This is a genomic window from Sphingobium sp. SA916 (genome assembly GCF_002894065.1).
In the GTDB taxonomy this organism is placed as follows: domain Bacteria; phylum Pseudomonadota; class Alphaproteobacteria; order Sphingomonadales; family Sphingomonadaceae; genus Sphingobium; species Sphingobium fuliginis.
In genome coordinates this window covers 111,038-220,409 of the sequence record NZ_LXYF01000001.1, presented here as the reverse complement: position 1 = coordinate 220,409, position 109,372 = coordinate 111,038, and the positions used below count along the sequence as shown (strand labels likewise).

The following is a 109,372-nucleotide window of genomic DNA, read 5'->3' as shown; positions in this document are numbered from 1 at the left end:
GCCGAGGCCGGGCTGCCCGTCCGGCTGGTGCATGCGAGCCGGGGGAAGGTGGCGCGGGCCGAGCCGGTGGCGGCCCTCTATGAGGCCGGGCGGGTGGCGCATCGGGGCGGCTTTCCCGCGCTGGAGGACCAGATGTGCGGGATGATGCTGGGCGGCGGCTATGAAGGGCCGGGGCGGTCGCCGGATCGGGCCGATGCCCTGGTGTGGGGGTTAACCGAGTTGATGCTGGGGCGGCGCGGGGATGCGCGGGTGCGGGGGATATGGGGGGATGCCTGATCCTGCGCGGTCCTGCCTTCGCAGGAGCGCTATGGTCATGATCGACCGACATTGCCGGTTCGTAATGGGGGAACAATGACCTGGTGTTTGCGTAGTCCTTTCGTCTGATTTGCAAGGAGATTGGTCATGAAACTGGCCGGATGGACGATGGCTGCGGCGGGGCTGGCTCTGGTGGGTTCGCCGGTGCTGGCGGCTTCGCTGAACGGCAAGGAGCGGGCGCGGGTGGCGCGGGCCGCGCCGCGCGATCGGGATGATGTGCGCTATTGCCTGCTCCAGGCGAAGAAGGGGCGGGACAAGGGCACGGCGATCGGTGCGGCGGGCGGGGCCGGCGTCGGCGCGCTGGCCGGCGGCAGTCTGGGCGAATCCCTGCTGGCCGGTGCGGCGGGCGCTGTGGCGGGGCGCGTGATCGGGAAGAGCGAGGGGACCAATTCCGCCTGCGATCGGGTATTGGCCCGCAATCCCTGAGAGTTCGGGGACGGGGCAGACCCGTCCGGTTTTCGGTAGGCGGCTGAGCGCCGCAGACCTTCACGATCCTCCCTCCGTTCCGGGGGGGAGGATTTTTTGTCGGTGGGTGGGTCCATGAAATTGTTCGGGGTGAAGGCGGCGCGCGGCGGGGCGCGGCCGGTGTTGGCGCGTGCCTGGGGATCGGGCGGGGTCGCGCTGGGCGAGTGGCCGGCCAGCTATGAGCAGCAGGTGCGGGCCGGGGTGATCGGCAATCCGGTGGCGCAGAGGGCGCTGCGGCTGGTGTCGGAGGGGGCTGGCGGGACCGCGCTGGTTGTCGGCGGCGTCGCGGAGGAGGTTCGGGCGCGGGTGAAGGCGCTGGTGGCGCGCTGTTCGTCCGGACAGTCGCTGGTGGAGACGGTGGCGGGCCATCTGCTGCTGCATGGCAATGCCTATGTGCAGATCATCCTGGGCGCGGACGGGATGCCGGGCGAGCTGTATGCGCTGCGGCCCGAGCGGGTGAGCGTGGAGGCGGATGCGCGGGGATGGCCGGCGGCCTATCTCTACCGCGTCGGGGAAAGCGTGACGCGGCTGTCGCCCGAGGATGGCGCCGGAAGGACCGGGATCGTGCACCTGAAGGCGCTGCATCCGCTGGACGATCATTATGGGCTGGGCTGCGTCGGGGCGGCCGCCGGGGCGGTGGCGATCCACAATGCGGCGACGGTGTGGAACAAGGCGCTGCTGGACAATGCGGCGCGGCCTTCAGGCGCGATGGTCTATGATCCGGGTGACGGGTCGGTGATGAGCCCCGAGCAGTTCGAGCGGGTCAAGCGGGAGATGGAGGTCGCCTTTTCCGGCGCGGCCAATGCCGGGCGGCCGATGCTGCTGGAGGGCGGGCTGGACTGGAAGGCGATGAGCCTGACGCCCGCCGAGATGGATTTCGTGGGGCTGAAGGCGGCGGCGGCGCGGGAGATCGCGCTCGCCTTCGGCGTGCCGCCGATGCTGATGGGCCTGCCGGGGGACAATAGCTACGCCAATTATCGCGAGGCCAATCGGGCGTTGTGGCGGCAGACGATCCTGCCGCTGCTGGCGAAGATCTGGGGCGGGTTGGCGCAGGGTCTGCAGGGCTGGTGGCCGGCGCTGTGCCTGGGCGCCGACCTGGATGCGGTGCCCGCGCTGTTCGAGGAGAGGAGCGCGCTGTGGGACCGGGTGGCGGCCGCGGACTTCCTGTCGGCGGAGGAGAAGAAGGCGATGCTGGGCATGGGGTGAGGCGACGGGCGCGGAGGCAGGTGATGAAATATGATGGAGAGATGCTGGCGCGGCTGGTGGCGCAGGCCGAGGCGCAGCCGGCGGGCGCGGACATGCTGATGATCCGCGCGCTGGTCGAGGAGGCGAGCGAACTGGGCGCGGGGCGGGCGCTGGAGCGGCTGGGGCTGGCGGATCGCGGGGCGGAGGCGGATGTGCGGGAGCTGCGCGAACTGCTGGGCGGCTGGCGCGATGCGAAGAAGGCGGCGCGGGGCGCGGTCGTCGCCTGGGTCGTGCGGATCGTCACCGCGCTGATGCTGCTGGGGATGGCGGTGAAGCTGGGTCTGCTGGGGCTGGCGCATGAGTGACGTGCGGTTCGCCGGCTATGCGGCGGTGTTCGACCGGGTGGACCGGGGCGGCGACGTGGTGCGGGCAGGGGCCTTTGCCGGGGTGGCGGCGGGGGTGCCGCTGCTGTGGCAGCATCGGCCCGGCGAGGTGATCGGGACGGTCGAGAAGGTCGAGGAGGATGCGCGGGGCCTGCGCGTGATCGGGCGGGTTTCCGGGCGGACGGCGGCGGGGCGGGAGGCGGGTCGCGCGCTTCGGGAGAAGGCGGTGGACGGGTTGTCCTTCGGCTATCGGGTGCGGGAGGCGAGAGGGGTTTCGCCCCGGGAATTGCTGGAGCTGGAGGTGGTGGAGGTGAGCGTCGTCACGCATCCGATGCAGGATCTGGCTCGGGTGATTGCGGTGGAATAGGGGGCCTTACCCCTCATCCAACTTCGCCTGGGCGGCTTTGCCGCCAAGGCTTCGTATCCTTCTCCCACAAGGGGAGAAGGAGCTGTTCGGGCGGTCCGGTGGGCCGCCCTTTTTCGTGGGAGTGGTGGATGACGGATCAGTTGGAAGCGAGCTTTGACGTGATGGCGCAGGGTGAGCGCATCGCCGGGCTGGAAAGTGAGGTCGCGGCGTTGAGGGGGGCGCTGCTGGTTCAGCAGAGGCCCGCGCTGGATGGCGTGAAGGGCGGGGCGGTCGATCCGCATCGGGCCGCCTTCGTCGAGCGCTATGTGCGGCAGGGGCTGGAGGCCGGGGTCGAGCTCAAGAGCTTTTCCGGCGCTTCGGGCGCGGCGGGCGGCTATGCGGTGCCGCGGGAGATCGACCAGATCATCGGCGCGACGCTGAAGGCGATTTCGCCCATCCGGTCGATCGCCAATGTCGTGCGGACGGGGACGGCGGGCTATCGCAAGCTGGTGACGTCGGGCGGCATCGTGTCCGGCTGGGCCAGCGAGACGGGCGCGCGGGCGGAGACGGCGACGCCGAGCTTCAACGAGATCGTGCCGCCTTCGGGCGAGCTATACGCCAATCCGGCGGCGAGCCAGGCGATGCTGGACGATGCGCAGTTCGATGTCGAGGGCTGGCTGGCCGGGGAGATCGCCCGCGAGTTCGCGGCGGCGGAGGGCGCGGCCTTCGTCAACGGCAATGGGACGAACAAGCCCAAGGGCTTCCTGACCTATACGACGACCAATGAGGCGGACAGCGTGCGCGCCTTCGGGTCGCTGCAATATGTGGCGTCGGGGGCTTCGGGGGCCTTTGCCGCTTCGGGGCAGGACAGGCTGATCGACCTGGTGCAGGCGTTGCGCGCGCCCTATCGCCAGGGGGCCTGCTTCGTGATGAATTCGGCCACGCTGTCGGTCATCCGCAAGATGAAGACCAGCGACGGGGCGTTCATCTGGCAGCCTTCGCTGAGCGCGGGGCAGCCGGCGACGCTGCTGGGCTATCCGGTGGTCGAGGCCGAGGACATGCCGGACATTGCGGCGGGTTCGCTGTCGATCGCGTTCGGCAATTTCCAGGCGGGCTATGTGATTTCCGAACGCAGCGAGACCAGCATCCTGCGCGATCCGTTCAGCAACAAGCCGTTCGTGCATTTCTATGCGGTGAAGCGGATCGGCGGGGCCGTGGCCAATTCGGAGGCGATCAAGCTGATGAAGTTCGCGGCTTCCTGATCACCCCTCATCCAACTTCGCCTAAGCGGCCTTGCCGCTAAGGCTGCGTATCCTTCTCCCACAAGGGGAGAAGGAAAGACTGGGGGCGTCCTGCGGGGCGTCCCCTTTTTTGGTGGGAGGGGCCATGTTGGCGGATCTCAAGGCCTGGTTGCGGATCGGGTCGGATGATGAGGATGGCGTGCTGGAGCGGCTTTTGGGAAGCGCTTCGGGGCTTTGCGAGCAGTTTATCGGGCAGTGGCTGGTGGTGCGGGAGGCGTCGGAGACGGTCGTCGCGGACGGGAGCTGGCAGAGGCTGACGGCGCGGCCGGTGGTGGCGATCGAGGGGGTGGAGGCGGCCGGCGTGGCGCTGGCGCCGGAGGCCCATGCGATCGACATCGATGCTTCCGGCGATGGCTGGGTGCGGGCGCGGCCGGTCGATGGGCCGGGGGAGGTCGTGGTGCGCTATCGCGCGGGGCTGGCGGTCGATGAGGATGCGCTGCCCGACGCGATTCGGCAGGGGATCGTGCGGCTGGCGGCGGAGCATTTCGCGGCGCGGGGCGGGGACGTGGCGACGCCGCCCGCCGTGGTGAGCGCGCTGTGGCGGCCATGGCGGCGGATGCGGCTGGCATGAGCATGAGGGGGCGGTGGGCATGAGGGGATGGCTGGGCGCGCTGGTCGAGGCGCGGATGGAGGCGCGGCGGCGGGGGATTGCCGCGGCTCTGGCGGCGGCCGGCGTGGAGGCGCAGGTCGAGGGTGAGGCGGTGCGGCTGTCCGGGCGCGGGCTGAAGGCTCGGTGGATGGGCGATCTGGCGCTGCGGGAAGCGGTGCGGCATTCGGGAGGGGGGCGGCGATGAGCGCGGAGGTGGCGGTGCGTGGAGCCGTGGTTGCGGCCCTGCGTGGGGATGCCGTCTTGATGGCGGGGGTGAACGGGCTGTTCGACGGCGCGCCGGGACGGGCCAGCGCGCCCTATGGGGTGGTGGGGGACTGCATCGCGCTGGATTGGGGCGCGAAGGATGTGGAGGGGCGGGAACTGACCGTGGCGGTCAGCGTGTTCGACGTGGGGGAGGCGCCTGCGCGGCTGGGCGGCCTGCTGGAGCGGGTGGATGCGGCGATGCGGGCGCTGGGGCCGGTGGAGGGCTGGCGGGTCGTTGGCGCGCGGCTGGTGCGGTCCCGCGTGGCGCGGACGGCGGCGCGGGACGGGTGGCAGGCCCTGGCGGATTATCGGGTGCGGGTGGTGCGGGCTTAGAGCCAATCGACATTCAGCCCTGACGGCCTGCAAATGACACTTTTCCGTGCTTCCGGTGCTCACGTACTTTGAGTACGCTGCGCTCCGGGTCACGGAAAACCATCATTTTACCTTCGGTGGTCTTCGGCTCGGCTCGTCATCATCTGAATGTCGATTGGCTCTAACCGAGGCGGCCCGTCGGCGTCGCGGGGGAGGATGGGTCCCCGCTTTCGCGGGGACGGCGGTGAAGCGGGGGAGTGGTGGGCTTAGCTGCCCGGCTTCGAATAGTCTTCATATTCTCCGACGATCTTGTCCCGATATTCGCTGATCTGGTCGTCGGCGTCCGATTGCGCGTCCTTGTCCGACATGCCGCTCGACTTGTCGTCGGCGACGATGGCGGCGCGGAAGGCGGCTTCCTTGGCGCCGCATTCGCTCTTCAGCGCGGACTGGAAATCGCCGAGCGACAGTTTCTTGTCGATGGCGGGCTGAATCTGTTTCGACAGGCACTGCGAATAGTCCTTGCGGCCAGTGCCGACATCGACGCCGCCCTGCGGAGCGGCGGCCAGCAACAGCATCAGGGGGGCGGTGACGAACATAGGGGGCCTCTCTCCAAATCCCGAATCTTGCACGGTTTATCGTAGAGGAGAATGCGCCATGGGCGTGGAAAAAGGAAGCGCGTTTCTGTTGAAAATAGGCGATGGCGGGGCGCCTGCGGCCTATGCGACCGTGGCCGGGATGCGGACCACGCAACTGTCCGTCAACGGCGAGGCGGTGAACGTCACGCACAAGGGATCGGGCGGCTGGCGCGAGCTGCTGTCGGGTGCGGGCGTGCGATCCGTCAGCGTGTCGGCGGCGGGCATATTCACCGGATCGGCGGCGGAGGTGCGGCTGCGCAACCATGCGCTGGCCGGGACCATCGAGGATTATGAGCTGAGCTTCGAAAGCGGCGAGAAGATGCGCGGGCGCTTTCTGGTGACGCGGCTGGACTATGCCGGGGATTATAATGGCGAGCGCAACTATGCGCTGAGCCTGGAAAGTTCCGGGCCGGTGGTGTCGCTGTGAGCGGGGGCAATGGCGCCCCAGCTAACGGTGCCCGGGGCGAGGCTGCGCTGGAACTGGGTGGGGAGCGCCTTGTGCTGCGGCCCAGTTTCGCGGCTTTGGTGGCGGCCGAGGAGGAATTGGGGCCGTTGTTCGCGCTGGTGGAGCGGGCGGCGGACGGGAAGCTGTCGCTGGGCGAGATGGCCGGGCTGTTCTGGCATTGCCTGGCGGAGCCGCCGGCCGGCTTGACGCGGGAGGCTTTGGGCGAGGCGATCGTGGCGGTGGGGCTGGCGAAGCTGACGCCGGTTCTGCGCGGGATACTCGGGCAGATTTTGGGGGGACGATGAGCTTTTTCAAAGCGGCGGCGCGGCTGGCAGGGGTCGCGGGGTGGTTGCTGGGATGGCGGCCGGAGGAGTTCTGGCGGTCGACGCCCGCGGAACTGGAGAGCGTGTTGCGGGCGGCTCATGGGGATGAGGACGAGGCGCGCGTGGGGATGGATCGCGGGGAGTTGGAGAGGTTGCGGGCTGGGATGCCGGATTGAGGTTGGAATGTGGGGCTTTCCCCTCCCCCAAACCCCTCCCTGAAGGGAGGGGCTTTTTCTTTTCGGTTGCGAGGTGAGAGGGATGGACGAGGAGATCGACAATCTGGTCGTGCGGGTGCGGGCGGACAGGCAGGGTTTTGCGCGGGATGTCGAGACCATGCGGGGGGAGTTGGAAGGGCCTCTTGCGACGGGTGCGGAGCGGGCCGGGCGGCGGATCGAGCAGGGGTTGTTGCGGGCAGTGCGGACCGGGCAGTTCGGTTTCGAGGAGCTGAAGGCCATTGCGCTGCGGGTGCTGGACGACATTGCGGCCAGCGCCTTGCGGGCCGGGATGAACGGCATCGGGGGCGATGGCGGGCTGATCGGGCTGGCGGCGTCCGTGTTGGGCTTGCCGGGGCGGGCTACCGGCGGGCCGGTGGCGCCGGGGCGCGCCTATGTCGTGGGGGAGCGGGGGCCGGAGGTCTTTGTACCCACCGCGAGCGGGCAGGTTGTTCCCCATGGCGGTGGTGGCGCGCGGGATGTGCGGGTGAGCATCGCGGTGCAGGGGCAGGGGGCGGATAGCGCCCGATTGCTGGCGCGCAGCGCGCGGCAGGTGGCCCGGGCGGTCAGGGGGGCGATAAGCGGATGAGTAGACTGGCTTACTGGCTGGCCGATGCGCGGCGGGGGCAGGAGGCGCGGTTCATGAAGCGGTTCGCGCCGACGCACTGGACCGTCAATTTTCCCCGGCCGATGATGGCGGGTGTCGTCACCACCGCGCCGGACGCGCTTCGGGTGGATGCCGTCTTTTACGGGTCCGGGGATCTGGCGGGGCTGATCTGGGAGGCGGAAGACAAGTGGAGCCATGCCCTGCTGGCCTATGAGACGGATCGGGATTTTCGCGATTGCGTGCTGCGCTTCCGCTGGCGGAGCGGAGGGTTGCGGCGACTGGACCAGACGCATGGGCCGACGCTGACCATCGAGGGGAGGGACGCGGCGGGGCATGCGCGGGCCTGGTATGTGCGCTTGTGGAACTATGCGAGCGGCGGGCCGGAAGGTGCTGTGATCACACTGGATTTTGCCGCGATCAGGAGCGGATTCCTGTTGAGCGAAGGGGAAGAGGTCTGGGCAGGCGATGTGGACCGGATGTTCATCTCCCTCGCCGCGCCCGGTTACGATGCGGGGAGCGCCGCCTTTGCCGGCGGGGTCGAGGGGTGGTGCGAGCTTTCCGACATGGGCTGCGACGGGGCCGGGTCGGTGCTGCGCGTGGGCGATGCGGTGCTGCCCGAACATGGGCTGTCGATGGCGACCGGCTATGACGACTGCTTCAACCAGACGCCGGAGCGGATCGTCGCGTCGATCCATGCGCTGGGCTATCGCGGGGACATCAACCATTATGTCGGGATGAGCCATTATTTCCGGCTGGAACCGCTGGGCGGCGGATTTTACATCAGCCTGGCCGGCGGGGTGCTGAACGCGCCCTGCGCCGCCTGGCATGCCGATTTCGCGCGGCGGGCGAAGGCGCTGGGGCTGGGGGTGATCTGGTCGCTTTCCTATGAATTGTTCGACGCGCACTGCTGGAACGACTGGAAGCAGCGGGCGGAGGATGGTTCTCCCGCGCTGACGGGCTGGTCGCCGCCCTCCACCCTGCTTTCCCCTGCGCATGACGGGGCGATGAGCTATTTGCGGCTGGTGGCAGGGGCCTTTGTTTCCATCGGGTTGGCGGCTGGACTGGAGATCGGATTTCAGGTGGGCGAGCCCTGGTGGTGGGTGATGCCCGCCGACGGGCGCATCTGCCTGTATGACGATGCGGCGCGGGCGGCGTTCGGGACGGCGCTGGTGTCGATCCCGGATGTGCGGGGGACGCTGAGCGCCGGGCAGAAGGCGTTGCTGAACCGGGCGGGCGAAGTGCTGGCGGCATCGACGGCGGCGCTCTGCGCCTGGGTGAAGGGGGTGGCGCCGGGGGCGGTGACGCATCTGCTCGCCTATCTGCCCACGGTGCTCGATCCGCTGGCGCCGGAAGCCAAGCGGGCGAACATGCCGTTGGGATGGGCGTCGCCCGCCTTCGATGTGCTGCAACTGGAAGATTATGACTGGGTGACGCAGGGACGCGAGCGGCTGACGGCGCGGGGCGTCGAACTGGCGGTGGAGCGGCTCGGCTATCCGGTCGAGGCGCAGCATTATCTTTCGGGCTTCGTGCTGCGCGGGGAGGATGCCGCGCAATGGCGGGAGATCGCGGCGGCGGCGGATGCGGCGGTGCGGCGGGGGACGGCCGCGACCTTCATCTGGGCGCTGCCGCAGGTGGCGCGGGACGGCTTCACCTGCTTCAGATTGAATGGGGAGGAAGATGTGCAAGCCTTTGATGATGTGTCATTTCCTTTGGGCGTCGGGCGGGAGGCGAGTGTCGCGCCGGCCTTTTCGACGCAGGTCGTGGAGAGCGTTTCGGGGCATGAGCGGCGCAGCAGCGACTGGGCGAATGCGCGCCTGTCCTTCGATGCCGGGCCGGGCGTGCGGTCGGAGGCGGACATGGCGGCGCTGATCGCCTTCTTCCGGGCGCGGCGGGGCGCGGCGCGGGGGTTCCGGTTCAGCGATCCCTTCGATGACCGCAGTTGCGGCATGGGGGAGGCGCCGGGGCCGCTGGACCAGCGGCTGGGGCTGGGCGACGGGGTGCGGGCGGAGTTTCCCTTGCAGCGCTTCTACGGCGCGGGGGAGGAGGCGCAGGCGCGGCGGATCACGCGGCCGGTGGCGGGGACCATCCGGGTCGCCGTGGACGGCGTGGAGATGATGGGCGGCTGGAGCCATGCCGGGCTGGGCGTGATGGCCTTCGATGTCGCGCCCGCCGAAGGGGCGGTGCTGACGGCCGGTTTCCGCTTCGACGTGCCGGTGCGCTTTGCCGAGGACCGGCTGGACATCAACCGGGCGACCTTCGCGGCGGGCGAGGCGCCGTCGGTGCCGTTGGTGGAGATCAGGGAATGAGCGGGCTGGAAGCGTTGGAGAAGCCGCTGGCGACGCTGGCCTTTTGCTGGCGGATCGAGCGGCGGGACGGGGTGACGATCGGGCTGACGAGCCATGATCGCGATCTGGAGATCGGCCATCTGCTCTATCGGGCGGCGCCGGGGATGACGCCTTCCGCCGTGCGCGGCGGCATCGGGGTGGAGGGCGCGGACAGCGATGTCGAAGGCGCGCTGGTGGCGGATGCGATCAGCGAGGCGGACCTGATGGCGGGGCGCTGGGACGGGGCCGGGCTGGAGTTGCGGCTGACCGAGTGGGAGGCGCCGGGCGATCTGTGGCTGCTGCTGGCGCGGGGGGAGATCGGGGCCGTGACGCGCAAGGCGGGGGCTTTTTCAGCAGAGCTGGTGGGCGCGATGGCGGCGCTGAAGGCTTCTGTCGCGCCGTCCACTTCGCCGGACTGCCGGGCTGCGCTGGGGGACAGGCAGTGCCGGGTCGATCTGGCCGGGCGGCGGCGCGTGGTGGCCGTCGGCGCGGTGGAGGATGCGGTGGCGAGCGTGGCCGGGCTGGAGCCGGGGGCCTACGCCTTCGGGACGCTGCGCTGGCTGACCGGGGCCAATGGCGGGATAGTGCAGGGGGTGATCGACAATGGCGCCGAGGATGTCGGCCTGGCCGATCCGCCGCCCTTTGCGGTGGAGGCGGGTGCGCTGGCGCTGCTGACCGAGGGGTGCGACCGGCAGTTGGCGACGTGCGTCGGCCGGTTCGGCAATGCGGTGAATTTTCGGGGGGAGCCCTATCTGCCGGGGACGGATTTGCTGACGCGCTATCCGGGGGCGGCGTGAGCGGGGTCGTGGCGGCAGCGCGCGCCTTGGTGGGCGTGCGGTTCCGCCTGCACGGGCGGCTGCCCGAGCGGGGGCTGGATTGCGTCGGGCTGGCGGCGCTGGTGCTGGGGCGGGCGCCGCCGGAGGGATATGGGCTGCGGTCCGGGGATGAGGGCCGGGCGGCGGACTGGCTGCGCGCGGCGGGGTTGCGGCGGGTCGATGCGGCGCGCGAGGGCGATCTGGCGCTGGTGCGGCCGGGGCCGTTGCAACTGCACCTGATGATCGTCGTGCCGGGCGGGCATGTCCATGCCCATGCGGGCGTGGGGCGCGTCGTGGAGATGCCGGGGCCTTCGCCCTGGCCGGTGCTGGGTTACTGGCGGGCGGAATAGGAGAATCTATGGCGACGATCGTGTTGACCTCCCTTGGCACGGCCATTGGCGGGCCGTTGGGGGGCGTCATCGGCGGGCTGATCGGCAATGCCTTCGATCATGCGGTGCTGTTCAGGCCCAAGGGCGTGGAGGGGCGGCGGCTGAACGAGGTTCAGGTCCAGACGTCGACCTATGGGTCGCAGGTGCCGAGGCTGTTCGGGACGCTGCGGGTGGCGGGAACCGTGATCTGGGCGACGGACCTCAAGGAGACGAGGCGCAGGAGCGGCGGAGGCAAGGGGCGGCCCAGCGTCACCAGCTACAGCTATTCGGCGAGCTTTGCCGTGGCGCTGTCGGCGCGGGCCGTGCGGTCGGTGCGGCGCATCTGGGCGGACGGCAACCTGCTGCGCGGGGCGGCGGGGGACTTCAAGACCGAGCTGGGGGCGTTCAGGCTGCATGGCGGAGGCGAGGATCAGGCGGTCGATCCGCTGATCGCGGCAGCGGAGGGCGTGGGAGCGACGCCGGCGCATCGGGGGATCGCCTATGCCGTGTTCGAGGATCTGGCGCTGGCGGATTATGGCAACCGCATTCCTTCACTGACCTTCGAGGTGGAGGCGGACGAGGGGCCGGTCGCGATTGCCGGTCTGGCGGCGGCGTTGAGCGGGGGGATGTTGACCGGCGATGGGCTGGGCGCGGTCGCCGGCATGGCGGCGGGCGGCGCCGATGTGGGCGATGCGCTGGCGCCGCTGGTGGAGGCGTTCGGCCTGGCCTTCGTGGCGGAAGAAGCGGGGTTGCGCCTGCGGGCCGCGGAGGGGGAAGGGACGGCGGGGATCGCGGCGGGGGCGCTGTGCCGGTCGGTCAATGGGCGGGCGCTGGACGGGTTCGAGCATGCGGGCGGCGCGGCGGACAGCGTGCCGGCGGCCTTGTCGGTCCGTTATCATGATCCGGCGCGCGACTATCAGGCGGGTGTGCAGCGTATCGGACGGCCGGGGCCGGGACGGCTGGAGCAGGGGGTGGACCTGCCGATGGTGCTGTCGGGCGAGGAGGCGCGGTCGCTGGCGGCGCGGAAGCTGGGGATGGCCTGGGCGGGGCGATCGACCATGACGCTGCGCTGCGGGTGGGATGCGCTGCGCCATGCGCCGGGCGATGTCGTCGCGGTGGAAGGCGTGCCGGGCCGGTGGCGGATAGAGGAGCGCGAATGGGAGGCGATGGCCGTGCGCCTCGCCTTGAGGCGCTTGCCGGGGGCGGGCGCCGCGATTCCGCCGGGGGCGTCCTCCGGCGCGATGGTGCGGCAGGCCGACACGCCGCATGGCCCGACCACGCTGATGCTGGCCGATCTGCCCATGATCAGGGAAGGGGCGGCGGCCGCTCCCCTGATCGTGGCGGCGGCGAGCGGTGGCGAGGCGTGGCGCGGCGCGGCGCTTTTCGTCGTCGGTGCGACGGGAGAGGCTTCGCCTGCCGGGCGGACGGCCGGCCGCGCCGTGATGGGGCGAACGGACAATGGACTGGCCGCGGGGAGCGTGACGATGATCGACCGGATCAATGCCCTCCATGTCACTCTGCTGTCGGCGGACATGGAATTGGCGGGGGCGGACGAGGCGGCGCTGGGGCTGGGGCGCAATCTGTGCCTCGTCGGGCGGGAACTGGTCCAGTTCAGCCATGTGGTGCAGACCGGGGCCGCCAGTTTCCGGCTGGAAGGGCTGCGGCGGGGATTGTTCGGAACCGAATGGGCGATGGATTCCCATGGCGAGGGCGAGGCCTTCCTGCTGCTGGAGGAGGACCGGCTGGTCGAGCTTGCCGCTTATGGCGGGGTGGAGATTGGCGGCAGCCTCCATGTCTCCGCGATCGGGGTCGGCGACAGCGAGCCGGCCGATGCGCTGTTGACGATAAGGGGGGAGGCCCTGGCGCCGCCTTCCCCGGTGCATGTCACGGCGCGTCCGGACGGGGATGGCGGCTGGATCGTCGGCTGGACCAGGCGCAGCAGGAGCGGGTGGCGCTGGACCGGCGGGGCCGACGTGCCCCTGGGCGAGGATCGGGAGAGCTATGAACTGCGCCTTTTGGCCGGGTCGACGGAACTGCGCAGGATCGTCACCGACCGTTCGCCCTGGACCTATGACGCGGCCGCGGTGGTGGAGGATATGGGCCATTCGGGCGGGCTGGCGGTCGAGATCCGTCAGATCGGCACCTATGCGCTGGGGCGCGCGGCGCGGATCGTTCTGGTCGGCTGATGGCCATTTTCTGAAGAAAAGGACAATCGAATCATGGTGATGGACTCGACGCTCCGTTGGGCCTTGCCCCAGCTTTTCGCCGGGCAGGCGCAGAAGGAGCTGTTTCACAACGAGGCGCTGGCGCGGATCGACATGCTGCTGCATGGCGCCGTGGAAAGCGCCGACCGAGATGAGCCGCCCGCGTCGCCGACGGTTGGCGACTGCTGGATCGTGGCCGCCGGGGCAGGTGGCGCCTGGGAAGGGCAGGATGGGGCCCTGGCCTGCTGGACCGAAGGGGGATGGCGTTTCGCCGCGCCCCGCGCGGGCCTTTCGCTATGGGTCGCGGACCGGGGGCATGTCATGCGGCATGACGGCGCGCGCTGGGAGGATTCCGCCGTGCGGGCAGATGGCTTCTATGTCGGTGGGCAGCGGGTCGTGGGCGCGGCCGGGGCGGCCGTCGCCAATCCGGCGGGGGGCGCCATAGTCGACGTGGAGGCGCGTTCGGCCCTTGCCGCAATTCTGGGCGCGCTGCGGACACATGGACTGATCGCAAGCTGATCCTGCTGTGACTTTCGCTGTGTCCGCCTTTTACCAGAATTGCCCTTTCGAATTAGGAGCCAACGGAAGGCGACAGGGTTAACTGCGTTATTTTTGCAACAGTTTTGCCAATTGTGGACTTGCCATGAAACTTTCTACCCGATACAGGGTTTCAGCAGTCCTTCGTGACACTTTTGAAAGGGGAATTCAGATGCGGAAGCTTGCCCTCGCGGCTGTGCTTGCGACCAGCGCCCTGGCCACCCCGGCCCTGGCGCGTGACAATAGCTGGTATATCGGTATCGATTCCGGCGTTGTTCTCGTCGAAGATCAGGACATCACCTTCACCCCCGGCAATGGCGGCGCTGCCAGCAACACGGTTGCCGGCGTGGACTACCACAAGGGCTTCGATGGTGACGCCAATATCGGTTATGACTTCGGCGGTTTCCGTCTGGAGGCCGAGGCCGCTTATAAGCGCGCCAAGGTGGATCTGGACAAGAGCGGCTTCGGCGGTTCGGCTTCGGCTCTGTCGTTCATGCTGAACGGCTTGCTGGACTTCGGTCCCGATGACGGCCTGCAGGGCTTCGTCGGCGGCGGTGTCGGCGTTTCGCGCGGCAAGCTGGCCAACGATCTGGTGAACGATTCCGACACCGGCTTCGCCTGGCAGGCGCTGGCTGGCGTTCGCTATCCGCTGACCAACAATGTCGACGTCTCGCTGAAGTATCGCTTCTTCAACCAGGACGACATCAAGCTGATCCCGGCCTACACCACCATCGGTGGCCCCGCCGGCTCGTCGGTCGACACCAAGCTGCGCACCCACAGCCTGCTGCTGGGCCTGACCTACAACTTCGGTGGTGAACCGGCTGCTCCGCCGCCGCCCCCGCCGCCTCCGCCGCCCCCGCCGCCTCCGCCCCCGCCGCCTCCGCCGCCGGTGGCTGAGTGCAGCCCTGGGCCGTACATCGTCTTCTTCGAATGGGACAAGTCGGACATCACGCCTGACGCCGCCACCATTCTGGACAATGCGGTTTCGGCCTACAGCAACTGCGGCAGCGCGCAGGTCATGCTGGCGGGTTATGCGGACCGTTCGGGTTCGGCCTCGTACAACGTCGGTCTGTCCCAGCGTCGCGCCGATGCCGTCAAGGCATATATCTCGTCGAAGGGCATTCCTGACGGCGTGATCACGACCCAGGCGTTCGGTGAATCGAACCCCCGCGTCGAAACCGCCGACGGCGTCCGCGAACTGCAGAACCGTCGCGTGGAAATCACCTACGGTCCGGGTTCGGGTCAGTAAGATTTTCCATCCTTCGGGATGGGAAGGGATCGAGGGGCTGGTCGAGAGACCGGCCCCTTTTTCCATGCGGTTTGTACAGGGACGGCCGCGAACTCGCCTGTAGCGGGCTTCGGACCAAATCGGGGAAGGTGCTGTTCAGCCCGGCCAGCCTCTGGTGCTGCCAATGCAGTGCGGAAGTTGCGTGCAACGGATTGGCCCCTGGCGAACCCCTGTCTTGCTCGAGCGCCCTTGGAGGAGCGGCTTGTGCCCTCCGGCCCGGGGCATGATCGGGATGAAAAGCGGTGACATTTCGGATCGCTTAGGCAACAAAGACCGTCATGTTGCGTTCGCCTAGCAGCGTTCTTCTCGGAGTTGGTTCATCATGAAAATTGCCGCAATTCTTCTGGCATTGCCGATGGCTGCCCTGGCATCGGCCTGTGCGACCGGGTCGTCGGGGACGGCCCCTGCAAGCGACGCCGCCGCGCCCGTGGCCCATGCGAAGCTGCTGGCCGCGGACGGATCGCCGCGCGGAGAGGCGACGGTGACGCAGGCGACCGATGGCCTGCATGTGCTGGTGCGCGCGCAAGGGCTGACGCCGGGCATGCATGCCGTGCATATTCACGGCACCGGAACCTGCACGCCGCCCGATTTCACGAGCGCTGGCGGGCACTGGAATCCCACGGGTCACAAGCATGGCAAGGATAATCCTGCGGGCATGCACATGGGCGATATGCCGAACATGATCGCCGGCGCCGACGGTTCGGGCGAAATGGAATATGTCATCCCCGGCGGAACCATCAGCGGAGGCGCGACGCCGCTGCTGGACGGCGACGGCGCGGCGTTGGTGATCCATGCGCAGGCGGACGACAACAAGACCGATCCTGCCGGCAATGCGGGTGGACGGGTGGCCTGCGGCGCGCTGTCGACCTGAATTCGCCGGGAACGCTTGCGACAATCGCGTCTTATTCGGGATCGTTCCTGTCCGCCCGATAGCGTTCGATCAAATGATAGGTCGAGCCGTTCTGGCTGAGATGGCTTTCATAGAGGGCGAACTCATCGACGGTGAATGGGGCGCTTGCCAGGCCGGCATGAAGGGCGATGAAGGCGTCCATCGGGCCGGCCGTGCGTCCGAAGCGGGCGAGGGTGATATGCGGCAGATAGCTGCGATCGTCCGGTGGCAGGCCCGCGGCGATGCAGGCGCGGTCCACTTTCCGATGAAGCCGGGCGAGGGGTGCGCGTGGTTCCATGCCTGCCCAGAGCGCGTTGACATGGCCCTTGCGGTCGAAGCAGCCCACGCCGGACAGTGCGGTCCGGAAGGGCGAAAAGCGAATATTCGCCAGTGCGTCGGCGACGTCATTGGCCTGGTGGCGGTCGACCTCTCCAATGAAGCGCAGGGTGATGTGCAACTGGTCGTCGTCCTGCCAGCGCGCTCCGTTGATCCCGTTCATCAGGGCGATGAGGCCGGCGCGGATGTCGGCGGGCGGGCGTATGGCGACGAACAGGCGGTGCATCGCCTTCCTATAGCTGTTTCGCGGCGATAAGTCAGATTGCGCTCGCCGCTTGAATTGGAAGCGCGATAAGCCGATAATGAGGGAACCGGCCGCATGGATGCCGGTGAAGGAGAATATCTCATGGCCAATTGGTCCGATCCGCGTTCCGACGTTGCGGGTTTTGGCGGCACGACCGTTGCGCGCGGGGAGGCGTATGACGCTGGCCTGCGCAGCTATATGCTGTCGGTTTACAATTATATGGCGAGCGGCGTGCTGCTGACGGGCGTCGTCGCCATGCTGTTCGCCTCCAGCGGGTTTGCCTACCAGATACTGGCCGGACCCGGCATATTGAAATATGTCATCATGTTCGCGCCGCTGCTGTTCGTGATGACGATGAGCTTTGGCATCAACCGTCTGTCGACCTTCGCGATGCAGGCGATGTTCTGGGCCTATGCCGCGGTGATGGGCCTGTCGCTCTCGTCCATCCTGCTGGTCTATACCGGCACGTCCGTTGCCCAGACTTTCTTCGCGACGGCGGCTGCCTTTGCGGGGCTGAGCCTCTGGGGCTATACGACGAAGCGGGACCTTTCGGGTTTCGGCACCTTCCTCATCATGGGTGTTGTCGGTCTGCTGGTCGCCAGCCTCATCAACCTGTTCCTGCGGTCGAGCGCCATGAATCTGGTGATCAGCTTCGTCGGCGTGCTGCTGTTTGCGGGTCTGACCGCTTATGACACGCAGAAGATCAAGAGCATCTATGCCTATGTCGCCGGAACGGACATGATGGGCAAGTCGGTGGTGATGGGGGCGCTGAACCTCTATCTCGACTTCATCAACATGTTCCTGTTCCTGCTGCGCTTCATGGGCAATCAGCGCAACTGAAGACGGCTTTAGCTGAAATAAGGGAAGGCCCGGCGAAGTGGTTCGCCGGGCCTTTTGCCTTGGGGGTGCTTCAGGCGGGCTTCTGCATCTTTGCGATCAGGGCGTTGTCCAGTTCCTTTTGCCGCTTATAGGCCGGGCGCTCGCGCAGGCGCGCCGCATAGGCTTCGAAGACGGGGCGGCTGGGGATCGAACCGAAGCTGAGGCCCCAATCGACCTGCGCTCCCACATAGACATCGGCGGCGGTGAACCGGTCGCCGCAAATCCAAGCTGGTCCGGAGACGGCGCGCTCCAGGGCATCGATCGCATGGTCGAACGTGCCATAGCCGGCCAGACGCTCGCGGCCTTCGGGAACGGCAAAACCGAGCGCCTTGTTGGTGATGGCGGCCTCCACCGGGCCGGCGGCGAAGAAGAGCCAGCGATAATAGTCGGCGCGACCATCGGTGGCGGGCGCCAGGCCGGCGGCGGGAAAGGCATCGGCCAGATAGGCGCAGATGGCGGCGCATTCGGTCACCACCTTGCCTGCGTGGACGATGGCGGGAACCTTGCCCATCGGGTTGATCGCGAGGTAATCGGCCGACTTCATGCCGACGTCATAATCCAGCACGACCATGTCGTAGGGCTCTCCCACTTCCTCCAGCATCCAGCGGGCGATCTGCCCGCGCGACATCGGATTGGTGTAGAGGGTGATTTCGTTCGACATCGCGACTCTCCCGCATCTGGCGTGAGCCATCCTTGTGCCCGATGGAGAGCAATCCGCAAGTTCTCGCTTCGGCAGGCGGTCCAGCGGTTCGGGAGGCTTGATGCCGGAGGGAGGATCGGCCGCGCTGATCCGTGGCCGGTTTCTTCGGCATACCCGAATGATCAAGGGCGACCCCGAGGGGCCGCCCTTGTCATGATTGCCGATGATGGCGCTGTCTTACTTCGCCCGTTCCGCAGGCTTCGACTTGCCACCCTTCTTCCCCTTCTTGGGGGCGGCGGGGGTGATTTCGAAGGCGAGGGCGTCGTCCTTCAGCCGGACATGGACTTCGCCGCCATGCACCAGCTTGCCGAACAGCAGTTCCTCGGCCAGCGGCTGCTTGATCTTCTCCTGCATCAGGCGGCCCATCGGGCGGGCGCCATAGAGCTTGTCATAGCCCCGCTTGGTGAGCCAGGCCTTCGCCTCGTCGTCCAGAGTGATGTGGACGTCGCGGTCGGCCAGTTGCAGTTCCAGTTGCAGCACGAACTTGTCGATGACCCGCGCCACGATCTCCGGCGGCAGATAGCCGAAGGGTACGATGGCATCGAGGCGGTTGCGGAATTCGGGGGTGAAGAGCTTCTTCACCGCGTCCTCCTGCGCATCCTCGCGGGTCAGTTCGCCAAAGCCGATGCTTTCCTTCGCCATGTCCGACGCACCGGCATTGGTGGTCATGATGAGGATGGTGTTGCGGAAATCCACCGTCTTGCCGTGATGATCGGTGAGGCGGCCATTGTCCATCACCTGGAGCAGGATGTTGAACAGGTCCGGATGGGCCTTCTCGATCTCGTCCAGCAGCAGCACGCTATGCGGGTTCTGGTCCACCGCATCGGTCAGCAGGCCGCCCTGGTCATAGCCGACATAGCCCGGAGGGGCGCCGATCAGGCGGCTGACCGAATGGCGTTCCATATATTCCGACATGTCGAACCGCTGGAGCGGAATGCCGAGCAGATGGGCGAGTTGCCGGGCGACCTCCGTCTTGCCGACGCCGGTGGGGCCGGAGAAGAGATAGTTGCCGATCGGCTTGTCGGGATCGCGCAGGCCCGCCCGCGACAGCTTGATCGCGGAGGACAGGACTTCGATGGCCCGGTTCTGTCCGAAGACGACGCGCTTGAGGTCGGTGTCGAGCGTTTCGAGAACCGACTTGTCGTCCGCCGAGACCGTCTTGGGAGGGATGCGGGCCATGGTCGCGATGACCTGCTCGATCTCCCTGGGGGTGATCGTCTTCTTGCGCTTGGATGGCACGACCAGCATCTGCATTGCGCCGACCTCATCGATCACGTCGATCGCCTTGTCCGGCAGCTTGCGGTCGTTGATGTAGCGCGCAGACAGCTCCACCGCCGCCTTGATCGCGTCGGGGGTGTATTTGACGTTGTGATGCTCCTCAAAGGCGCTGCGCAGCCCGGCGAGAATCTTGATCGTGTCCTCGACCGTGGGTTCGTTGACGTCGATCTTCTGGAACCGGCGCAGCAGGGCGCGGTCCTTCTCGAAATGGTTGCGGAACTCCTTATAGGTGGTGGAGCCGATGCAGCGGATCGTGCCGCCCGACAGGGCAGGCTTCAGCAGGTTGGACGCATCCATCGCGCCGCCGCTGGTCGCGCCCGCGCCGATCACCGTGTGGATCTCATCGATGAAGAGGACCGCATGCGGCATCTTCTCCAGCTCGGTGACGACCGCCTTCAGCCGCTCCTCGAAATCGCCGCGATAGCGGGTTCCGGCAAGCAGCGCGCCCATGTCGAGCGAGTAGATCACCGCTTCCTTGAGGACGTCGGGAACCTCGCCCTCCACGATCTTGCGCGCCAGCCCTTCGGCGATGGCGGTCTTGCCCACGCCCGGGTCGCCCACATAGAGCGGGTTGTTCTTCGACCGCCGGCACAGGATCTGGATGGTCCGGTCGACTTCGGAAGCGCGGCCGATCAGCGGGTCAACCTTGCCCCGCGCCGCCTTCTCGTTGAGGTTGACGGTGAACTGCTCCAAGGCACTGTCCTTCTTGCCCTTGCTGTCCTGCGCCTTCTTCTCCTCCTCCTGAGCGCCCTTGGTTTCGCGCGGTTCAGGGGCGGCCGTGCCCTTGCCGACACCGTGGCTGATATAGCTGACGGCATCCAGGCGGCTCATATCCTGTTGCTGGAGGAAGTAGACGGCATAACTTTCCCGCTCGGAGAAAAGCGCGACGAGCACATTGGCTCCCGTCACTTCATCCTTTCCGGAGGATTGGACATGCAGGATCGCGCGCTGGACCACCCGCTGGAAGCCGCTGGTGGGGGAGGGGTCGCTTGCCCCCTCCACCTTCAGGCTGTCGAGTTCGGTATCCAGATATTGCGTCACCGCGTCGGACAATTCGCCAAGCTCCACGCCGCAGGCCTGCATCACCTTCGACGCATGTTCGTCGTCGATCAGCGCGAGCAGCAGATGCTCCAGCGTCGCATATTCGTGACGACGCTCCGATGCGTGGGTCAGCGCATTATGCAGGGTGGTTTCAAGGGCGGGTGCGAAAGATGGCATGTCTCTTATACTCCTGACCCCCAATGAGGGGCTGTCTTGAACCATATGTCGGCATTGCTCGACGGCGGATCAAGATGGGCATCCTGACCACCGGAATTGCCAGACTGCCCATGCCCGGTGAGACCCTTGTCGGAGTCGCGTGGGGCGGGGCACGGGTTCATCGCTTGAATAACGCCTCGGCGCTTGCTTTGTGGTTAACGGCGTTTTCAATCCTGGATCGGGTGCGGGCGATTTCGCCCTGCAGCGCCGCGATGCGCGCTTCGAGATCGGCAACGGACAGCGGACCCAGATCCTGCCGGATCAGCTGGGCCAGAGGATCATCGGCCTTTCGGGGCAGATCGTCTTCCATGTCCATGAATCGCAATGTTGACCCTGCGGGCCAGTCTGTCAATAAGCCCTGCATTCCGCCCGTCGATTTAGGTGCGGTGCAACATCTGCCGCGAGGGGCCGCAATGGCGATAGAGGGCGTGAAGCCGAACGACCTGCCGACGGAAATGACGGTGATCGGCATAGCGGTTCCCGGTGGGCCGGAGGCACTGGTGCCGCAGCGGCGGCTGGTTCCCGTGCCGGGGCCCGACGAGGTGCTGATCAAGGTGGCGGCGGCCGGCGTCAATCGGCCCGACGTGATGCAGCGGCAGGGGAAATATCCGCCGCCGCCCGGTGCGCCGGACATTCCGGGGCTGGAGGTTTCCGGCATCATCGTCGCTGCGGGCGGGAGCGCGGAACTGTTGATCGGCCGGCGCGTCTGCGCGCTTCTGCCCGGCGGGGGCTATGCCGAATATGCGGTGGCGCCCGCCGGCCAGTGCCTGCCGGTGCCGGACGATTATGATCTGGTCGAGGCGGCGGCCCTGCCGGAAACCCTGTTCACCGTGTGGAGCAACCTGTTCGAGCGCGCCTATGTGGTGGAGGGCGATGTGGTGCTGGTCCATGGCGGCACGAGCGGCATCGGCACCATGGCGATCTCGCTCTGCAAGCTGTTCGACATCGGCGTCATCGTGACCTGTGGCAGCGATGAGAAATGCGAGCAGGCGAAGGCCTGGGGCGCCGATCATGCGATCAATTATCGCAGCCAGGATTTCGTCGAGGAAGTGAAGCGGATCACCGGCGGGCAGGGCGTGCAGGCGGTGCTGGACATGGTCGGCGGGGATTATCTGCCGCGCAACATCCAATGTCTGGCGGAAGACGGGCGCCATGTGTCCATCGCGGTCATGGGCGGACCCAAGGCGGAGGTCTTCATTCCCGCGATCATGGGCAAGCGGCTGACGCTGACCGGATCGACGCTGCGCCCGCGCTCTGTGGCCTTCAAGAGCCTGGTGGCGGACGAATTGATGCGGGTGGTGTGGGCTTTCATCGAGCAGGGCAGGCTGCGGCCGGCGATGGACATGCGCTTTCCGCTGGCGGAGGCGGCGGCCGCGCATGCGCGCATGGATGCGGGGGAGCATTTCGGCAAGATCGTGCTGACGGTTTGACGAGGGGGTGGGTCTGATTGGGGGTGGTAATCGAACACCCGCTTTATCCCTCTCCCCTGAGGGAGAGGGCTGCGCAGACTTGGCAGCTTGCTGCCTAGTCGCAGCGGGGTGAGGGCGTTGCGATCCATGGGATCGCGCGGGCCGCAGGCCCGCTTCCCCCTCATCCAAATCAGCCTAGGCTCCTTCATCGCCAAGGCTTCCCATCCTTCTCCCTCGAGGGAGAAGGAATGTCCTGCACTGGCCAAGACCGTAGCATTTCCGTCATATTCGCTGCGGAGTTGTAACATAGGGCGGCTATGGATTCGCTCCTGAGGGAAACAGCTCAGGGGTCGCATCATGAACGCCATCACTCGCCTGCCTTTCCTGGCGGAGTTGGACGATGGCGCCGACGACAAGTTCGCCATTCCCGAACGGGAAGGGAAGCGTCGCCGCTATCGCACGATCTGGATTTCGGACATTCACCTCGGCACGCGCGGCTGCAATGCGAGCATGCTGATCGACTTCCTCGACAGCGTCGACAGCGACACCATGTATCTGGTGGGCGACATCATCGACGGCTGGCGGCTGAAGAAGCGCTTCTATTGGCCCGCCGCGCATAATGATGTGGTCTGGCGGGTGATGAAGCGGGCCAAGCGCGGCACCCGCGTCGTCTACATCCCCGGCAATCATGACGAGATGTTCCGCCAGTTCACCGGCCTCAGCTTCGGCGGCGTCGAGATCCGGCGCAAGGCGATCCATGAGACCGCCGACGGCCGCAAGCTGCTGGTGCTGCACGGCGACGAGTTCGACACGATCATGCTTGCGCACCGCTGGCTGGCCTTTGTGGGCGACGCCGCCTATACCATGCTGATGCGCGTCAATGTCGTGGTGAACGCGGTGCGGCAACGCATGGGGCTGCCCTATTGGTCGCTCAGCAAGATGGCGAAGCACAAGGTCAAGAACGCCGTCGAGTTCATCTCCCGCTTCGAGGAGGTGGTGGCGCATGAGGCCGGTTCCCGCGGCGTCGACGGTGTCGTTTGCGGGCATATCCACAATGCGGAAGTCCGCGAGATCGCGGGCGTCGAATATTATAATGACGGCGATTGGGTGGAGGGATGCACGGCGCTGGTCGAGCATTTCGACGGGCGCATGGAGGTGCTGCACTGGGCCGACGAGCTCGCCGGGCGCGCCGCCGAAGAACCTTCCCGGATCGCGGCCTGACGGGAGGGCGAACGATGCGTGTCGCCATAGTCACCGACGCCTGGAGCCCGCAGGTGAACGGCGTCGTCCGCACGCTCCAGACCATGCAGGCGGAACTGGAGAAGATGGGGCATGAGGTGAAGCTGGTCTCGCCCGATCTCTTCGGTTCCATCCCCTGTCCGACCTATCCGGAAATCCGGCTGGCCTTCGCCCGTTCGAGCGTTGTGGGGCAGATGATCGCGGCTTTCCGTCCCGACGCGATCCATCTGGCGACGGAAGGGCCGCTTTGCCTGGCCGCACGGCGCTGGTGCCTGCGCAGCGGCATCCGCTTCACCACTGCCTATCATACGCATTTTCCGGATTATGTGGCGCAGCGCACCGGGCTGCCCGCGGCGTGGTTCTGGCGCTATATCCGCTGGTTCCATGGACCGGCGGAGGCGGTGCTGGTGTCGACCCGGTCCGTGCGGCGGCAATTGCGTGCCCATGGGCTGGCGCAGGTGCGTGCCTGGGGCAGGGGGGTGGACCTGGCCGCCTTCACGCCCATGGCGACGCCGCCCATCCTCTTTGCCGATCTGCCGCGTCCGATCCAGCTCTATGTCGGCCGTGTCGCGGTCGAGAAGAATCTGGAAGCGTTCCTGGCCAGCGGCCATCCGGGCACGAAGGTCGTCGTCGGGGACGGTCCCGCCCGCGCCATGCTGGAAAGAACCTATCCGCAGGCGCATTTCCTGGGCCCCATGTTCGCGGCGGAACTGGCCGGCGCCTATGCCGGCGCCGACGTCTTCGTCTTTCCCAGCCGCACGGACACTTTCGGTCTCGTCATGATAGAGGCGCTGGCCTGCGGCACGCCGGTTGCGGCCTATCCCGTCACCGGCCCGGTCGACATCGTCACCCCGGAAAGCGGCGCCTTGTCGGACCGGCTGGAGGACGCCATCGCCGCAGCGCTCCTCTGCGACCGTCAGGCATGCGCCGCCTATGGCAAGAGCTTCAGTTGGGAACGCAGCGCGCGGGAATTCCTCACCGGCCTGCACAATATCGATCCCCAGGCGCTCGGCAGCGCGGCCTGACGCTTTTCCTTGCCCGGCGCGGCCGGATGCACTATCTCGGGTCGGGCGTGGCCGCCCTGCTTGGGCGGCCCTTGTCGTTTTTAAGCGCCGTTTCTATGCCGGAGAATTCCCGTGTCCCAGCCTCTCATGCCCCATGCGACAGCCAGTTGGCTGGTCGACAATACCGCGCTGAGCTTCGACCAGATTGCGGAGTTTTGCGGGCTGCATATCCTGGAAGTGCAGGCGATTGCCGACGATACCGCCGGCACCAAATATACCGGCCGCGATCCGGTGCGCGCCCATGAAATCACGATGGAGGAAATCCACAAGGGCGAGGCCAATCCGGACTATCGCCTGAAGATGCTGAAGGGCCCCGAGCCGGTCCGCCGCACCAAGGGACCGCGTTATACGCCGGTCAGCAAGCGTCAGGACAAGCCCGACGGCATCGCCTGGATCCTGCGCAACCATCCGGAAATTTCGGACGGCGCCATCGGCAAGCTGATCGGCACCACGCGCACCACCATCGCCGCGATCCGCGACCGCACGCACTGGAACATCTCCAACATCGTGCCGAAGGACCCGGTGACGCTCGGCCTCTGCTCGCAGCGGGAACTGGATGCGCTGGTGACGAAGGCGGCGAAGAAGGCGGGCATCGAGGCCCCCACCGATTCGCGTCTGGACGGCGATCGCGAGGCGCTGATCAACGAGCTGCGCCGGGAGCGCGAGGATGCCACCCGCCGCGCGGAAGAAGCGCTGAAGAGCGAGTCCGACCTGATTTCGGGCGCCGCGAAAATCCTCGATCCGTTCAGCGACAACAAGGGTCACGTCTGATGCCGTAACGTCAATCCGCCCCGTGCGGAGCGACGACGGCAGAGACCGGGAAAAGGGCCGCGCCTTGCCAAGGGCCGCGGCCCTTTTGCCGTGCTTTACGCTTGCGTAAAGGGAAGGCGTAACTTACACCTGTACAAATGGAGAGCAGCGAAAAAATCTGGAAAACCCGCTATAATCATCCCTCTGCCTGGGAGCAGACATTCCCGCCCCTGTCGATGGTGGAGATGGTGGCGAACAGCGCCGCGGCCAATCCGCAAGCGGTGATGATCGACTTCATGGGCCGCAAGACGAGCTATGGCGAAATGCTCCACAGCATCCGGCGGGTCGCCAGGGGATTGCAGGACATGGGCATAGAAAAGGGGGACCGGGTCGGTCTTTTCCTGCCCAATGTCCCTCATTATGTCGCGGCCTATTATGGCGCGATGATGGCCGGGGCGACGGTCGTCAACTATTCCCCCCTCTACACGGCCGCCGAACTGGAACATCAGGTCGAGGATAGCGGGACGAAGATCCTATTCACCCTGTCGGCCAAGGCATTGCTGCCCACCGCACTGGAAGTGCTGGACAACAGCAGCCTGGAACGGCTGGTCGTCGGCTGCGTCGCGGAAGTCCTGCCGCCTGCCAAGTCGGTGCTGTTCCGGCTGTTCAAGCGCAAGGAGACGGTCGCGGTACCGCACGATCCGCGCCTTACCCATTATGCGGACCTGCTGCGCCATGGCGAAGACCCCGTGCCGGTCGCCATCGATCCGGAGCAGGACATCGCCCTGCTGCAATATACCGGCGGCACCACCGGCCGGCCCAAGGGCGCGATGCTGACCCATCAGAACCTGACCGCCAATGCGCGGCAGGTCCGCCTGATCGATCCGCATCCCGAAGCGCCCGACCGCATATTGGCGGTGCTGCCCTTCTTCCATGTCTTCGCCAATACATGCGTGCTCAACCGCACGGTGCTGAACGGCGGCGAGATGGTGATGCTGCCCCGCTTCGACGGCACGCAGGTTCTGGCCGCGCTGCAGCGGACCAGGGCGACCTCGCTGCCCGGCGTGCCGACCATGTACCAGGCGCTGCTGGATCATCCCGCGACGCCGAATATCGACTTCTCCTCCCTGCGCCTCTGCATTTCCGGCGGCGCGCCGCTGCCGCTGGAGGTCAAGCAGCGGTTCGAGGCGATGACGGGCTCCAAGCTGGTCGAGGGCTATGGCCTCACCGAAAGCAGCCCGGTCGTCTGCTCCAACCCCTATGAGGGCCTCAACAAGTCCGGCACGGTGGGGCAGCCGGTGCCCGGCACCCGCGTCAAGCTGGTCGACCGCGAGGACCCGACCCGTCCGCCGCCCGAGGGCGAACCGGGCGAACTGGTCTTTTCCGGGCCGCAGATCATGAAGGGCTATTGGCAGCGGCCGGACGCCGACGAGGAGGTTTTCGTCGACGGCTGGCTGCGCACAGGCGATGTCGGGCTGATCGACGAGGACGGCTATGTGAAGATCGTCGACCGGCTGAAGGACATGATCGCCGTCGGCGGGTTCAAGGTCTTCCCCAGCGAGGTCGAGAAGGTCCTCTACCACCATCCGGCGGTCAAGGAAGCGCTGGTGATCGGCATTCCCGACCATTATCGCGGCGAATGTCCGAAGGCCTTCGTCACCCTTCAGGAGGGCTCCGGGATCGACGGGGCCGTGCTCAAGGACTGGCTGAACCCGCAACTGGGCAAGCATGAGAAGGTGTGCGAGGTGGAGGTGCGCCTCAACCTGCCCAAGACGCTGGTCGGCAAGCTGTCCCGCAAGGAACTGGTGGCCGAGGAACGCGCCAAGGCGGAGGCGGCGATGCGGCAGACTGGAACCGCGGGCTGATCCTTCCTATCTCGGCGGCCAATTCAGGATAAGGACTCCCTATATGGCCGAAGAGATCGCAACCCTGGCTGGCGGCTGCTTCTGGTGCACGGAAGCGGTGTATCAGAATCTGAAGGGCGTGAAGGCCGTGGAAAGCGGCTATATCGGCGGCACGCTGCCGAACCCCAGCTATGAGCAGGTCTGCTCCGGCGCGACCGGCCATGCCGAGGCTATCCGCATCACCTATGATCCGGCGGCGATCGGCTATGGCGACCTGCTGGACATTTTCTTCGCCACCCATGATCCGACGACGCTCAACCGGCAGGGCAATGACATCGGCACCCAGTATCGGTCGGCCATCTTCCCCCATTCGCCCGAACAGGCGGCGGAGGCGAAGGCCGGGATCGAGCGCGCCCAAGCGGATCAGGCGAACCCGATCGTCACCGCCATAGAGCCCGACGCGCCCTGGTATCCGGCGGAGGATTATCACCAGAAATATTGGGAGCGGGTAGGGGACCGGAACCCCTATTGCATGGCGGTGATCCCGCCCAAGCTCGCCAAGCTGCGCAAGGGCTTTGCCGAGCGGATCGAAGCGCCCTAACGGTTCGTCGCCCACGGCTTGCCCTGGCCGCCAGCGTCTTTAAGCTGGCGGACATGACAAGCCGGGGAAGAGATATGAACAGGATCGCATGGGTGGCCGCGCCGGCTTTGTTGCTGTTCCTGCCGGGCTGCATCGCGCGGACGGCGGCGAATATCGTGACCGCGCCGGTGCGCGCGGGCAGCCAGGTGGTCGACTGGAGCACCACCAGCCAGGAAGAGGCCGACCGCAATTACGGCCGCAAGATGCGCAAGCAGGAGGCGCGCGAAGCCCGCGAGCGGAAGAAGGAGGAAGAACGCCGTCGCCGCGAATGCCGCGATGCGGGTTATGATAATTGCGGGTGAGTGATTTCTCGCCCTTTTATCCGGCCCATTCCCACGCGTCATGCTGAACTTGTTCATAGGCGGGCCGCATGAATGCGAATGTTAAGCCGCCGCCCGCCGCAACCGGTCATTGATCGCCACCCCGATCCCCTCATTCGGGATCGGCGCCACCGCGATCCGCTCCGCCGCGCTGGCATCCGCGATGTGCAGGGCCGCGAACAGATGCGCTGCCGCTTCCCGCATATTGGCGTCGGGGCTGAGATTCACATGACACGGCATCAGGCCGAAGCCGATCAGATATTCGTCCTTCTCCGCCTTCAGCGCATTCAGCCGCACCGGCTTGGACGGCGCATAATGGCTTTCCAACTGCCCCGGCGCCTCGATCTTCGCATTGTCAGCGCCCGTCACCACCGGCAGCCTGCTTGCCTCCTCCAGCATGGCCGCCGTGATCGGGCCCGGTCGCAGCAGGCGGATGCAGTCGCTTTCCGGCGCGGCGATGGTCGATTCCAGCCCTTCGCTGGTCGGCCCCTCATCCAGGATCATGCGGATCTTGCCGTTGAGGCTCGCCAGCACATGTTCGGCGCGCGTCGGGCTGATCGCGCCGCTGCGATTGGCCGAAGGCGCGGCGAGCGGACGCCCGCTCTCCCGGATCAACGCCCGCATCGCCGGATGGGCGGGCAGGCGCAGCGCCACGGTCGGCAGTCCCGCCATGACCAGCGGCGACAGTCCGCTGTCGGCTCGCACAGGCAGAACCATGGTCAGCGCGCCGGGCCAGAACCGCTCCGCCAGCTTGTCGGCCACGGGCGAAAAATCGGCCACACGCCCAGCCATCTCCCTGTCCGCGACATGGACGATCAGCGGATTGAAGCTTGGCCGTCCCTTGGCGGTGTAGATCGCCGCCACCGCGTTGGAGTCCGTGGCGTCCGCCGCCAGGCCATAGACCGTCTCCGTCGGCACGGCGACCGGTTCGCCCGCACGGATCAGCAGCGCCGCCTCGCGCAGCGCTTCGCTGCCATAGCGGCTTATTCGGGTGGAAAAGACTGGATTTGGGATGGTCACGACCCCAGCGATATAAGCCCCGATTTCCGGGAGTAAAAGGCCATTGCTACAGAAGAATGACATGGGCGCCGCGCTTGCCCGTCATGCGGATGCGGGCTAAGCGAGGGCGCCATGAACGATGCCCTGCTGACCCGCATTGCCGAAGCGCTGGAACGGATCGCTCCGCCGCCCGCTTCTTCCGCCGATCTGGCCGCCGCGCCCGCCTATGTGTGGAACGGCGCCACGATCCGGGCTGTGGAGGCCTTCGCGCCGGTGGATTACGCCCTGTTGACCGGCATCGATGCGCAGAAGCAGGCGCTGCTTGAAAACAGCCGTCGCCATGCTGCCGGACATGCGGCGCATGACGTGCTGCTGTGGGGCGCACGCGGAACCGGAAAGTCCGCCGTCGTTGCCGCCGTCATCGGCAAGCTTCAGGCGGAGGGGCAGGACATCGCCCTGCTGCAATGCGCGATCGACGAACTGGCCAGCCTGCCGCAACTCTTCACCCTGTTGCGCGACACGCGCCGGCCCTTCATCCTGTTCCTCGACGATCTTGGCTTCGATGAAAATGGGGTGGGCGACGCCCGTGCGCTTCGGTCGCTGCTCCAGGGCGGAACCGCCGCCCGCCCGGCCAATGTTCGCCTCTATGTGACGTCGAACCGCCGTCACATCGTGCCCCGCCATCTGTCGGAGCAGGACGACCCCGTCAATCCCCGCGACGTGGTGGACGACAAGATGGCGCTTTCGGACCGCTTCGGGCTGTCCCTGGGTTTCCATGCGATCGACCAGGATGCCTATGTCGCTATTGTCAACGGCTATGCGGCCAGCCTCGGCCTCAGCTTCCAACCGCTGGACGCGATCCAGTGGGCGACCCAGCGGGGTAGCCGCTCAGGCCGCGTGGCCTGGCAATATGTGGTGGAACTGGCCGGGCGGCATGGCCTCAATATCTAGGCCGTAAACCCATCTGGGCGTCCTGCGGTTCGACCAGAAAGGCCCATCACGGCGTCGGCAGGGCTTGAAACATATTCCCGCGCCCTCTCTCCTTGTGCCGAGCCTGTTTGCATCAAATCCTGAGCGCGCCATTCATGGGTTTGCGGCCGGCGTATTTTGGCGGAGTGTCCCTCTCTGCCGACCCTCGACGGGAGAGGATCAAGGGCACGCCCCGGCAAGAACCCATCACCTCACTTCGCCGCCGTCACCCGCCAGACGACACCGCCGACATCGTCGCTCACCAGCAACGCGCCCCTGGCGTCCGCCGTCACATCGACCGGGCGCCCATGCGCCTCGCCCTTGCTTCCCAGGAAGCCCGTCAGCACATCGACCGGCTTGGCCTTGCCCGCCTCCCCATTGTCGCCAAAGGGCACGAACACGACCTTGTAGCCTGCGGCAGGCTTGCGATTCCAACTGCCGTGCAGCCCGACAAAGGCGCCGTTGGCATAGGGCGCGCCCAGCGTCACCTTGTCGGCGAAGCTGAGGCCCAGCGGCGCCACATGATTGCCCAGCGCATAGTCCGGCCGCTTGGTATATTCGCGAACCTCCGGCCGCTGCGGCTGGACACGGCGATCCTCATAACCGCCCCAATAATTCCACGGCCAGCCATAGAAGGCGCCGAATTCCACCCGCGTCAGATAATCGGGCACCAGATCGCTGCCCAGCATGTCGCGCTCGTTCACCACGCCCCACAATGCGCCGCTCCTGGGCTCGAAAGCCAGCCCCACGGGGTTGCGCAGGCCCGAAGCGTAGATGCGATAAGCGCCCGTATCGGGATTGACCTCCAGCACGGCGGCGCGATTGGCCTCCGTCTCCAGGTCATTTTCCCCGATATTGCTGTTGGAGCCGACACCCACATAAAGCAGCCCCTGCGGGCTTGCGGCCAGGCTGCGCGTCCAGTGCATGTTGGGCGCCTGCGCGGGAAGGTTCAGGATCTTGCGCCCCCTGGCCGTGATCCTGCTGTCCCCTTCCTTGTAGGGAAAGGCCATCAAGGCATCGGTATTGGCGACGTAGAGCGTGTTCCCCACCAGCGCCATGCCATAGGGGGAGTTGAGCCCGCTGAGGAAAGCGGTCTTGGTTTCCGCCCGCCCGTCGCCATCGGCGTCGCGCAGCAGGGTGATGCGGTTGGCGGACGGCACGCCGGCGCCTGCCTTGTTCATCAGATAGTTCATCACCCGGTTGACGATGCCGCCCGTCGGGCGTGACGGGCTGTTGGTTTCGGCCACCAGCACATCGCCATTGGGCAGGCGCAGCAGCGAGCGGGGATGGTCCAGCCCATCCGCGAAGCGATCGACGTTCAGCCCCTTTGCGGGAACCGGCTTTTCCCCACCCTTCCACGGCACGGCATCCGCGACGTTCATCGTCGGGATCATTTCGCTGCGGGGGCTGGTGAAAACCGGCTCCTTGCCCACATCCGCGCCGGCCGGAAGCCGCGCCGTATCTCCCCGCGCGAAATAGAAGAAAAGGCCGATGAGAACGGCCAGCGTGAGGAGGGTGAGCGCGATCAGATGCTTCTTCATGGCTATCCGTTTATGCTGGCCCACAGATGGTGGCAAGGCGCGCAAGTGCCGGGTGCGGAGCTATTTTCCCCTATCCCGCACCCATAGCAGCACCGCGATCACGATGCCCAGCGCGGTGCCGCCCAGCAGGCCGGCACTTGGCTGGCCCATCAGGCCGCCGACGATTGTTCCGCCCAAAATGGTGAGCGCCAAAATGGCGCCTGCGCCGATCGGTTCTTTTCTGGCATTGGTCATTTCCCGGTCCTTGCCACGCGCGGGGATGCATGGCCAGCGCTTTCCCGCCTGCGCCTTTTCAGGACAGGTCTGTGCCGCAACGGGATGTTTGTGCCATGGCGGGACTTGGCTAACCGGGCGTTCACCCTTCCAGGCCGCGCTGCTCCGTCGATGGCCATGGTTGGCATGGGGATTGAACCATGATCCTTACCGTCAGGGTGGGGACTTTGGGGGGCTTCGTCATGAACATGCCATATCTTTCCAATCGAAAGAGCTATGAGGACGCAGCTGAGCTGATGTCGCTGTTTGGCGACAATGCAGGCTATGAAGCCGCGGCGCGCGCCGACCGAAGCCGCGATCTGGGCAACCATATCCGCTTCTGCCATTGGCGGCAGATCGAGCGGCTGATCGTGCTGCTGACCCATGAAGGGCCGCTGGGCACGATCCATTGATCCAGCGCATCTCCGAAGCTTCGCTCGCCCCGACTTCCCATCCGTCATGCTGAAACGAGTCCGGCATGACGGATGGAGCAGATCGAATGTTGGCCTATAGCCGCAGGCCAGCCGTTTCCGGCAGTCCCGCCAATATGTTGAGGTTCTGCACGGCGGCTCCGGCCGCGCCCTTGCCGAGATTGTCGAGCGCCGCCACCAGCCGCGCCTGACCGGCCGCCTCATTGCCGAAGACGAACAGCGCCAGCCGGTCGGTCGCGCCGACATGCTCCAGCCGGACCTGAGTCATCGCCGCGCTGTCCTCCAGCGCTTCCACGCTGACGATGGGCGATCCCGCATAGGCGGCGGCCAACACGCCATGCACATCGGCCACCGAAGGCGCGCCGGGCAGGGCGCGCAACTGCAACGGCACCTCCACGATCATGCCGCGATAGGCATTGGCGACGGCCGGGGCGAACAGGGGCGGGTGCTGCAAGCCGGAATAGCGCAGCATTTCCGGCACATGCTTGTGGGCCAGCCCCAGTCCATAGGGCCGGAACGCGCTCGGCGCGCCCTCCGCGCCTTCATATTCCGCGATCATCGACTTGCCGCCGCCCGAATAGCCGGACGCGCCGGATACCGTCACCGGCCAGTCGCCCGGCAGCAGACCGGCGAGCACCAGCGGTCTCACCAGCGCCAGGAAGCCTGTCGGCCAGCAGCCCGGATTGGCGACGAACCGCGAATTTGCGAGCCTGTCCCGATGCCCCGGTTCCAGTTCGGCAAAGCCATAGGTCCAGCCGTCCGCCACTCGATGGGCCGTCGACGCATCGATCACCCGCGTCCGGCCATTGTCGATCAGGGCCACTGCCTCCCGCGCCGCATCGTCGGGCAGGCAGAGGATGACGATGTCCGCCGCGTTCAGTGCGTCCCTGCGCGCCGACGCGTCCTTGCGCCTGTCCTCGTCGAGCGTGATGATCGACAGTTCGGGACGGCCCGCCAGCCGCTCGTTGATTTCCAGACCCGTGGTGCCGACGCCGCCGTCGATGAATATCCGATGTGTCATGTGCCGATTCTCCGCCTCGCCGTCACGGGTTCCGCGTGGTCCGCCGCCAACCGTCCGACGACGTCGGCCAGTGGCTCGATCACCACGCTCATCCAATGGGCGTTGGCATGTATCATGTTGCGCTCGTCGGTCATGATGCCGACATGGCCGGGGAAGAAGACAAAGTCCCCTCGTCGGAGCGGCGCATCCGGCGCGATGGGGGAACCGATCCCCTCCCGCTGCAGATCGGTGTCGCGGGGCGCCTTGATCCCGCACTGGCCGAGCGATACCTGCACCAGGCCGGAACAGTCGACGCCGCGATGCCCGCGCCCGCCCCAGACATAGGGCTGGCCCAGATAACGCTCCGCCACCGAAACCCAGTCGCTTTCCAGCGCGTCGATCTCCGCGACATGGCGCCGATGCACGAAGCCTTCCGCACAGGCGAAGAAATCGCCCCGCGCCTCTGCCGCGAACTGCGCGCCGCGCGGCCAGTAATCGGCAATGGGCGACTTGATGTCGGCGGCGCTGAAGAGCGGCGCCGTGCCGGTGATCACGCGGCTGTTCACCACCTCCCGCACGTCCAGCGCTTCCCGCCGGACATAGCCGACATAGCCGTCATGCCCGCAAAAGCCCCAGGCCCAGTCCGCCGTCACGTCCAGCGCGTGGAAGCTCTCGCCGCGCAGCAATTCGCTGACCGCCTGCGCCTTGGGCGTGTCGGACGCCAGCACCGGTGCGCCGGCGGCGACGCAGGTCAGTTCGACGGCACGGGCATAATGGGCGGAAAACAGCACGCCGGCCAGCGCCAGGTCGGCCAGGTCGCCGCGCGCCGCGTGGACGCGCGTGTCGAGCCTGACCGATCGGCCGTCCAGCTTGAATCGGATGCGTTCAGGCGGTGCGTTCCGCCGGGGAGAAGTTGAGGCGTTCATCGCGGCCGGTTCCTGCGATGAAATGGTGAAAGGCGTCAAGAAATTCCGCCCCTTTTGGGGTTCGGGTGATGAAAATATTGCGTCGGTCGGTGGAGTCCCGTTCCCGCCGCAGATAGCCAAGCGCCGATAATTTGTTGAGTGCGCGGGTGATGACCGGCTTGGAGACGTTCAGCGCTTCCGCGAGTCCCCGCACCGTATGCGGCCCCGCGCCGATGTAGACGGTCAGCATCAGCGCCATCTGCCGGTTGGTGAGGTCGGGTTTGCCGGACCGCACATAATCGACCAATGTGCGCATCCATTGGCTGAGCGGCTTCAGGCCGGGACGGTTCAGCTCTGCGGCTTCAGTCTGTGCGGAATGGGCATCCATGACCCCGTAACGCACGATAGCCAATCCGGTTGCGTAACGGCCTCGGACAATCGCTTTCTTTTTACTTTTTACGGCCGTAGCGCGCTTGCAGCATATGGAAGGCGGCGCGCAGTCCCAGCGCCTCGCCCCCCTTGGGCCGCCCCGGCCGGGAGGCGGGACGCCAGGCAAAGGTGTCGAGATGCAGCCAGGGCACGGCGTCGGGCACGAACCGCCTGAGGAACAGCGCGGCGGTGATCGCCCCGGCAAAGCCGCCTTCGCCCGCATTGTTGATGTCGGCCACATCGGACTTCAGCATTTCCGCATAGCCGTCCCACAGGGGCAGGCGCCAGGTCGGATCGTCGACGGCGGTCCCGGCCGCATCCATGTCTGCGGCGAGCGCCTCGTCATTGGCGAACAGGGCGGGGAGGTCCGGCCCCACAGCCACCCGCGCCGCGCCGGTGAGCGTCGCATAGTCGATGATCAGGTCCGGCTTGTCCTCTCCCGCCAACGTCAGCGCGTCGCCCAGCACCAGCCGCCCCTCGGCATCGGTATTGCCGATCTCGACCGTCAGCCCCTTGCGCGACCGCAATATGTCGCCGGGCCGGAAGGCATTGCCGGACACCGCATTCTCTGCCGCCGGGATCAGCAGGTGAAGCCTAACCGGCAGGCGCGCGTCCATGACAAGCTGCGCCAGCGCCAGGGCATGGGCCGCGCCGCCCATGTCCTTCTTCATCAGGCGCATGGCGGAAGACGGCTTGATGTCCAGGCCGCCGCTGTCGAAGCAAATGCCCTTGCCGACGACCGCGACCTTCGGGTGCCCGGGATCGCCCCAGCGCAATTCGATGAGGCGCGGCGCGAAGCCCTTGTCCGCGGCCTTGCCCACGGCATGGATCATCGGGAAGCCATGTTCCAGCGCATCCCCCTTCGTCACCTTGCAGTCGGCGCCGAAGCGTTCCGCCACCTTGCGGGTTGCGGCTTCCAGTTCGGCCGGCCCCATGTCGGCGGCGGGCGTGTTGACCAGATCGCGCACCAGCGCCACCGCCTCCGCCAGGCGCGTGGCCGCATCGATCTGCGCCACTTCCGCGGTCAGCAGGACGCGCGCTCCCGATCCATTTTCTTCGCTGCGATAGCGGTCGAAGCGATATTGCGCGGTCAGCCATCCCAGCATCGCCGCGCCGGCCGCGCCTTCGACCAACCGATAAGTCCCCTCGGGCAAGGCCTCGGCCAGCCTGGCAAGGCACCATGGTCCCAGCTTCGTGGCGGAAGCGACGCCCGCCACTACCGACCAGTCCGCCGGATCTTCGCCAGGCAGAATGGCGAATTCATGCGCCTTGCCCTTGAATTTCTGCGCGGCGGCCAGCGCGCGCACACGCTCCGGCTGGCTTCCCAGCCAGCTTTCCAGCCCTGGCGCATCCACGATCAGGATCGAACGGGCAGGTTGATTGTTGTCGGCTTTCAGCAGGTCGGAAAAATCGCTCATGCCCTATGTTCTGGAGAAAGGCGGCGGGTAAGAAAAGCTCAATCTTTCGTCGTCCGCGCGCCTCCTTCGACCGCGCTATCATTTGCGTCGGACGGAGCGCAGGCATAGATTGAACGAAGTTAAAAGAAGGAGAGACATGATGATGCACAGCGACGATGGCCGCCTTCAGGCCCTGCGCGCCCGTGCCTATGCGCTGGCGGAAAGCGGGCGTTTCGACGGCGCGCATGCGGTGGAGCAGGCATTGATCGCGGAAGGCTGGCCCAATGCCGGCGCGGCGCTCCAGAGCAGCTATGCGCGCAAGGCGATCAGCGAACGGTGCATGGCGGCAGCCAAGGCCCATTGATGCGCCGGATAAAGGGGAGGGGACTGGCGGGACTGCCCCTGGGGGCGGTCCTGCTGCTTTGCGCCTGTTCGCCGTCGAAAGATGCCCGGAATGCGGGCGAAGCGGCTTTGCCGGGCAACGATGTCGCGGCCAGCAATTTCGCGAACCGCATGTCCGGCCAGCCGGAGCCGCCGCCGCCCGCCCAACCCTTCGAGCAGAAGGAGAAGACCGATCTGCTCGAATTCGCCTATGGCTACCCTGCCCAGGCCGCGCAGATACCCGCCCTGGCGGAGAAGTTCGGCAACGCGCTGAAGGTCGGCAAGGCGGATGCGGTGAAAATGGCGCGCGAAGACCAGAAGGCCGCCAGGGCGTCCGGCTATCCCTTCCGCGCCCATGCGCTTGACGTCCATTGGACGGTCGCCGCCGATACGCCGCGTTTCCTTGCGCTCCAATCGGAAAGCTATGTCTATACCGGCGGGGCGCATGGCATGACCGGCTATGACGCATTGCTGTGGGACAAGGCGCGCAAGCGGGAGACGGTGGTCACGGCGTTGATGACTTCGCCTGCCGCCTTCGCGGCCGCCATTCATGACCGCTTCTGCGACGCACTGGACAAGGCTCGCGCCGAAAAGCGCGGCGAGCCGGTGAAGCGGAGCGATGACGACGACTTCACCAAATGCATCGATCCGATGCAGCAGGTGCTGGTGCCGACGTCGAAGGACGGCAAGCTGATCGACGGCGTCACCGTGGTCATCGGTCCCTACAGCGCCGGGCCCTATGCGGAGGGAAGCTATGAGATCGCGCTGCCTGTGGACGGGGCCATGCGCAAGGCGATCAGGACGGAGTATCAGGACGCCTTTGCGGCGGCAGAATGACGCTGCCCCCCCACAATGCGCCGTGCCTCTGCAAAGGCGGGCGTTCCGTTCTGACGTCGGAACTGGGTTCATGTCCTCGCAGGAACATGGTGCCCTAAACCGACGGCACTCCGTAGAGGTCATGCTCGTCGGCATCCTCGATCAGCACGTTCAGGATGCTGCCCGGCTGCAAGCCTTCGCCCACGTCGCGCAGGAAGACATTGCCGTCGATCTCCGGCGCGTCGGCCTGGCTGCGCGCGGTCGCGCCGATGGAGCCGTCCTCGTCCGCTTCGCCCACCTCGTCGATGATGACGGGCAGCACGCGGCCGACCTTCGCCTGTAACCGTGCGGCGGAAATGGCGGCCGTCTTCTCCATGATCCGCTGATAGCGTTCTTCCTTGACCTCTTCCGGCACGGCGCCGGGCAGGTCGTTGGCCGCCGCGCCCTCCACGGGTTCGAAGCGGAAGGCTCCCACGCGGTCGAGCTGCGCCTCGTCCAGCCACTGGAGAAGATAGTCGAAATCCGCCTCCGTCTCGCCGGGAAAGCCGACGACGAAGGAGGAACGGATCGCGATGTCCGGGCAGATGTCCCGCCATTTGCGGATGCGGTCCAGCACCTTCGCTTCGTTCGCCGGGCGCTTCATGGCCTTGAGGACAGAAGGCGCGGCATGCTGGAAGGGAATGTCGAGATAGGGGGTCAGCAGCCCATCGGCCATCAGCGGGATCACCTGATCCACATGGGGATAGGGATAGACATAGTGCAGACGGACCCAGGGCGGCGTGCCATCGGCGGTGCGAAGCTGCCCCAGTTCGCGCGCCAGATCGGTCATGTGCGCGCGAACCTCGCGCCCCTTCCACTGGCGCGCCTCATGCCGGGTGTCGACCCCGTAAGCGGAGGTGTCCTGGCTGATGATCAGCAGTTCCCGGGTTCCGGCATGCACCAGCTTTTCCGCCTCGCGCAGCACGGCGTCTATGCGCCGGCTGACCAGATCGCCGCGCAGCGAGGGGATGATGCAGAAGGAGCAGCGATGGTTGCAGCCCTCCGAAATCTTCAGATAGCTGTAGTGGCGCGGGGTCAGCTTGAGCCCACCCTCCGGCACCAGATCGACGAAGGCGTTGGGGATGGGCGGCGAAGCCTCATGCACCGCGTTCACCACTGCCTCATATTGATGCGCGCCGGTGACGGCCAGCACCTGCGGGAATTTCTGACGGATCAGTTCCGCTTCATTGCCCATGCAGCCGGTGACGATGACCCGGCCATTCTCCGCAATCGCCTCTCCAATGGCTTCCAGCGATTCTTCCTTGGCCGAATCGAGGAATCCGCAGGTGTTGACCAGCACGACGTCGGCGCCGGCATAGTCGGCGGACATCTGATAGCCGTCGGAACGCAGCTTGGTCAGGATGCGCTCGCTGTCGACCAGCGCCTTGGGACAGCCCAGCGACACCATGCCGACCTTCGGCGCTTCGGGAATTTTGGTTGCCATGATCGGCGCGCACATAGGGATTTTTGAGCGCAATGTCACGGGGGGCAGGAAATCAGGGCAGGGACCGGGCTTCCCCGGCGGCCGCGCCCTGCACGATTTCTATGATCAGGTCGCCGGTCTGGAGCCGCCCCGCGCCCTCTTCCCAGAAGCCGATGGCCCGCCCATCACGGTAGATGCGTACCCCCAGACCAGTGGCGATGGCGGAAAGCGGTTGCCCGATCTCCTCCGGCAGAACGAAGCGCTCGTTCAGCTTCACCTGACCGCCCGAAGCGGCAAGGTCCGACATATAGTCGGCAATATGCTGGCCGCTGGTGCTGCCCGCCAGCAGCAGCCCGGCAAAGCTGACCGGGTTGATCACGGTGGTCGCGCCCGCCTGCCGCGCGGGCAGTTCGTTATCCTCGTTGCGCACGACGATGCTGATGGGCAGGCGAGGGGCCAGATGCCGCGCCGTCAGGGTGATGAGGATCGAGGTGTCGTCCCGCCCCGCCGACACGATCAGCGTCCGCGCCCGGTGGATCGCGACATCGTTCAACGTCCGGTCCCGCGTCGAATCGCCGCACAATATGTTGCAGCCCAACGCTTCGGCCTCGGCCAGCGCCTTCTCTACCGGGTCGACCACCACGATCTCGCGCGGGTCGACGCCCCGCGCCAGTAGCTCGCGCACCGCCTCGGCCCCGCTGGTGCCGAAGCCGGTCACGACGATATGATTGTGCAGATCGGCCTGAATGCGAGCCATGCGCCACCTGTAGAGGATGTTGCGGAAAAAGAGATTATAGGCCGTGCCGAGGAAGATCAGCCAGACGAACAGGCGGATCGGCGTCACCAGCAATGCCTCGAACAGCCGGGCTTCCGGGCTGACCGGCACGATGTCGCCATAGCCGACCGTCGTCACGGTGACGGTGGTGAAATAGAGCACGTCGACGAAGCTGATCCTGTCGTCGAGATTGTCCTTCAATCCATCCCGGCCGACCCAGTGGATCAGCAACACCAGCCCGATCAGGCCGAACACCAGTCCCACCCGCCAGGTGAGATCGGCCCAGATCGGCAGCGAAGACCGCCGCCGCAGAAAGCCCGCCGCGCTGGACGGCGGCCTTACCGGAACGATCCTCATCGGACCTTTTCTTCGATGATGTGGATGGGAGGCATCGTGGGAATGGTGAAGGCAGGAAGAAGGAATGCGCGCGACATCGCCATATCTTTAACGCGCTGGCCCCGCCATGGCCAGATTCTGTTCCGGTCGGCTGCAAAACCATATCCCCGCCTGGGCAGGAACATGCCGTCAGCCGATCTGTCCTCCGAAGGCCTGCGCCGTCGCCGCGATCGCGCTGTCCTGCGTCAGGTCGTAATGCAGCGGCGTCACCGTCACATAGCCTTCGGCAATGCCGGCCAGATCGCTGCCTTCCGGCACGGAGTCGCTCTTGCCCAGGCCGAACCAGTAATAATCATAGCCGCGCGGATCGGTGCCATGGATGATCTTCGTCCGGTCCACATCGTGAAAGCCCTGCCGCACCACGCGGATGCCCTTGACGGCTTCGGGTTCGACGGCCGGGAAGTTCACGTTGAACAGCAGCCGGGGGCTGGCCGGCATGGCGATCAGCGGGCGCAGCACCCGCTCGCCCCAGGCCCGCGCCGCCGCGAAGGGCACGGCGTCGCCCATCCCCTCCCGCACATAGACCTGGCTGAGCGCGATCGATCTGATGCCGGAGATCGCGCCCTCCATCGCGGCCGATACCGTGCCCGAATAGGTCACGTCCTCCGCCAGGTTGGCGCCGCGATTGACGCCTGACAGCACCAGATCGGGCTTCGCATCCTTCATCAGATGGCCGACCGCCATCATCACCGCGTCGGTCGGCGTTCCCGACACGCTGAAATGCTTCTCGCCATGCTGCCGGACGCGCAACGGCCGCGTCAGCGTCAGGCTGTGGCCGGCGCCCGACTGCTCCTCGCTCGGCGCGACGATCCAGATGTCGTCCGACAGCGTCCGGGCGATCTCCTCCAGCACGGTCAGGCCCGGCGCATGGACCCCGTCGTCATTGGTGAGCAGGATGCGCATATGTCTGGAATCCCTTCGCTTGGGGGCCGGCAGCCTACCGGGGCCGCAACCGCGTCACCCCGCCCATATAGGGGGCCAGCACTTCCGGCACGATCACGCTGCCGTCCTCCTGCTGGTAATTTTCCAGAATCGCCACCAGCGTCCGCCCCACGGCCAGTCCCGACCCGTTCAGCGTATGGAGGAAGCGCGTCTGCTTCTCCCCCTCCGGCTTGTAGCGCGCGTTCATCCGCCGCGCCTGGAAATCGCCGCAATTGGAGACGGAACTGATCTCGCGATAGGTTTGCTGGCTTGGCAGCCAGACTTCCAGATCCCATGTCTTGCGCGCGCCGAAACCCATGTCGCCGGTGCAAAGCAGCACCTTGCGATAGGGCAGGCCCAGCGCCTGCAACACGCCCTCGGCCGCCGTGCACATGCGCTCATGCTCAGCCTCGGACTCCTCCGGCTGGCAGATCGCGACCAGCTCGACCTTCTCGAACTGATGCTGGCGGATGAAGCCCCGCGTATCGCGTCCCGCCGACCCGGCTTCCGACCGGAAGCAAGGCGTCAGCGCGGTCAACCGCAGCGGCAGGCTCTCTACCGGCACGATCTGCTCGCGCACCAGGTTGGTGAGGGAAACCTCCGCCGTCGGGATCAGCCAGCGCCCGTCGGTGGTCCTGAACAGGTCCTCCGCGAATTTCGGCAACTGACCGGTGCCGAACAGCGCCTCGTCCTTCACCAGCAGCGGTGGATTGACCTCCTCATAGCCGTTCTCGCCCGACTGGCGATCCAGCATGAACTGCGCCAGCGCCCGGTGCAGCCGCGCCATCTGCCCGCGCAGCGCCGTGAAGCGCGCGCCGGACAGCGCAGCGCCGCCCTCGAAATCCAGCCCCAGCGCGGGTCCGAAATCTGCATGATCCTGGGGCGCGAAGGGGAAGTTCCTCGGCTCGCCCCAGCGCGCCACCTCGACATTCTGGGCTTCATCCTCGCCCAGCGGCACATCGTCGGCGGGCAGGTTCGGGATCGCCGCCAGCCGGGCATCTAGCTGAGCGCGGGCTTCTATGACGACGGGTTCGAGTTCTTTGATTTCGTTGGACGCCTCAATCGCCTGCTGCTGATAGGCCAAAGCGTCCGGCGTAAAGCCCTGGCCCTGTCCTTTTAGCTGGCCGTAGAAGGCCGAGCTCGATTTGCGATTGGCTTGCAGAGCTTCAATTCGAGAAGTGCTTTCTCGCCATTTCTTGTCGAGCGCCAGCAACTCCGCGCTCAGCGGTTCAAGCCCGCGCCGGGCCAGCCCCGCGTCGAAAGCGGCGGGATTTTCGCGAATGAAACGAATGTCGTGCATGGGTCAGCCCTATGCCGTTCTGCGACCAGCCGCGCAACCCTGCACACCGCCGTCCGTTGGTGGTAAAATCAGGCGTTGAGAAAAGAGGAACGGGACGATGCAGATAGACCATGACGCGATGGTGCTGGTGGCCGATGGGCGCAAGATGCTGTTCTTTCGCAACAAGGGCAGCCCGGCCTTTCCCAATCTGGAAACGGAAGAGGTGAAGGAACAGGATAATCCCCCCGATCGCGAGCAGGCCTCCGACGGCACGGGACGGGGGCCCAATTCGGTCGCGAGCCATCGCGGCTCCGTCGAGCAGACCAATTTCCACGATCTGGAGGAAGCGCGCTTCGCCGCGGAAGCTGCAGAATTGCTGAAGCGCCGCGCGCTCGCCAATGATTTCGAAAAGCTGATCGTCGTCGCGCCGCCCGCCGCCCTGGGCGAAATGCGCAAACATTATCACAAGGAAGTGCAGAGCCGGCTAGTGGGTGAGATCGCGAAGGACCTGTCGAACCACCCGGTGCCGGAAATCGAGCGGATCATCGCGACGAGTTGAAACCCGACCCGGCCGGCGCTCCCCCCGGATGCGCCGGCCGGATCGCCCCGCGGTTAACCCTCGGCGCCCGCCTTGGCGCGCGCGAAACGCTTGCGCGCCAGCAGGGCCGCCGCGCCCGCCCCGAACAGCAGCACCATCGGCGGCGCCGGCACGTCGGTCGGCGGCGGCGGATGATGATGGTCGCCGCCCGACGAACTGGACGAAGAGGACGTCGAGGACGAAGATGACGTCGAGCTGCTGGTCGAGGAACTGGTCGAAGAGGAGCTGGACGTGGAGCTCGACGTCGAGGAGCTGCTGGTCACATTGCCGCTGGAGGTCGAGACGTTGCCCGAAGAGGTCGACACATTACCGGAGGATGTCGACACATTGCCGGATGAGGTGGAAACCCCGCCCGTAGACGTCGAAACGCCGCCGGTCGAGGTGGACACGCCGCCCGTGGTCGAACTGGTGGAACTGGTGATGCCGCCGGTCGAGCTGCTGGTGGAGGAGATCACCACCGATCCGCCCGAACCGCCGCTGCTGCCGCCGAAGAAGCCGCCGAAAAACCCGCCGCCGCCAAAGCCGGGGCCACCCGCCAGCACCACCGGCGCGCCGCCGCCACCGCCGGACATGACCGGCATTTCCGCGGCCGCGACCGGGGCCGGCAGGGGGATGGGCGCCGCCTGGGTGGTCACCGTCACCGTCTGCGGGGCGCAGGAAACCGTCTTCACCACGCGCTGCACCTTGCGCACCGCATAATGCTTGCGGGGCGCCGCCTTGACGCTCTTCGTGCTCTGAACCCCTGCCGGACGCGCGCTTTCCGCGACATGGACGGCGCCGCCGCCGATGATCGCGCCGCCGGCGGCGCAAGCGCATAATTTAGCCAATGCCATCCGTACCGACATAGGTTCCACTCTTGTTTGTCTTCGGCCTGACGATCTCGTCACCGCGTTGCGCAGTAACGGATGCGGGGCCGTTCCCTATTGCTAACAACGCAAAACAAAGCGTTAACTTCAATGGCGTTAACTCTGAATATCGGGGTCAAGTCGAGGAAAAAACTAACAAATTATGAACTCATATGGTTAACGTCCCATTGTGATACGGCGGCCGGCCGCTTGGGCGATACGGCTGGTCTATTTTCTTTTATGATCTGCCGATGGCCGGGAATCGCGAATTTTCTGGGGATAAGCGCGCCGCAATGCGCGGCCGGCGCGCCGGACGACCGATTGCCCGCTTGTCTCAGGCCTTGGCGCTGGCTATTAGGCGCCGTCAACCACAAGTCACGGATACCCCGGCACTTTCAGCATCGGGGGTCCCGCGAGTCGGAGAGCCAGATGGCATCGGTCCTGAATTCCGATAAAGACGGCCAAAATCCGCCGAAATCGGCTGTAACACTCCCACCCGACTATCGTCCTTCCGCAGACGAAGAGTTCATGAACCCGCTCCAGTTGGAATATTTCCGGCAGCGCCTGTGGGACTGGAAGAAGCAGATCCTGGCCGAAGCGGAAGGGACATTGGCCGTCCTGCAGAACGAACCGCTCCGCGAACCCGACCTCAACGACCGCGCATCGAGCGAGACCGACTGGTCGATCGAACTGCGCACCCGCGACCGCCAGCGCAAGCTCATCTCCAAGATTGACGCCGCGCTCCGCCGCATCGACGAGGGCGAATATGGCTATTGCGAAGTGACCGGCGAACCGATTTCGCTGGGCCGCCTGGAAGCCCGCCCGATCGCGACCATGACGGTCGAAGCGCAGGAACGGCACGAGCGGCAGGAAAAAGTCTCTCGCGACGATTAACCTTTTATCCATGCCGCCATGGCAGGGTCGCCGGGAAATTCCAGTGATCTTGCAGGGCGTTGTCGATGGATAGCAATCAGGATGATGGTGATCGTGGTCCGGCGCGTTCCGGCCCGCGCGACAGCCTTTTCCTGCTCACCAATCTAAGCTCGGCCGACGGGGTTCCGCTCGGCCGCGCCCGCGTCCGCAATCTTTCCGCCACCGGCCTCATGGCCGATTGTGAGCGCGCCGTGCCCAATGGCATCCGCATTCGCTTCGACCTGCGCGGCATCGGCCAGGTCCATGGTTCGGTCGTCTGGTCACGGGAGGATCGCATCGGCATCGCGTTCGACGTGCCGATCGATCCCCAACTCGCGCGCCGCCGGGTTTCCGCGCCGGAAGGACAGCTTGCGGTGCCCGATTATCTGCGCCAGCGCCGCTTCATGCGCTGAGCATCCAAAATGGATTACAGGGTGGCTCGATTGCGCCGCCCACAAAAAAGCCCCGCAAGGCATGGCCCCGGAGCTTCTCCCGGAAGGGCAGGATCAGCGGCAAGGGACCGCCGATCCATGCCTTTCACACAGGCGTCACCGCTGTCAGTGTTGCGCCTCCATTTCCTCCTTCAGCCGAAGCTTCTGCTTCTTGAGCGAGGCCACCAGGATCGCGTCAGGCATGGGACGACTCGTCTCCGCCTTGATTCGAGCCTCAAGCCCGGCATGCTTGGCCGAAAGAGCTGAAATGTGGCTGTTTTCCATGACATTCTCCTTACGAGGGCAATGGATGAACGAGTAGATCACGATTCGCCGGCCGTGTCTTCGGGCGATTCGCGCTTTGCGACAGGCCGCTTTGAAATTTGCGATGGTTCGTGCCGGCCCGCCGGGCTATCAAGGGGCGATGGGACGGCAATGGGTGCGAAAGTAGGTGTATGGTGAGCCGCGAAGACATCATGCGTCGGCTGGAATTGTTGCGAATCGAGCATCGCGACCTGGACAGCGCCATCAGCGCGCTGGTCGATTCCGGTTCGGGCGACCAGATGCAGGTCGCGCGCCTCAAGAAGCGGAAATTGCGCCTGCGCGACGAAATGGCGCTGCTGGAGGATCAGCTCGTCCCCGACATCATCGCCTGAACGGTTGAACGGATTATGGCCAATGCGGTCCCGACTGATCCCGAATGACACAATTCGGGGTTAACGGGCCCGCATCGGGACTGACAAAGCGCCCGCTCTATGGCACATATCGGCCATGAAACTCGCCGCTTCTCTTGAACAGGGCCTGCATCGCCGCCTTGTCGACGGTCTCTATGTCGAAGCCATGGTGATGGCGGATGAAGCGCGCGCCTATTTCGATGTGCGGGAGGGAGGCGATCCGGAGACGGACGATCCGCTTCGCCGCGTCGCCTTCGCCTGCGAATCGCTCAAGGTCACGACGCGCCTCATGCACATCATCGCCTGGTTGCTGAGCCAGCGCGCCTGGCAACGGGGGGAACTCAGCGATGCGGAGATGCTGGACGAGAAATACCGCCTCGGCCATGCCGCGACCACCGATCCTTCGGTGGCCGGCAACTTCCCCTTCGCCGCCCGCGCATTGATAGAGGCAAGCCAGGACCTTTACGAAAGGGTCGCGCGCCTTCAGGATCGCATGGCGCGTCCGCGGGCGCAGGCGGAACCCAATCCGGCCCGGGCATTGATGGATCGGCTCAACGCCGCCTTTTGACAGGCGGGTTCGCTGGGGCATGTCGGCAGGAGCGGGGTTACACATCTCCACGCCATCCAGCCTTTCAGCCTAAATCCCCGCACAGCCTATCCCGCCATCATCTTGGGGGCTGGCCATCCGCCCGATTTCTGGTCTAGATCAGCGCTATGAATACCGGTTTGCGGACCTGCCGCCGCATTTCAGGCCTGCCGCAAGCTGCTCTTCTCGTGCCGCTGCTTCTGCTCGCGCCTGTCGCTCATGCGCAGGCGGCGGCGCAGGCCGGCGCCCAGCCGGTTCCCGATCAGCCCGATCTGGATCCCAATCTGGCCCCCATGCCCGACATCGGCGTCGACTGGCCGGACATGGGACAGCCCGACATCGTCACGCCCATGGTCGAACTGCCGCCCCAGTCTTCCGACGTGCCGCAGCAGGCGGTCGCGCCCGAAGCGGCCGAGGAACAGGCTGAGGAGGCCGTCACCTTTGCGGATACGGGCGCGGATACGGGTGAGGAGCGCCGCTACACCGTCGCGATGACCGGCGTGGAGGAGATTGCCGACGCCCAGTTCACCACCCGTTTCAACGAACTGTCGGTGCTGCATCAGGGCGAGGGGAAGCCCGCAAATCTCGCCCAGATCAACCGCCGGATCAAGGAGGACAGCGACCTGCTCGACCGCTTGCTGCGCGCCAAGGGCTATTATGCCGCGCGCATTCGCGGCGCCGTGACGCCGCCGCCGGCGGGCAGCGACAGGCTGGCGGTCACCTTCCGGATCGTGCCGGGCGCGCGCTATCTGCTGTCGTCCGTCGACCTGAAGGGCCTGGAGAACACCGGCGAGCGCGAACCGGAATTACGGTCCGCCTTTCCGCCCAAGGCGGGCGATCCGGTCGATGCCGACGCCATCCTCGCCGGCCAGCAATCCCTGGCCGTCGCGCTGCTCGAGAACGGATTTCCCTTCGGCAAGGTCGAGGAACCGGAAGTCCGCATCGACCATGAGGAGCGCAAGGGCGATCTGGACATCGTCGTCAATCCCGGCGCCTACCGCACCTTCGGCAGGATCGTCATGGCCAATGATGCGCTGTTCAGCGCCCGCCATGTCCAGCGCATCGCCCGCTTCCGTCCCGGCGACACTTATATGGCATCCGATGTCGAAGACCTGCGGCAGGCGCTGATCGCCACCGGGCTCGTTTCATCGCTGACCATGACCCCCAGGGATGCGGGAGACGGCGAGCATGTCGACCTGGCCATCGACGCCCGCCCGGCGCCGCTGCGCACCATAGCGGGCGAACTGGGCTATGGCACCGGGGAGGGTTATCGCGCAGAGGTGAGCTGGGCGCACCGCAATTTCTTCCCGCCGGAAGGGGCGGTGACTGTGCGCGGGGTGATCGGCACGCAGGAGCAGACGGCGTCCTTCACCTATCGCCGCAACAATTTCCGCCGTCGCGACAATGTGCTGACGGGCCTGCTCTCCGTCAGCAACATCAAGCGGGACGCCTATGACGCGCGCACCATAACCCTGTCGGGCGCGCTGGAGCGGCAGACCAACATATTGTTCCAGAAGAAATGGGTCTGGCGCATCGGCGGCGAACTGATCGCGTCGGACGAAGCGGATGCGTTCAGCAACGGCAGCCGGCGCACCTTCCTGATCGGCGCCATTCCATTGAGCCTCACCTATGACGGCAGCGACGACCTGCTGAACCCCAGCCGGGGGTTCCGCCTGGGCGGCCGGCTCAGCCCCGAACTGTCCTTCCAGAACAGCACCTTCGGCTATGCCCGCGTGCAGCTTGACGGCAGCGTCTATCAGCCGATGAACGACCGGATCGTGCTCGCGGCCCGTGCCCGTTTCGGCACCATATTGGGGTCCACGGTCGACCGGATCGCGCCCTCGCGGCGCTTCTATGCCGGCGGCGGCGCTTCGGTGCGCGGCTATGGCTATCAGGCGATCGGCCCGCGCTACGGCCCGAATGACGATCCGGTCGGCGGCAAGAGCCTGGCGGAATTCTCGCTGGAATCCCGCATCCGCTTCGGCAATTTCGGCGTCGTGCCCTTTGTCGACGCCGGCAACATCTCGACCAGTTTCCTGCCGCGCTTCCGCGACCTGCGCATCGGCGCGGGGCTGGGCGTGCGCTATTACAGCAGCTTCGGCCCGATCCGCATCGATGTCGGCACGCCGCTCAATCCGCAGTCGGGCGATCCGAAGATCGCCGTCTATGTCTCGCTGGGGCAAGCCTTCTGATGGCTGGGGAGACGCCCGCCGCGTCGCCGCCGCCGCGCCGCCGCCGCGCCTGGGACGGCCGCTGGCAGCGTTGGGTCGCCGGCATTCTCGCCACGCTGCTGCTGATCGCCGCCGGCGCGCTGGCCTGGCTCGACACCGTGCCGGGCCATCGCTTCCTCGTCTCCCGCATTGCGAAGATCAGTCCGCCTTCGGGCCTGCGCATCCATGTCGACCGGATCGACGGCAGCATCTACCGCAAGGCCGTTCTCCATGGCCTGACCCTGTCCGATCCCAAGGGCGCGTTCCTTGACGCCCCGCGCGTGGAGCTGGACTGGTGGCCCTTCGCCTGGCTCTCCAACCGGCTTGATATAGACCGCCTGGTCATTCCGCAGGCGACGCTGCACAAGCTGCCCAAGCTCAATCCCAGCGAGCGGGAGGGGCCGATCCTTCCCGGCTTCGACATCCGGCTGATGCAATTTTCGGTCGGGCGCCTCATCATGGAGCGGGGCATCACGGGCAAGGTGCAGCAGGCGACGCTTTCCGGCGATGCGGACATTCGCGGCGGCCGCGCCATTATCGATCTTTCCGCCCGGGTGTTGAACGGAGAGGATGCGCTCAACATCGCGCTCGACAGCCGGCCCGACGATGACAAGTTCGACCTCGACGTCACGGTGAACGCACCCAGGGGCGGCGTCCTGGGAATCATGGCCGGGTTGAAGCAGGACGCCAATCTCCGCATCCAGGGGCAGGGAAGCTGGACCCGCTGGAACGGCCGCCTGGCGGGCACGCTGGACAGCGAACCCGCCATAGACCTGAAGCTGGCGGCCCGCAGCGGCACCTATACGGCCGCCGGCACGGTCGAGGGAGCCGCCATGGCGGGACAGGGCCTTGTCCAGCGCCTTTCCGCGCCGCGCCTCGCCATCCAGGCGAGCGGATCGATGGCCGACCGGGTGATCGACGGCAAGCTGTCGCTCCGCTCCGCCGCGATCGACCTCAGCGCGGACGGCGCCATCGACCTGCGCAACAATGCGCTCGACAATCTGCTGGTCGATGTGAAGCTCGCCCGCCCGCAGGCTTTGCTCAAGTCGATGGGCGGCCGGGATATTGCGGCGCGCATCCGGCTGGATGGCCCGCTCTCGGCCTTCGGCTATGAATATCTGCTCACTGCCAGGCAACTCGCCTTCGGCAAGACCGTGATCCACGATGTCCGCGCCGACGGCAAGGGACGCAGGGCGAAGGGCGGCCCGGCGCTGATCCCCGTCCATCTGCGCGCCCGGCGCCTCGACGGCCAGGGCCCGCTGGTAGAGGGGATCATCCGCAATTTCGACCTGAACGGCGTGTTGCAGCTCAGGAACCAGCAGGTCGTCAGCAATCCGATGACGGTGCGGTCCGACAAGCTGCGCGGCAGGCTGCTTTTCCTCGCCGACCTGAAATCGGGGCGTTACGACATCGGCCTGGACGGCCAGATCAGCGGCTTGGCCATTCGCGGCCTCGGCGTCGTCGACCTGACGTCGAAGCTGCGCGCCGTGCCCGGCCCCCGGGGCGCCTTCACCTTGAGCGGCAATGCGATGGCGCGGATGCGGCGGCTGGACAACAGCTTCCTGCGGTCGCTGGGCGGCGGCCTGCCGGTGTTGCGCAGCGGCCTGTCCCTCGGACCGGACGGGCAGCTTCAGTTCACCGGCCTCCGCCTGGAGGCGCCGCTGCTGACGCTGTCGGCCAAGGGCTATCGCCGCCGCGACGGTACGTTTCATTTCGATGGCAATGGCCAGCATGGAAGCTATGGTCCGCTGCGCCTGATCCTGGACGGCAGGATCGACCGTCCGACCGTCGATGTCGTGCTGCAGAGCCCGCTGAAGGCGCTTGGCGTCACGGACATGCACGCCCATCTGGTTCCCGATGCGGCGGGTTACGCCTTCACGGCGGAGGGGGGATCGACGCTGGGTCCCTTCACCGGCAACGGCGCGATCCTGCTGCCGCCCGGCGGCCAGGCGATCGTCCGCATCGCCCGCGTGGCCGCATCGGGCGTCGGCGCCAGCGGCGACCTGCGCCCGGTGACCGGCGGGCTGGACGGCGTGCTGAACGTCAGCGGCCCTGTGACCGGCACCGTCGCCTTTGCCCCTGTAAACGGCGTTCAGCAGCTGAAGCTCGCCCTCACCGCCACCGACGCCAGTTTCGACGGCCCGACCAGCATCGCCGTGCGCCGGGGCAGGCTGGATGCCACGATCCTGCTCGACCCTTCCGGCACGACGATCGGCGCCACGGCGCAGGCGCGGGGCCTGCGCATCGGTGCGATCCAGATCGGCCGCCTTGCGGCCAATGCCGATCTGGTCAACGGCAGCGGCAAGGTGACGGCCAGCCTCTCCGGCCAGCGCGGCCGCCTCTTCGACCTCAGCGGCGAGGCGCAGGTCACGCCCGACCGCATCCAGCTTCAGGCCGGCGGCACCATCGACAAGCGGCCGATCAAGCTCAATCGCCCCGCCATATTCACCCGCACCCAGGACGGCTGGCGCCTGGACCCCGCATCGATAGGCTTTGCGGGCGGATCGCTCCAGCTTGGCGGCGAACTCAGCGGCCAGACCACCAGCATAGAGGCGCGGCTGCAGAAACTGCCGCTTTCGCTGCTGGACATCGCCTATGACGATCTGGGCCTTGGCGGCACGGCGACCGGCTCGCTCAGCTATGTGCATACGCGCGGCGGCATGCCGACGGGGAAGGCCGAACTGCGCGTGCGCGGCCTTTCCCGCTCCGGCCTGTCGCTGAGTTCCCGTCCCGTGGATGCGGGCGTCAACGCGGTCCTCAGCCATGACCGGCTGGCCACTCGCATGATCTTCGTCGCGAACGGCCAGACCATCGGCCGGGCGCAGGCGCTGCTCATGCCGCTCGGCACTGAAGGCACTCTGGTCGAGCGGCTCAACCGCGCGTCCCTGTTCGCGCAGCTTCGCTACAATGGCACCGCCGACACGCTCTGGCGCCTCACGGGGGTGGAGATCGTGGACATATCCGGCCCGGTCAGCGTCACCGCCGACGCGCGCGGCACGCTGGGCGACCCCGTCATCGCGGGCTCTCTCGCGACGGACAATGCCGCGATCAACAGCCCCGTCACGGGCATGCGGCTGCACGGCGTCAAGGCGCGGGGCCGCTTCTCCGGCGCGCAACTCGTCATGACCGGCTTCAGCGCCGCCGCGCAAAATGGCGGCACGGTCACCGGGACGGGCAGCTTCACCTTCAACGGCATAGCGGGGGTCGGCATGGACCTGCGTCTCCAGGCGGAGAATGCCGCGCTCCTCGAACGGGACGACATCGCCGCCACCGTCACCGGCCCGATCACCATCGCCTCCACCGGCAAGGGCGGCACCATCGGCGGCGACCTGATCCTCAACCGCAGCCGCTTCACCATGGGGCGCGCCGCCGCCGTGGCGCAGATTCCCGAACTGCGCGTGATCGAGATCAACCGTCGCGGCGACGAGATAGAGCGGCCCCGCACCAGCATTCCCTGGGACCTCGCGATCAAGGCGCGCGCCCGCAACCGCCTGACCGTCACGGGCCTTGGCCTTGAGAGCGAGTGGCGCGCCAATCTGGACATCGGCGGCACGGTCACGAGCCCGGCTATTGCGGGCACCGCCGATCTCGTCCGCGGCACCTATGACTTCGCCGGCCGCCGCTTCGACCTCAAGGAAGGCAAGATCCAGTTCGACGGCCGCACCCCCGTCAACCCGACGCTCGACATCGATGCGGAAGCGGATGTCAGCGACCTCACCGCCACCATTCATGTCGGCGGCACGGGCCTCAAGCCCGTGATCAGCTTCACCAGCGTGCCCGCGCTGCCGCAGGACGAACTGCTGTCCCGCATCCTCTTCGGCACGTCGATCACCAACCTGTCCGCGCCCGAAGCGCTGCAACTCGCCTCGGCCGTGGGTTCGCTTCAGGGGCAGGGCGGCCTCGACCCGATCAACGCCGTGCGCAAGGCGGCTGGGCTCGACCGGCTGCGCATCATCGCCGCCGATCCGACGCAGGGGCAGGGCACCTCCATCGCGGCGGGCAAATATCTGACCCGCAAGACCTATGTGGAACTGATCACCGACGGGCAGGGCTATTCCGCGACCCGCATCGAATATCAGGTCACGCGCTGGCTCTCGCTGCTCGGCGCCATCTCCACCCTTGGCCGCGAAAGCGCCAACGTCCGTGTCTCAAAGGATTATTGAACGTGACCAAATCCCGCATCGATGCGGCCGCCGCGATCAGCGTGATGGACCTGTTCACCATCGGCATCGGGCCGTCCAGTTCGCACACGGTCGGGCCGATGCGCGCCGCGCTGATGTTCATGGACTCGCTGCCCGCCATCCCGGCCCGCGTGCAATGCGAACTCTATGGATCGCTCGCCCTCACGGGCAGGGGCCACGCTACCGACATGGCGATCCTGCTCGGCCTCTCCGGCCAGCGTCCCGACAGCGTCGATCCCGACGCCATTGCCGACATCCTCGCCACCATCCGCAGCGAGCGCCGCATCCGTGCGGGCAGCGTGGAGGACCGCTTCGTTTCCTTCGACGAAACGACCGACCTCCTCTTCCGCATGGGAGAGTTTCTGGAGGCGCACAGCAACGGCATGCGCTTTTCAGCCTGGTTCGACGGGCAGGAGGAGCCGCTGGTCCGCGATTATTATTCGGTCGGCGGCGGCGCGGTCCTGCCGGGCGCGGAGGCGATCGCCGCCGACGCGCCGCTCGGCCATAATGTCGTCCAGCCCTATCCCTTCTCCTCCGGCGCGGAAATGCTGGCGCTGGGGGAGAGCACCGGCCTCAGCATCGCCACGCTGGTCCTGCGCAACGAGGGGGCCTGGCGCGCGCCGCGGGAAACCGAAGCCTTCCTCGACAGCGTGATCGACGCGATGAGCGCGTCCATCGATCGCGGCCTGAAGGAAGAGGGGTTGCTGCCCGGCGGGCTGAAGGTCCGGCGCCGTGCCCGCGCCATCCATAACCGGCTGGTGCTCCAGCAAAATGCCCTCGGCCCGGCGCAGATCTTCGAATGGGTCAGCCTCTTCGCGCTGGCGGTGAATGAGGAAAATGCCGCCGGCGGGCGCGTCGTCACCGCTCCGACCAACGGAGCGGCGGGCGTCATCCCCGCCGTATTGCATTATTATCGCCGCTTCGTCCCCGGCGCCGGCCGGGAGGGGGAGCGCCGCTTCCTGTTGACCGCGGCGGCCATGGGCTTCCTCTACAAGAAGCGCGCCTCCATCTCAGCCGCCGAAATGGGCTGCCAGGGGGAGGTGGGCGTCGCCTGCTCCATGGCTGCCGCAGGTCTTGCCGCCGTGTTGGGCGGCACCAACCAGCAGGTCGAAAATGCCGCGGAGATCGGCATGGAGCATAATCTCGGCCTCACCTGCGATCCCATCGGCGGGCTGGTGCAGATCCCTTGTATCGAGCGCAACACCATGGGCGCCGTGAAGGCGATCAACGCGGCCTATCTCGCGCTCCAGGGCGATGGCCGCCACATCGTCAGCCTGGACGCGGTCATAGAAACCATGCGTCAGACCGGCGAGGACATGGCGAGCCGCTACAAGGAAACGAGCCTTGGCGGACTGGCCGTCAATGTCGTGGAATGTTGATCAACTCACCGCCTGCACGCCTCAGCTACGCGGCGAACCGAGCTGGTTCTGTGGCATAAAGGACACAAATTCAGTTGTTTATCTCAGGTTCATGCAACCTCCAGGGACTTCCGTGACTTCACCGTCTCCCCGCCTGACAGGGGATTGAGAAGATAAAGTGGAGTACCCGAATATGCGTAAGATCCTGGCCGCAACCCTTCTGACCGGTGCAGCGGTCGCAAGCCCCGCTCTGGCGCAGGACGTCAATCCTACCTTCACCGGCCCGCGCGTCGAGGCGATACTGGGCTACGACCATACCGGCGCCGGCAGCAGCGTTGACAATGACAATGGCCGCGACGACCAGTCGATCGACGGCCTGCTCTACGGCGTGGGCGCCGGCTATGACGTGAACCTTGGCAGCGCGGTGGTCGGCGTCGAGGGCGAATATACCGACTCCACCTCGAAGAGCGGCCGATCGGACCCCACCGACCAGTTCGGCTTCGGCCGCGTCAAGCAGGGCCGCGACCTCTATATCGGTGCGCGGGCGGGCATATTGGCCAGCCCGAACACGCTGGTCTATGTCAAGGGCGGCTACACCAACACGAAGCTGGACGTCCTGGCCGGCAACACCAATGTCGAAACCGACACCAATTTCAAGCTGGACGGCTGGCGCATCGGTGCGGGCGTAGAGCGCGCCATCAACGCCAATACCTTCGCCAAGCTCGAATATCGCTATTCCAAATATGAGGATGCGCATATCGACTTCGCCAACGGCACGACGACGGACGAATTCGGCATCGACACCGACCGGCACCAGATCGTCGCGAGCCTGGGCTGGCGCTTCTGACGGGAGGGAGGGGCCGGTCGTTCCGGCCCCTTCGCCCCACGGCATGGCGCGCCGTCCTGTCGCCCTGCCTTCGAACCTGCTATGACGCTGCCCGTGCACAACGCCATTCCCCATCTTTATCCCGTCGGCATAGAGCCGGACGACATCGACTTCATGGGTCATGTCAACAATGCGAGCTATCTGAAATGGGTTCAGGCGGCCGTACTCGACCATTGGCGGGCGCTCGCTCCCACCGAGGCGGTCGCCCAGCACCTATGGGTCGCGCTCAAGCATGAGATCACCTATCGCAAGCCGACCTTCCTCAACGACGACGTCATCGCGACCGTCCTGCTGGAAAAGGTGCAGGGCGCGCGCGCCTTCTACGAAACGGTGATCCGCCGTGGCGAGGAAGTGCTGGCGGAGGTGAAGTCGAGCTGGTGCTGCCTCGACGCCTCCACGCTGCGTCCGGCGCGCCTGGCGCGGGAGGTGATCCAGCATTTCTTCGCGCCGGACGGGACATGACGTTTCGACCCTGAACGGGCCGCCTAAAGCGTCGCCTCTATCTCCCGCGCTGCAATATCCGGCTTTTCCGCCAGGCTGATCGGCCGTCCGACCACCAGGATCGAGGCGCCCCGGTCCAGCGCCTCGCGCGGCGTCACCGCGCGCTTCTGGTCGCCCATCGCGCCGCCTGCCGGCCGCACGCCCGGAACCACGAAGAACCCGTCAGGCCACGCCTTCTTCGCCAGCGCGACCTCCTCGCCGGAGCAGACGATCCCGTCCAGCCCCGCGCTGCGCGCCAGATCGGCCAGTCGCGCCACCTGATCCTCGGCCTTGCCGCCCACGCCGATGTCGAGCAGGTCTCCATCGTCCAGGCTGGTCAGCACGGTCACGGCGACCACCCGGGTCTTGGCCCCTGCCGCCGCCTTCGCGTCCTCCAGCATGGCGCGCCCGCCGGCGGCATGGACGGTCAGGATCGCAGGCTCCAGCACATGCAGCGCCTGCACCGCCTTGGCGACCGTGTTGGGAATGTCGTGCAGCTTCAGATCGAGGAAGACCGGCAGGCCGAACTTCATCATCTCATGCACGCCATGATGGCCGTGGGCGCAGAAGAATTCGAGGCCCAGCTTCAGCCCGCCCACATGATGACGCACCTGCTGCGCAAGGTCCTGAGCCTTGCGCAGGTCGGGCGTATCGATGGCGACATAGATGGGGCTGGTCATGCTGGTCCTGTGGTGGAGAGGGTAGGGGTCGCGGCCTTGTTGTCCGCGACGGCGAGGGATGGAGGGGCGGAAGACGAGGGGGCGGCGGTCGCCGCGACGAGCGCGCGCTCGGTGCTCTCCAGCTTGCGCTTCATGCGCCAGCGGGTTGCCCGCGCCATGATCCAGAAGGGCAGCGCACCCAGCAAATAGGCGCCGATCAGCAGGACCGGCAGTTTCGTTTCCATGACCAGGTCGCCCCAGAGATTCACTTCTACGCGCGTGTAATTGGCGACGCAGAATAGCGCGAGGGCGACGGCGATGACGACCCAGAAGGCAGTCCGCAGAAATTGCATCAACGCTCCTATAGCTGCTGAGCGGGCAGCTTAGGCGATTTTGTCGCGCTGCGGAAGCGCTTCGTCGGACGGAGGGAAGGCGATGCGCAGGGAAAGCGTCTTTTCCGCGCCCGGTTCGATGCTGTCCATGCCCCCCGGACGATTGACGGCATCGGGCATGTGGGTGACAGGTTCCAGGCAGAAATCCGGGGAAAGGGGCGGGCGATAGACATGGAACCATGACGCGCCCACGGCACTGAGCACGACCCGCGTCCTATCCCCTCGCCGGACGGTGGCGCTGCCGTCCCAGCCGCCATAGGCATTGTCGATCAGGCTGTTTCCCCGCACCCGCGCGCCCGCCGACCAGTCGCCGAGCGCGTCCGCGGCCATCTGCCGCACGGGCAGCATGTCGGCTGTCGCAAGCCACAGCCGGTCCGCCCGGAACTGGAGCGACGTGTCTTCGTCCGCCTGGAAATAGGGGTGGAAGCCAAGGCCCGCCGGCATGGCCTCATCGCTAATGTTGCGCAGCGTCAGGCTCATTTCGATGGCATGGTCGGACAGGGTGAAATGCTGCTGCGCTTCATAGGCCCATGGCCAGCCGCCATCGCCGTCATATCGGTGCGTGAGGTGCGCGCTGTCCTGCGCCGCCGCCGCGACGCTCCATGCCGAGGTCCAGCCGATGCCGTGGAGGCTGTGCGGATGGTCCCCGAAGTTGAGCGGCATCCGCACGTCGCGCCCGGCGAAACGAAAGCGGCCATGGGCGATCCGGTTGGTATAGGGCACCAACGGGAAGCTCGCCATCTGCAACGGATCGCTGCTGTCGGCCGGAGCGGCCCGCAATATGTCCGTCCCCGCGAAGCGAAGCGCCGCCAGCGATCCGCCGATGGCGGGGGCGAGCACGGCTTCCACCGCGCCCGCCTTCAGGGCGATCCGGCCGCTCAGCCGACCATGTCCTCAAGCTCGCGGCCTTTCGTCTCATGCACCAGGGCGCGAACGAAGAAGAAGGAGACGGCGGCGAAGAAGGCATAGCCGGTATAGGTGATCGCCAGGCCGGGCGAGACCGCCAGCGCCGGGAAGCTGACGGAGATCAGCGCATTGGCGATCCACTGCGCGAAGCCCGACACGGCAAGCCCCGATCCCCGGATCTGGTTCGGGAACATCTCGCCCAGCATCACCCACATGATCGGACCCCAGCTCATGTTGAAGAAGATCACGTAGAGATTGGCGGCCACCAGCGCGATCACGCCGTTATTGCCGGGCAGCGACACGGCGCCGTCGGCCGCCGTGACCGCCGTGGAGAAGGCATAGGCGACGGTCGCCAGCGTCACCGCCATGCCCGCCGATCCGATCAGCAGCAGCGGCTTGCGCCCGATCCGGTCGACCAGCGCGATGGTGGCAAGGCAGGCGCCGATCGACAGCACGCCCGACAGGATGTTGGTCTGGAGCGCATAATCCTCCGAAAAGCCGACCGCTTCCCACAGGGTAGCGCCATAATAGAAGACGACGTTGATGCCGACGAGCTGCTGGAACACGGCCAGGCCGATGCCGGTCCAGACGATGGGCCGGATCTTGCCGCTGGCCTTGTCGATCAGGTCGCTGAGCTTGGGCCGGTGATGATCGGCGGCCAGACTGTTGCGGATTTCGACCACCTTGCGCGATGCGGCTTCGGCGCCGAACAGGCGGGTGAGCACGGCCTGGGCGCGCTCCTCCTGCCCGCGCGCCACCAGATAGCGGGGGCTTTCCGGGATCACCAGCAGCGCCAGGAAGTAGATCGCGGCCGGAATGGCCTGGAGCCAGAACATCCAGCGCCAGGCGGGAAAGCCCAGCCACAGCTGCGCCGTCGATCCGCCGGCATAGCGCGCCAGCACGAAATTGGCGACGAACGCGCCGGTCAGGCCGGAGATGATCATCACCTGCTGCACGCTGGAGAGACGGCCGCGCACCGCCGCCGGAGTGACTTCGGAAATATAGACCGGGGAGATCACGCTCGCCGCGCCGACCCCCAGGCCGCCGACGATGCGCGCGACGATGAAGATGACGGACGATCCCGCCGCCCCCGCCAATATCGCGCTGACGAGGAACAGCGCGGCCGACAGCATCATCACCCCGCGCCGTCCGATCAGGTCGGCCATGCGCCCGGCCAGGAACGCGCCGATGGAGGAGCCCACCAGGATGGCGCCGACATTGACGCCGATGCCCAGCTTGCCGAGGTCGAAGGCGCTTTCCAGCCCCTTTTGCGTGCCGTTGATGACGCCGCTGTCATAACCGAACATGAACCCGCCGATGGTCGCCACGGCGACGATGGCGGCGATGAAGGCCATATTGACCTTATCGGCACTCCCTTCGGACATTCCTGCTCCTCCGATTTATATTCTAGATGGCTGCAATATAGGATGTTTGCCCGCGCGCGCCGGGATCGAAAGCGAAAAGATCACCGGCACAGGGCTGCGCGAGAAGCTGGTCCCTCGTCAAGCCCTTGCGTGCGGTGGTGGCATAGGCGACCGACAGGTCCGGTCCGCCAAAGGCGATCTTGGTGACATTGGCGACGGGAAAGCGGACCTCCGCCATCAGCCCGCCCGCGGGATCGTACCGCCGCGCGGCCCAGCCGGCGAACAGCCCGGTCCACAGGCAGCCTTCCGCATCGACGGTCGGTCCATCGGGATAGCCGGCGCCATCCTCGATCTCCGCGAACAGCGCCGTATCATGCAGCGTGCCGTCCGCCGCGATCCGCGTCCGCCAGATCCGCCTGCCCAGCGTGTCGGTGTGATAGAGCAGCGTGCCGTCCGGCGAGACGGCAGGACCATTGGTGATCGAGACGGGAGGCAGACCGCTTTCAGTCAGCCGGCCCTGGTGCAGCCTGTAGAAGCGCCCGCTATCGGCCTCCTCCCCATCGTCCATCGACCCGAACCACAGGCCGCCCGCCGGATCGACGGTGGCGTCGTTCAACCGGTTGCCGGGCCGGTCGGCCTCCGGCGCGTGCAGCAGCGTGAAGCCGGCGGCATCGGGATCGAACCGGTGCACGCCGGACTGGAGCCCGACGGCGAACGATCCGTCCTGCGCCGGAACGATCCAGCCGACCTGGCCCGGCGCGTCCCAACTGCGCGCGACGCCCAGATCAGGGTCGAAGCGGTGGATGCGCTTCTCCTTGATGTCGACGAACCAGAGCGCTGCATCCCGCGCCACCCAGACGGGCCCTTCACCCAGGGTCGCGCCGACGCTGAGGACGCTTTCCGGAACCGGGGCCATGGCCTCAGCGCCAGCCCGCATCGATGAAATAATCATGCCCCGTGCACATGCGCGCGTCGTCGGACGCCAGGAACATGGCCAGCGCGGCCACGTCCGCCGGCATGATCCGCCCGTCCAGGCATTGCGCGGCGACGATCTCCGCCTCGCCTTCGGGCGTGTACCATTTCATCTGCCGCGGCGTCTTCACATTGCCGGGGATGATGGTGTTGACGCGGATATTGTCGCGCCCCAGATCGCGGGCCAGACTGCGCGTCAGCCCCTCGATCGCCGCCTTGGCGGTCTGGTACAGCACCAGATCGGGCAGGGCGAGGTGCCAGCTTATCGACCCGAAGTTCAGGATCACCCCGCCGCCCGCGCGCTTCATCGCCGGGGCCACCGCCTGCGCCGCGAAGAAGAGGTGGCGCAGGTTCACCGCCATGCGCTCGTCCCAATAGGCGGGCGTGACATCCTCGATGCCGTGGCGGTCGTCATTGGCCGCATTGTTGATCAATATGTCGACGCCGCCAAGCTGCGCTTCCACCGTGGCGATCATGGCCTGCACGGCTTCGATGTCCCTGAGGTCGCAGGGGTGGAAGACGGGCGCGAAATCCGCGTCCTTCAGCCGTTCCGCGACGGCCCGGCCTTCTTCATGCGCAATGTCGCAAAAGGCGACCCTGGCTCCCTGGGCGGCAAAGGCTTCGACCAGCCCTTCACCGATTCCGCTGCCGCCGCCGCTGATGAAGACGCGCTTGCCCTTCAGGCTGGGATAGATGGCGCCGCTCATGCGAGCAGGCCCCGCTTGGCGAGATTGGCCATCAGCGCGGCAAGTCCGAATTTCCACGGCGCCGCCTGCTTCGACGTCACGACCCGGTTCACCAGCCGTCCCAGGCGCGGGGTGGAGATGGCGACGATGTCGCCCACCTTGTGGGTGAAGCCGCGTCCCGGTTCGTCGCGATCCTGGACGGGTGCGAACAGCGTGCCCAGGAACAGGGCCAGGCCGTCGGGATATTGATGCTCGGAAAGCGTCTGACGCACCAGTTCCAGCGGATCGCGGCTGATCTGGTTCATGCTGCTGGTGCCTTCCAGCCTGTAGCCTTCCGGGCCGTCGATGGTGAGTTCGACCACGGCATTGCGCACGTCATCGATGGTGAAATCATTGTCGAACAGCCGGACGAGCGGCCCCAGCGAACAGGATGCATTATTGTCCTTGGCCTTGCCGAGCAGCAGGGCGGAACGACCCTCCAGATCGCGCAGATTGACGTCGTTGCCCAACGTCGCGCCGACGGTCCGGCCGCCGGCATCGACGATCAGCACGATCTCCGGCTCCGGATTGTTCCAGTTGGAATCGGAACGGATGCCGATCTCCGCGCCCGCGCCCACCGTCGAGAGCACCGGCGCCTTGGTGAACACCTCGGCATCCGGGCCGATGGCGACCTCCAGATATTGCGACCAGAGCCCGTCTTCGATCAGCGCCTGCTTGAGCGCCGCCGCCTCGGCCGAACCCGGCACGACGGCGCGGATCGACCCGCCGACCCGCTCCTCAAGCCGCGCCCGGATTTCCGCCGCCGCGCCTGCTTCGCCGCGCGCCTGTTCCTCGATCACCCGTTCGATGGCGGAAAAGGCGAAGGTCACGCCGCAGGCCTTGACGCATTGCAGGTCGACCGGGCTCAGCAGCGGCAGGTCCAGCCTATCCAGCGCGCCCAGCGCCACGCCATTGGCGGTCCTGGCGGCAGGCAGCATTTCGACCAGTTGCGCGACAGTGGGGGCGACGCGGCTCATGTCATAGGCGATGCCGCCTTCGACCAATATGGGGGTTGGGCCATCCGCCGTTTCCACGCGGCCAAGGAACAGGCCAGACCGCCAGTCGGCGGGAAGGCAATCGAGCAAAGTGGAGACCCCCGGCATCATCGACTCCTAAGAACGTCCGTTATTGATAGCGCTACCACCACGACTGGCGGTCGAAGTCAAGGGTGCTGGGAGTCGTAGCCGCGGAACCGCCCCATCGCCCGCGCATTTCCTCCTGAAAAAGGAGGGAGCACGCTCATGGCCGCTCGCGCATATTGGCAGGGGCAGATTCGTCTGGCGCTGGTATCCATTCCGGTGGAGATCTATGCCGCCACCAAGTCCGGCGCGCAGATCGCCTTCCACCAGATACACCAGCCCAGCGGCAAGCGCGTCCGGTATGAAAAGACCGTTCCGGGCCTGGGTCCGGTCGATCCGGAGGACATCGTCAAGGGCTATGAGCTGTCCAAGGGCGACTATGTGCTGCTTCAGCCCGACGAGATCGACGCGGTGAAGCTGGAGAGCAAGAAGACGCTCGAACTCACCCAGTTCGTCGACGCCAGCGAGATCGATGTCCTCTATTATGAGCGGCCCTATTATGTCGTGCCCGCCGACGATCTGGCGGAGGAAGCCTTCATCGTCCTGCGGGAGGCGCTGCGGCGGACGAAGAAGGTCGGGCTGGGCCAGCTTGCCATGCGGGGCCGGGAATATATCGTCTCGCTGAAGCCTTGCGGCCGGGGCATGGTTCTGGAAACGCTGCGCTATGCCGATGAGGTGAACCGCGCCCAGAGCTATTTCCGCGACATAGAGGATGCGAAGCCCGACGCGGAGCTGCTCGACCTTGCCGAGACGCTGATCGAGAAGAAGACCGCGCCCTTCAAGCCCGACAGCTTCCACGACCGTTATGTGGACGCGCTGGAAAGGCTGATCGAAAAGAAGAAGAAGTCGAAGGGCCGCCGCGTCATAGAGGAGGAAGAGGAGGGCGCGGCTCCGCGCGGCAGCAATGTGATCGACCTGATGGCGGCGCTCAAGAAGTCGGTCGGTTCCGGCGCGGCTTCTTCCGCTGCGAAACCGGCGGCGAAGAAGGCGCCTGCCGCCAAGGCGCCCGCCAAGGCCACGACGCGAAAGACCCCCGCCAAGCCGGCCAGCCGAAAACGGGCCTGACCCATGGCCGATGCCGATCCGCTCAGCACCTATAACCGCAAGCGCGATTTCACCCGCACCCGCGAGCCGGCGGGCAAGCGCGTACGCAGCCACGGCAATGGCAACGGCTTCATCGTGCAGAAGCACGATGCGACCCGCCTGCATTATGACTTCCGCCTGGAAATGGATGGCGTGCTCAAGAGCTGGGCAGTGACGCGCGGCCCCAGCATCGATCCCGCGGACAAGCGGCTGGCCGTCCGCACGGAGGATCATCCGCTTTCCTATGCGACGTTCGAGGGGACCATTCCCAAGGGGGAATATGGCGGCGGCACCGTGATGCTCTGGGACGAGGGCACATGGGAACCCGTTCCGGGCAAGAGCGCGAGCGACATCGAAAAAGGGCATCTCCATTTCATCCTGCACGGGCAGCGGATGCGGGGCGAATGGCTGCTGATCCGACTGAAGCCGCGGGGCAGGGAAAAGGGAGAAAACTGGCTGCTGCGCAAGATCGAGGATGCCCATGCCGGCAGCGCGGACGAACTGACCGCGCGCGAGCTGACGAGCATCAGGAGCGGTCGCACCATGGCGGAAATCGCCGCCGGCACGCCGCCCATGTCGCTGAAGGGGAAGAGGGGAAAAGCCTTTGACGCGGCGATGGCGCAGGCCGACCGCGCCGTCCCGGCGAAAAGGCGCGCCAAGGCAGGGACGGGCCGCATGCCGGCCTTCCAGCCGCCGCAACTGGCGACGCTGGTCGATGCCGTGCCCACGGGCAATGGCTGGATGCACGAGATCAAATATGACGGCTATCGCTGTCTGGTTTCCGTATCGGGCGGGAAGGTCAAGATCTTTACGCGGTCGGGCCTCGACTGGACGGACCGGTTTGCGCCGTTGCCGGCGGAAATCGGGGCGATGAACCTGCCCGCCGCCTTGATCGATGGGGAAATCGTCGCCCCCGGCAGCGATGGGAATCCGGATTTCTCCACGCTTCAACAGGTGTTGAAGGGAGAGGGAAAGGCGGCGCTGCACCTGTTCGCCTTCGACCTGCTGCATCTGGACGGGCAGGATCTGACCGCCATGCCCAATATCGGCCGCAAGGAAAAGCTGGCCGGCCTGTTGGGGGAGGGTTCCGCCCATGTCCATGTCGGCGATCATGTCGTCGGCGCCGGCGAAAAGCTGTTCCACGCCATGTGCGGCGCAGGGCAGGAGGGGATCATTTCCAAGCGCGCCGACGCCGCCTATCGCGGTGCGCGCACGAAGAACTGGCTGAAGGTCAAATGCACCCGCCGTCAGGAATTCGTCATCGTCGGCTGGACTCCCAGCAGCGCCAGCGGCCGGTCCATCCGCAACCTGCTGCTTGGCCAACGGGAAGGGGATGGCCTGGTCTATGCGGGAAAGGTCGGCACGGGCTTCAACGCGGCCAACAGCGCCGGACTGATCGCCGCCCTGGGCAAGCGCGGGCGCAAGACCGCCGCGCTCAGCGTGCCGCGCAGCGAAAGCAGGGGCGCTCAATGGGTTCGCCCCGATCTGGTCGCTGAAATCGCCTTTGCCGAATTCACGGCGGAGAATATCGTCCGCCATGCCAGCTTCCTTGGCCTGCGCGAGGACAAGGCAGCCAGCGACGTTCGACGCGAGGAAGCCATGCCGACGCCCGAAGCCCGTAGCTCGATCCGGATCAGCAATCCCGACCGGCTGATCTTTCCGGAGGCGAAGATCACCAAGGGCGAGCTGGCCGATTATTACGCCCGCATGGGCGCGGCGATGCTGCCCTGGATCGCCCGCCGGCCGATCAGCCTGGTCCGCTGTCCGCAGGGCCGGGCGAAGAAATGCTTCTTCCAGAAGCATGACAGCGGCAGCTTCGGCGATCATGTCAAACATGTCCCGATCCGCGAGAAGGAAGGGAATGAGGAGGATTATCTCTATATCGAGGATATCGAGGGATTATTGGCCTGCGTCCAGATGGGCGCGATCGAATTTCATGGCTGGGGGTCCAGTGTCGCGGATGTCGAGCGGCCGGATCGCATGATCTTCGACCTCGATCCCGACGAAGGGCTGGACTTCGAGGATGTGAAGAAGGCCGCGCGGGACATCCGGCGGGCGCTGGAGGATCTGGGCCTCACCAGCTTCGCCATGCTGTCCGGCGGCAAGGGCATCCACGTCGTCGTGCCGCTGACGCCGCAGGCGCAATGGCCGGAGGTCAAGGATTTCGCGGACCGCTTCGCCCGCGCCCTCGCCGCCCAGGAACCGGACCGCTTCACCGCGACGATGAGCAAGGCGAAGCGCAAGGGCCGCATCTTCATCGACTGGCTGCGCAACCAGCGCGGCGCGACGGCTGTGCTGCCCTATGTGGTGCGCGCCCGCGAGCCGGCTTCCGTCGCCGCCCCCGTCACCTGGGAAGAGCTGGACGGGATCGACAGCGCCGCGCACTTCACGGTGAAGGATGCTGCCGTCCTGCTGGACCGCGCCTCTTCGCGGGACCTGCGCGGCTGGGGCGAGGCGCATCAGCCGCTGCCGGCGCATTAGGACGGCCTGCGTCAAATCCGACGGGGGCTGCACGCTCCGGATTTTTGCTGTCGCATCGGTGCGAAGGTAGAGTCGGTTGCCGACACGGCGCTTGGGCGGATTTTTGCCGCATTCGCCTTTTCTGCGCCTGTGCTTTGTTGCATATCGGGAATCACCATGACGAAGCCGACCGAAGAAGCGCCCGATAGCGGCGCCGCCGCCCCTGCCTCCACCTCCGAGACGTCCGACATGGCCTCCGCAGCGCGTAAATCGGCGGGCAAGGCGGTCTGGATGGGAACGGCCGTCGGCATAGGATCGGCCGCCATCGTCGCGGCGTTGCTCTACGCGAACAAGAAACGGGGCTGAAGCTCCCTCCGGGAAAGCGGAAAAAAAGGAGGCGGCATGGCCTTCGCTCCATGCCGCCTCATGATGCGACCCTTCCAGGGCTCTGTCCCCGCTCGGACGGGGAATTATCCTATGCCGCGCTGCCGCTCAGATAGGCGATCAGTTCCGGCTTGCTGACCGACATGCTCTTGTCCGCGTCGGCGGTGACGAAGGCGCCGTCGGCCCAGGCGGTCACTTCGGCGGGCGGAAGGGACTGGCCCGTCGCCTTCAGCTCCTGATCCTTGAGCGCCACCATCCATCGCGAAAATTCCGCCTTGTCGAGCTGCCCGTCATGATTCTGGTCATAGGCCGGAAATTCCGTATCGACGATGGATGCAACCGCATCGCCCGGCGCGGCGGGCTGGGCCTCATTCCCCTGCGGCGAGGCCGGAGCGGCTTCCTGCGGTGCGGCTGCCCCCGCCTGCGCAAGGGCGGGCGTTGCGGCCAGGAAGGCGCCCGTCAGAAGAAATGCGCGGATCATTATCTGCTCCAGAACCGATCGTCCGTATTTCACATGGGGTAATAGCCAGATAAAACATGTGGTTCCTGACTTTTTGTTCATGCCGCTCCACTCATCTTCCGATTCGCGTCGTTTCGCCGCCCGATCCTGCCATTAATGGGATGAAGTACGGGAAAGCGGCGCTTCCTGCCCCGCCCTCGCGGTCGATTTGCCCCGGAAAGGCGGGACTGCTAGGCGGCGCAGCGACATTCAACTCATGCACGCAGGATTCGCCCGATGGTCCCCCGTTACGCCCGCCCGCAAATGACCGCCCTCTGGGAGCCGGAAGCCCGCTTTAAAATCTGGTTCGAGATTGAGGCGCATGCGACCGAAAAGCTGGGCGAACTGGGCGTCGTGCCAGCATCCGCGGCCAAGGCGCTCTGGGACTGGTGGGCGACCAACCCCGCGATCGACGTGCCGGCCATCGACGCGATCGAGGCCGTGACCAAGCATGACGTCATCGCCTTCCTGACCTGGGTCGCGGAGCAGGTGGGCGACGAAGCCCGCTTCATGCATCAGGGCATGACGTCCAGCGATGTGCTCGATACCTGCCTTGCCGTGCAGTTGAGCCGCGCCGCCGACCTGTTGATCGAGGATCTCGACAAGCTGCTGGAGGTCATCAAGCGCCGCGCCTATGAGCATAAGCTGACCCCGACCATCGGCCGCAGCCATGGCATCCATGCGGAGCCGGTGACCTTCGGCCTTAAAATGGCAGAGGCCTATGCGGAGTTCAGCCGCTGCAAGGCGCGCCTGATCGCCGCCCGTGCCGAAGTCGCGACCTGCGCCATTTCCGGCGCGGTCGGCACCTTCGCCAATATCGACCCCCGCGTCGAGGAGCATGTCGCGGAAAAGCTGGGCCTTGCCATCGAGCCGGTGTCGACGCAGGTCATCCCGCGCGACCGCCATGCGATGTTCTTCGCCACGCTGGGCGTGATCGCCTCCTCCATCGAGCGGCTCGCCGTCGAGGTCCGCCACCTTCAGCGCACCGAGGTGCTGGAGGCGGAGGAATATTTCTCGCCCGGCCAGAAGGGCAGTTCCGCCATGCCGCACAAGCGCAATCCGGTGCTGACCGAGAATTTGACCGGCCTTGCCCGCATGGTGCGCAGCTATGCCTTGCCGGCGATGGAGAATGTGGCGCTGTGGCATGAGCGCGACATTTCGCACTCGTCGGTCGAGCGCTATATCGGTCCCGACGCCACCATCACGCTCGACTTCGCGCTGGGCCGGCTGACGGGCGTCATCGACAAGCTGCTCGTCTACCCTGAGCGGATGATGAAGAATCTCGACAAGATGGGCGGCCTGGTCCACTCGCAGCGGGTGCTGCTGGCGCTGACGCAGGCGGGCGTCTCGCGGGAGGACAGCTACCGCTATGTCCAGCGCAACGCGATGAAGGTGTGGGAATCGGACGGCCAGCTATCGCTGATGGAACTGCTGAAGGCCGACCCCGACGTCGCGGCCGCCCTCACGGCGGAGCAGATCGAAGAGAAGTTCAACCTCGACTATCACTTCCGCCAGGTCGACACGATCTTCCGCCGGGTATTCGGGGAATAGGATCGAACAGGCCCGGCAAGCCGTGCCGGGCCTGCCGGTTCCGTGCTGCTGTGAAAGCAGGAGCACGGTGCAGCCCTGGTGGATCGCTGCCGCGCTAGAACCCGGCCCTCACGAGAGAAAAGCCGTCAATGCGGAACGGCGTCCGACTGCCGCCGGATCAGTTCATAATCGAGCAGCAGATGCGAAGGCTTTTCCCCCGACTTGCCCTTGCGCGCCTTGATCTGCCGCACCAGCAATTCGACGGCGGCACGTGACATGGCGCTGATCGGCTGGCGGATCGTCGTCAGTTCGGGCCAGATCGTGGTCGCCAGCGACGTATCGTCGAAGCCGCAGACGGTCAGGTCGCCCGGCACGTCCAATCCGCTGCGATGGGCGATGGCGACGGCCGCCGCCGCCATGTCGTCATTGCTGGCGAAGATCGCGGTCGGCGGCTCGGGCAGCGCCAGAATGCGTTCCGCCGCATCCAGTCCGGAGCGATAGGTGAAATAACCCTGCTCGACCAGCCTCTCGTCCGGCTCGATACCCGCCTCCGCCAGCGCATCCCCATAGCCTTCGAACCGGCGCTGGCTGGCGCTCTGGTTCGGGTGGCCCTTGATGAAGCCGATGCGGCGGTGGCCCAGCGCGATCAGATGGCGCGTCATCGCCAGCGCCGCGGCATGGTCGTCGATGCTGACGGCCGACATGTCTGCTGGCGCTTCCCCGGTGGCGACCGCGACCGCGACGATGTCCGCCGCCTTCAGCGCATCCTTCATGGCCTGATGATCGCACAATGGGGGCGGAAGGATGACTCCGTTGATCCGGCCGCGCAACAGATGGTCGACCACCGTGTCGATGGCGGTTTCCTCATCCCATTTCTCCACCACCAGATCGACCCCGCTGCGGCTCGCCTGGTCCAGGCTGCCGACCAGGAATTCGCTCAGATAGGAAGCCGACGGGTTGCTGTAGAGCAGGCCGATACGGGTTTCGTCCCCGCCCGCCAGACTGCGCGCGGCGGCGCTGGGCGAATAGTTGAGCGCGGCGATGGCCGCTTCCACCTTTTCCTTGGTGGCGCTTCTCACGATCTGTTCGCCGTTGATGACGCGGGACACCGTCATGGGCGACACACCCGCATGTTTCGCAACATCGTTGATGGTAGGGGCGTTGCGCTGCCGCCTAGAGCTTCTCGGTTCCATGAGCGTAATGGTAACGGGAAGCTCGCCCGATACTAAGCAAAATCCTCCAACCCGCTTACGGACCGGTCAGGCGCGGCTCCTGTTCCGGGGATGGCCGCCCGCATCCAGCACGGTTTCCATCGCGACATAGGTGGAGGTGCTGGCGACATGGGGCAGGCTGGAGATCTTCTCGCCCAGCACGGCGCGGTAACGGCGGATGTCGGCCGTCCTCACCTTCAGCAGATAATCGAAGCTGCTAGCGATCATATGGCATTCCTCGACCTCGGGAATGCGGCGGACGGCGGCATTGAACTCATCCAGCGCCTTTTCGCGCGTGTCGGACAGCTTCACCTCCGCAAAGGCGACATGGTCCATGCCCAGCTTCGCGGGATCGACGATGGCGCGAAACCCGCGGATCACCCCGGTGTCGATGAGGCGACGCAGACGAACCTGACAGGGCGTCTTGGACAGGCCCACCGTCTGGGCAAGATCGGTGACTGTCATGCGGCCATCCTCGACCAGGGCGGCGACGATCTTCCGATCGAACTCGTCCATTTCGATCGTCGTCGGCTGATTTTTCATGGATTGCGCCGTGGGAGCAAGTTGTCGCGAAAAGCCATGCATTTTCCGACAAGGATGATGGTCGGGGAGAGAGGATTCGAACCTCCGGCCCCTGCCTCCCGAAGACAGTGCTCTACCAGGCTGAGCTACTCCCCGACCGATAGCGGGTCCGTTTCGAGGCGGTCCCGCTGGGCAGGCCGCAGCCTATAGAGGCGGCTTTTCCGGCTGGCAAGCGGCCGATGCGGTTTTTTTTGGGCAGCTTATAAAAGCCCCGCCTGGCGGAAGCTGAAACGGCCTTTTCCGGTGTGGATCACATGGTCCGCCAGTGCGATCTCGATCGGCCGCAGGCGTTTCGACAGGGTCCGGGTCAGCCGGATGTCGGCCCAGCGGGGAAGGGGGCTGCCCGGCCGTTGCTGTTCGATCGCGAGCCAATGGCTTTCCCATCGCATTAGCGCGCCCACGGTGCAGTGCCAGTCCTGATCGGCGCGCAGCCGGTGGAGTGGGCGCCATTCCTCGTCCAGGACGAGGAGGTTTAGGGAAACGCATTCACGCATGCGCGGCAGAATGGGCTTGCGCCGCGTGAGCGGTAGGGGAAGGCTGATCCCTTTCCGACCGGATGGCGGACAATTTGATCCGTTTCGCAGCATTTGGCGTCGGCGGGCCGCTTCGCTACAGGAGGGGACATTCGCCAGAATCATGAAAGTGTCCGCATGGCATCCTTCCCGCCCCATTATGAGCAGCAATATCTGGACCTGATGCGGCAGATCTGGCGGCATGGGGATGAGCGGATCGACCGGACGGGCGTGGGCACGCGGTCGATATTGGGCGCGACGATGCGCTTCTCCCTGGCCGACGATGCGGTGCCGCTGCTCACCACCAAGCGGGTCTACTGGAAAGTCGCGGCGCGGGAGATGCTCTGGTTCCTGACCGGCGACACCAACATTCGCGAACTGGTGCGGCAGGGCGTGCATATCTGGACCGACTGGCCGCTCGACAGCTATCGCCGGGCCACGGGCGAGGAGATCGACCGCGATGCGTTCGAGGCGCGGATCGTCGAGGATGAGGCTTTCGCGGCGCGTTGGGGCGATCTGGGGCCGGTCTATGGCGCGCAATGGGTGAATTGGCCGCGCTATGAGGAGGTCGGGGACGGGCTCTACCGCCGGGCCGCGCAGGGACATAACCAGATTGCTGATCTGGTCGAGGCGATCCGGACCAGTCCCGGATCGCGGCGTTTGCTGTTCACTGGCTGGAACGTGGCAGAAGTATCGCGCATGGCGCTGCCGCCCTGCCACATGACCTATCAGTTCCAGGTGGCGAACGGGCGCCTGAACGGGCTGCTGTTCCAGCGGAGCTGCGATCTGGGGCTGGGATTCGCTTTCAATATCTTCGGCCTGTCGATGATCACCCGGATGCTGGCGCAGCAATGCGAACTGGAGGCAGGCGAGATCGTCTGGCAGGGCGGGGACGTGCATCTCTACCTCAACCATGCCGCGCTGGTGGAGGAGCAGATCGAGCGAATTCCATCGGGCAGCCCCAAATTGCGGATCAACCGTCGGCCTTCGAGCATTTTCGACTATCGGATCGAGGATTTCGAAGTGGTCGATTATGCACCGCAAAGGCATATCGCCGCCCCGGTCGCCGTCTAGCGGAGGACGAGGCGCGGCCAAATGGGTCAGTAAGGCTTGCCTTTGCGGGTGTTGTAATATAATAATTGCAATGAGCAATATTATTGCAATGCACAAAAGGAGGCAGGATGAGCGACCGGATCGATTCGGACGCCGGAATGGAAGGGGCGGGGCGTAATCTGCCGCCGCTTCGGCTGCATGTGCCGGAGCCGAAATTCAGGCCGGGCGACACCGCCGATTTCAGCGATTTCGACATTCCGCCCGCGGGTGCGCAGCCAAGGCCGGACGAGACCGCGCAGCCGGGCGACATGCGCGACCTTGCCTATGGGCTGGTCCGGGTGCTGGACGAGGAAGGGGCGGCGGTCGGCCCCTGGGATCCGAAGCTGCCGCCCGAAACGCTGCTGAAGATGCTGCGGGCCATGGCGCTGACCCGGGCGTTCGACGCGCGCATGTTCCGCGCGCAGCGGCAGGGCAAGACCAGCTTCTACATGAAGTCGACGGGTGAGGAAGCCGTGTCGATCGGCGCCGCGGCTGCACTGGCCAGCGACGACATGTGCTTCCCCAGCTATCGCCAGCAGGGCATATTGATCGCGCGTGGCTGGCCCATCGTCGACATGATGAACCAGATCTATTCGAACAAGGGCGACAGGCTGAAGGGGCGCCAGCTTCCCATCATGTATTCGGCGCGGGAGGCGGGGTTCTTCTCCATTTCCGGCAACCTCACGACCCAATATCCGCAGGCGGTGGGCTGGGCCATGGCCAGCGCGGCGCGGGGCGACACGCGGATCGCGGCGACCTGGTGCGGGGAAGGGTCCACGGCGGAGGGCGACTTCCATTCCGCCTGCACCTTTGCCAGCGTCTATCGCGCGCCCGTGATCATGAATGTCGTGAACAACCAGTGGGCGATCAGCAGCTTTTCGGGCTTTGCGGGCGCCGAAGCGACGACCTTCGCGGCGCGGGCCATCGGTTATGGCATTGCCGGCCTCAGGGTCGACGGCAACGATGCGCTGGCGGTCTATGCCGCGACGCGCTGGGCCGCCGACAGGGCACGGGCCAATGCGGGCCCGACCCTGATCGAACATTTCACCTATCGGGTCGAAGGGCACAGCACGTCGGACGATCCCAGCGCCTATCGTTCCGCCGACGAGGCGAGCTATTGGCCGCTGGGCGACCCCATCGCACGGCTGCGGAAACATTGCATCGCGCTCGGCATCTGGGACGAGGAGCGGCATGCGGCGATGGACAGGGAACTGGCCGAAACGGTCCGCGACGCGGCGCGGGAAGCGGAGAAGAACGGCATCCTCGGCCACGGCCTGCACCACCCGATGGAATCGATGTTCGAGGATGTGTTCGAGGAAATGCCCTGGCACCTGCGCGAGCAGCAGCAGCAGATGCTCGACGAATGGAAGGCAGCCGGCCTGTGAGCGACATGATGAGCGAAGCGGTTACGGAAACCCACGGCGATACGGTGCAGATGAACATGATCCAGGCGATCAACAGCGCTCTGGACGTGATGATGGAGCGCGACCCCGACGTGGTCGTGATGGGCGAGGATGTCGGCTATTTCGGCGGCGTCTTCCGCGCAACGGCGGGCTTGCAGCAGAAATATGGCAAGAACCGCGTGTTCGATACGCCGATCACCGAATGCGGCATTATCGGCGTCGCGGTGGGCATGGGCGCCTATGGCCTGAGGCCAGTGCCGGAGATCCAGTTTGCCGACTATATCTATCCCGCGCTGGACCAGCTTGTGTCGGAAGCGGCGCGGCTCCGCTACCGATCGGCGGGGGAGTTCATCTCGCCCATGACGGTGCGCTCGCCCTTTGGCGGCGGCATATTCGGCGGGCAGACGCACAGCCAGTCGCCCGAAGGCATCTTCACCCATGTGTCGGGCGTGAAGACGGTGATCCCGTCGACGCCCTATGACGCCAAGGGCCTGTTGATCGCGGCCATAGAGGATAATGATCCCACGATCTTCTTCGAACCCAAGCGCATCTACATCGGGCCGTTCAACGGCCATTACGACGCGCCGGCCAAGAGCTGGGCGGGACATGCGCAGGCGCAGGTGCCGACGGGCTATTATCGCATAAGCCTGGGCGAGGCGCGGGTGGCGCGAGCGGGCGAGGCGCTGACCATAATCTGCTATGGCACGATGGTTCATGTGGTCGAGAATATGGTTGCCGAAATGGGCGTGGATGCGGAAATCCTCGACCTGCGCACGCTGGTGCCGCTGGACATCCAGGCGATCGAGCGGTCGGTGCGGAAAACCGGGCGTTGCCTGATCGTGCATGAAGCCACGCGGACAAGCGGCTTTGGCGCGGAATTGATGGCGCAGGTGCAGGAGCGGTGCTTCTACCATCTCGAAGCGCCGATCGAGCGCGTCACCGGTTTCGACACGCCTTATCCGCACAGTCTGGAATGGGCCTATTTCCCCGGCCCGGTGCGAATTCGCGAGGCCATCAACAAGATTTTGAAGGATTGAGGGGCTGTCATGGCGCTTTTTACGTTCAGGTTGCCGGACATCGGTGAAGGCATTGCGGAAGCGGAGATCGTCGGCTGGCATGTGAAGGTCGGCGACCGAGTCGAGGAAGACCAGCCGATCGCCGACATGATGACCGACAAGGCGACGGTGGAAATGGAATCGCCGGTTGCCGGCACGGTGGTCCGGCTGGCCGGGGAGCCGGGACAGCAGATCGCCATCGGTTCCATGCTGGTGGAGATCGAGACGGAAGGAGAGGGCGAAGCCTCTGCTCCCAATGTCGAGGCAGCTCCGCCGCCCGCGATCACGGCGCCCCTGCCTGAAGCGGCGGGGGAGGGCGGCGAGCGGGGCGATCCTGCCCCAGCCGTTGCTGAGGAAAGGCCGGCCGCGCCCATGCCCTCCGCTAACCTCTCCCAGCAGGGGAGGACGGCTGCGAAGGCCGATGTGCTGGCTTCGCCCGCCGTTCGGGCGCGCGCCAGGGAACTGGGCATCGACCTTTCCCAGGTGAAGCCGAGCGGCGATCATATCCGCCATTCCGATCTCGACGCCTTTCTCCTTTACGGATCGGGGCAGGGCTATCGGCCGGCCGGGCGCTCAGGAAGGCGCGCCGACGAGGAGGTCAAGGTCATCGGCCTGCGCCGCCGCATCGCGGAGAACATGGCCGCCTCCAAACGCGCCATCCCGCATTTCTCATATGTCGAGGAGATCGACGTCACCGCGCTGGAGGAAACCCGCGAGCAACTGAATGCCCATCGCGGCGACAAGCCGAAGCTCACCCTGCTGCCGCTGCTGATCGTGGCGATCTGCCGCGCTCTGCCCGAATTTCCCATGCTGAACGCGCGCTATGACGATGAGGCGGGCGTGGTGACGCGCTATGGCGCCGTGCATATGGGGATTGCGACCCAGACCGACGCTGGACTGATGGTGCCGGTGATCCGCGATGCGCAGGACCGCAATGTCTGGCAGCTCGCGGCGGAGATAAAAAGGCTGGCCGACGCGGCCCGCACGGGCAAGGCGAAGTCGGAGGAACTGTCCGGCTCGACGCTGACCCTCACCTCGCTGGGGCCGCTGGGCGGGGTGGCGACGACGCCGGTCATCAACCGGCCGGAAGTGGCGATCATCGGGCCGAATCGCATTATCGAGCGGCCGGTGTTCCGGGGCCGTGAAGTGGTGCCCGCCAAGCTCATGAACCTGTCGATCAGTTGCGACCATCGGGTGGTCGACGGTTGGGACGCGGCGAGCTTCGTCCAGGCGGTGCGGAAGTTGCTGGAAACGCCTGTCCTGCTGTTCGCGGATTAGGCTATTGGTGGTGGTGAGGGATGGCGGAACGCGGCCTTCTCCGTGCTGCCGGCCCCCTTATCGGCCGTTATCCGCCAGCACGTCCACGCTCGTCTTGCCGTCGGCCGCTTGCGTGAACAGGAGCAGGAAGGCGCTGCCGTCATCCTTGCGCGAGCCGCCCAGTACATGGTCGCCGCCCATAACCTTGTGTTCGGCATCGAAACCCGCGCGGCGCGCCTGGGTATAGTAGAAGTCCATCACGCTCTGCCATGGGACAGGGGTCACGAATGTCGCCGCGCGCAGCGTGCATCCGTCCTTTTCCGCGCCCGCCGCTTCCGTCAGCTGCGCGCCCGGATAGACGGTGAACGGTTCCGGCAGACGGCTGGCCCATTGCGCACCATGGATGAGTCGCTCGCGGCAGAAGGCGTTGCCGCCCGGCTTCTTCTGCTCGCTGGCGACGGCGGCGAGCGACGATTCGGATTCCTTCGCCTCCCCTTCGGCCGGCGCAGGCGTGGCGAGCAGCGTGCCGCCGGCGAGCTTGACGGATGCCGCCAGCGCAGCGGCGGCCTCGCCCTTCAGCGCAGGGAGTTTGGCGGTACGCTGCGGCTGGCCGGCGAGCCGCGGATCGACCACGACCTGGTTGGCGAGCGCGTCCACCGCATTATTGGTGAGCTGGGCGTCGAGCGCGTTCAGATCATCCTCCTTCTTGCCGCAACCCGCCAGCGGGAGGGCGACAAGCATCGCCAGAACATAGAAAGATCGCACAGGCGCCATGGCTTCACTCCTTCGTAAACAGGGGATGAAGAGCAAAGGTTAATTTTCCGTTAGGGATATTGGTGAATCCGGAAATTCGATCCTGGGGCGGGCCAGTCTCTGCCAACTGGCCCGGCCGTCCGCCTTGCCCTGGGCCTGCCGACACGCCATTTGTGCGACCATGCTCAATATCCTGTCAGCTCTGATCGGCCTCGTCACCCTGATCCTGATGATCCCGGCGGTCTTTCCGCTGCTGGGGGCGCTCAACTGGCTGCTGGTGCCGGTCGCGCTGCTGGGCGCCTTTGTCGGTATGTTCTCGACCAGGAATGGCGGGCGCAATTTCTGTCTGGTCGTGGCGGCCTTCGGTGCACTGCGGCTGTTTCTGGGCGGAGGCATCCTCTGAATTCCTCCCCGCCATCGGAACAGGCGGCCCGCCGCGGCCTCATCGCGGCGGTGGCCGCCTACTGCGCCTGGGGGCTGCTGCCGATCTATTTCAAGCTGCTGCATCATGTGAATGCGGTGGAGATCGTCAGCCAGCGCGTGCTCTGGTCGCTGCTGTTGATCCTGGCGCTATTGCTGATGCGGCGCAACCTTGTCGAGTTGGTTACGATATTGCGCGACCGGCGGCTTCTTTCGGCCCTCGCCGCATCGGCCGTCCTGATCGGCATGAACTGGCTGACCTATGTCTGGGCGGTGAACGCCGGGCATGTGCTCGCCGCCAGCCTGGGCTATTTCCTCAATCCGCTGGTCACCGTCGGGCTGGGCGTGCTGCTGCTCCACGAAAGACTGCGACGAGGGCAGTTGGCGGCGGTGGGAATAGCCGCGGTCGGCGTCGCCATCATGGCGGCGACCGCCCTCACGACGCTTTGGATCAGCGTGGCGCTGGCGCTGACCTTCGCCTTTTACGCGCTGATCCGGAAATTGACGCCGGTGGCGCCGATGGTGGGGCTGGGTGTCGAGACATTGCTGTTGATGCCGCCGGCCATGGCCTATCTGTTCTGGCTGTCGGGGCATGGCGGCGTCGGCTTCGGGCAGGACATGCCGACCACCATCCTGCTGATCGCCGCCGGCGCGGTAACGACAGCGCCGCTGCTGCTGTTCGCGACCGCCGCCCACCGGCTGCCCATGGCGACGCTCGGCCTGCTGCAATATCTGGCGCCTTCCCTGCAGTTCCTGTGCGGCATATTGCTGTTCGGGGAAAAGCTGACGGCGGGCCAGATGGCGAGCTTTGCGCTGATCTGGCTCAGCCTCATCCTGTTCGCGGCGGACGGCCTGACCGCTGCCCGCCGCAATCGCCTGGCTACGGTTTAGGCGAACTCGGTCGCTTCGAACCGGACAGGCTCGCCCACCGCCTGGTTGGCCAGTGCGTCCTCCCACATCACGCGATGCCCGCGGATGATGGTGCCGATGGCCTTGCCCGTCAGTTCCATGCCCTCGAAGGGCGACCAGCCGCAGCGCGAAGCCAGCCAGTCGCTGCCGATGGTCCAGCGCTTCTTCAGGTCCACCACGGTGAAGTCGGCATCATAGCCTAGGGCGATGCGGCCCTTGCCCACCAGGCCGAAGACGCGCTGGGGTCCGGAGGAGGTCAGTTCGATGAAGCGGCGCAGCGACAGCCGTCCCTCCGCCACATGGTTGAGCAGCAGCGGGACCAGCGTCTGGATGCCGGGCATGCCGCTGGGCGAGCCGGGATAGGGTTTCGCCTTCTCCTCGATCGTGTGGGGGGCATGGTCGCTGCCCAGCACGTCGGGCACGCCCTGGTTCAGCCAGTGCCACAGACCGTCGCGATGCGCGCCGGACCGGATCGGCGGGTTCATCTGCGCATAGGTGCCAAGGCGGGGATAGGCGTCCTCCGCCGCCAGGGTCAGATGCTGGGGCGTCACCTCGCAGGTCGCTATGTCCTTGTGACGGGCGATATATTCCAGTTCGGCGGGCGTCGTCACATGCAGGATATGGATGCGGCGGCGGGCCTTGCGGGCAAGGTCGATGATCCGCTTCGTCGCGATCATCGCGCTTTCATCGTCGCGCCAGACGGGGTGGGAGGACGGGTCGCCCTCCACGCGATGATCCTTGCGGGCGTTCATCCGCGCCTCATCCTCGGCATGGATGGCGACGCGGCGGGTGCCGCTGGCCAGCACGCGCGACAGGGCGTCGTCATCGTCGACCAGCAGGCTGCCGGTCGAGGCGCCCATGAAGATCTTGACCCCCGACGTGCCGGGAATCCGCTCCAGCTCCTTCAACCGCTCGGCATTATCGGCGGTGGCGCCGACATAGAAGGCATGGTCGCACCACATGCGGTGATGGGCGCGCTTCAGCTTGTCGTGCACGCGATCGGCGGTGTCGGTATTGGGGTTGGTGTTCGGCATTTCGAACACGGCGGTGACGCCGCCCAGCACCGCGGCGCGGCTGCCCGATTCCAGGTCTTCCTTATGCTCCAGCCCCGGTTCGCGAAAATGGACCTGGCTGTCGATGCAGCCGGGCAGCACGTCCAGGCCGGTGCAGTCGATCACCTCTGCTGCGTCGCCCAGCGCCGTGCCGATGGCGACGATCCTGCCGCCGCGCACGCCCACATCCACGCTTTCCGCCCCGCCAGGAGTGTGCACGGTGCCGTTCTTGAGGAGAAGGTCGAAAGTCATGTCGGTCTCGCCAGCTTGGGGGTGGGCTTGGATATGATGGGCGATTGTCCTACCTAAAGCCGATGACCGGCACCACCCTTACCGACCGCGCTCTCCTCAGAATTTCCGGCGAGGAGGCGAAAAGCTTCCTTCAGGGCCTGCTCACCCGCGATGTGCTGGGGCTGAAGGAAGGCGAACCGCGCTGGACCGCGCTGCTGACGCCACAGGGCAAGGCGCTGTTCGACTTCATCCTGTGGGCGGATGGCGAGGATGTGCTGATCGATTGCGAAGCGAGTCAGGCGGAAGCCTTGGCGAAGCGTCTGACGATTTACCGGCTGCGGCGCAAGGTCGCCATTGCTCGGGCCGATGAACTGGCGGTGCATTGGGCGCTGGAGGCGTCCGGCAAGCCTTTCGACCCACGCCTGTCGCAACTCGGCCATCGCTGGATCGCGCCGCCGGATGAGGGCGATGCTTCGGCGGCATTTCGGGCGCACCGGCTGTCGCTCGGCATATTCGAGGGGGTGGGCGAACTGGGACAGGACCAGATCCTATGGCTGGAAACCAATGCCGGCGAACTGGGCGGGGTCGATTATGACAAGGGATGCTATGTTGGGCAGGAAAATACCGCCCGCATGCATTATCGCAACAAGGTGAACCGGCGCCTGGTCGCGGTGCCGCTGGCGCAGGCTGACGAGAAACGGCAGAAGGCCGCGCTGGCCGATCTTGGCCTCTCCATCGAATTGCGGCGGGTGGAGGATGTCGATCCCGCGTTCCTGCCCGGCTGGCTCGCCGGGGCCGTGGCGGATCAGGCCGCCGGATGAAGCGCGCGCTTTTCGCGCTGCTGGGCGCGTGGCTGCTGATCGTTCCCGCTCAGGCGGAAACGCGCTGGACGCTGGTCCGAAGCTATCCGCACGATCCCGGCGCCTTTACCGAGGGGCTCTTCTACCATGACGGCGTCCTGTACGAGAGCACGGGCCTGGAAGGCGAGTCGGAGATTCGGAAGGTCGATCCCAAAAGTGGCAAGGTGCTGAACCGCCGGATCGTTCCCCGCCCTTATTTCGGGGAAGGCATCGTCAACTGGAAGGATCGGCTGATCAGCCTGACCTGGCGGCATCGGCAGGGTTTCGTCTGGAAGCTCGATGATTTTTCGCCGGTTTCCCAGTTCCGTTATGCAGGGGAAGGCTGGGGGCTGACGCAGGATGGGCGCAGCCTCATCATGAGTGACGGCACCGCGCAATTGCGGTTCCTAGACCCGGAAGGGCTGACCGAAGAGCGCCGGATCACGGTGACATGGAACGGCCGCCCGGTGGAGCGGCTCAATGAACTGGAATATGTGAAGGGCGAGATCTGGGCCAATATCTGGTACGACACCCATATCGTCCGGATCGATCCGCGCACGGGCGCGGTGATCGACTGGCTCGACATCGCGCCGCTCCTGAAGGCGAGCGGCGCGAAGGACAGCGAGGCGGTGGCGAACGGCATCGCCTATGACGCGAAGACCGACCGGCTGTTCGTGACGGGCAAGAACTGGGCCAGGCTGTTCGAGATCAGGATCGGGAAATGAATTGGGTGGCGGGCGTATTGGGAGCGGGGCGGTAAGGGCGCCTATTGGCCAATTACACCCGGATCGCCGTACCGTTAACGAACAGTAGCCCGATAGCTTAGCCGACCGCTCTCCCCCGGTGAAATCTCGTCCAGCACGGTCCAGCGGACATGGGTGATGTCGGCAGGCACGGCCCGACGGGTTCCGCCCAGCGGCGTTGGCAGCCAGAGCTCGGCAAGGCGCCCCCAATGAGCACCCCCATCCACCGAAACCTGCATGGCCGGATCGCTGATGTCGAGTTGCGTACCGCGCGGCACGGCATTGGTGACGGCCAGGCCGCGCACCGGACGATTGCCCTCATTGCGCCAGTTGACGACGAAGATAAGCTGGTCGCCCGATCCTGCACGGTCGGCGCTTTCCAGCACGCGGCGGGCGCGGCCGTTGACGTCGGTGCTGACCCGCTCCACGAACATCTGCCGCTCCAAACGGATCTCCTGCCGTGCCGACGCAAGCTGCGGCGCCGCCGTGCAGGCGAGAGCGACGAGCCAAGCCCCCAATTTCATCCCAGTCCCCCAAGCTGTTTCCCGGCCGAATGTGGCAGCAGGTGCCGAAGATTTGGTTAAGGTCTTGTTTCCCTTGCTATCGGCCTGTTTCGCTGATGTAAATCGTCGGGCCTAAATTGACGGACCGGTGCCGCCGGTGCAGAAAAAGGGCGGCGGGCAAGGACATTTCAGGCGTGACACCCCAGGAACAGCAGGAGATCAACCGGCGGCGGGACCGCTTGCTGGCGTCGATCGCGCTGACGACAGGAATCGGGCTGGTCCTGGCGCTGCCCTTCGCCTTAAGGGAGGGGGCGGAGTTCTTCCTGCCGCTGACCGCCGCGCTGGTGATCGCCATTGCGCTGGTTCCGTTCCTGGAATGGATGGAGCGGCGGCGCGTCCCCTCCGCACTGGCGGCGCTGATGGCGGTGATCGCCTTCCTGCTGGTGGCGAATACCGCCCTCGTGCTGATCGTCGTCCCGGCGGCCGACTGGTTCCGGCTGTTGCCCGAGCGCCTTCCCCAGATACAGAATAATCTCGCTCCGTTGATCGATTTCTATTCGCAGCTTCAGCGCTTCGTCGACGAAACGGTGCAGATGCTGGCGACCGGGCCGGTGGCGGCGGCGCAGACGGCGGCGGTGGATGCGCCCCGATCGCTCCTGCAGTTCGCGGCTACCTCCGCCCCAGCGGCGATCATCCAGATGGTGTTCGCGTTGCTCATCATCTATTTCTTCCTTGCCGGCTGGACGCGACTGCGGCGGCGGACGATCAACAGCCGGGGCAGTTTCGATGGCGCAATGGCGGTGGCGCGGGTGATCCAGAATGTGGTCGACGCGACATCCGCCTATGTCCTCACCATCGCGACGATCAACCTGTGCCTTGGCTTGGCGGTGGCGTTGGCGTTGTGGCTGATCGGCATGCCTTCGCCGCTGATGTGGGGCGGAATTGTCGCGCTGCTGAATTTCGTTCCCTATTTCGGGCCGATGCTGGCGGCCGCCTTGCTGGCGCTCGGCGGGCTCATGGTGTTCGACGATGTGTGGAAGGCGCTGCTGCCTGCGGCCTTACAGGTCGGATTCCATCTGGTTGAGGCCAACGTCATCACGCCGACGATATTGGGACGGCGGCTTACCATGAACCCCCTGCTGATTCTGGTGTCGCTGACCTTCTGGGGGTGGGTGTGGGGAACGCCGGGCGCCTTGCTGGGCGTGCCGTTGCTGATCATCATCCAGACAGTCGTGTCGGCGGCCGGAACACCGGACATCGCCGGTTTCCTGTTCGAGCGCGGTACGCTGACGGTCGACCCGCGCAAAGAAAATGACGAAAGCCGTGAAACTGATGTTGCAGGCAGTTGACAGGGGGAATGGGGCCGCATAGATGCCCGCCCACACCGAACGCGGGTGTAGCTCAGTTGGTTAGAGCGCCGGCCTGTCACGCCGGAGGTCGCGGGTTCGAGCCCCGTCACTCGCGCCATTTTCCTCATGGGGGAAGTGGAAGGTTTTCCAGATCAGCATCGTCTGGTGGCCATTGAGGTCATGCCAAGATGCCGCCCTGCGCGGGTGTAGCTCAGTTGGTTAGAGCGCCGGCCTGTCACGCCGGAGGTCGCGGGTTCGAGCCCCGTCACTCGCGCCACTTTCCTTTATAATGGATATGGCTGGAAATTGGCCAATTCAGGACCTTCCCCTCCCGTAAACGGGAGGGGGAATGTCCTGATTCCACCCATCCCCGCCTTCAAAATCCCCGCCAGCGTCCCGTCTCCATCCAGGCGAGCAGGCGCTTCAACGGGAGCACCCAGATCCATATCAGGCCCAGGAAAACATAGACCGGCACCTGCACCATCATCGGCAGTCGTCCGATCAGCGCCGACAGGCTGCCCACAAGCACGGCCCAGAGCGCGATCAGGCCCAGGATCACGAACATGCCCACCGGCTTGCGCCAGCTCGGCTTGTAGGCTGGCCGGGGGTCCGTGCTCATGCTTCATATCCTTCGATCAGTTCGACTTCGGTCAGGATCAGGTGCAGCGGCAGATCCCATGGGTCCGCGGGCAGATCGTCATGCTCCTGCACCGACCAGCCGAGGCCGATCCTCAAGGCATCCGGATAGCGGGCGAACACCCGGTCATAATAGCCGCCCCCTTGCCCCAGCCGGTTCATCGCCCGGTCGAAGCCGATCAGCGGCGCGATGATGACGTCGGGGGTAGCCGGATCGCCCACCGGTTCGGGATGGCTGGTGCCGAACAGGCCGGGGAAAAGCTGTTCCTCCGGGTTCCAGCGCACGAAATCCATGCTGCCAAGCCGATCCAGTACGCGGGGCAGGGCCAGCGTCTTGCCCATGGCCTGCAAGGGCGCGGCCAGCCTTTGCGCGGGGGCTTCATCGTCGAGGCCCATATAGAGAGCCACCACCTCAGCGTCCGCCAGCCGATGCGCGAGGGGCGAAGGGACCACCTTGAACGCCAGCCGGTGCGCCAGCGGATCGAGCGAAGCCACGAAGGCGCGACGCCTCTGCCGGGCGATGGCACGCAGGGTCGCCTTGTCGGTGTCGTCGCTCATCGGGGGCCTTGAATTGCGGGAGGAGGTGACGGGACCGCCTCGGCCGTGTGCTGGAAAATCCTCTGACGCCTCAACGTCAGGTGGGAACCATGTAGATCGGGCCAGAGCCCGCCCAGGGACAGTCCCCGTGGATGTGATTATCGCCTCAGGGATGTTCGCTAAAGCTCGATACCGCGCAGTGCCCGTCGCCTCTCTATTTAGGCCTGAGGAGCGGCGGCGACAAGTCTCTCGCGCAGCTTTTCTATGCGGGTGGCGAGGGATTCGAGCGCGCGGATGGCAGGCTCGTCCTCCGGCTCCAGCGCCAGGGTCTGTTGCCGCCCTATCGCCTCGCGCTTCAGGTCGTTGAGTTCGTCGGCCAGGAACAGCGCGGCGAACAGCAGCGTGCGCACCTCGGTCAGGCCCGGGGTGTTCTGCTGCGCCAGTCGCGCCTTGCGCTCGATCAGGTTGGCGAGATGCGCCAGATGCGCCTCCTCCCCGTCGCGGCAGCGCAGGTCGTAGACGCGCCCGGCAATGTGCAATGTGGTTTCAGCCACCGACCTGTTCCTTCACATCCTGCCCCTTCAATTCGGTGATGAGACTGTCCAGCGACCGCAGCGCCGTGCGGGCGGCGGCGGCGTCGATGCCTGGGGAGGGGCCGGAGGCGGCCGACACAAGGCCTTCCACATCCTGTTCGAGCCGGTCGATCGCGCGTTCCAGAGCGCGGATCGCCTGCATCATTCGGTCACTTGCCATGCTCCACGCATAGACAAAGTTTTCACCGCGCAAAAGCCGTCATTCGGCGGCTTGGCGCGCCCTGGGGGCCACCCGTAGTTGACGCCTTGTCCCTGAGGCGACAAAGGGGGCGCAATTTCGATTCGCTGGCCTTAACAGGGGGCCATAGATAAGCCAGGAAAGACGCCGCTTCGATGACCGTTTCCGAAAAGTCCCTCGCCAACGCCATCCGGGCGCTTTCCATGGACGCGGTGCAGGCCGCGAACAGCGGCCATCCCGGCATGCCGATGGGCATGGCCGACGTCGCCACCGTGCTGTTCAAGGATTATCTGAAGTTCGATCCCAAGGCGCCGAAATGGGCAGACCGCGACCGCTTCGTGCTGTCGGCGGGCCATGGATCGATGCTGATCTACTCGCTGCTGCACCTGACCGGCTATGCGCGTCCGACCATCCAGGACATCGCGAATTTCCGCCAGCTGGGCAGCCCCTGCGCCGGCCATCCGGAGAATTTCGAGCTGGCGGGGGTGGAGGCGACCACCGGGCCCCTGGGTTCCGGCCTTGCCACCGCGGTGGGCATGGCGATCGCCGAGCGGCATCTGAATGCGCAGTTCGGCGACGATCTGGTCGATCACCGCACCTGGGTGCTGGCCGGCGACGGCTGCCTGATGGAGGGCATCAACCATGAGGCCATCGGCCTTGCCGGGCATCTGAACCTGGGCCGCCTGATCGTGCTGTGGGACGATAACAAGATCACCATCGACGGCGCGGTCGACCTTTCGAGCAGCGAGGATGTGCGCGCCCGCTACGCCGCGACCGGCTGGCATGTCGTGTCCTGCGACGGTCATGACATGGCCGATGTGCGCCGCGCCATCGACGAGGCGCTGGCCGATCCGCGCCCCTCGCTGATCGCCTGCGCCACCAAGATCGGTTATGGCGCACCCAACAAGGCGGGCACTTCGGGCGTCCACGGCTCCGCCCTTGGTGAAGCCGAAGTCGCTGCCGCCCGTGAATTCCTTGGCTGGTCGGCCGAACCTTTCGTGATCCCGGAAGACATTGCCGCCGCCTGGCACGTCATCGGCGCAAAGGGCGGCGACGCCCATGCGGCTTGGGCGGATCGTCTTGGTTCCAACGCGCAAAGGGCCGAATTCGAGCGCCGCATGGCCGGCGACCTGCCCGCCGGTTTCTCGCTTGACGCCTATATCGACACGCTGATCGCCAATCCGCAGAAGGTCGCCACCCGCAAGGCGAGCGAACTGACGCTGGGCGCGATCAACGACCTGCTGCCGGAGACGCTGGGCGGCTCGGCGGACCTCACCGGCTCCAACAACACCAAGACCAAGTCGACCGGGCCGCTCACCAAAGACGATTATTCGGGCCGTTACGTCTATTACGGCATTCGCGAGTTCGGCATGGCCTGCGCCATGAACGGCATGGCGCTTCATGGCGGCGTCATTCCCTATGGCGGCACCTTCCTGGTCTTTTCTGACTATATGCGCGCGGGCATCCGTCTGGCGGCGCTCCAGCAGATCCGCGCCATCCATGTGCTGACCCATGATTCCATCGGTCTGGGAGAGGACGGCCCGACCCACCAGCCGATCGAGCATGTCATGTCGCTGCGCATGATCCCGAACCTGGACGTCTATCGCCCGGCCGACATTGTGGAGACGGCTGAGTGCTGGGAACTGGCGCTGAAGGATGCCGACGGCCCGTCGGTGCTGGCGCTGACCCGCCAGAACCTGCCGCAGCTTCGCACCGAGAAGGCGGGTGAAAACCTGTCGGCCAAGGGCGCCTATCGCCTGAAGGCGGCCGCGGCCGAGCGCAAGGTGGTGCTGGTCGCCACCGGGTCCGAGGTCGAGATCGCCGTCGCCACCGCCGCGCTGCTGGAAGAGCAGGGCATCGGCGCCGATGTCGTCTCCATGCCGAGCTGGGCGCATTTCGATGCGCAGCCGCAGGCGTATAAGGATGATCTCCTTCCGCACCATGTCCTGCGCGCCTCGATTGAGGCAGGCACCACTTTCGGGTGGGAGCGTTATGTCGGCATCGCCGGCCTGCGTTTCGGCATCGACACGTTCGGCGCCTCGGCTCCGGCGGAAGTGCTTTACGATCATTTCGGCCTGACCGCCGCCAAGATCGCGCCGCAGATCGTGGCCGCGCTCGACTGAAATTCAAACCAACCGGGAGACAAGTGCAGTGGCAACGAAGGTAGCAATCAACGGTTTCGGCCGCATCGGCCGTCTGGTCGCCCGTGCGATCCTCTCGCGCACCGACCATGATCTGGAACTGGTGAGCATCAACGACCTGGGCGACGCCAAGTCGAATGCCCTGCTGTTCAAGCGTGATTCCGTGCACGGCAACTGGGCCGGCGAAGTGAGCGTCGACGGCAATTTCCTGGTCATCGACGGCAAGCGTATCGCCGTGACCGCCGAACGCGACCCCGCCAAGCTGCCCCATGCCGCCCAGGGCGTGGACGTCGCGCTGGAGTGCACCGGCATTTTCGCGGACAAGGAAAAGGCCAGCGCGCACCTGACCGCGGGCGCCAAGCGCGTCGTCATCTCCGCTCCCGCCACCGGCGTCGACAAGACCGTGGTTTTCGGCGTCAATCATGAGACGCTGAGCGCCGGCGACGTCGTCATCTCGAATGCGAGCTGCACCACCAACTGCCTCGCGCCGCTGGCGAAGGTCCTGCATGACGCCATCGGCATCGAAAAGGGCTTCATGACCACGATCCACAGCTACACCAACGACCAGAACACGCTGGATCAGCTTCACAAGGACATGCGCCGCGCCCGCGCCGCTGCCCTGTCGATGATCCCGACCACCACCGGCGCGGCTCGCGCTGTCGGGGAGGTGATGCCGGAACTGAAGGGCAAGCTGGATGGTTCGTCGGTGCGCGTGCCGACCCCGAATGTTTCGGTCGTCGACCTGAAGTTCATCGCCAAGCGCGCCACCACCGTCCAGGAAGTCAACGAACTGCTGAAGGCCGCTTCGGAATCCGGCCCGCTGAAGGGCATTCTTGGCTATTCGGAGGAGCCGCTGGTGTCCATCGACTATAATGGCGATCCGCGCAGCTCGACCGTCGACAGCCTGGAAACGGCGGTGATCGACGGCACGCTGGTCCGCGTGCTGAGCTGGTACGACAATGAATGGGGCTTCTCGAACCGCATGATCGACACCACCGGGGTCGTGGCGAAGTTCCTCTAAAAAGACCATCAGCCCCGCCGGACCGTCCGGCGGGGTTTTTCATCACCATCCTTATTTTCGCAGCAGGGAGCGATCATGGCAAAGCCGTTCAAGACACTCGACGACATGGGGGACATCACGGGCAAGGTGGTGCTGGTGCGCGAGGATCTGAACGTGCCGATGCAGGATGGTTCCGTCTCCGACGACACCCGCCTGCGCGCGGCGATGCCCACCGTGCTGGAACTGGCCGATCGGGGCGCCAAGGTTCTGATCCTTGCCCATTTCGGCCGTCCCAAGGGCCAGAAGAACCCCGAATTCTCGCTCTCCAAGATCACTCGCCCGCTGACCGCCGTGCTGGGCCGCGACGTGCAGTTCATCCCCGACTGTCAGGGCGAGGCGGCTGTCGACGGCATCAAGGTGATGCGCAACGGCGACATCGCGATCCTGGAGAACACCCGCTTCCATGCCGGCGAGGAAAAGAACGATCCCGCGCTGGTGGAGGCGATGGCGGCGATTGGCGACCTGTATGTCAACGACGCCTTTTCCGCCGCGCATCGCGCCCATGCCTCGACCGAGGGGCTGGCGCACAAGCTGCCCGCCTTTGCCGGCCGATCGATGGAGAAGGAACTGGATGCGCTGCAGGCCGCGCTGGGCGAACCGGTGAAGCCGGTCGCGGCGGTCGTCGGCGGGGCGAAGGTGTCGACCAAGCTCGACGTGCTCAACAACCTCGTCGCCAAGGTCGATCATCTGATCATCGGCGGCGGCATGGCCAATACCTTCCTGTTCGCGCGCGGCGTGGATGTCGGCAAGTCGCTGTGCGAGAAGGATCTGGCGGAGACCGCGGAGGCGATCTTCGACAAGGCGGAAGCGGCGGGCTGCACCATCCATCTGCCCTATGACGTCGTCGTGGCGAAGGAATTTGCCGCCAACCCGCCCTCCTTGCGCACATGCAACGTGCATGAGGTGGCCGAGGATGAGATGATCCTCGACGTCGGCCCAGCGGCGGTCGAGGCGTTGGGCGATGCGCTGAAGAATTGCCGGACTTTGGTATGGAACGGCCCGCTCGGCGCGTTCGAGATCGCGCCCTTCGACAAGGCGACCGTGGCGCTGGCCAAGACCGCGGCGGCGCTCACCAAGGAAGGCGGGCTGACATCCGTCGCGGGTGGCGGCGATACCGTCGCGGCGCTCAACCATGCGGGCGTGGCGGGCGATTTCAGCTTCGTCTCCACCGCTGGCGGCGCGTTCCTGGAGTGGATGGAAGGCAAGGAGCTGCCCGGCGTCAAGGCGCTGATGGCCTGATTCAGATTGCGGCGCGCGCCTTGGAGAGTGGCGCGCTCCGCTCGACCATGGACGCCGTGCAATGGCGTCCGACCCCTAGACGCGCTGCCGGGAGGGCGGCGCATCCAACCAAGAGGTATGTGCAGATGCAGTTCGAGGACATGAAGGCGAAGATCGAGGGCGGCAACGGCTTCATCGCGGCGCTCGACCAGAGCGGCGGTTCGACGCCCAAGGCGCTGAAGGGCTATGGCATCGAGGAAGACGCCTGGTCCACCGAAGAGGAAATGTTCGGGCTGATCCACGATATGCGCAGCCGCATCATCACCTCGCCTGTCTTTTCGGGCGAGAAGGTGCTGGGCGCGATCCTGTTCGAGCGCACCATGGACGGCGAAGCGGGCGGCAAATCGGTTCCGCAGGCGCTGATCGAGCGCGGCGTCGTGCCCTTCATCAAGATCGACAAGGGGCTGGAGGATGAAGCGAACGGCGTTCAGTTGATGAAGCCGAACCCCGGCCTCGACACCTTGCTGCACCGCGCCAAGGCGCTGGGCGTGTTCGGCACCAAGGAGCGTTCGGTCATCAACCTCGCCAATCGCGAGGGCATCGCCGCCGTCGTCAGGCAGCAGTTCGAGGTCGGTCGGCAGGTGCTGGCCGCAGGGCTCGTTCCGATCATCGAGCCGGAAGTCAACATCAAGAGCCCGGAACGCGCAGAGGCCGACCAGATCCTGCTGGAGGAAATCCTCAAGAATCTCGACGCGCTGCCGGGAGACGACAAGGTGATGCTGAAGCTGTCGCTGCCGACCAAGGCCGGTCTGTTCGATCCGCTGGTCGACCATCCCCGCGTGCTGCGCGTCGTCGCCTTGTCCGGCGGTTTCTCGCGTTCCGAAGCCTGCGTCGAGCTGGCCAGGAATCGCGGCATCATCGCCAGCTTCAGCCGCGCGCTGCTGAACGACCTGCGCCACCAGATGAGCGACGAGGAGTTCAACGCCTCGCTGGGCGAAGCGATCGACGAGATTCACGGCGCTTCCACCAGCAAGGCGGCCTGATCTGCGGTGACGGTCGTGAGCGCCCGGAAGGCGCTCGCGGCCGGTCCGCCGTGCTCCCGCCTTCGCAGGAGCACGGTTCGGTTCTGACGGGGTGAAACTAGCCTTTCTCCGTCAGCGCCTTCAATATCCGGGCGTCGGCAATTGCCTGCGCGTCATAGTCATTGTTGAAATAGGCCCAGACGGTCCGGCCGTCGCTGCTCTGCGCCTTCATCCATTCGGCCCAGTCCGCCAGCCTTTCACGCGAATAGCCGCCGCGATATTTCCCCGTCGTGCCGTGGAAGCGGACATAGGCGGTCGAGCCGACACCCAGCCGGGGACTGGCCGAGCCGGGCATGTCATGCACGCAGAGAGCCGCTCCGTACCGCTCCAGCAGCGCAAAAAGTTCATCCACATACCAGCTTGAATGGCGGAATTCGAAGACCGGCACGGGATCGCGCGGCGCGATGCGGAGGAATGCCTCCAGCCTTGGCAGGTCGAGCGAGAAATGCGGCGGGAGTTGATAGAGGACCGGCCCCAGCGTCGGGCCGAAATGCGCGAAGGACTCCATCATCCTCGCCAGCGGTTCCTCGCAATCCTTGAGCTTCTTCATCTGCGTCAGATAGCGGTTCGCCTTGGCCGCATAGCAAAAGCCCCCGGGCGCCTGTTCGCGCCATTTGTCGACGGTTTCCGGCCGGGGCAGGCGATAGAAGCTGTTGTTGATCTCCACCGTGTCGAACTGCTGGGCATAGTAAGCGAACCAGTTTTTCGCCGCCAGCTTCTCCGGATAGAAGCGCCCGCGCCAATCCCGGTAATTCCATCCCGAACATCCGATCCTGATCATGCAGGGGGAACGCGGGTGAGGGCCGATCGGCTCCGCCCTTTTCCAACGCCATCAAAAGCGGCTAAGGCGGGACACATGACCGAATTTACCGATGAAGAATTGGCTCTCGACCCGAATTTCGCAGCCCGGTTCGACAGCGATGACCGGCGGCCGCCCTGTCAGCTCTACCTGATCTCCCCGCCGGCGATCGATGCGGGCTTTGTCGACAGTCTCGCCGCCGCCTTCGATGGGGGCGATGTCGCGGCGTTCCAATTGCGGTTGAAGGGCGTGGGTGACGACGCCATCGCCCAAGCCGCCGCGCCGCTGCAAAAGCTCTGCGCGGAACGGGATGTCGCGTTCATCATCAACGACAGCATGAGCTTGGCGAAGCGCCTGGGGGCCGACGGCGTTCATCTCGGGCAGGGCGACGGCGATCCTCGCGAGGCGCGCAAGCTGCTCGGTCCTTCGGTGCAGATCGGCGTCACCTGCCATGACAGCCGCCATCTGGCGATGGAAGCCGGGGAAGCAGGGGCGGACTATGTCGCGTTCGGGGCCTTTTACCCCACGACCACCAAGGAAACGATCCATCGCCCCGACCCATCGATCCTGGGCTGGTGGACGGCATTGTTCGAACTGCCCTGCGTGGCGATTGGCGGGATAACCCCCGGCAATGCCGCGCCGCTGGTGAAGGCCGGGGCGGATTTCCTGGCGGTGAGCGGGGCGGTATGGGGCCATTCGGATGGGCCGCAAGCCGGCGTGGCGGCATTCCGGGCGGTGTTGGCGCAGGAATAACGGTATAAGGCGGCAGGCAGCTTTCCTGCACTTCAGGCGTTTTCCCTTCCACAAATGGGAGAGTATCGCCTTGAAAACCAATCCGCTGATCCTGACGCTGCTCTGTGCGGCCTGCAACATGACGGTGACGGAAGCCAATGAGAGCGCACCGTCGAACCAGGCGACCGGGCAGGCTGCGCGGCCTGCCGGCGATCCCTACGCCTTCACCGTGGTGCCCGAGCCGACAGGCGCGCCTGCGCGGGTGGAATCGGTGCTGCAGGCGCAGGTGGCGCTGGACCGGGCCGGCTTCTCGCCCGGCGTATTGGACGGGAAGGAAGGCATGTCCTTCACCACCGCGCTCAGGGGTTTCCAGGAGGCGAAGGGCCTGCCGACCACCGGGGAATATGATGAGGCGACGGCCAGGGCGCTGCTGGGCGACCGGCCGCAGCCCGCGACCTGGCTGGTTAAGATACCGGCGGATTTCGCCAGGGGACCGTTCTTTGCGGTGCCCAGGGAACTCAACGATCAGGCGAAGCTGCCCGCCCTTGGCTATCGCAACCTGCTGGAGAAGCTGGCCGAACGTTTCCACACTCGGCCGGAGGCGCTGCTCGCGCTCAACCCTCCGAACACGAAGCTCGGCGCGGGAGCCACGATCCGCGTACCTGCCATCGCCAACCAGCCAGTTGCCCGGATCGAAGGCGACGAGCGCGGCTGGGGCGAGACGCTCGCCGGCCTGGGCGTGGCCAAGGAACAGCCGCAGGCCGACCATATTGTCGTGGACAAGTCGGACGGGGTGCTCTGGGCCTATGACGCGCAGAACCGGCTGATCGCGCAATTTCCAGCCACCATGGGGTCGCAGCATGATCCCCTGCCGATCGGAACGTGGGAAATCAAGGGGTTGAGCCGCAATCCCGACTTCCACTATAATCCGGACCTGTTCTGGGATGCGTCCTCCACCGACCAGAAGGCGGTGCTGAAGCCCGGTCCCAACGGCCCGGTCGGCGTGGTGTGGATCGACCTGTCGAAGCCGCATTACGGCATTCACGGCACGCCGGAGCCGCAGACCATTGGCCGGACGGAAAGCCATGGTTGCATCCGGCTCACCAATTGGGACGCGGCGCGGCTCGCCCAGATGGTGAAGTCCGGCGTGAAGGCGGTGTTCCAGCCATGAGGGCGCGCGGTTGGGCCGGCGTCGGCCTGGCCGTCCTGATCGGCGCGGCCCTCCTGCGCACCTTCGTGCGGATCGTGCCGGCGGACGCGCCTGAGCCTTCCCGGCCTGCGGCGGCGGAAGCCGGTGCCCTGCTGATCCCGGTCGAGGGCGTGCCGCCCTCCGCGCTGAGCGATACATTCGCCCAGGCGCGGGCGAGCGGCGCGCGCGCCCATGACGCCATCGACATCATGGCGGCGCGGGGCAGGGCGGTGCTGGCGGCGGCGGACGGACGGATCGAAAAGCTGTTCTGGAGCGAGGAAGGCGGGCGCACGATCTATGAACGCTCCCCCGACGGACGGCGCATCTATTATTATGCGCATCTGGACGGCTATGCGCCGGGCCTTGCGGAAGGGCAGGCGGTTCGGCGCGGGCAGCGCATCGCGACCGTCGGCAGCACCGGCAATGCCGATCCGGCAGCGCCGCACCTGCACTTCGCGGTGCATGAACTGCGTCCGGGAGAGCCCTGGCATGGCGGGCGGGCGATCAATCCCTATCCCTTGCTGGCGAAACCGCGATAGGCGCCGCCTCTTGCCCTTTCGCCCTCATCCATGTAAGGGCGCGGCCAGCCTCCAGAGGCCGGCTCTTTTCACCTTCAGACATATAGGCAGGCTCTTCCCATGAAGATCAGCGGCGTCGAGATTCGTCCCGGCAACAACATCGAATATGACGGCAGCCTGTGGCGCGCCGTGAAGATCCAGCATACCCAGCCCGGCAAGGGCGGCGCCTATATGCAGGTGGAACTGAAGAACCTGATCGACGGGCGCAAGAACAACGTCCGCTTCCGTTCGGCCGAGACGGTGGAGCGCATCCGCCTCGACACCAAGGATTTCCAATATCTCTATGCAGAGGGCGACATGCTCGTCTTCATGGATACGGAAACCTATGAGCAGATCAATCTGCCGCAGGATCTGGTGGGCGATGCGTCGGCCTTCCTGCAGGACGGCATGATGGTCATGCTGGAAATGTATGAGGAACGTCCGATCTCCGTGCAGCTTCCCGAAACGGTCGAAGCGACCGTGGTGGAAGCCGATGCCGTGGTGAAGGGCCAGACCGCTTCGGCGAGCTACAAGCCCGCCATCCTGGACAATGGCGTGCGCGTCATGGTGCCGCCGCACATCGTCACCGGCACGCGCATCGTCGTCGACGTGTATGAGCGCGAATATGTGAAGCGCGCGGATTGATATTCTATCCCCCCCCCCCCTCCCGCAGGCGGAAGGGGGTCAGGGGGTGGGTGGCGAGCATGAGCGAGCTTCCTGCCCTTTCCCTTTTTAGAGTGCCGCTATTGCGGCATGCCCACCCCCGGTCCCTCCCGTTTGCGGGAGGGGGGAGACAAGAAAAATGGTATCGCACTCGGGCCTTTTGACCGTCATGGAACGCGCCGCGCGCAAGGCTGGCTCCAAGCTGCGCCGCGACTTTGGCGAGGTCGAACATCTGCAGGTGTCCCGAAAGGGACCGGCGGACTTCGTGTCCAAGGCCGACCAGCAGGCGGAAAAGACGCTGGTCGAGGAATTGCAGAAGGCGCGGCCCGATTGGGGTTTCCTGCTGGAGGAAGGCGGCGAGATCGCGGGCGATCCGGGCAAGCCGCGCTGGATCATCGATCCGCTCGACGGCACCAGCAATTTCCTGCACGGCATCCCGCACTTCGCGATCTCCATCGCGGTCGAGGAGCCGCTCTACGGCGGCAAGCGGGAGGTTACGACCGGCCTCATCTACCAGCCGGTGACCGACGAAAGCTATTGGGCGGAAAAGAGCCGGGGCGCCTGGCGGCATGACCAGCGGCTGCGCGTTTCGGCGCGGCGCGATCTGGGCGACTGCCTGATCGCCACGGGCATCCCCTTCCTGGGGCATGGCGATTTCGCGCAATGGACGCGCATCTTCGGGGCCGTAGGGCCCTCGGTGGCCGGAATCCGGCGCTTCGGCGCGGCCTCGCTGGACCTCGCCCACGTCGCCTCCGGCCGCTATGACGGCTTCTGGGAAAGCGGCCTGCAACCCTGGGACGTGGCGGCGGGCCTGCTGATGGTGCGGGAAGCGGGCGGCTTCGTGTCGGATTTCCGCGGCGGCGACCAGCCGATCGAGCGCAAGGAAGTCATCGCGGGCAATGATGCGATCCACAGCAAATTACATAAGTTGGTGGCAGGAGCGCTGCGCTGATGGCTTGCTTTTGGTAGCGTGATCAGGTCGCCGCCATTGTTGCGAATCATTCTCATGCCTCCGGGCCTTGCTTCGCATATGCAGCGGGCCTAAAGCGCGCCCGTAAATCATTTTCGCCCAGGGGATTCCGTTGGTCGATCTAGCCCAATATCTGCCGATCCTGATCTTTCTCGGGATCGCCTTGCTGCTTTCGAGCGCATTCGTGTTCCTGCCGATGCTGGTGGGGCGCCTGACCGGCGCGCATCAGCCCGATCCGGCGAAGCTCAGCGAATATGAATGCGGCTTTCCTGCGTTCGAAGAACCGCGCAGCCAGTTCGACGTGCGATTCTACCTCGTCGCGATCCTGTTCATCATCTTCGACCTGGAAGCGGCGTTCCTCTACCCCTGGGCGGTCAGCCTCGACCAGATCGGCTGGGCCGGCTGGGCGACTATGATGATCTTCATAGCGGAGCTGGTGCTCGGCCTCGTCTATGCGTGGAAGAAGGGAGCACTCGATTGGGAGTAGAACTTGAGCGGCCCGCGCCCGGCACCTTGTTGCCCGCGGGGACCCAGCCCGACCAGGATTTCTTCAACGCGCTGAACAGCGAGGTCAGTGACAAGGGCTTCCTCGTCACCTCGACGGAGGAATTGTTCCAGTGGGCCCGCACCGGCTCGCTCTGGTGGATGACCTTCGGCCTGGCCTGCTGCGCGGTGGAGATGATCCACGTCAACATGCCCCGTTACGACATGGAACGCTTCGGCGCCGCGCCGCGCGCCTCGCCGCGCCAGTCCGACGTGATGATCGTCGCGGGGACGCTGTGCAACAAGATGGCTCCGGCGTTGCGCAAGGTTTACGACCAGATGTCCAATCCGAAATATGTGATTTCGATGGGCAGCTGCGCGAATGGCGGTGGCTATTATCACTACAGCTATTCGGTCGTGCGTGGCTGCGACCGCATCGTGCCGGTCGACATCTATGTGCCGGGTTGCCCGCCGACAGCGGAAGCCCTGCTTTATGGCGTGATGCAGTTGCAGCGGAAAATCCGCCGCATCGGAACGGTTGAGCGCTGATATGGGTCATTCTGCTCCTAGGATCGCGGCCATCGATGGGATCGCGCAGGAAATCGCCGGTCTGCTGGGACCGATGCTGGTCGAAACCGTCGATCATGCCGATGAACTGAGCTTCACCGTCGTCCGGGAAAAGCTGGCCGACGCGATGGTGCTGCTGCGGGATCGCGCGCAATATCAGCAGCTCATGGAAATTGCGGGCGTCGATTATCCGGATCGTCCGGAGCGCTTCGAGGTCTGCTACCATCTGCTCAGCGTCACGCGGAACCACCGCGTCCGCGTGAAGGTGCAGACCGACGAGGACATGCCCGTTCCCACCGTCACGCACATCTGGCCGGTCGCCGGCTGGCTGGAGCGGGAGGTGTTCGACATGTACGGCGTCATCTTCGAGGGGAACGCCGATCTGCGCCGCATCCTGACCGACTATGGTTTCAAGGGCCATCCGCAGCGCAAGGACTTCCCGCTGACCGGCTATGTCGAGATGTGGTATTCCGAAGAGGACAAGCGCGTCGTCTACAAGCCGGTGAAGCTGGCGCAGGATTTCCGGCAGTTCGACTTCATGAGCCCGTGGGAAGGCGCGCAATATGTGCTGCCGGGCGACGAAAAGGCGCCGCAGGCGCCGGGAGCGCCGACACCTGTCACAGCCCCGTTGCCGGCCGCTGCGGCTCCCAAGGGCGAACCGGCCGGCGCCACGCCCAAGGTCACGGAAAAGTCCGAGGATACCGGTGCAGGTGAACCCGCCAACAGCAAGGGTGCGGAAAAGTCGCCCAACGCTCCGGTAAAGCCCGAAGAGCACACAGACGAAGGCAAAGGCGCTGCCAAGCCTGAGGATAAGGCCTGATGTCCGACTATCTGGAAAAGCTGGACCATGTGACCGACGCGGCGGACCCGTCCTACGGCGACACGGAAATCCAGAACTACACGATCAACTTCGGTCCGCAGCACCCTGCCGCGCACGGCGTTCTGCGCCTGGTCATGGAACTGGACGGCGAGATCGTCGAGCGCTGCGACCCGCATGTCGGCCTGCTCCATCGCGGCACCGAGAAGCTGATCGAGCACAAGACTTATTTGCAGGCGCTGCCCTATTTCGACCGGCTGGACTATTGCTCGCCGCTCGGCATGGAGCACAGCTATGTGCTGGCGATCGAAAAGCTGCTGAACCTGGAAGTGCCGTTGCGCGCGCAATATCTGCGCGTGTTCTTTGCGGAACTGACGCGCATCTGCAATCACATGCTGAATCTCGGCTCGCACGTGATGGACGTGGGTGCGATGACGCCGAACCTGTGGCTGTTCGAAATCCGGGAGGATTGCCTCAACTTCTTCGAACGGGCATCGGGTGCCCGCATGCATGCGGCCTGGTTCCGGCCGGGCGGCGTGCATCAGGACGTGCCGCTGAAGCTGTTGACCGACATTGGCGACTGGCTCGACACGCGTTTGCCGCGCCTGTTCGAGGACGCGATGAGCCTGGTGGTCGACAACCGCATCTTCAAGCAGCGCAATGTGGACATCGCGGTCGTCAGCAAGGAAGACGCGCTGAAATGGGGCTTCTCCGGCCCCATGATCCGGGGATCGGGCATCCCCTGGGACATCCGCAAGGCGCAGCCCTATGACGTCTATGACCGGATGGAATTCGACGTTCCGGTGGGCACCAATTTCGACTGCTATGACCGCTTCATGGTCCGCGTCGAGGAAGTCCGCCAGTCCGCGCGGATCATGAAGCAGTGCCTCAGCGAAATGCCGGAAGGCCCGGTTGCGAGCTTCGACCGCAAGGTGGTGCCGCCCAAGCGCGGCGAGATGAAGCGCTCGATGGAAGCGCTGATCCACCACTTCAAGCTTTATACCGAGGGCTTCCATGTCCCGGCGGGCGAAGTCTATGTCGCGACCGAAAGCCCCAAGGGCGAATTCGGCGTCTATCTGGTCGCGGACGGCTCCAACAAGCCCTATCGCTGCAAGATCCGCCCGACCGCCTTTAGCCACCTTCAGGCGATGGATTTCATGATGAAAGGCCACATGCTGGCCGATACCACCGCTGTCCTTGGCGCCATGGACATCGTGTTTGGAGAATGTGACCGCTAATGGCTGACGCAGTTCATATCCCGGACGAGGCCGAAACGCGCGCGCGCTGGGGCGCGTTCGCCTGGACGGCCGAAAATGCCGAGCAGGCGAAGAAGGTCATTGCCCGCTATCCCGCCGGGCGTCAGCAGTCGGCCGTGATGCCGCTGCTTGACCTCGCCCAGCGTCAGGTCGGTGCGGAAACGCAGACCCAGGGCTGGCTGCCGGTGCCGGTGATGGAATATATCGCCGACCAACTCGAAATGCCGTATATGCGCGTGTACGAGGTCGCGACCTTCTACACCATGTACAATCTCGCGCCCGTGGGCCGCTATCATGTGCAGGTCTGCGGCACGACGCCCTGCATGCTGCGCGGCTCCGACGATGTGTTCTCCGCCTGCAAGAACAAGGGGCTGGTGAAGGGCGGGACGACGCCCGACGGCCTGTTCACGCTGACCGAGGTCGAGTGTCTGGGCGCCTGCGCCAACGCGCCGATGGTCCAGATCAACGACGATAATTTCGAAGACCTGACCTATGACAGCATGAGCGCGATCCTCGACGATCTCGCCGCTGGCAAGCAGCCCAAGATCGGGCCGCAGATCGATCGCCAGACCAGCTGTCCGGAGGGTGGTCCGACCACGCTCAAGGATATGGTCAACGAAAATCACGACTATCGGGGCGAATGGGCATGAGTGACGTGATCGCGCCTCTCAGCGACAAGGATCGCATCTTCACCAACGTCTATGGCTTCCAGGATTGGGGCATCGACGCGGCGATGAAGCGCGGCGATTGGGATAACACCAAGGCCCTGCTGGCAATCGGCCAGGACGACATCATAGAGCGCATCAAGGCCAGCGGCCTGCGCGGCCGTGGCGGCGCCGGCTTCCCGACCGGCATGAAGTGGAGCTTCATGCCCAAGGAAAGCAGGGACGGCCGTCCGAGCTTCCTCGTCATCAACGCCGACGAATCCGAGCCGGGCTCGTGCAAGGACCGCGAGATCATCCGCCACGATCCGCACAAGCTGATCGAGGGCGCGCTGGTCGCCGGTTTCGCGATGCGGGCGCGCGCCGCCTATATCTATATTCGCGGCGAGTTCATCTATGAGGCGAAGGTCCTCTTCGCCGCCGTCGAGCAGGCCTATGAAAAGGGCTTTCTCGGCAAGAATGCCTGCGGGTCCGGCTATGATTTCGACGTCTTCGTCCATCGCGGCGCGGGCGCCTATATCTGCGGAGAGGAAACCGCCCAGATCGAAAGCCTGGAGGGCAAGAAGGGCCAGCCGCGCCTGAAGCCGCCTTTCCCGGCGGGCGCGGGCCTTTATGGCTGCCCCACCACGGTGAACAACGTCGAATCCATCGCGGTCGCGCCGACCATCCTGCGCCGTGGCGCCGAATGGTTCTCCAGCTTCGGGCGGGAGAACAACAAGGGCACGAAGCTCTTCCAGATCAGCGGCCATGTGAACAAGCCCTGTGTCGTCGAAGAATCGATGGGCATCAGCTTCAAGGAACTGATCGACCGGCATTGCGGCGGCATTCGCGGCGGCTGGGACAATCTGCTGGCGGTCATCCCCGGCGGTTCGTCGGTGCCTTTGGTCCCGGCGAAGGAGATCATGGACGCGCCCATGGATTTCGATGGGTTGCGCGCGCTCGGCTCCGGCCTTGGCACCGCCGCCGTCATCGTGATGGACAAGTCGACCGACATCGTCCGCGCCATTTCGCGGCTCAGCTATTTCTACAAGCATGAGAGCTGCGGCCAGTGCACGCCCTGCCGCGAAGGCACCGGCTGGATGTGGCGCGTAATGGAACGGCTGCGCACCGGCGATGCCGACCAGAGCGAGATCGACATGCTGTTCCAGGTGACCAAGCAGGTCGAAGGCCACACCATCTGCGCGCTTGGCGACGCGGCGGCTTGGCCGATCCAGGGCCTGATCCGGCACTTCCGTCCGGAAATCGAGCGTCGGATCAACGAAAACAAGGGTAGCGCCCCGGTCATGGAGGCAGCGGAGTAACCATGCCGAAGGTCAAAGTAGACGGCGTAGAACTCGAAGTCCCGGCGGGCGCCACGGTCCTCCAGGCCTGCGAACTGGCGGGGAAGGAAATCCCGCGTTTCTGCTATCATGAGCGCCTCAGCATCGCCGGCAATTGCCGCATGTGCCTGGTCGAGGTGAAGCCCGGACCGCCCAAGCCGCAGGCTTCCTGTGCGCTGCCGGCCGCGGAGAATCAGGAAATCTTCACCCAGACCGAGATGGTCAAGAAGGCGCGCGAAGGGGTGATGGAGTTCCTGCTCATCAACCACCCGCTTGACTGCCCGATCTGCGACCAGGGCGGCGAATGCGACCTTCAGGACCAGTCGGTCGCCTATGGCAAGGGCAGCAGCCGCTTCGACGAGAATAAGCGCGCCGTCACCGAGAAATATATGGGCCCGATCGTCAAGACGGTCATGACCCGCTGCATCCAGTGCACCCGCTGCGTGCGCTTTGCCGAGGAAGTCGCGGGCGTGCCGGAAATCGGCGCCATCTATCGCGGCGAGAACATGCAGATCACCACCTATCTCGAACATGCCGCCAAGAGCGAGCTTTCGGGCAATGTGGTCGATCTTTGCCCGGTCGGCGCGCTGACGTCCAAGCCCTATGCGTTCGAAGCGCGTCCCTGGGAACTCAAGAAGACCCACGCGATCGACGTGATGGACGCGGTCGGCACCAACATCCGCCTCGACAGCCGCGGCCGTCAGGTGCTGCGCGCCGTGCCGCGCATCAATGACGACGTGAACGAGGAATGGGCCAGCGACAAGACCCGGCACAATGTCGACGGTCTGGTCCGCAAGCGGCTCGACAAGCCCTATGTCCGCAAGGACGGCAAGCTGGTTCCGGCAACCTGGAACGAGGCGTTCGCGGCGATTGCCGCCGTCAAGCATGGCGGATCGGTGGCTGCGCTGGCCGGTGATCTGCTCGATTGCGAGACGATGTTCGCGGGCAAGGTGCTGGTCGAGAGGCTGGGTGGCTCGTTGCTCGAAGGCCGTCAGACCGGGCTCGCTTATGACGTGTCGAGCCTGAGCGCGGTCAACTTCAACACCACGCTCAACGGTCTTGAAACCGCTGACGTGATCCTGCTGGTGGGCACCAATCTGCGCTGGGAAGCGCCGCTGGTGAACACCCGCATCCGCAAGGCGATCAAGAAGGGCGCGAAGGTCTTTGCGCTCGGTCCGCAGGTCGACCTCACCTACAAGGTCGAGTGGCTGGGCAATGACGCATCGCTGCTTGGCCGTCTGCCCGAAGCGGTGGTGGAAGCCTTCGGCAAGGCCGCGCGTCCGGCGATGATCGTCGGCGGCGGCGTGCTGGCGAAGGACGGCGCCCATGGCGATACGCTGGCGCTGGTCGAGACGCTGGGCCTCGTGAAAGAAGGCTGGAACGGCTATAATGTCCTGCATTTCGCGGCGGCGCGCATGGGCGGGCTGATGCTCGGCTATGCGGCGCAGGGCGGCATCAAGGCGGTGGCTGCGGCGAAGCCCAAGCTGCTCTTCTCGCTGGGCGCGGACGAGGTCGATTATTCGGCTTTCCAGGACAGCTTCAAGGTCTATGTCGGCCACCATGGCGACAAGGGCGCGCATGCGGCGGACGTGATCCTGCCGGGCGCGAGCTATGCCGAGAAGGCCGGCACCTACGTCAATCTGGAAGGCCGGGTGCAGCGCGGCGAAAAGGCCGTATTCGCGCCGGGCGACGCCCGCGAGGATTGGTCGATCCTGCGCGCCCTGTCGGAAGTGCTGGGCGCGACGCTCCCCTTCGACAGCTTCGAGCAGCTTCGCGCCGAAATGGCCAGGGCGGTTCCGGCGCTGGGCGTCGAGGGTCTGGCCGATTATGGCTGGTCCGTTCCGTCGCTGCCGACCGGCGCCAGCGGTGAGTTCGGCTCTCCGATCAAGGATTTCTACCTGACCAACGCCATCTGCCGCGCCAGTCCGACGATGCAGCAATGTTCGGCCGAACTGATCCACGGTGAGACGTATGCGGAGGCCGCAGAGTGACCGCTTTCTTCCAAAATCTCGGCCTGCCGTTCGAGGGCGCCTGGCTGCTTTCGACGATCATCGGCATTCTGGTGATTGCGTTGCCGCTGATGCTGGCGGTGGCGATGATCATCTACGCCGACCGCAAGATCTGGGCGGCGATGGCGCTGCGTCGCGGCCCGAACGTCGTCGGTCCCTTCGGTCTGCTCCAGTCCTTCGCGGACGGCGCCAAGGTCTTCCTGCAGGAAACCATCATCCCTTCGGCGGCCAACCGCACGCTTTTCCTGATCGCCCCGATCATCACCTTCACCGTCGCTCTGATGGCCTGGGCGGTGATTCCGTTCCAGGTGGGCGTGGTGCTGGCCAACATCAATGTCGGCCTGCTCTACATCCTCGCCATCTCGTCGCTCGGCGTCTATGGCGTGGTGCTGTCGGGCTGGGCGTCCAACTCCAAATATCCCTTCTATTCGGCGATCCGCGCCAGCGCGCAGATGATCAGCTATGAAGTCTCCATCGGCTTCATCCTGATCACCGTGGTGCTCTGGGCCGGCAGCTTCAACATCTCGGCCATCGTCGAGAGCCAGAAGGGCTATTATGGCTTCCTGAACGGCAACGGCTTCAACCCGCTGCTCTTCCCGATGGCGATCATGTTCCTGATCTCGGCCATGGCGGAAACGGCGCGTGCGCCCTTCGACCTGACCGAAGCGGAATCGGAACTGGTCGCGGGGTATCAGACCGAATATTCATCCATGGCCTTCGCGCTGTTCTGGCTGGGCGAATATGCAAACGTGATCCTGATGTGCGCCCTGAACGCCATCCTGTTCTGGGGCGGCTATCTGCCGCCGATCGACTGGGCGCCGCTTTATTATGTGCCCGGCATCATCTGGCTGTTCGCCAAGATATTCTTCTTCTTCTTCGTCTTCTCCTGGGTGAAGGCGACGGTGCCCCGTTACCGCTATGACCAGCTTATGCGGCTGGGCTGGAAGATATTCCTGCCGACCTCGCTGCTGTTCGTCTTCCTGGTGTCGGGCTTCCTCATGTTCACGCGTTACGGAGGCGCTCAATGAGCCTCGGCTATTATGTCAAATCCTTCACCCTCTGGGAGTTTGTGAAGGCGCACGCCCTGACCTTGAAATATTTCTTCAAGCCCAAGGCGACGATCAACTACCCCTATGAGAAGAACCCGATTTCGCCGCGGTTCCGGGGGGAGCATGCGTTGCGCCGCTATCCCAATGGGGAAGAGCGCTGCATCGCGTGCAAGCTGTGCGAGGCGATCTGCCCCGCCCAGGCGATCACCATCGAAGCGCAGCCGCGCGATGACGGCAGCCGCCGCACGACGCGCTACGACATCGATATGACGAAGTGCATCTATTGCGGCTTCTGCCAGGAAGCGTGCCCGGTGGACGCCATCGTCGAGGGCCCGAATTTCGAGTTCTCCACCGAAACGCGCGAGGAGCTGATCTACGACAAGGCCAAGCTCCTTGAAAATGGGGACAAGTGGGAGCGGGCGATTGCCGCGAACCTTGCCGCCGATGCGCCCTACCGTTAAGCCGCAGCCGCCGAAGGGGAACATGATCCTGTGATTCACGTGCTTGCCTTTTACCTGTTCGCCGCGATCGTGGTGTGCAGCGGCGCGCTTACGATCCTGTCGCGCAATCCGGTTCATTCGGTGCTGTGGCTGATCCTTGCCTTTTTCAACGCGGCGGGGCTGATGGTCCTGCTGGGCGCCGAATTCATCGCGATGCTCCTTGTCATCGTCTATGTCGGCGCCGTTGCCGTGCTGTTCCTGTTCGTCGTGATGATGCTCGACATCGATTTCGCCGAACTGCGCGCCGGTTTCGTCGATTACCTCCCCTTCGGGCTGCTGATTGCGCTGGTGCTGCTGGCGGAGATCGTGCTGGGCATCGGCCTGTGGAGCGCGGGCCCCATAGAACTGGCGCAGCGCGCGGCTCCGGTGAACCCGGAACTCAGCAATATCCAGGCGATCGGCGCGTTGCTCTACACCCGCTACATCTTCCTGTTTGAAGCGGCGGGCATCGTCTTGCTGGTCGCGATGATCGGCGCCATCGTGCTGACCCATCGCGCCCGTGGCGGCGTGCGCGGCCAGAACATCGCCCGCCAGAACCGCCGCCGTCCCGAAGACGCGGTGCGCAACGTCAATCAGCCCGTCGGGCAGGGGGTGGAGCTGTGATCGGCCTTCAGCATTATATGGTGGTCAGCGCGATCCTCTTCGTGATGGGCGTGCTGGGCATCTTCATCAATCGCAAGAACGTCATCATCATCCTGATGGCGATCGAGCTGATCCTGCTCAGCGTGAACATCAACCTTGTCGCCTTCAGCGCCTTCCTGGGCGATCTGGTGGGACAGGTGTTCAGCATGTTCGTGCTGACCGTCGCGGCGGGTGAGGCGGCCATCGGCCTTGCCATCCTCGTCATCTACTTCCGCGGTCGCGGCACCATCGCCGTCGACGATGTCAACCGGATGAAGGGCTAAAGCTCGATGATCCAGCTTATCGTCCTTCTCCCGTTGCTGGCTGCTGCCATCGCCGGTCTTGGCAACAAGGCCCTTGGCAAGCTGCCCGCGAAGATCGTCACCACCGGCGCGCTGTTCGCATCCTGTGCGATGAGCTGGCCGATCTTCATCGGCTTCCTGACCGGCCATGCCGAGCCCTATGTGGTCCCGGCCTTCACCTGGATCCAGTCGGGCAGCTTCGATGCGCAATGGGCGCTGCGCGTCGACACCATGACGGCGGTCATGCTGGTGGTCATCACCAGCGTGTCGAGCCTCGTCCATCTCTATAGCTGGGGCTATATGGAGGAGGAGCCGGACCAGCCGCGCTTCTTCGCCTATCTGTCGCTCTTCACCTTCGCGATGCTGATGCTCGTGACGGCGAACAACCTGCTGCAGATGTTCTTCGGCTGGGAAGGCGTCGGCCTTGCTTCCTATCTGCTGATCGGCTTCTGGTTCCGTAAACCCTCCGCAAATGCGGCCGCGATCAAGGCCTTCGTCGTCAACCGCGTCGGCGACCTCGGTTTCATGATGGGCATTTTCGGCACCTATCTGGTGTTCAACACCATCTCGATCCCGGAAATCCTGGCGGCCGCGCCATCGATGGCCGGTTCGACCATCGGCTTCCTGGGCCATCGTTTCGACACCATGACCGTGCTCTGCCTGCTGCTGTTCATCGGCGCGATGGGCAAGTCGGCGCAGCTTGGCCTCCACACCTGGCTGCCGGACGCGATGGAGGGCCCGACCCCGGTGTCGGCGCTGATCCACGCGGCGACCATGGTGACCGCGGGCGTGTTCATGGTGTGCCGCCTGTCGCCGATGTTCGAAACCTCGCCGACGGCGCTTGGCTTCGTGACCTTCATCGGCGCGGCCACCTGCCTTTTCGCGGCGACCGTGGGCACGGTGCAGAACGACATCAAGCGCGTCATCGCCTATTCGACCTGCTCGCAGCTCGGCTACATGTTCTTCGCGGCGGGCGTCGGCGCCTATGGCGCGGCGATGTTCCACCTCTTCACCCACGCCTTCTTCAAGGCGCTGCTGTTCCTGGGCGCGGGCTCGGTCATCCACGCGATGCACCATGAACAGGACATGCGCTACTATGGCGCGCTCCGGAAGGAGATCCCGATCACCTTCTGGACGATGACGCTGGGCACGCTGGCGATCACCGGCGTCGGCATTCCGCTGGTCGGCTATGGCTTTGCAGGCTTCTATTCGAAGGACGGCATTCTCGAAGCGGCCTATGCTTCGGGCGGTGCGGGCGTCGGCGCCTATCTGGTCGGCGTATTCGCGGCGCTGCTCACCAGCTTCTACAGCTGGCGCCTGGTGTTCCTGACCTTCTTCGGCAAGCCGCGCTGGGCCGCTTCGGAGCATATCCAGCATGCCGTCCACGACGCGCATGACCATGGTCATGACGAACATGCCACCCATGGCCATGGCGCGGAGGACGACAACGCACCGGCGCAGGAGCATGCGGGTCACGATCCGCACGGACATGAAACCGATGCCCATGCCCTGCCGACCGGCACTGGCGGCTATCATCCGCATGAAAGCGGTTGGGTGATGCTGATCCCGCTGGTGGTGCTGAGCCTGGGTGCGGTGTTTGCCGGCTTCCTCTTCCATGACCAGTTCATCGGCCCGGAAGGCGGCATCGAGTTCTGGAAAGGCGCGCTGGCGTTCGACAGCCATCTGATGCACGCCGCGCATGAAGTGCCGACCTGGGTCAAGTTCGGACCGTTCACGGTGATGCTGACCGGCTTGGTCATAGCCTGGCTGGCCTATATCAAGCACACCGACTGGCCGCAGCGCTTCGTCGCCACCTTCGGCGTGCTGTACCAGTTCCTGCTCAACAAATGGTATTTCGACGAGCTGTATCATTTCATCTTCGTCAAGCCTGCCTTCGCCATCGGCCGCTTCTTCTGGAAGTTCGGTGACGTGGGCTTGATCGACCGCTTCGGGCCTAATGGTCTGGCTGCGCTGGTCGTGCAGGGCAACAAAGTCACCCGTCGGCTTCAGTCCGGCTACCTCTACACTTACGCGCTGGTGATGCTGATCGGCCTCGCCGCAGCTGCAACCTGGGCGATGACACGATAATGAGCGGCTTCCCCATCCTTTCCCTGATGATGGCAGTGCCGATGGCGGGGGCCATCGCCTGTCTGTTCGCAGGCGCCAATCAGGCCCGCTGGATCGCGTTGGTCGCAACGCTGGTCGATCTTGTGCTGGGCGCCATCCTCTGGATGAATTTCGACCAGTCGGGGACCGCCGCCCAATGGCAGTTCCAGGAATATGCGCCGATCTTCGGCCGTTTCGCCTGGGCGCTCGGGATCGACGGCATCGCGCTGCTGCTGATCGCGCTCACCGTATTCCTGATGCCGATCTGCATCGGCGCGAGTTGGATCGCGATCGAGAAGCGCGTGCCGGAATATATGGCGGCCTTCCTGTTCATGGAGGTGCTGATGATCGGCGTCTTCACGGCGCAGGATCTCTACCTCTTCTACATCATGTTCGAAGCCGGCCTGATCCCGATGTACCTGATCATCGGCATCTGGGGCGGCGCGGATCGCATCTACGCTTCGTACAAATTCTTCCTCTACACGCTGCTCGGATCGGTGCTGATGCTGATCGCGATGATGTGGATGGTGCATGAAGCGGGCACGACCGACATCCCGACGCTGATGGCCTATCATTTCGATCCGCATATCCAGACATGGCTGTGGCTTGCCTTCTTCGCCAGCTTTGCCGTCAAGATGCCGATGTGGCCGGTCCACACCTGGCTTCCCGACGCGCACGTTCAGGCGCCGACCGCCGGTTCGGTCATCCTGGCGGGCGTGCTGCTGAAAATGGGCGGCTACGGCTTCATCCGCTTCTCGCTGCCGATGTTCCCGGAGGCGTCCGCGCAACTGGCGCCGCTGGTCTGGGGCCTGTCGATGGTCGCGGTGGTCTATACCAGCCTCGTCGCGCTGGTTCAGTCGGACATGAAGAAGCTGATCGCCTATTCGTCGGTGGCGCACATGGCCATCGTCACCGTCGGCCTGTTCGCCTTCAACCAGGCGGGCATCGAAGGCGCGATGATGGTGATGCTGGGCCATGGCCTGGTGTCGGGCGCTCTCTTCCTCTGCGTCGGCGTCATCTATGATCGGCTCCATACCCGCGAGATTAGCCGTTATGGCGGCCTCAGCATCAACATGCCGAAATATGCGGTGCTGTTCATGCTGTTCACCATGGCGTCGGTCGGCCTGCCGGGCACCAGCAACTTCGTGGGTGAATTCCTGTCGCTGATGGGCATCTACCAGGCGTCGAGCTGGGTGGCGCTGGTCTGCACCACCGGCATCATCCTGGGCGCGGCCTATATGCTCTATCTCTACCGCCGGATCGCCTATGGCGAGCAGAAGAATGCCGATGCGGCCGCGATGCCGGACCTGTCCGCGCGCGAAATCTGGCTGCTGGCGCCGATCGCGGCGGCGGTGCTGTGGATGGGCGTCTATCCGGAGAGCTTCCTGGCGCCCATGCGTTCCGATATCCGCGCGCTCGAAGCGCGCGTCGCCTCCGCTAGGCCGGCGGGCGATTCCCAGATCAAGATGGGGGCGGCCGTTCCGGCTGCCGAGGCTGCCCATCATGAAGAAGCCCCTGCGCACGGGGAGGCGCACTGATGATTGATTCCGCTTCCCTTCTGGCGGTCCTGCCGGAACTGATCCTGACGGCCGGCGGCCTGATCCTGATGCTGATCGCAGCTTATGGCGGCGATGCGACGGCGCGGCTGGTGAACTGGCTGTCGGTGCTGACGCTGGCTATCGCAGGCCTGGCGCTGTCCACTTCGCTGGCGCATGGGCCCGATGCCTTTGACGGGCTGGTGCGCGCCGATGCCTTCTCCGTCTTCGCCAAGGCGCTGATTTATGGAGCGGCGGCGGCGGCTATCCTGCTTGCGCCGCGCTATTTCCTGGTGGGTGGCGCGCTGCGGGCCGAATATCCGGTGCTGATCCTCTTCTCCTCGATCGGCATGGGCATGATGGTGTCGGCGGGCGACCTGCTGACGCTCTATGTCGGCCTCGAAATGCAGAGCCTTGCCGCCTATGTGCTGGCGAGCTTCATGCGGCAGGACGAGCGGTCGTCCGAAGCGGGCCTTAAATATTTCGTCCTGGGTTCGCTGGCGAGCGGCATCCTGCTCTATGGTTCGGCGCTTCTCTATGGCTTTACCGGCGGCACCAGCTTCGACGGCATCGCGGTCGCGCTGAGCGACGGTGTGTCGAAGGGCGAGCTTTTCGGCCTGGTGTTCGTGCTTGCCGGTCTCGCCTTCAAGATCAGTGCCGTGCCGTTCCACATGTGGACTCCGGACGTCTATGAAGGTGCGCCCACCCCGGTCACGACTTTCTTCGCCAGCGCGCCCAAGGTAGCGGCCATCGGCCTTACCGTCCGCGTCGCGATAGAGGCGCTGGGGCCGGCGGGCCTCGACTGGCAGCAGGTCGTGATCTTCGTTGCGCTCGCCTCGATTCTCTTCGGCGCGGTGGCGGCCATCGGCCAGACCAACATCAAGCGGCTGATGGCCTATTCGTCGATCAACAATGTCGGCTTCGCGTTGATCGGCCTTGCCACCGGCACGCCCGCGGGCGCGGCGGCGACGATGAGCTACATGGCGATCTATGTCGTCATGACCATCGGCGGTTTCGCCTGCATCCTGCAGATGCGCGACGCGGAGGGGCGTCCGGTCGAGACCATCGCCAGCCTTGCGGGCCTGTCGCGCTCGCGCCAGGGTCTGGCGGCGGCGCTGGCGATCTTCATGTTCTCCATGGCCGGCATTCCGCCGCTCTTCGGCTTCTGGGCGAAGTTCCTGGTGTTCGACGCGGCCGTCGCGGCGGGCCTGACGGCGCTGGCGGCCTTCGGTATCGCCATGTCGGTGATCGGCGCCTTCTATTATCTGAAGATCATCAAGACGATGTATTTCGACGAGCCGGCGGCGCCCTATGAAGCGCGCGGCGGTGCGGTTGAGAATATCATCCTGACGGCCTGCGCCGTGGTGATCGTCTTTGGCTATTTCCTCAATCCCGTCCTCGACAAGGCGAGCGCGGCGGCCGCGGCGTCGCTGTTCTGACCGAGCTTCGCTTCGTCGAGGAGACTGGCTCCACCAATGCCGACATGCTGGCGTTGGTGGAGCAAGGCGTTTCTGAAGGCTGCTGGTTGCGCGCGGGGCGGCAGACCGGCGGACGCGGGCGCATGGGGCGCAGCTGGGAAAGTCCCGACGGCAATCTCTATTGTTCGACGCTGATCCGGTTGCGGGGGGGCGACCCGTTGCCGCATACGCTGGCGCTGGTCGCGGGCAACGCCGTGCATGCGCTGGTGGCGCCGCTTTGCAAGGGGCAGGCGCGGATCAAATGGCCCAATGACGTGCTGGTGGACGGCGCGAAGATCGCCGGCATCCTGCTGGAGCGGGCGGGTGATGCCATTGTTGCGGGGATCGGCGTCAATGTGACCGGGCATCCGACCGGGCTTGACCGGCCGGTGACGAGCCTCTTCTCGCAGGGCGCGCCAGAGGCCGACGCGGCTGCTCTGCAGGTGCGGCTTGCGGAATTGTTCGCCCATTGGCTGGCGATCTGGCGCGCGCAGGGGCTGGAGCCGGTGCGGACGCATTGGCTGCTCAACGCCCATCCTGCCGGCACGCCGATGCGCGTGGTGCAGCCCGATGGCGAGACGGTGGAAGGCACATTCGACACGCTCGACCGCCATGGGATGCTGATCCTGCGCTTGGCGAATGGCGAGAGCCGTGCCATTCATGCCGGCGACATCCTTCTCATCTGACATCGGGGATCGGCCATGCTTCTCGCGATCGACGCGGGTAACACCAATGTGGTTTTTGCGCTGCTCGAAGGGCGGGAGATTCGCGCCCGCTGGCGGATCGCGACCGATCCGCGGCGCACCGCCGACGAATATGCGGTATGGCTGAACCAGCTCCTGATGCTGGAGGGCTATAAGATTGCCGATGTGGAGGCGGTCATCATCGCGACCGTCGTGCCGCGCGCCCTGCACAATCTTCAGGTGCTGGCCGATAAATATTTCAGGACGACCGCGCTCATCGCCGGTCAGGCGCCGGTGGAGTGGGGCATCGAACTCGACGTGGCCGAACCGGCCTCGGTCGGGGCGGACCGGGTTGTAAACGCCATCGGCGCGCACCATCTCTACCGCGAGGATTTGATCGTCATCGATTTTGGTACGGCGACGACCTTCGACGTCATCGACTATCACGGCGCTTACAAGGGCGGCATCATCGCGCCGGGCATCAACCTGTCGCTGGATGCGCTGGTCGCGGCGGCGGCGAAGCTACCCAAGATCGCGATTGCGCCGCCGGAGAACCGGTCGGTTATCGGCCGCACCACCGAAGCGCAGATGCATATCGGCGTCTTCTGGGGTTATGTGGCGATGATGGAGGGGCTGGTCGCCCGCATACGTGCGGAAATCGGCCGTCCCGCCAAGGTGATTGCAACGGGGGGCCTGGCGGTCCTCTTCGACGACAATAGCGATATTTTCGATGCGATCGCGCCCGATCTCACGATCCAGGGCCTCGCATTGCTGTATGAACGGAGTTTGAAAACAGAATGATACCC

At 65.5% G+C, this 109,372-nt stretch carries 118 protein-coding genes and 3 tRNA genes (2 of these 121 cut by a window edge); 83 read left to right on the top strand and 38 right to left on the bottom strand.

Translation table 11 applies throughout. The features are described 5' to 3' along the window. The 9 genes from A8G00_RS01145 to A8G00_RS01105 form a co-directional block, all read left to right on the top strand. Positions 1 to 276, top strand: partial view of a DNA-packaging protein gene (locus tag A8G00_RS01145; protein WP_025552161.1) — the final stretch only. Its footprint begins 1,050 nt before the window's first position; only the last 276 of its 1,326 coding nucleotides appear in the window; the start codon falls outside the window, past its left edge; it ends in the stop codon at positions 274 to 276. A gap of 126 nt (positions 277 to 402) precedes the next feature. Beyond that, the gene (locus A8G00_RS01140) at positions 403 to 741 is read left to right on the top strand and encodes a hypothetical protein (protein WP_102999732.1); all 339 of its coding nucleotides are present in this window, start codon (positions 403 to 405) and stop codon (positions 739 to 741) included. 114 nt (positions 742 to 855) lie between these two features. Beyond that, a complete protein-coding gene (locus tag A8G00_RS01135; protein WP_044662601.1) occupies positions 856 to 1,986 on the top strand; it encodes a phage portal protein in 1,131 nt (376 codons plus the stop codon). A gap of 23 nt (positions 1,987 to 2,009) precedes the next feature. Further along, positions 2,010 to 2,330, top strand: coding sequence for a DUF6127 family protein (locus A8G00_RS01130; RefSeq protein WP_025552246.1), 321 nt, complete (start codon positions 2,010 to 2,012; stop codon positions 2,328 to 2,330). After that, positions 2,323 to 2,715 carry an HK97 family phage prohead protease gene (locus tag A8G00_RS01125; protein ID WP_044662600.1) on the top strand — a complete coding sequence of 131 codons (393 nt, stop codon included), beginning with the start codon at positions 2,323 to 2,325 and terminating at the stop codon, positions 2,713 to 2,715. The genes A8G00_RS01130 and A8G00_RS01125 overlap by 8 nt, the downstream gene beginning before the upstream one ends. A gap of 128 nt (positions 2,716 to 2,843) precedes the next feature. Next, positions 2,844 to 3,956: a phage major capsid protein gene (locus A8G00_RS01120; protein WP_044662599.1), complete on the top strand. Its 1,113-nt coding sequence runs from the start codon at positions 2,844 to 2,846 to the stop codon at positions 3,954 to 3,956. A 124-nt stretch (positions 3,957 to 4,080) separates the two neighbouring features. Then, positions 4,081 to 4,566: a phage head-tail connector protein gene (locus A8G00_RS01115; protein ID WP_025552245.1), complete on the top strand. Its 486-nt coding sequence runs from the start codon at positions 4,081 to 4,083 to the stop codon at positions 4,564 to 4,566. A 19-nt stretch (positions 4,567 to 4,585) separates the two neighbouring features. Continuing rightward, positions 4,586 to 4,789 (top strand): hypothetical protein, encoded by a 204-nt coding sequence (locus A8G00_RS01110; protein ID WP_025552243.1) that lies wholly within the window; start codon positions 4,586 to 4,588, stop codon positions 4,787 to 4,789. Then, entirely contained in the window at positions 4,786 to 5,181 is a 396-nt protein-coding gene (locus A8G00_RS01105; protein ID WP_102999731.1) for a DUF3168 domain-containing protein, read from the top strand. Before A8G00_RS01110 ends, A8G00_RS01105 begins: the two co-directional genes overlap by 4 nt. Positions 5,182 to 5,426: 245 nt before the next feature. Here the strand turns inward: A8G00_RS01105 and A8G00_RS01100 are convergent, their stop codons facing one another. Beyond that, positions 5,427 to 5,756: a hypothetical protein gene (locus tag A8G00_RS01100; protein WP_025552306.1), complete on the bottom strand. Its 330-nt coding sequence runs from the start codon at positions 5,754 to 5,756 to the stop codon at positions 5,427 to 5,429. A gap of 58 nt (positions 5,757 to 5,814) precedes the next feature. On the opposite strand from A8G00_RS01100, the gene A8G00_RS01095 reads away from it, so the two are divergent. From A8G00_RS01095 to A8G00_RS01045, 11 genes are all read left to right on the top strand, one after another. Next, positions 5,815 to 6,222: a phage tail tube protein gene (locus A8G00_RS01095; protein WP_025552304.1), complete on the top strand. Its 408-nt coding sequence runs from the start codon at positions 5,815 to 5,817 to the stop codon at positions 6,220 to 6,222. Then, positions 6,219 to 6,545 (top strand): gene transfer agent family protein, encoded by a 327-nt coding sequence (locus A8G00_RS01090; RefSeq protein WP_239659820.1) that lies wholly within the window; start codon positions 6,219 to 6,221, stop codon positions 6,543 to 6,545. Before A8G00_RS01095 ends, A8G00_RS01090 begins: the two co-directional genes overlap by 4 nt. Beyond that, positions 6,542 to 6,739, top strand: coding sequence for a phage tail assembly chaperone (locus A8G00_RS01085; protein WP_044662595.1), 198 nt, complete (start codon positions 6,542 to 6,544; stop codon positions 6,737 to 6,739). The genes A8G00_RS01090 and A8G00_RS01085 overlap by 4 nt, the downstream gene beginning before the upstream one ends. 82 nt (positions 6,740 to 6,821) lie before the next feature. Then, entirely contained in the window at positions 6,822 to 7,364 is a 543-nt protein-coding gene (locus A8G00_RS01080; RefSeq protein ID WP_102999730.1) for a tail tape measure protein, read from the top strand. Then, positions 7,361 to 9,688, top strand: coding sequence for a DUF2460 domain-containing protein (locus A8G00_RS01075; protein WP_102999729.1), 2,328 nt, complete (start codon positions 7,361 to 7,363; stop codon positions 9,686 to 9,688). Before A8G00_RS01080 ends, A8G00_RS01075 begins: the two co-directional genes overlap by 4 nt. After that, the gene (locus A8G00_RS01070; protein ID WP_102999728.1) at positions 9,685 to 10,503 is read left to right on the top strand and encodes a DUF2163 domain-containing protein; all 819 of its coding nucleotides are present in this window, start codon (positions 9,685 to 9,687) and stop codon (positions 10,501 to 10,503) included. Before A8G00_RS01075 ends, A8G00_RS01070 begins: the two co-directional genes overlap by 4 nt. An 8-nt stretch (positions 10,504 to 10,511) precedes the next feature. Beyond that, positions 10,512 to 10,871, top strand: a complete 360-nt coding sequence (locus A8G00_RS01065; protein ID WP_102999808.1) for a hypothetical protein — start codon at positions 10,512 to 10,514, stop codon at positions 10,869 to 10,871. Between the two features lie 8 nt (positions 10,872 to 10,879). Continuing rightward, the gene (locus A8G00_RS01060) at positions 10,880 to 13,075 is read left to right on the top strand and encodes a phage tail protein (protein ID WP_102999727.1); all 2,196 of its coding nucleotides are present in this window, start codon (positions 10,880 to 10,882) and stop codon (positions 13,073 to 13,075) included. Between the two features lie 33 nt (positions 13,076 to 13,108). Then, positions 13,109 to 13,612, top strand: a complete 504-nt coding sequence (locus A8G00_RS01055; RefSeq protein WP_102999726.1) for a DUF2793 domain-containing protein — start codon at positions 13,109 to 13,111, stop codon at positions 13,610 to 13,612. 190 nt (positions 13,613 to 13,802) lie between these two features. Next, the gene (locus A8G00_RS01050; RefSeq protein ID WP_044662589.1) at positions 13,803 to 14,879 is read left to right on the top strand and encodes an OmpA family protein; all 1,077 of its coding nucleotides are present in this window, start codon (positions 13,803 to 13,805) and stop codon (positions 14,877 to 14,879) included. Positions 14,880 to 15,240: 361 nt separating this feature from the next. Next, positions 15,241 to 15,789 (top strand): superoxide dismutase family protein, encoded by a 549-nt coding sequence (locus A8G00_RS01045; RefSeq protein ID WP_048578083.1) that lies wholly within the window; start codon positions 15,241 to 15,243, stop codon positions 15,787 to 15,789. A gap of 31 nt (positions 15,790 to 15,820) precedes the next feature. On the opposite strand, the gene thpR is transcribed toward A8G00_RS01045, so the two are convergent. Beyond that, a complete protein-coding gene (thpR, locus tag A8G00_RS01040; protein WP_099185679.1) occupies positions 15,821 to 16,369 on the bottom strand; it encodes an RNA 2',3'-cyclic phosphodiesterase in 549 nt (182 codons plus the stop codon). Positions 16,370 to 16,489: 120 nt separating this feature from the next. On the opposite strand from thpR, the gene A8G00_RS01035 reads away from it, so the two are divergent. Further along, positions 16,490 to 17,227: a Bax inhibitor-1/YccA family protein gene (locus A8G00_RS01035; RefSeq protein ID WP_025548846.1), complete on the top strand. Its 738-nt coding sequence runs from the start codon at positions 16,490 to 16,492 to the stop codon at positions 17,225 to 17,227. Between the two features lie 70 nt (positions 17,228 to 17,297). Here A8G00_RS01035 and A8G00_RS01030 read toward each other — a convergent pair whose 3' ends face one another. The 3 genes from A8G00_RS01030 to A8G00_RS01020 all read right to left on the bottom strand — a co-directional run bounded on the left by A8G00_RS01030 (position 17,298) and on the right by A8G00_RS01020 (position 20,817). After that, positions 17,298 to 17,927: a glutathione S-transferase family protein gene (locus tag A8G00_RS01030; protein WP_044662586.1), complete on the bottom strand. Its 630-nt coding sequence runs from the start codon at positions 17,925 to 17,927 to the stop codon at positions 17,298 to 17,300. Positions 17,928 to 18,143: 216 nt separating this feature from the next. After that, positions 18,144 to 20,462 carry an ATP-dependent Clp protease ATP-binding subunit ClpA gene (gene clpA, locus A8G00_RS01025; protein ID WP_044662585.1) on the bottom strand — a complete coding sequence of 773 codons (2,319 nt, stop codon included), beginning with the start codon at positions 20,460 to 20,462 and terminating at the stop codon, positions 18,144 to 18,146. 157 nt (positions 20,463 to 20,619) lie between these two features. Then, the gene (locus A8G00_RS01020) at positions 20,620 to 20,817 is read right to left on the bottom strand and encodes a DUF1192 domain-containing protein (protein ID WP_044662584.1); all 198 of its coding nucleotides are present in this window, start codon (positions 20,815 to 20,817) and stop codon (positions 20,620 to 20,622) included. A 97-nt stretch (positions 20,818 to 20,914) separates the two neighbouring features. On the opposite strand from A8G00_RS01020, the gene A8G00_RS01015 reads away from it, so the two are divergent. From A8G00_RS01015 to A8G00_RS00985, 7 genes are all read left to right on the top strand, one after another. Further along, positions 20,915 to 21,931: an NAD(P)H-quinone oxidoreductase gene (locus tag A8G00_RS01015; protein WP_102999725.1), complete on the top strand. Its 1,017-nt coding sequence runs from the start codon at positions 20,915 to 20,917 to the stop codon at positions 21,929 to 21,931. A gap of 336 nt (positions 21,932 to 22,267) precedes the next feature. Continuing rightward, entirely contained in the window at positions 22,268 to 23,131 is an 864-nt protein-coding gene (locus A8G00_RS01010) for a UDP-2,3-diacylglucosamine diphosphatase (RefSeq protein ID WP_102999724.1), read from the top strand. Between the two features lie 14 nt (positions 23,132 to 23,145). Then, entirely contained in the window at positions 23,146 to 24,174 is a 1,029-nt protein-coding gene (locus A8G00_RS01005) for a glycosyltransferase family 1 protein (RefSeq protein WP_102999723.1), read from the top strand. Between the two features lie 126 nt (positions 24,175 to 24,300). Next, positions 24,301 to 24,984: a DUF1013 domain-containing protein gene (locus tag A8G00_RS01000; RefSeq protein ID WP_025548854.1), complete on the top strand. Its 684-nt coding sequence runs from the start codon at positions 24,301 to 24,303 to the stop codon at positions 24,982 to 24,984. Between the two features lie 137 nt (positions 24,985 to 25,121). Beyond that, complete coding sequence (locus A8G00_RS00995) at positions 25,122 to 26,828, top strand: long-chain fatty acid--CoA ligase (RefSeq protein WP_102999722.1); 1,707 nt, start codon at positions 25,122 to 25,124, stop codon at positions 26,826 to 26,828. Between the two features lie 43 nt (positions 26,829 to 26,871). Continuing rightward, complete coding sequence (gene msrA, locus A8G00_RS00990; RefSeq protein WP_025548856.1) at positions 26,872 to 27,408, top strand: peptide-methionine (S)-S-oxide reductase MsrA; 537 nt, start codon at positions 26,872 to 26,874, stop codon at positions 27,406 to 27,408. A 74-nt stretch (positions 27,409 to 27,482) separates the two neighbouring features. Then, positions 27,483 to 27,749, top strand: coding sequence for a hypothetical protein (locus tag A8G00_RS00985; RefSeq protein WP_048575912.1), 267 nt, complete (start codon positions 27,483 to 27,485; stop codon positions 27,747 to 27,749). An 81-nt stretch (positions 27,750 to 27,830) separates the two neighbouring features. On the opposite strand, the gene A8G00_RS00980 is transcribed toward A8G00_RS00985, so the two are convergent. Continuing rightward, positions 27,831 to 28,787 (bottom strand): L-threonylcarbamoyladenylate synthase, encoded by a 957-nt coding sequence (locus A8G00_RS00980; RefSeq protein ID WP_102999807.1) that lies wholly within the window; start codon positions 28,785 to 28,787, stop codon positions 27,831 to 27,833. Between the two features lie 111 nt (positions 28,788 to 28,898). Between A8G00_RS00980 and A8G00_RS00975 the strand changes: the two genes are divergently transcribed. Further along, positions 28,899 to 29,717 carry an ATP-binding protein gene (locus tag A8G00_RS00975; protein ID WP_102999721.1) on the top strand — a complete coding sequence of 273 codons (819 nt, stop codon included), beginning with the start codon at positions 28,899 to 28,901 and terminating at the stop codon, positions 29,715 to 29,717. A 230-nt stretch (positions 29,718 to 29,947) separates the two neighbouring features. Here A8G00_RS00975 and A8G00_RS00970 read toward each other — a convergent pair whose 3' ends face one another. Both A8G00_RS00970 and A8G00_RS24925 read right to left on the bottom strand, forming a co-directional pair. Continuing rightward, positions 29,948 to 31,276 carry a sorbosone dehydrogenase family protein gene (locus tag A8G00_RS00970; RefSeq protein WP_102999720.1) on the bottom strand — a complete coding sequence of 443 codons (1,329 nt, stop codon included), beginning with the start codon at positions 31,274 to 31,276 and terminating at the stop codon, positions 29,948 to 29,950. Between the two features lie 60 nt (positions 31,277 to 31,336). Further along, entirely contained in the window at positions 31,337 to 31,510 is a 174-nt protein-coding gene (locus tag A8G00_RS24925; RefSeq protein ID WP_165363299.1) for a hypothetical protein, read from the bottom strand. 227 nt (positions 31,511 to 31,737) lie between these two features. Between A8G00_RS24925 and A8G00_RS00965 the strand changes: the two genes are divergently transcribed. Beyond that, positions 31,738 to 31,941, top strand: a complete 204-nt coding sequence (locus A8G00_RS00965; protein ID WP_037482318.1) for a hypothetical protein — start codon at positions 31,738 to 31,740, stop codon at positions 31,939 to 31,941. 94 nt (positions 31,942 to 32,035) lie between these two features. On the opposite strand, the gene argC is transcribed toward A8G00_RS00965, so the two are convergent. The 4 genes from argC to A8G00_RS00945 form a co-directional block, all read right to left on the bottom strand. Then, a complete protein-coding gene (gene argC / locus A8G00_RS00960) occupies positions 32,036 to 32,980 on the bottom strand; it encodes an N-acetyl-gamma-glutamyl-phosphate reductase (RefSeq protein ID WP_102999719.1) in 945 nt (314 codons plus the stop codon). Further along, the gene (locus tag A8G00_RS00955) at positions 32,977 to 33,885 is read right to left on the bottom strand and encodes a C40 family peptidase (protein WP_102999718.1); all 909 of its coding nucleotides are present in this window, start codon (positions 33,883 to 33,885) and stop codon (positions 32,977 to 32,979) included. The genes argC and A8G00_RS00955 overlap by 4 nt, the downstream gene beginning before the upstream one ends. Then, positions 33,845 to 34,252, bottom strand: coding sequence for a MarR family winged helix-turn-helix transcriptional regulator (locus A8G00_RS00950; protein ID WP_025548865.1), 408 nt, complete (start codon positions 34,250 to 34,252; stop codon positions 33,845 to 33,847). Before A8G00_RS00950 ends, A8G00_RS00955 begins: the two co-directional genes overlap by 41 nt. Positions 34,253 to 34,313: 61 nt before the next feature. After that, entirely contained in the window at positions 34,314 to 35,711 is a 1,398-nt protein-coding gene (locus A8G00_RS00945) for a M17 family metallopeptidase (protein WP_025548867.1), read from the bottom strand. Between the two features lie 139 nt (positions 35,712 to 35,850). Here A8G00_RS00945 and A8G00_RS00940 point away from each other — a divergent pair, with 139 nt between their 5' ends. Next, positions 35,851 to 36,054: a hypothetical protein gene (locus A8G00_RS00940; protein ID WP_007684028.1), complete on the top strand. Its 204-nt coding sequence runs from the start codon at positions 35,851 to 35,853 to the stop codon at positions 36,052 to 36,054. Next, positions 36,054 to 36,908: a DUF4163 domain-containing protein gene (locus A8G00_RS00935; RefSeq protein WP_102999717.1), complete on the top strand. Its 855-nt coding sequence runs from the start codon at positions 36,054 to 36,056 to the stop codon at positions 36,906 to 36,908. The genes A8G00_RS00940 and A8G00_RS00935 overlap by 1 nt, the downstream gene beginning before the upstream one ends. Positions 36,909 to 37,002: 94 nt before the next feature. Here the strand turns inward: A8G00_RS00935 and rimO are convergent, their stop codons facing one another. The 4 genes from rimO to serS form a co-directional block, all read right to left on the bottom strand. Continuing rightward, entirely contained in the window at positions 37,003 to 38,385 is a 1,383-nt protein-coding gene (gene rimO, locus A8G00_RS00930) for a 30S ribosomal protein S12 methylthiotransferase RimO (protein WP_170825621.1), read from the bottom strand. A 37-nt stretch (positions 38,386 to 38,422) separates the two neighbouring features. Next, complete coding sequence (locus A8G00_RS00925; protein ID WP_048575905.1) at positions 38,423 to 39,481, bottom strand: TrkA family potassium uptake protein; 1,059 nt, start codon at positions 39,479 to 39,481, stop codon at positions 38,423 to 38,425. A 168-nt stretch (positions 39,482 to 39,649) separates the two neighbouring features. Next, positions 39,650 to 40,423 carry a 5'/3'-nucleotidase SurE gene (surE, locus tag A8G00_RS00920; RefSeq protein WP_025548874.1) on the bottom strand — a complete coding sequence of 258 codons (774 nt, stop codon included), beginning with the start codon at positions 40,421 to 40,423 and terminating at the stop codon, positions 39,650 to 39,652. Between the two features lie 34 nt (positions 40,424 to 40,457). Further along, positions 40,458 to 41,741, bottom strand: a complete 1,284-nt coding sequence (serS, locus tag A8G00_RS00915; protein WP_102999716.1) for a serine--tRNA ligase — start codon at positions 41,739 to 41,741, stop codon at positions 40,458 to 40,460. Positions 41,742 to 41,838: 97 nt separating this feature from the next. On the opposite strand from serS, the gene A8G00_RS00910 reads away from it, so the two are divergent. Beyond that, positions 41,839 to 42,279 (top strand): host attachment family protein, encoded by a 441-nt coding sequence (locus A8G00_RS00910; RefSeq protein ID WP_025548877.1) that lies wholly within the window; start codon positions 41,839 to 41,841, stop codon positions 42,277 to 42,279. Positions 42,280 to 42,332: 53 nt separating this feature from the next. On the opposite strand, the gene A8G00_RS24920 is transcribed toward A8G00_RS00910, so the two are convergent. Continuing rightward, entirely contained in the window at positions 42,333 to 43,151 is an 819-nt protein-coding gene (locus A8G00_RS24920) for a PEP-CTERM sorting domain-containing protein (RefSeq protein WP_253257873.1), read from the bottom strand. 441 nt (positions 43,152 to 43,592) lie between these two features. Here A8G00_RS24920 and dksA point away from each other — a divergent pair, with 441 nt between their 5' ends. Continuing rightward, the gene (gene dksA / locus A8G00_RS00900; protein WP_025160963.1) at positions 43,593 to 44,057 is read left to right on the top strand and encodes an RNA polymerase-binding protein DksA; all 465 of its coding nucleotides are present in this window, start codon (positions 43,593 to 43,595) and stop codon (positions 44,055 to 44,057) included. Positions 44,058 to 44,122: 65 nt separating this feature from the next. Beyond that, entirely contained in the window at positions 44,123 to 44,488 is a 366-nt protein-coding gene (locus A8G00_RS00895) for a PilZ domain-containing protein (RefSeq protein ID WP_025548880.1), read from the top strand. A gap of 144 nt (positions 44,489 to 44,632) precedes the next feature. On the opposite strand, the gene A8G00_RS00890 is transcribed toward A8G00_RS00895, so the two are convergent. Continuing rightward, complete coding sequence (locus A8G00_RS00890; RefSeq protein ID WP_007684009.1) at positions 44,633 to 44,791, bottom strand: YdcH family protein; 159 nt, start codon at positions 44,789 to 44,791, stop codon at positions 44,633 to 44,635. A gap of 191 nt (positions 44,792 to 44,982) precedes the next feature. On the opposite strand from A8G00_RS00890, the gene A8G00_RS00885 reads away from it, so the two are divergent. The 7 genes from A8G00_RS00885 to A8G00_RS00855 all read left to right on the top strand — a co-directional run bounded on the left by A8G00_RS00885 (position 44,983) and on the right by A8G00_RS00855 (position 54,863). Further along, positions 44,983 to 45,162 carry a YdcH family protein gene (locus A8G00_RS00885; RefSeq protein ID WP_037482328.1) on the top strand — a complete coding sequence of 60 codons (180 nt, stop codon included), beginning with the start codon at positions 44,983 to 44,985 and terminating at the stop codon, positions 45,160 to 45,162. A 115-nt stretch (positions 45,163 to 45,277) separates the two neighbouring features. Then, positions 45,278 to 45,748, top strand: a complete 471-nt coding sequence (locus tag A8G00_RS00880; RefSeq protein ID WP_025548883.1) for a DUF1465 family protein — start codon at positions 45,278 to 45,280, stop codon at positions 45,746 to 45,748. A gap of 146 nt (positions 45,749 to 45,894) precedes the next feature. Then, entirely contained in the window at positions 45,895 to 47,958 is a 2,064-nt protein-coding gene (locus tag A8G00_RS00875; RefSeq protein ID WP_102999715.1) for an autotransporter assembly complex family protein, read from the top strand. After that, complete coding sequence (locus tag A8G00_RS00870) at positions 47,958 to 52,139, top strand: translocation/assembly module TamB domain-containing protein (RefSeq protein ID WP_102999714.1); 4,182 nt, start codon at positions 47,958 to 47,960, stop codon at positions 52,137 to 52,139. The genes A8G00_RS00875 and A8G00_RS00870 overlap by 1 nt, the downstream gene beginning before the upstream one ends. Before the next feature lie 2 nt (positions 52,140 to 52,141). Next, on the top strand, positions 52,142 to 53,536 hold the full coding sequence (locus tag A8G00_RS00865; protein WP_102999713.1) for an L-serine ammonia-lyase: 1,395 nt from the start codon (positions 52,142 to 52,144) through the stop codon (positions 53,534 to 53,536). A 172-nt stretch (positions 53,537 to 53,708) separates the two neighbouring features. Next, on the top strand, positions 53,709 to 54,362 hold the full coding sequence (locus A8G00_RS00860; protein WP_025548890.1) for an outer membrane protein: 654 nt from the start codon (positions 53,709 to 53,711) through the stop codon (positions 54,360 to 54,362). A gap of 93 nt (positions 54,363 to 54,455) precedes the next feature. Next, positions 54,456 to 54,863 (top strand): thioesterase family protein, encoded by a 408-nt coding sequence (locus A8G00_RS00855; RefSeq protein WP_025548891.1) that lies wholly within the window; start codon positions 54,456 to 54,458, stop codon positions 54,861 to 54,863. A gap of 23 nt (positions 54,864 to 54,886) precedes the next feature. Here the strand turns inward: A8G00_RS00855 and pyrF are convergent, their stop codons facing one another. Genes pyrF through A8G00_RS00820 form a run of 7 tightly spaced genes read right to left on the bottom strand, consistent with a single transcriptional unit; the run spans position 54,887 to position 61,002 of the window. After that, positions 54,887 to 55,561, bottom strand: coding sequence for an orotidine-5'-phosphate decarboxylase (gene pyrF, locus A8G00_RS00850; RefSeq protein ID WP_044662571.1), 675 nt, complete (start codon positions 55,559 to 55,561; stop codon positions 54,887 to 54,889). Continuing rightward, positions 55,558 to 55,893: a lipopolysaccharide assembly protein LapA domain-containing protein gene (locus A8G00_RS00845; protein ID WP_048575898.1), complete on the bottom strand. Its 336-nt coding sequence runs from the start codon at positions 55,891 to 55,893 to the stop codon at positions 55,558 to 55,560. The genes pyrF and A8G00_RS00845 overlap by 4 nt, the downstream gene beginning before the upstream one ends. Before the next feature lie 30 nt (positions 55,894 to 55,923). Further along, positions 55,924 to 56,796: an aldose 1-epimerase gene (locus A8G00_RS00840; RefSeq protein WP_102999712.1), complete on the bottom strand. Its 873-nt coding sequence runs from the start codon at positions 56,794 to 56,796 to the stop codon at positions 55,924 to 55,926. 14 nt (positions 56,797 to 56,810) lie between these two features. Continuing rightward, positions 56,811 to 58,223, bottom strand: a complete 1,413-nt coding sequence (locus tag A8G00_RS00835) for a sugar porter family MFS transporter (protein WP_025548897.1) — start codon at positions 58,221 to 58,223, stop codon at positions 56,811 to 56,813. Positions 58,224 to 58,245: 22 nt separating this feature from the next. After that, complete coding sequence (locus A8G00_RS00830) at positions 58,246 to 59,118, bottom strand: SMP-30/gluconolactonase/LRE family protein (RefSeq protein WP_102999806.1); 873 nt, start codon at positions 59,116 to 59,118, stop codon at positions 58,246 to 58,248. Between the two features lie 4 nt (positions 59,119 to 59,122). Next, a complete protein-coding gene (locus A8G00_RS00825) occupies positions 59,123 to 59,881 on the bottom strand; it encodes an SDR family NAD(P)-dependent oxidoreductase (protein WP_102999711.1) in 759 nt (252 codons plus the stop codon). Beyond that, complete coding sequence (locus A8G00_RS00820; protein WP_025548902.1) at positions 59,878 to 61,002, bottom strand: fumarylacetoacetate hydrolase family protein; 1,125 nt, start codon at positions 61,000 to 61,002, stop codon at positions 59,878 to 59,880. Before A8G00_RS00820 ends, A8G00_RS00825 begins: the two co-directional genes overlap by 4 nt. A gap of 138 nt (positions 61,003 to 61,140) precedes the next feature. On the opposite strand from A8G00_RS00820, the gene A8G00_RS00815 reads away from it, so the two are divergent. The 3 genes from A8G00_RS00815 (at position 61,141) to A8G00_RS00805 (ending at position 64,887) form a co-directional block, all read left to right on the top strand. Then, complete coding sequence (locus A8G00_RS00815; RefSeq protein WP_025548903.1) at positions 61,141 to 62,043, top strand: Ku protein; 903 nt, start codon at positions 61,141 to 61,143, stop codon at positions 62,041 to 62,043. Between the two features lie 3 nt (positions 62,044 to 62,046). Beyond that, entirely contained in the window at positions 62,047 to 64,542 is a 2,496-nt protein-coding gene (gene ligD, locus A8G00_RS00810) for a DNA ligase D (RefSeq protein ID WP_102999710.1), read from the top strand. A gap of 156 nt (positions 64,543 to 64,698) precedes the next feature. Then, complete coding sequence (locus A8G00_RS00805) at positions 64,699 to 64,887, top strand: hypothetical protein (protein WP_102999709.1); 189 nt, start codon at positions 64,699 to 64,701, stop codon at positions 64,885 to 64,887. Between the two features lie 109 nt (positions 64,888 to 64,996). Here A8G00_RS00805 and A8G00_RS00800 read toward each other — a convergent pair whose 3' ends face one another. Continuing rightward, positions 64,997 to 65,386 carry an EF-hand domain-containing protein gene (locus tag A8G00_RS00800; RefSeq protein ID WP_102999708.1) on the bottom strand — a complete coding sequence of 130 codons (390 nt, stop codon included), beginning with the start codon at positions 65,384 to 65,386 and terminating at the stop codon, positions 64,997 to 64,999. A 255-nt stretch (positions 65,387 to 65,641) separates the two neighbouring features. Between A8G00_RS00800 and purB the strand changes: the two genes are divergently transcribed. Further along, positions 65,642 to 66,955: an adenylosuccinate lyase gene (gene purB, locus A8G00_RS00795; RefSeq protein ID WP_044662564.1), complete on the top strand. Its 1,314-nt coding sequence runs from the start codon at positions 65,642 to 65,644 to the stop codon at positions 66,953 to 66,955. A gap of 125 nt (positions 66,956 to 67,080) precedes the next feature. Here the strand turns inward: purB and A8G00_RS00790 are convergent, their stop codons facing one another. The 4 genes from A8G00_RS00790 to A8G00_RS00775 form a co-directional block, all read right to left on the bottom strand. Continuing rightward, a complete protein-coding gene (locus A8G00_RS00790; RefSeq protein WP_102999707.1) occupies positions 67,081 to 68,127 on the bottom strand; it encodes a LacI family DNA-binding transcriptional regulator in 1,047 nt (348 codons plus the stop codon). 66 nt (positions 68,128 to 68,193) lie between these two features. Continuing rightward, a complete protein-coding gene (locus tag A8G00_RS00785) occupies positions 68,194 to 68,688 on the bottom strand; it encodes an Lrp/AsnC family transcriptional regulator (RefSeq protein WP_172451714.1) in 495 nt (164 codons plus the stop codon). Positions 68,689 to 68,746: 58 nt separating this feature from the next. Further along, a tRNA-Pro gene (locus A8G00_RS00780) sits at positions 68,747 to 68,823 on the bottom strand. 104 nt (positions 68,824 to 68,927) lie between these two features. Further along, a complete protein-coding gene (locus A8G00_RS00775) occupies positions 68,928 to 69,221 on the bottom strand; it encodes a JAB domain-containing protein (RefSeq protein WP_102999705.1) in 294 nt (97 codons plus the stop codon). Between the two features lie 156 nt (positions 69,222 to 69,377). On the opposite strand from A8G00_RS00775, the gene thyA reads away from it, so the two are divergent. From thyA to A8G00_RS00755, 4 genes are all read left to right on the top strand, one after another. Then, the gene (gene thyA, locus A8G00_RS00770; RefSeq protein WP_102999704.1) at positions 69,378 to 70,313 is read left to right on the top strand and encodes a thymidylate synthase; all 936 of its coding nucleotides are present in this window, start codon (positions 69,378 to 69,380) and stop codon (positions 70,311 to 70,313) included. Between the two features lie 107 nt (positions 70,314 to 70,420). Further along, positions 70,421 to 71,716, top strand: coding sequence for a 3-methyl-2-oxobutanoate dehydrogenase (2-methylpropanoyl-transferring) subunit alpha (locus A8G00_RS00765; RefSeq protein WP_102999703.1), 1,296 nt, complete (start codon positions 70,421 to 70,423; stop codon positions 71,714 to 71,716). A gap of 50 nt (positions 71,717 to 71,766) precedes the next feature. Beyond that, the gene (locus tag A8G00_RS00760) at positions 71,767 to 72,771 is read left to right on the top strand and encodes an alpha-ketoacid dehydrogenase subunit beta (protein ID WP_102999805.1); all 1,005 of its coding nucleotides are present in this window, start codon (positions 71,767 to 71,769) and stop codon (positions 72,769 to 72,771) included. Positions 72,772 to 72,780: 9 nt separating this feature from the next. Beyond that, on the top strand, positions 72,781 to 74,067 hold the full coding sequence (locus tag A8G00_RS00755; RefSeq protein WP_102999702.1) for a dihydrolipoamide acetyltransferase family protein: 1,287 nt from the start codon (positions 72,781 to 72,783) through the stop codon (positions 74,065 to 74,067). Between the two features lie 57 nt (positions 74,068 to 74,124). Here the strand turns inward: A8G00_RS00755 and A8G00_RS00750 are convergent, their stop codons facing one another. Next, on the bottom strand, positions 74,125 to 74,820 hold the full coding sequence (locus tag A8G00_RS00750; RefSeq protein WP_102999701.1) for a hypothetical protein: 696 nt from the start codon (positions 74,818 to 74,820) through the stop codon (positions 74,125 to 74,127). A gap of 160 nt (positions 74,821 to 74,980) precedes the next feature. On the opposite strand from A8G00_RS00750, the gene A8G00_RS00745 reads away from it, so the two are divergent. Continuing rightward, entirely contained in the window at positions 74,981 to 75,202 is a 222-nt protein-coding gene (locus A8G00_RS00745) for a hypothetical protein (protein WP_025550926.1), read from the top strand. A 41-nt stretch (positions 75,203 to 75,243) separates the two neighbouring features. After that, positions 75,244 to 76,110: an EamA family transporter RarD gene (rarD, locus tag A8G00_RS00740; RefSeq protein WP_076605722.1), complete on the top strand. Its 867-nt coding sequence runs from the start codon at positions 75,244 to 75,246 to the stop codon at positions 76,108 to 76,110. On the opposite strand, the gene A8G00_RS00735 is transcribed toward rarD, so the two are convergent. Beyond that, positions 76,107 to 77,432, bottom strand: a complete 1,326-nt coding sequence (locus tag A8G00_RS00735; protein ID WP_102999700.1) for a dihydroorotase — start codon at positions 77,430 to 77,432, stop codon at positions 76,107 to 76,109. The genes rarD and A8G00_RS00735 overlap by 4 nt on opposite strands. A gap of 62 nt (positions 77,433 to 77,494) precedes the next feature. On the opposite strand from A8G00_RS00735, the gene A8G00_RS00730 reads away from it, so the two are divergent. Next, positions 77,495 to 78,232: a folate-binding protein YgfZ gene (locus A8G00_RS00730; RefSeq protein ID WP_044662556.1), complete on the top strand. Its 738-nt coding sequence runs from the start codon at positions 77,495 to 77,497 to the stop codon at positions 78,230 to 78,232. Then, positions 78,229 to 78,975, top strand: a complete 747-nt coding sequence (locus tag A8G00_RS00725) for a glutaminyl-peptide cyclotransferase (RefSeq protein ID WP_102999699.1) — start codon at positions 78,229 to 78,231, stop codon at positions 78,973 to 78,975. Before A8G00_RS00730 ends, A8G00_RS00725 begins: the two co-directional genes overlap by 4 nt. A gap of 74 nt (positions 78,976 to 79,049) precedes the next feature. Here the strand turns inward: A8G00_RS00725 and A8G00_RS00720 are convergent, their stop codons facing one another. Continuing rightward, a complete protein-coding gene (locus tag A8G00_RS00720) occupies positions 79,050 to 79,517 on the bottom strand; it encodes a hypothetical protein (RefSeq protein ID WP_102999698.1) in 468 nt (155 codons plus the stop codon). A 173-nt stretch (positions 79,518 to 79,690) separates the two neighbouring features. On the opposite strand from A8G00_RS00720, the gene A8G00_RS00715 reads away from it, so the two are divergent. From A8G00_RS00715 to A8G00_RS00705, 3 genes are all read left to right on the top strand, one after another. After that, the gene (locus A8G00_RS00715; protein WP_044662553.1) at positions 79,691 to 80,845 is read left to right on the top strand and encodes an AI-2E family transporter; all 1,155 of its coding nucleotides are present in this window, start codon (positions 79,691 to 79,693) and stop codon (positions 80,843 to 80,845) included. 41 nt (positions 80,846 to 80,886) lie between these two features. Then, positions 80,887 to 80,963: transfer RNA gene (locus A8G00_RS00710), tRNA-Asp, on the top strand. An 82-nt stretch (positions 80,964 to 81,045) separates the two neighbouring features. Beyond that, positions 81,046 to 81,122 (top strand) — tRNA-Asp (locus tag A8G00_RS00705). Between the two features lie 99 nt (positions 81,123 to 81,221). Here A8G00_RS00705 and A8G00_RS00700 read toward each other — a convergent pair. The 4 genes from A8G00_RS00700 to A8G00_RS00685 form a co-directional block, all read right to left on the bottom strand. Further along, positions 81,222 to 81,464, bottom strand: a complete 243-nt coding sequence (locus tag A8G00_RS00700; protein ID WP_025552055.1) for a DUF2842 domain-containing protein — start codon at positions 81,462 to 81,464, stop codon at positions 81,222 to 81,224. Continuing rightward, positions 81,461 to 82,039 (bottom strand): 5-formyltetrahydrofolate cyclo-ligase, encoded by a 579-nt coding sequence (locus tag A8G00_RS00695; RefSeq protein ID WP_025552056.1) that lies wholly within the window; start codon positions 82,037 to 82,039, stop codon positions 81,461 to 81,463. Before A8G00_RS00695 ends, A8G00_RS00700 begins: the two co-directional genes overlap by 4 nt. Positions 82,040 to 82,236: 197 nt before the next feature. After that, a complete protein-coding gene (locus A8G00_RS00690) occupies positions 82,237 to 82,572 on the bottom strand; it encodes a cell division protein ZapA (protein ID WP_044662552.1) in 336 nt (111 codons plus the stop codon). Next, complete coding sequence (locus tag A8G00_RS00685) at positions 82,565 to 82,771, bottom strand: hypothetical protein (protein ID WP_235600832.1); 207 nt, start codon at positions 82,769 to 82,771, stop codon at positions 82,565 to 82,567. Before A8G00_RS00685 ends, A8G00_RS00690 begins: the two co-directional genes overlap by 8 nt. 173 nt (positions 82,772 to 82,944) lie before the next feature. Here A8G00_RS00685 and tkt point away from each other — a divergent pair, with 173 nt between their 5' ends. The 4 genes from tkt (at position 82,945) to A8G00_RS00665 (ending at position 88,251) form a co-directional block, all read left to right on the top strand. Then, on the top strand, positions 82,945 to 84,912 hold the full coding sequence (tkt, locus tag A8G00_RS00680; protein WP_102999697.1) for a transketolase: 1,968 nt from the start codon (positions 82,945 to 82,947) through the stop codon (positions 84,910 to 84,912). Positions 84,913 to 84,940: 28 nt separating this feature from the next. Next, the gene (gene gap / locus A8G00_RS00675; protein WP_025552063.1) at positions 84,941 to 85,951 is read left to right on the top strand and encodes a type I glyceraldehyde-3-phosphate dehydrogenase; all 1,011 of its coding nucleotides are present in this window, start codon (positions 84,941 to 84,943) and stop codon (positions 85,949 to 85,951) included. A 75-nt stretch (positions 85,952 to 86,026) separates the two neighbouring features. Next, entirely contained in the window at positions 86,027 to 87,229 is a 1,203-nt protein-coding gene (gene pgk / locus A8G00_RS00670) for a phosphoglycerate kinase (RefSeq protein WP_025552065.1), read from the top strand. A 125-nt stretch (positions 87,230 to 87,354) separates the two neighbouring features. Continuing rightward, on the top strand, positions 87,355 to 88,251 hold the full coding sequence (locus tag A8G00_RS00665; RefSeq protein WP_061935359.1) for a fructose bisphosphate aldolase: 897 nt from the start codon (positions 87,355 to 87,357) through the stop codon (positions 88,249 to 88,251). Positions 88,252 to 88,348: 97 nt separating this feature from the next. Here A8G00_RS00665 and A8G00_RS00660 read toward each other — a convergent pair whose 3' ends face one another. Then, complete coding sequence (locus A8G00_RS00660) at positions 88,349 to 89,071, bottom strand: DUF72 domain-containing protein (RefSeq protein WP_048575878.1); 723 nt, start codon at positions 89,069 to 89,071, stop codon at positions 88,349 to 88,351. Between the two features lie 75 nt (positions 89,072 to 89,146). Between A8G00_RS00660 and thiE the strand changes: the two genes are divergently transcribed. The 22 genes from thiE to A8G00_RS00550 all read left to right on the top strand — a co-directional run. After that, positions 89,147 to 89,842: a thiamine phosphate synthase gene (thiE, locus tag A8G00_RS00655; RefSeq protein ID WP_044662546.1), complete on the top strand. Its 696-nt coding sequence runs from the start codon at positions 89,147 to 89,149 to the stop codon at positions 89,840 to 89,842. A 70-nt stretch (positions 89,843 to 89,912) separates the two neighbouring features. Continuing rightward, on the top strand, positions 89,913 to 90,992 hold the full coding sequence (locus tag A8G00_RS00650) for a L,D-transpeptidase (RefSeq protein ID WP_102999696.1): 1,080 nt from the start codon (positions 89,913 to 89,915) through the stop codon (positions 90,990 to 90,992). Beyond that, a complete protein-coding gene (locus tag A8G00_RS00645) occupies positions 90,989 to 91,549 on the top strand; it encodes a M23 family metallopeptidase (RefSeq protein ID WP_102999695.1) in 561 nt (186 codons plus the stop codon). Before A8G00_RS00650 ends, A8G00_RS00645 begins: the two co-directional genes overlap by 4 nt. Positions 91,550 to 91,648: 99 nt before the next feature. Further along, entirely contained in the window at positions 91,649 to 92,212 is a 564-nt protein-coding gene (gene efp / locus A8G00_RS00640) for an elongation factor P (protein ID WP_025549544.1), read from the top strand. A 157-nt stretch (positions 92,213 to 92,369) separates the two neighbouring features. Beyond that, on the top strand, positions 92,370 to 93,182 hold the full coding sequence (locus tag A8G00_RS00635; protein WP_025549543.1) for an inositol monophosphatase family protein: 813 nt from the start codon (positions 92,370 to 92,372) through the stop codon (positions 93,180 to 93,182). 130 nt (positions 93,183 to 93,312) lie between these two features. After that, complete coding sequence (locus A8G00_RS00630) at positions 93,313 to 93,687, top strand: NADH-quinone oxidoreductase subunit A (RefSeq protein ID WP_025549542.1); 375 nt, start codon at positions 93,313 to 93,315, stop codon at positions 93,685 to 93,687. Further along, complete coding sequence (locus tag A8G00_RS00625) at positions 93,678 to 94,232, top strand: NADH-quinone oxidoreductase subunit B family protein (RefSeq protein ID WP_013847137.1); 555 nt, start codon at positions 93,678 to 93,680, stop codon at positions 94,230 to 94,232. The genes A8G00_RS00630 and A8G00_RS00625 overlap by 10 nt, the downstream gene beginning before the upstream one ends. A gap of 1 nt (position 94,233) precedes the next feature. Beyond that, positions 94,234 to 95,070 carry an NADH-quinone oxidoreductase subunit C gene (locus A8G00_RS00620; protein ID WP_025549541.1) on the top strand — a complete coding sequence of 279 codons (837 nt, stop codon included), beginning with the start codon at positions 94,234 to 94,236 and terminating at the stop codon, positions 95,068 to 95,070. Beyond that, complete coding sequence (locus A8G00_RS00615) at positions 95,070 to 96,305, top strand: NADH-quinone oxidoreductase subunit D (RefSeq protein WP_025549540.1); 1,236 nt, start codon at positions 95,070 to 95,072, stop codon at positions 96,303 to 96,305. Before A8G00_RS00620 ends, A8G00_RS00615 begins: the two co-directional genes overlap by 1 nt. Then, positions 96,305 to 96,973, top strand: a complete 669-nt coding sequence (gene nuoE / locus A8G00_RS00610; RefSeq protein ID WP_025549539.1) for an NADH-quinone oxidoreductase subunit NuoE — start codon at positions 96,305 to 96,307, stop codon at positions 96,971 to 96,973. Before A8G00_RS00615 ends, nuoE begins: the two co-directional genes overlap by 1 nt. Next, entirely contained in the window at positions 96,970 to 98,286 is a 1,317-nt protein-coding gene (nuoF, locus tag A8G00_RS00605) for an NADH-quinone oxidoreductase subunit NuoF (RefSeq protein WP_102999804.1), read from the top strand. The genes nuoE and nuoF overlap by 4 nt, the downstream gene beginning before the upstream one ends. 2 nt (positions 98,287 to 98,288) lie before the next feature. Then, on the top strand, positions 98,289 to 100,295 hold the full coding sequence (nuoG, locus tag A8G00_RS00600) for an NADH-quinone oxidoreductase subunit NuoG (RefSeq protein ID WP_102999694.1): 2,007 nt from the start codon (positions 98,289 to 98,291) through the stop codon (positions 100,293 to 100,295). Next, positions 100,292 to 101,341 carry an NADH-quinone oxidoreductase subunit NuoH gene (gene nuoH, locus A8G00_RS00595; RefSeq protein WP_025549536.1) on the top strand — a complete coding sequence of 350 codons (1,050 nt, stop codon included), beginning with the start codon at positions 100,292 to 100,294 and terminating at the stop codon, positions 101,339 to 101,341. Before nuoG ends, nuoH begins: the two co-directional genes overlap by 4 nt. Then, positions 101,338 to 101,823 (top strand): NADH-quinone oxidoreductase subunit NuoI, encoded by a 486-nt coding sequence (nuoI, locus tag A8G00_RS00590; RefSeq protein ID WP_007684868.1) that lies wholly within the window; start codon positions 101,338 to 101,340, stop codon positions 101,821 to 101,823. Before nuoH ends, nuoI begins: the two co-directional genes overlap by 4 nt. Positions 101,824 to 101,853: 30 nt before the next feature. Beyond that, a complete protein-coding gene (locus tag A8G00_RS00585) occupies positions 101,854 to 102,465 on the top strand; it encodes an NADH-quinone oxidoreductase subunit J (protein WP_025549535.1) in 612 nt (203 codons plus the stop codon). Further along, positions 102,462 to 102,767, top strand: coding sequence for an NADH-quinone oxidoreductase subunit NuoK (gene nuoK / locus A8G00_RS00580; protein ID WP_004211745.1), 306 nt, complete (start codon positions 102,462 to 102,464; stop codon positions 102,765 to 102,767). Before A8G00_RS00585 ends, nuoK begins: the two co-directional genes overlap by 4 nt. 6 nt (positions 102,768 to 102,773) lie before the next feature. Then, on the top strand, positions 102,774 to 104,873 hold the full coding sequence (gene nuoL, locus A8G00_RS00575; RefSeq protein WP_102999693.1) for an NADH-quinone oxidoreductase subunit L: 2,100 nt from the start codon (positions 102,774 to 102,776) through the stop codon (positions 104,871 to 104,873). After that, positions 104,873 to 106,429, top strand: a complete 1,557-nt coding sequence (locus tag A8G00_RS00570) for an NADH-quinone oxidoreductase subunit M (protein WP_102999692.1) — start codon at positions 104,873 to 104,875, stop codon at positions 106,427 to 106,429. The genes nuoL and A8G00_RS00570 overlap by 1 nt, the downstream gene beginning before the upstream one ends. After that, positions 106,429 to 107,865, top strand: a complete 1,437-nt coding sequence (nuoN, locus tag A8G00_RS00565; protein WP_025549532.1) for an NADH-quinone oxidoreductase subunit NuoN — start codon at positions 106,429 to 106,431, stop codon at positions 107,863 to 107,865. Before A8G00_RS00570 ends, nuoN begins: the two co-directional genes overlap by 1 nt. Continuing rightward, entirely contained in the window at positions 107,862 to 108,569 is a 708-nt protein-coding gene (locus A8G00_RS00560; RefSeq protein WP_301182300.1) for a biotin--[acetyl-CoA-carboxylase] ligase, read from the top strand. Before nuoN ends, A8G00_RS00560 begins: the two co-directional genes overlap by 4 nt. A gap of 15 nt (positions 108,570 to 108,584) precedes the next feature. Then, a complete protein-coding gene (locus A8G00_RS00555; protein WP_044662537.1) occupies positions 108,585 to 109,367 on the top strand; it encodes a type III pantothenate kinase in 783 nt (260 codons plus the stop codon). Further along, positions 109,364 to 109,372, top strand: partial view of a ribonuclease J gene (locus tag A8G00_RS00550; RefSeq protein WP_102999690.1) — the beginning only. It continues 1,629 nt past the right edge of the window; the window shows 9 of its 1,638 coding nt (coding positions 1-9); its start codon is at positions 109,364 to 109,366; the stop codon falls past the right edge of the window. Before A8G00_RS00555 ends, A8G00_RS00550 begins: the two co-directional genes overlap by 4 nt.

Bases quoted from the DNA above. Each gene is read 5' to 3' on its own strand.
- A8G00_RS00645 (WP_102999695.1), top strand. From the start codon at position 90,989: ATGAGGGCGCGCGGTTGGGCCGGCGTCGGCCTGGCCGTCCTGATCGGC.
- A8G00_RS01000 (WP_025548854.1), top strand. From the start codon at position 24,301: ATGCCCCATGCGACAGCCAGTTGGCTGGTCGACAATACCGCGCTGAGC.
- A8G00_RS00695 (WP_025552056.1), bottom strand. From the start codon at position 82,039: ATGAGCGACGACACCGACAAGGCGACCCTGCGTGCCATCGCCCGGCAG.
- A8G00_RS00965 (WP_037482318.1), top strand. From the start codon at position 31,738: ATGCCATATCTTTCCAATCGAAAGAGCTATGAGGACGCAGCTGAGCTG.
- nuoG (WP_102999694.1), top strand. From the start codon at position 98,289: ATGCCGAAGGTCAAAGTAGACGGCGTAGAACTCGAAGTCCCGGCGGGC.
- A8G00_RS01030 (WP_044662586.1), bottom strand. From the start codon at position 17,927: ATGTCGAACGAAATCACCCTCTACACCAATCCGATGTCGCGCGGGCAG.
- A8G00_RS01080 (WP_102999730.1), top strand. From the start codon at position 6,822: ATGGACGAGGAGATCGACAATCTGGTCGTGCGGGTGCGGGCGGACAGG.
- A8G00_RS01130 (WP_025552246.1), top strand. From the start codon at position 2,010: ATGAAATATGATGGAGAGATGCTGGCGCGGCTGGTGGCGCAGGCCGAG.
- A8G00_RS00970 (WP_102999720.1), bottom strand. From the start codon at position 31,276: ATGAAGAAGCATCTGATCGCGCTCACCCTCCTCACGCTGGCCGTTCTC.
- A8G00_RS01100 (WP_025552306.1), bottom strand. From the start codon at position 5,756: ATGTTCGTCACCGCCCCCCTGATGCTGTTGCTGGCCGCCGCTCCGCAG.
- A8G00_RS01135 (WP_044662601.1), top strand. From the start codon at position 856: ATGAAATTGTTCGGGGTGAAGGCGGCGCGCGGCGGGGCGCGGCCGGTG.
- nuoE (WP_025549539.1), top strand. From the start codon at position 96,305: ATGGCTGACGCAGTTCATATCCCGGACGAGGCCGAAACGCGCGCGCGC.
- A8G00_RS00800 (WP_102999708.1), bottom strand. From the start codon at position 65,386: ATGATCCGCGCATTTCTTCTGACGGGCGCCTTCCTGGCCGCAACGCCC.
- nuoN (WP_025549532.1), top strand. From the start codon at position 106,429: ATGATTGATTCCGCTTCCCTTCTGGCGGTCCTGCCGGAACTGATCCTG.
- nuoI (WP_007684868.1), top strand. From the start codon at position 101,338: ATGAGCCTCGGCTATTATGTCAAATCCTTCACCCTCTGGGAGTTTGTG.
- A8G00_RS00805 (WP_102999709.1), top strand. From the start codon at position 64,699: ATGACGAAGCCGACCGAAGAAGCGCCCGATAGCGGCGCCGCCGCCCCT.
- A8G00_RS00985 (WP_048575912.1), top strand. From the start codon at position 27,483: ATGAACAGGATCGCATGGGTGGCCGCGCCGGCTTTGTTGCTGTTCCTG.
- msrA (WP_025548856.1), top strand. From the start codon at position 26,872: ATGGCCGAAGAGATCGCAACCCTGGCTGGCGGCTGCTTCTGGTGCACG.
- thyA (WP_102999704.1), top strand. From the start codon at position 69,378: ATGGCATCCTTCCCGCCCCATTATGAGCAGCAATATCTGGACCTGATG.
- pgk (WP_025552065.1), top strand. From the start codon at position 86,027: ATGGCAAAGCCGTTCAAGACACTCGACGACATGGGGGACATCACGGGC.
- A8G00_RS00765 (WP_102999703.1), top strand. From the start codon at position 70,421: ATGAGCGACCGGATCGATTCGGACGCCGGAATGGAAGGGGCGGGGCGT.
- A8G00_RS00895 (WP_025548880.1), top strand. From the start codon at position 44,123: ATGGATAGCAATCAGGATGATGGTGATCGTGGTCCGGCGCGTTCCGGC.
- A8G00_RS01105 (WP_102999731.1), top strand. From the start codon at position 4,786: ATGAGCGCGGAGGTGGCGGTGCGTGGAGCCGTGGTTGCGGCCCTGCGT.
- A8G00_RS24920 (WP_253257873.1), bottom strand. From the start codon at position 43,151: ATGGCATTGGCTAAATTATGCGCTTGCGCCGCCGGCGGCGCGATCATC.
- A8G00_RS24925 (WP_165363299.1), bottom strand. From the start codon at position 31,510: ATGACCAATGCCAGAAAAGAACCGATCGGCGCAGGCGCCATTTTGGCG.
- A8G00_RS00940 (WP_007684028.1), top strand. From the start codon at position 35,851: ATGATGCACAGCGACGATGGCCGCCTTCAGGCCCTGCGCGCCCGTGCC.
- A8G00_RS01140 (WP_102999732.1), top strand. From the start codon at position 403: ATGAAACTGGCCGGATGGACGATGGCTGCGGCGGGGCTGGCTCTGGTG.
- A8G00_RS01085 (WP_044662595.1), top strand. From the start codon at position 6,542: ATGAGCTTTTTCAAAGCGGCGGCGCGGCTGGCAGGGGTCGCGGGGTGG.
- nuoL (WP_102999693.1), top strand. From the start codon at position 102,774: ATGATCCAGCTTATCGTCCTTCTCCCGTTGCTGGCTGCTGCCATCGCC.
- A8G00_RS00660 (WP_048575878.1), bottom strand. From the start codon at position 89,071: ATGATCAGGATCGGATGTTCGGGATGGAATTACCGGGATTGGCGCGGG.
- A8G00_RS00860 (WP_025548890.1), top strand. From the start codon at position 53,709: ATGCGTAAGATCCTGGCCGCAACCCTTCTGACCGGTGCAGCGGTCGCA.
- A8G00_RS00735 (WP_102999700.1), bottom strand. From the start codon at position 77,432: ATGACTTTCGACCTTCTCCTCAAGAACGGCACCGTGCACACTCCTGGC.
- tkt (WP_102999697.1), top strand. From the start codon at position 82,945: ATGACCGTTTCCGAAAAGTCCCTCGCCAACGCCATCCGGGCGCTTTCC.
- A8G00_RS01035 (WP_025548846.1), top strand. From the start codon at position 16,490: ATGGCCAATTGGTCCGATCCGCGTTCCGACGTTGCGGGTTTTGGCGGC.
- A8G00_RS00720 (WP_102999698.1), bottom strand. From the start codon at position 79,517: ATGAAATTGGGGGCTTGGCTCGTCGCTCTCGCCTGCACGGCGGCGCCG.
- A8G00_RS00730 (WP_044662556.1), top strand. From the start codon at position 77,495: ATGACCGGCACCACCCTTACCGACCGCGCTCTCCTCAGAATTTCCGGC.
- A8G00_RS01120 (WP_044662599.1), top strand. From the start codon at position 2,844: ATGACGGATCAGTTGGAAGCGAGCTTTGACGTGATGGCGCAGGGTGAG.
- A8G00_RS01095 (WP_025552304.1), top strand. From the start codon at position 5,815: ATGGGCGTGGAAAAAGGAAGCGCGTTTCTGTTGAAAATAGGCGATGGC.
- clpA (WP_044662585.1), bottom strand. From the start codon at position 20,462: ATGCCATCTTTCGCACCCGCCCTTGAAACCACCCTGCATAATGCGCTG.
- A8G00_RS00820 (WP_025548902.1), bottom strand. From the start codon at position 61,002: ATGCCGGGGGTCTCCACTTTGCTCGATTGCCTTCCCGCCGACTGGCGG.
- A8G00_RS00935 (WP_102999717.1), top strand. From the start codon at position 36,054: ATGCGCCGGATAAAGGGGAGGGGACTGGCGGGACTGCCCCTGGGGGCG.
- A8G00_RS01015 (WP_102999725.1), top strand. From the start codon at position 20,915: ATGGCGATAGAGGGCGTGAAGCCGAACGACCTGCCGACGGAAATGACG.
- surE (WP_025548874.1), bottom strand. From the start codon at position 40,423: ATGCGCATCCTGCTCACCAATGACGACGGGGTCCATGCGCCGGGCCTG.
- A8G00_RS00790 (WP_102999707.1), bottom strand. From the start codon at position 68,127: ATGGAACCGAGAAGCTCTAGGCGGCAGCGCAACGCCCCTACCATCAAC.
- A8G00_RS01070 (WP_102999728.1), top strand. From the start codon at position 9,685: ATGAGCGGGCTGGAAGCGTTGGAGAAGCCGCTGGCGACGCTGGCCTTT.
- argC (WP_102999719.1), bottom strand. From the start codon at position 32,980: ATGACACATCGGATATTCATCGACGGCGGCGTCGGCACCACGGGTCTG.
- A8G00_RS01110 (WP_025552243.1), top strand. From the start codon at position 4,586: ATGAGGGGATGGCTGGGCGCGCTGGTCGAGGCGCGGATGGAGGCGCGG.
- ligD (WP_102999710.1), top strand. From the start codon at position 62,047: ATGGCCGATGCCGATCCGCTCAGCACCTATAACCGCAAGCGCGATTTC.
- A8G00_RS01045 (WP_048578083.1), top strand. From the start codon at position 15,241: ATGAAAATTGCCGCAATTCTTCTGGCATTGCCGATGGCTGCCCTGGCA.
- A8G00_RS01115 (WP_025552245.1), top strand. From the start codon at position 4,081: ATGTTGGCGGATCTCAAGGCCTGGTTGCGGATCGGGTCGGATGATGAG.
- A8G00_RS00555 (WP_044662537.1), top strand. From the start codon at position 108,585: ATGCTTCTCGCGATCGACGCGGGTAACACCAATGTGGTTTTTGCGCTG.
- A8G00_RS00830 (WP_102999806.1), bottom strand. From the start codon at position 59,118: ATGGCCCCGGTTCCGGAAAGCGTCCTCAGCGTCGGCGCGACCCTGGGT.
- A8G00_RS00945 (WP_025548867.1), bottom strand. From the start codon at position 35,711: ATGAGCGATTTTTCCGACCTGCTGAAAGCCGACAACAATCAACCTGCC.
- A8G00_RS00875 (WP_102999715.1), top strand. From the start codon at position 45,895: ATGAATACCGGTTTGCGGACCTGCCGCCGCATTTCAGGCCTGCCGCAA.
- A8G00_RS01125 (WP_044662600.1), top strand. From the start codon at position 2,323: ATGAGTGACGTGCGGTTCGCCGGCTATGCGGCGGTGTTCGACCGGGTG.
- A8G00_RS00835 (WP_025548897.1), bottom strand. From the start codon at position 58,223: ATGTCCGAAGGGAGTGCCGATAAGGTCAATATGGCCTTCATCGCCGCC.
- A8G00_RS00750 (WP_102999701.1), bottom strand. From the start codon at position 74,820: ATGGCGCCTGTGCGATCTTTCTATGTTCTGGCGATGCTTGTCGCCCTC.
- A8G00_RS00925 (WP_048575905.1), bottom strand. From the start codon at position 39,481: ATGAGGATCGTTCCGGTAAGGCCGCCGTCCAGCGCGGCGGGCTTTCTG.
- A8G00_RS00745 (WP_025550926.1), top strand. From the start codon at position 74,981: ATGCTCAATATCCTGTCAGCTCTGATCGGCCTCGTCACCCTGATCCTG.
- A8G00_RS01020 (WP_044662584.1), bottom strand. From the start codon at position 20,817: ATGGACATGGAAGACGATCTGCCCCGAAAGGCCGATGATCCTCTGGCC.
- A8G00_RS00885 (WP_037482328.1), top strand. From the start codon at position 44,983: ATGCGTCGGCTGGAATTGTTGCGAATCGAGCATCGCGACCTGGACAGC.
- A8G00_RS00955 (WP_102999718.1), bottom strand. From the start codon at position 33,885: ATGAACGCCTCAACTTCTCCCCGGCGGAACGCACCGCCTGAACGCATC.
- A8G00_RS01075 (WP_102999729.1), top strand. From the start codon at position 7,361: ATGAGTAGACTGGCTTACTGGCTGGCCGATGCGCGGCGGGGGCAGGAG.
- serS (WP_102999716.1), bottom strand. From the start codon at position 41,741: ATGCACGACATTCGTTTCATTCGCGAAAATCCCGCCGCTTTCGACGCG.
- dksA (WP_025160963.1), top strand. From the start codon at position 43,593: ATGGCATCGGTCCTGAATTCCGATAAAGACGGCCAAAATCCGCCGAAA.
- purB (WP_044662564.1), top strand. From the start codon at position 65,642: ATGGTCCCCCGTTACGCCCGCCCGCAAATGACCGCCCTCTGGGAGCCG.
- A8G00_RS00950 (WP_025548865.1), bottom strand. From the start codon at position 34,252: ATGGATGCCCATTCCGCACAGACTGAAGCCGCAGAGCTGAACCGTCCC.
- A8G00_RS00845 (WP_048575898.1), bottom strand. From the start codon at position 55,893: ATGCAATTTCTGCGGACTGCCTTCTGGGTCGTCATCGCCGTCGCCCTC.
- A8G00_RS00910 (WP_025548877.1), top strand. From the start codon at position 41,839: ATGCAGATAGACCATGACGCGATGGTGCTGGTGGCCGATGGGCGCAAG.
- A8G00_RS00620 (WP_025549541.1), top strand. From the start codon at position 94,234: ATGGGTCATTCTGCTCCTAGGATCGCGGCCATCGATGGGATCGCGCAG.
- nuoF (WP_102999804.1), top strand. From the start codon at position 96,970: ATGAGTGACGTGATCGCGCCTCTCAGCGACAAGGATCGCATCTTCACC.
- A8G00_RS00685 (WP_235600832.1), bottom strand. From the start codon at position 82,771: ATGGCAAGTGACCGAATGATGCAGGCGATCCGCGCTCTGGAACGCGCG.
- A8G00_RS00755 (WP_102999702.1), top strand. From the start codon at position 72,781: ATGGCGCTTTTTACGTTCAGGTTGCCGGACATCGGTGAAGGCATTGCG.
- A8G00_RS00870 (WP_102999714.1), top strand. From the start codon at position 47,958: ATGGCTGGGGAGACGCCCGCCGCGTCGCCGCCGCCGCGCCGCCGCCGC.
- A8G00_RS00760 (WP_102999805.1), top strand. From the start codon at position 71,767: ATGAACATGATCCAGGCGATCAACAGCGCTCTGGACGTGATGATGGAG.
- A8G00_RS00570 (WP_102999692.1), top strand. From the start codon at position 104,873: ATGAGCGGCTTCCCCATCCTTTCCCTGATGATGGCAGTGCCGATGGCG.
- A8G00_RS00995 (WP_102999722.1), top strand. From the start codon at position 25,122: ATGGAGAGCAGCGAAAAAATCTGGAAAACCCGCTATAATCATCCCTCT.
- A8G00_RS00665 (WP_061935359.1), top strand. From the start codon at position 87,355: ATGCAGTTCGAGGACATGAAGGCGAAGATCGAGGGCGGCAACGGCTTC.
- A8G00_RS01055 (WP_102999726.1), top strand. From the start codon at position 13,109: ATGGTGATGGACTCGACGCTCCGTTGGGCCTTGCCCCAGCTTTTCGCC.
- A8G00_RS00725 (WP_102999699.1), top strand. From the start codon at position 78,229: ATGAAGCGCGCGCTTTTCGCGCTGCTGGGCGCGTGGCTGCTGATCGTT.
- A8G00_RS01010 (WP_102999724.1), top strand. From the start codon at position 22,268: ATGAACGCCATCACTCGCCTGCCTTTCCTGGCGGAGTTGGACGATGGC.
- A8G00_RS00785 (WP_172451714.1), bottom strand. From the start codon at position 68,688: ATGAAAAATCAGCCGACGACGATCGAAATGGACGAGTTCGATCGGAAG.
- A8G00_RS00880 (WP_025548883.1), top strand. From the start codon at position 45,278: ATGAAACTCGCCGCTTCTCTTGAACAGGGCCTGCATCGCCGCCTTGTC.
- A8G00_RS00815 (WP_025548903.1), top strand. From the start codon at position 61,141: ATGGCCGCTCGCGCATATTGGCAGGGGCAGATTCGTCTGGCGCTGGTA.
- A8G00_RS00615 (WP_025549540.1), top strand. From the start codon at position 95,070: ATGTCCGACTATCTGGAAAAGCTGGACCATGTGACCGACGCGGCGGAC.
- A8G00_RS01050 (WP_044662589.1), top strand. From the start codon at position 13,803: ATGCGGAAGCTTGCCCTCGCGGCTGTGCTTGCGACCAGCGCCCTGGCC.
- A8G00_RS01060 (WP_102999727.1), top strand. From the start codon at position 10,880: ATGGCGACGATCGTGTTGACCTCCCTTGGCACGGCCATTGGCGGGCCG.
- efp (WP_025549544.1), top strand. From the start codon at position 91,649: ATGAAGATCAGCGGCGTCGAGATTCGTCCCGGCAACAACATCGAATAT.
- pyrF (WP_044662571.1), bottom strand. From the start codon at position 55,561: ATGACCAGCCCCATCTATGTCGCCATCGATACGCCCGACCTGCGCAAG.
- A8G00_RS00890 (WP_007684009.1), bottom strand. From the start codon at position 44,791: ATGGAAAACAGCCACATTTCAGCTCTTTCGGCCAAGCATGCCGGGCTT.
- rimO (WP_170825621.1), bottom strand. From the start codon at position 38,385: ATGTGCGCGCCGATCATGGCAACCAAAATTCCCGAAGCGCCGAAGGTC.
- A8G00_RS00775 (WP_102999705.1), bottom strand. From the start codon at position 69,221: ATGCGTGAATGCGTTTCCCTAAACCTCCTCGTCCTGGACGAGGAATGG.
- A8G00_RS01005 (WP_102999723.1), top strand. From the start codon at position 23,146: ATGCGTGTCGCCATAGTCACCGACGCCTGGAGCCCGCAGGTGAACGGC.
- A8G00_RS00700 (WP_025552055.1), bottom strand. From the start codon at position 81,464: ATGAGCACGGACCCCCGGCCAGCCTACAAGCCGAGCTGGCGCAAGCCG.
- A8G00_RS00825 (WP_102999711.1), bottom strand. From the start codon at position 59,881: ATGAGCGGCGCCATCTATCCCAGCCTGAAGGGCAAGCGCGTCTTCATC.
- A8G00_RS00975 (WP_102999721.1), top strand. From the start codon at position 28,899: ATGAACGATGCCCTGCTGACCCGCATTGCCGAAGCGCTGGAACGGATC.
- thpR (WP_099185679.1), bottom strand. From the start codon at position 16,369: ATGCACCGCCTGTTCGTCGCCATACGCCCGCCCGCCGACATCCGCGCC.
- thiE (WP_044662546.1), top strand. From the start codon at position 89,147: ATGACCGAATTTACCGATGAAGAATTGGCTCTCGACCCGAATTTCGCA.
- A8G00_RS00635 (WP_025549543.1), top strand. From the start codon at position 92,370: ATGGTATCGCACTCGGGCCTTTTGACCGTCATGGAACGCGCCGCGCGC.